The following is a 113,862-nucleotide window of genomic DNA, read 5'->3' on the forward strand; positions in this document are numbered from 1 at the left end:
GCCAGTGAGGTGAGCGTCTCCCGGGACGGCTCCACGACGGACTCCAGGTCGGGGGCGACCGACAGCAGCTCGACGTCGTGGGCGGTGACCAGCTCCGGCGACCGCGCCCACACCCGGGGCACCACCAGGTTCAGCAGGGCGGCGGTCCCGGCGTACGGGCCGCGGCCCCGGCGGTGGCTGCTGACCTCGTGGAACTCGCCCGCCGCGGGCCGGGGATGGACCGCTTCCAGCGCGGCGTCACGGTCCCGGCGGGTGCCGCCGACGATCCACAGGTGGGCGGGCTGCTCGCTCATCGGCTGTGTTCCTGTTCTGCGTGAAGGGGTGCGGTGGTGGGGGCGGGGAGCGGGATGGGTGCGGTGTCCGGGGTGGCGGCGGGGGCGGAGTCCGAGGCGGGGCCAGGGGCCGAGTCCGAGGCCGGGGCGGCGTCCAGGGTCGGGGCTGAGCCCAGGGCCGGGGCCGAGTCCGGGGGCGCTTCCGTGCGGCTTTCGTTCCGCTGCCGCTGCTGCTCGCGGGCGCGGGCGCGGTCGCGCAGGGCCACCACGCCGACCAGCCCGAACTGCACGACACTCAGCGCCAGGAAGCCGACGGAGTCCCAGAAGCCGGAGTCGGGGTGCCCGGCGTTGCCGAGCCGGTCGACGAGGAGGCGTACGAAGTGAGCGAGGACCGGGACCGCGGTGGCGGCGGCTGTCAGCAGCATCACCAGCACGCCCGCCGCGGCGAACGGCGCGTACCAGCGCGCGACCTTGCGGTCCCGCTCCGACCACTGCTCCAGGTCGACCGTGCGGTGCCGCAGGCCGAGCAGACGGCAGAGGGTGTTCCGGATCAGCGCCCGCGTCGCGTCGTGGAGGGCGACGCAGCCGAGAGCTGTGGAGAAAACGTAATAGAGGTCGGTCCGCAGAAATAGATAGAACTGCCAGACGAACCGCAACGCGGTGACAAATGCGAGGGCCACCGCGAAACGTCCGAAGAAGGAAAGGCCAGGCCCATTTCCATATGCATCGATGGCGGCCGCACATACCAGCAGACAGAACACCAGAGTATCGGCAACCATACCGGCCAAGAAAGGAAGATACCGCTTTCTCCGGGGAACTCCGAGCAATCCGTTCAGTGTCGTCTCGAACACCACGAAGTAAAGCCGCCGCCCGACGCCGAGACTGGACGGAATTCCGATGCGCCGGCCGGCCAGCGCATGGAAGGACTCATGGAGGAAAACGAACGGGAGTTGAGCGAAGAGCAGACCGACTTGTACCAGCAGCAGCGACTCGGTGAAGAACAGGGTCCTCGGATAGGGGCGCACATCGGGCATCCGCACCAGAAGCACCACGCACACCACTGCCATCGCCCCGTAGACGACCCAGGCCATCGGCGAGAAGACGGCCCGGCCGAGCCGCGCGTACCGCACCGCGGCCGGCGCCCCAGCGACCGGATCATCCTCGTCACTCCGAAGAAACCCCAGGTCGTCCAGGGTCTCCAGGAAGTCCTCCATGTCGACGGGCTCGTCGTAGGAGGCGTTGTACCAGGCGACGGCGTCAGCCAGGGGCATGCCGGTGGTCAGCTTGTGGAGCAGCATCGCGCCGTCGGCGGGAAAGAGGGCGTACGAATCGGTGTCGGCCCGGCCGACAAGCACCTCGTCGCCCTCCGGGACGAATGTCAGTTGATGAAAGGCAGGCTCCGCGGTCTGCCGAGTATCCGCCATGCCGTCTCCGTGTCGGATTCGCCGGCGACCTCCCGGCATCGTGTGGGGACACCGACGTGGTGCCCGGAATTCGATGAATTCCGGGCACCACGTCCTGCGTCAGTTCTGACCCGCGATACACATCGGCGGCCAGTAGGCGCTCGCGCTCGTGGTGAGCTTCACACCGCCGGTCTTGCGCACGACGATCTTCTTCATCGTAATCCCCCCTTTTTAGGTGGAATGATCTTTCTCGGTCGGCACGCGGACCGTTGATAATTCATCGGTCCCCGGCCTTGGGCTCGTTACTTATAGCACCGGCTCGCGGTTTATTGCCAGGACGTGAAGTTCCCCGTACGGCCCGTGGGATTTTTTTCGGTCGACGTGCGGTGCGCGGGTTTATGCGGACGGCGTCCGCTTCACCTGCCGCTCGAACCGCCGGCACGGTCGGCCGCGGGCGTCGCCCCGATATCGCGTACGCCCCTGCCCCGGGCCACGGAACGCGTATCCGGGGCCGAGTCGCCCCCGGACGCGGGGGGCGTCCCTTTCCCGGGCGACGGGCCGAAGCCCGAGGTCACGGGGCGCCCGGCCACGAAGCCCCGACGGCACGCGGCACGTGTCACCCGCCGAGCCGGCGTCGACCCCGGTGCGTACGCCCCGCGTTCCCCGCGCCAGGGAGCCGCCACCCACCCCATCCCGGCCCTCCTGGCCGGAAATCGTCATCCGCACCCCACTCGGCCGCGGGATGAGCCCCTGCCGTGGAGGGGTTGTGAACCTTCCCGGGACGGACGGCGCGCGACCGTGCGCCGCCGGCCGTCAGCACTCCCCGGACCCGGCGTGGACAGCGAAGACCATCCGTTCGAGTGGTCGGGGCGGCCTTGCCCCCCGCACAGCGAGCACCGGAGGATGGACACCGGTGTGCCGGACGGGGGTGGCGGGCGTGCGCGAAGCGGCTACGGCGCTGGGGTGGGAAGCCCCTTTCGACGCTGAGGAGTTACCGCGGGAGTGGGTCGAGCGGCTGCCGGTGCCGCAGGCGTCCCTCCAGGACCGGTTGCGTGCGCTGGGCCTCTTCTTCGAGGTGACGGCGCGCGGTCCCGTGTACGAGCACCTGCTCGGCGTCGCGATGCTGCGGGCCGGCCACGTCTTCGGGGCGGCCGCCACACTGCTCTCGGCGCTCGGCGCGGACCCCCGGCGACGCGGTGCGTGGGTGGACGCGGCCACGGCCTACGCGGCGACGGAACGGCTCGACATGGCCATGTGGCTGCTGGCACACGTGGTGAGCGGATTCGAGGACGTCGGCCCGCACACCTCCCCCTATCCGAAGGACTCCCCGCGCGCCGCGGAAGCCCAGAACCGCCTGGTCGCGGCCCGCCGCCGGCACGAGCAGCACGCCGACGAACTGCGCTTCCTCGGCCTGCGCACGGCGCTGGACGCGGATATCCGCGAGCACCTCGGCGACGAACCGCTCGGCACGGACCGGGTGTTGCTGCACACCGCGGCGCTGATCTCCCTCGGCGAGGCGCGGGACGCACTCGAACCGTACGACCGGGCGGCGGCCCTGCTGGAGCAGGACGTGCTGCCGGTGGCGGGCACGACGCTGGAGCAGATGGCCCGGATCCGCATCGCGGCCGGTCCCGCGCGGGAGCGGGACGAGGTGCTGGCGCACCTGCGAAGGACCGCACCGCACTCACAGGTGCTGGCCCGCCTGCACAAGCCGACGCTCATGGAACGCCGCATGCGTGAGCAGGAGGCCTCCTACGAGGCGCTGCTGCTGGTGACGGAGGCCGAGCGCGGACAGCGGAGCCTGCGCGAGCCGCTGGAGCAGCTGCGGCTGCGCGCCCGCGCCTCCGAACACCCGAAACCGTACCGAGAGGCCCTGGCGCGACTCGGCGGGCACCGGAGGAGGGGGCAGCACGATGGAGGATGAGGACCGGCAGGACCGGCCCCTGCAGATCGCGCTGCGCAGCCTGTCCGCTCCCACGTACGGGGAAGTGCTCGACCTGTTCGGGCAGATCCCGCCGGGGCGGCACGGGGAGACGGTGGACTGCCTGCGGCAGCATGCCGAGATGGCCCGGGGCTGGGGCCGCGTGCCGCTCGCCGACATGGCGGCGTTCCTCGCCGACCGCTGCGAGGCCCTGGCGTCCGACACCGGCCCCACCGGGCAGGCGGGGGACTCCGACGACGGCGACGGATTCCCCCGGCTGCTGCGGCGGGCCTGCGCGGCCGAGGGGGTGCTGGGCGCCTACCGGGTGCTGGAACGCCACCGCTCGCTGCTTCCGGAGGAGCCGGTGCGGTCCGCGGTGCGGCTGCTGACGGACTGGCGCGCCGACCGGACCAGCAACGCCCACGCCATCGCCGCGCTGGGGCTGCTCACCGAGGACGGTCCGAGCCGCGTGACGGCCCGCGCCGACTGGGCCAATCACCTGCTGAAGCAGGGCCGGAACCAACGGGCGCTCTACCACGCCTCCCGCGCGCTCTCGTTGCAGCACGCGGTGGGCGACGTGGGTTCGCTGGTGAACACCTACCTCCAACTGGCGTCGGTGTACCTCGCGATGGACGACATGCCCCGCCGGGCCGAGGTGCTGGAGCAGGCGCTCGTGGCCATGGCCCCGGAGGCCGAGGTGACCTCCATGGAGGAGGCGGCGGTGACCGTCCAGCTCGCGGACACCCTCATCGCCCTGCACCGCTACCGGGAGGCCGTGCCCGCGCTGGAGCGGGCGGAGGCCTTCGCCGCGCGTCCGGACAACGACTCCGAGGGTTCGTTCATGCCCTCGCGGCCGGATCTCCTCAGCCGTCGCGCCCACGTGGCGGAGGCCGTCGGCGCCCTGGGAGCGGCGGCCGACGCCTACCGTGAACTGCTGGAGCTGCCCGAGGTGTCGACGCGGGCCGCGGCGCGCACGTCGGTGACGTACGGCCTGGTCTCCTGCCTGGAGCGGACCGACCGCCAGTGGGAGGCGTTCGAACTGCTCAGCAACGAGCTGGAACACGCCGAGCAGCAGGGGACGGGGCAGACGCACTCGGTGCCCCTGCGCTGCATGCTCGCCGGGCTGCTGTTCTCCGGCACCGATCCGCGTCTGCCCCGCAGTCTGATGTCGCTGGAGTCGGAGCTGCTGAGCGGCATCTTCGAGATGGCGGGTTCGACCTATCCCTGCGCCGGCGAACTGTTCGTCACCATGGGCGATCTGGAGCTGTCCGAGGGGTACGACGAAGGCGCGGCGGAGTGCTACCGCTATGCCCTCTACGTGTCCGGGGACCCCGAGCACACGCGGCAGCCGGAGCGGCTTCCCGAGCGGCTGCGCGAGCGCATGCTGATCTCGCGGCTGGTGCCGCTGGGAGGTCCCGAGGATCCCGTCTCCTTCGTCCTGGCCAAGCTGCGCGAGCGCATGCTCCGCTCCTTCGCCTCACGCCCTCCGGTGCTGCCGGACACCTGTCTGCTGGCGCTGCAACGGCTGTGCCGCATCGAGCGCGACCCGGAGCGGCGCGGGCGGCTGGCGGACCGGCTCGCAAAGGGGCTGCGCCGCGCACTGGAGCGGGAGCCGCAGGGCACCGTGCGGACCCTGGCGGTGCCGGTGTGCGAGGCGATCGCCGAGGTACGCGGTCCGCTGGTGGCGGCGCGGCTGCTGGAGGAGGTCCTCGACACCTACGACGCCTACGGCCGGCTCCCGGACCCAGGCCTGCCCCTGGGCCTGGCCGAGCTCCTGGTGTGGACGCCGGGCGGGCACCGGAGGGCCTTCGAGGTGCTGTGGCACCACCGCGTCCTGCGGCTGCGAGCCCGGGAGCTGCATCCGGTGCTCCAGGACGCGGACCAGGCGGCCGGGCTCGTACTCCCCCTGTACGAGGCGCTGTTGTCCCTGCTGTACGAATACCGCGAGGACCTGCCGCTGCCCGACGACCGCCCGCCGGGGCTGCTGGCCTTCGACCTGCACGAGGAGGCGAAGGCGCGCGGGATGGCCGAGGACCTGGCCCGGATGCCGCTGGCCGAGCCGGTGGGCGTACCGCGGCAGGTGTGGGAGAACGAGCAGCGCCTGCTGTCCGAGCACCGGCTGCTGGCGGGCGGGCAGCGTCCGGACAGGGCCTGGCTCTGGCGCGGGTACGGGCGGGCGCTGGAGTCCCTGTACGGGGTGCTGGAGCCGGCCGCGCCGGACTACGTGCGGCTGCGCACCGCGCGACCCGCGGACTCCGCCCAGGCGTTGCGGCTGCTGGACGACGCCGCGCCGGAGGAAGGCATGGTGCTGGCCTCCTACTTCACCGGCGAGTCGGAGACCTTCTGCTTCGCACTGGCCTCCGGCGAGGACTCGTTGTGGTGGTACCGCATCCCGGTGGGGCGCGGGGAGCTGCACGCCGCCGCGGAGCAGGTCCGCCTCGTCGTCGACGGCGACCGCTCCGCGTTCCCGCCTGTCCCGCCGATCAAACCGCGGCGGCCGGCCCCGCTGCCCCTGGACGGCCTGGGCGAGCAGCTGCTGCCGTTCCACGAGTTGCTGGCGGGGCGCGAGCTGCTGTGTGTGGCGCCGCACGGGCCGCTGTCCGTACTGCCGCTCGGCGCGCTGCGGCTGCCGGACGGCAGGTACTGCGCCGAGCAGACGGCCCTCGTGTACACCCCGAGCATCTCGGCCCTGGCGGTACTGCGCGCCGCGAAGCCGGCCGGTTCGGGGGCCGTGCTGTGCGTACGGGTGGCGGCGGAGGAGGATCTACCGGGCAACGGCGACGGGTTCGAGGCCGACGCGCTCCGCCCGGGACCCGGCTGGCAGCTGTCCTCCCTCGCCGGGACGGAAGCCACTCCCGATGAGGTCCTCACCGGCATCGGACAGGCCGACCTGGCCTACATCGCCTGCCACGGGTACCAGGACCACAGCGATCCGGAGAACTCCGCCCTGTTGCTCTCCGACGGCACCGACCGCCCCAGCCGGCACACCGATCCCGCTTCGCAGCGGGCCCGGCGGACCTTCCTGCGGGCACGCGACCTGACCGGCGCGCGCACCCCGTCCCGTGTGGTGCTGCGCGCCTGCTCGGTCGGCTGGCACGAGCCGGACCACCCCGGCGAGGACTTCACCGGCCTCCCCCGCGCCCTGCTGCGCGGAGGCACCCGCACGGTCCTCGCCCCGATCTGGCGGGTGGACCGCACCAGCTCCGCCGCCCTGCTCGACGAGGTGACCGGCGCGGTGATGGACGGCCGCCCGCTGTGGCGCGCGCTGTGGGACGCGCAGCGCCGCATGCTCGCCGACCCGGACCGCGCCTACCTGTCCCACCCCTACCACTGGGCGGCGTTCGTCCCGCTCGGAGACTGGAGCTGACATGGCCGGCGACATCCACGCGGAACGGGCGGCCGCCCTGCCGGACCGGACCGCACTGCTCGCGCTGGAGGAGGTGGCCCACGAACTGGGCCGCACCCACCCCACCGGCCTGACGACCGCGTACCAGGCACAAGACGTCCTGACAGCGCTCTTCGCCCAGGCCGGCGCCGACTCTCCCCCGCTCCCCCCGGACGACCCCGCGGCCGCCGCCCGCCGCGTGCTGGCCGTACTCGTCCGCGAGGAGGGCGCGCGGAACCTGGTCGAGGAGGTCCTCGCCGACCCTCCGGAGGACGACCAGATGGGCGGCGACGACCTGGTCACCGACCTGACCGTCCTCGCCGGAGTCATCGCCTTCCTTCGCCTGCACGTCACGTTCCGGTTCAAGCACGACGACGGCCGCAACACGGTCGAGTTCGGCCTCGAGAAGAAGCCCCTCAACGACGGCACCCTCGCCGCCCTGGTCCGCACGGTCCTCAGCCTGATGAACCGGGAGCCGTGAGGGGGGTCGCCCGCACAGTGCCCGGCCGGACTCGACGCCGACCACTTCGCGGCTACCGGGGGCCTGCGGCGTCCGTACAGGGCCCTCGGGCGCCCCGAGTGCGGTGAGCGGCACGCTCACCGCACAGAATTGTGTACACATGGGACACCCGGTACCCCTGGGCGCATGACGCAGCCGCTACCCACAGAGTCCATCCGCGACGTGCGCGCCCACCTGGCGGAGGTCGTGGAGCGCGCGGACCGCGACGACGTACCCACGGTGATCACGCGTCGCGGCAAGGAAGTCGCCGCAGTCGTCTCCATCGAGGTACTGCGCAAGTACCAGGCGTGGGAGAGCGCGAAATCAATCGGATCATCGACGAGCGTCTGGCAAACCCCGCGCCCGGCATCCCGATCGAGGACGTCATGAGGGAGACGCTGGCACGCAGTGAGTGAGCACCGAGTCGGCACGGAAGTGCGGTGGGGCCGGACTTACCCGAGTCCGGCCCCACCGACCAGCATTCTTGACGAAATGCCAGCTTGCGGTAACCAACTCGCTACACGTTGAAGCGGAATGTCTGGGGGTTGATCCTGACCTGCGGCGGAGCCCCTTCCAGGGCTTTGACCTGCGGCTTCCTGGTTGGCAAGCGTTGGCTCCCGATGGCCGTTTACGGGTGTCCTGCGGACTAGGTGCGGACTGGCCGGGGGCTCCGAGGGGGCGAAATCCCTGGCACACCGGCGGGGCCGGCAAGGAGACTGCGTAGGTGAGCGACTCCTACCCCTGCCCGTGCTGCGGGCACCGCGTACTGGCCGCGATGCTCGGCTCATACGAGATCTGCCCCGTCTGCTTCTCGGAGGACGACGGGGTCCAGCTCCGCTGGCCCACTATGAGCGGCGGCGCGAACAAGGTCTCCCTGATCGCAGCCCAGCGGAACTACCAGGACTTCGGCGCTTGCGACCAGTTTATCCATTGCACACGGAGTAGCGCCGACGCTGCCACGCACGCTCTCTGGGCTGGCCCAAATACTCAGAGGTAGCCAGCCGCCCCGAGAAGAGATTCCACAAAATCGGAACGCTTCGCGATCTTGTCCTGCGTGTCGCCAGTACGGCTGGCGTGCTCCTCGAAGTGACCACGAAGAAACTGCAGCTGCCCCAAAAGGAGCTCCGGGGTACTGTGCTGATCATCAGCGGCAAGTTGCTTGAGCTGCTTCGGGCTACGGACCCGTCGACCCATCAGTTCAGCCACAGCCAGCATAGCCAAGTGAAAGCGCAGGTTGGTTCGCTCGGCCGCAGGAGCACCGGCGGCCTCAGACGAGAGGAAGGAATCCACCTCGCTCTGAGTCCGCGCAAGCCATAGGTAAACGTTGAGGGGAATGCCGGCGGAGAAGATTCGCTTATATTCGGTATCGTCCTTGAGCAAACTGGATGGCCGAGAGCGAGAGTTATGTGGCTGACTGAGCCCCATCGCCATAACAGCCTGAGCCAGCAGCGGGATACTCACCACTCGACCTGCAGGTCGACCCTGATTCCGGTAGTAATTCTTACGGCGATCATAGAACCAGTCATTTTCCAGGAAATATTTCTCGATCTGGCGCTGAATTTCATCCGTGGCATGCAATGAAGCAACCGGAACGCTGGTCTGACGGTTCGTGGCTCGAATTACCTTGTCACGGACGCCTGCATCCTCCGTCACCAGCACCCGGACCTGGAGCAAGCGTTCGAGTGCAGGGTGTTCTGCACCACTAACAGCCAGTTCTTCTAGCGTTCGGTGCAAGGTGTGAGAGGTCTGCAAGCCATTGACAATTTGCACGTCATCGAGAGAGTGCTCCTTACCCACGGTGGAAACCCGGGAACACACGATGGTGACACCGTTATTAAGCCACCAGAACTGAGGAGCGCTATCATCTAGTAGCGAAGCTCGAATCTCGCGATTCACCTCGACTTCGCCTTGATAGTCACGCACATTCCAGTCAAAGATATGGCGCCGCAGAGAGCCATCCTCATCACGCAAGAATGCCAGGTAGTCTCGAATCTTGACGAGCACAATATGGCTAGTACCATGCGTGATACTTTCCTGGAAGGGGAGTGTCAAAGTGTAGGAGGGTGCAGAGTTGGCACGCTTCCAGAGTTCCGCCGAACCCAGAAGCTCCACTCTCCCCACTGCACCGGCCATAACCCTGGAGAACTGCGACTCCAAGTCGCGCGCCTTGATTATAACTTTAGCATTAACCGTTTCGGTGTCCCCGCGCATTACATACGAGAACCGGATTTCAATTTTCGGATGCCTCGTGGCCAACGCCCGCAATGCGGTACGGAACCGCCCAACCCGCTCAACAACAGAATCATTATAGAGCTGACGCAAGTCCTCTTCAGACGCGGACAAGTCGAGAAGGCGTCGAGCAGACGAGGAAACCAGATCGAGGGCAGTTTCCGTAAATGACGGAGTAGTCTTGGCCTGGACCATCCAAAGCGTCAGCCGCGTGCCGCGCTCAACAGTCGTCGCCTTGAAATCTTCCGCGAGGACTTCGCTATCTTCCATCAGCAGTTGTTCACCCAGGAAGACATATACCCCGTCGATAGCCCCGTCGTCACCTCCTCCGAGAACTCCTGCCTCGATTTCCTCCAGCGACAGCTCGCCGAGAGTCACCGCCTGTTCGCAAGCAAAAACTTCAAATGCTTTGTCATCGGCGAGCGGGGTCACTCGTTCCTGCTGTCGCTGCTTGAGGAGCTGATCGATGAGAACCAGGTCATTGCTAGTCATAGCTCCGCCGCCCTTGAAATCTGTTTTAGGGGATAGAATTTCAGCGCGTCTGCCAGTTTTCGTCCTATCGAGAGGTCAATCCTCGTTCTTTCTGCTCGCTACATCTGCAGCCAGCCATCAAGTGAGACTTGGGCGCCTCCATCCAGGTGGTGGCTGAGAGCACTTGCCGTGGTGTCTACGAAGGCGTCTGGGATGGCGTTGGCGTCGACCCACCGGACTTGGGAGTGCTTGCGGGGTTCGCGGTTTTCGGGTTCGCCGGTCCATTCGTGGGCGGCGAAGACGACCGTGAGGAAGCCGTTGGGGGCTTCGACGCCCCAGGCACCGTGGATGATGTGGGCGACCTTGAGGGACTCGGGCTTCACCGTGAGGCCGGTCTCCTCATAGAGCTCGCGGACCGCGGTTTCGGTGATGGGCTCGCCAGGCTCGCTCTTGCCGACGGGGAGATCCCACATGCCCTGGGCGAATTTGGCATTCTCGCTGCGCTGGAGGAGAACGATGCGGTTGGTGGCCTTGTCGTGGACGATGACGGCCGCGACCAGCAAGGTCATCGATTCGAGCGCCGGCTTGAGGGCCTTGGGCTGGTCGTCGGTCTGCTGGGTCACGGTGTTCCCTTCGTCGGGCGGGTTGTTGGGCATGTTAGGCGAGGGCCTCGCGGGCGCGGCGGGCGAGATCCGCAGCTCCCGGGATGCGTCGGCGCTGGTAGACCGCGAGGGTGGAGCAGATCGAGGTGATCGCCTTGCGGGTGCGGTCGGAAGTCATGCCCTCCATGAGGACGAGGGCCTGGGTCCAGGCTGCGACCGCTTCGTCGGCTCGGGCTTGGGCGGCGAGGCTGTCGCCGAGGTCGGCGTGGGTGAGGGCGTGGACGCGTTTGTACTTCTCCGGGTCCCAGCGGGTGAGCGCGTCGCGGTGCTGCTGTTCCGTACCGATGTGGTCGGCGAGGTCGGTCAGCGTGCGTGCGGTGTGGCTGGCCACGGTGCCGGCGGCGGGGCCGCTGACGCGGGAGAAGCTGGGCTGGGGACCGTCCTCGCGCAGGAGTGCGTCTTCTGCGGCGAGGAGAGCACGAGCGGCCAATGGGTTCTCGCCAACGGCTGCGTATGCGCGGGCGTGCGTGATGTGGAGAAGCGCTTCTGTCTGGCCATCCACGCGGCCGAGGCCGCGGGTGAGGGCGCCTTTGACGAGGTCCACGCAGTGGTGGGGTTGCTTGAGGCTGAGGGATTGATGGGCGAGGGCGCGCATCATCCAGGCTGCGTGGCCGTGGGGGTCGGCTTCGCAGGCGAGCTGGTAGCCGACCTGGTAGTAGCGCTGGGCAGCGCCTTCGTGGCCGAGGTCGTGGTGCTTCCACCCTGCGAGGTAGGCGAGTTCGGCGACGGCGCCGAAGGCGGCCTGGCGTAAGGCTTCTGTGGGGAACCGTCCGCGCAGCATGGGGGCTGCCGTGTCGGCGAGGTAGGCGGTGACTGTGGTCAGGCCGTGCCCGCCGCCGAGCCGTTCGTCGGCGGCGCTGAAGGCTGCGGTGATCTGGCGTACGACGTCCACGTCCTCCGCCCCGACCACGGACGTGCCGGTGCGGGCGCGGAGCATACGGGCAGTGGCTTCGTGGTCGTATCCGAGCGGCATGGCGACGCCCGCGGTGGTAAAGGCCGGCCTCGGTCCCGGCGCCGAGATCCTGGGACGGGACCTGTCCGGCAAGCGTCTCCTGGAGCTGGGCTGCGGCCCCGGCCACAACGTGGCCCACCTCGCGAAGTACCACCAGGCCCGCGCCACCGGCGTGGACCTGATCGGCCTCCAGGTACGCCGCGCCCGCTCCCACTACGGCCACATCGACGGCGCCACCTTCACCGCCGGCCACGCACTGCACCACCTGCAGGCCACCGGCCAGACCTTCGACGCGATCTACTCCATCTTCGGCGCCGTCGGCCTCGTCGCCCCCGAACTCCTCCTCGCCGCCATTTCCCGACGCCTGAATCCGGGCGGTGTGCTGGCCTTCTCCGTCCCTCACCCGGCACGGGCCGGAAGACATCCATCCACGGACGACCGTCCGCGCGAGAACTACGTCACCGTGCCCGACCGCACCCGACTGCCCCTCGTTCGATGGGAGTTCGACGCCCGACGCTGGGGAGCCCACCTCTCCCGGACCGGCCTGGGCGTCACCTCGGCGGTGGAGCTGCGGCACCCGCGCCGCGACCCGTGGCCCACCACCCTCCTGATCACCGCCCGCAAACGCTGACCGACGGAGGCACCGATGACCCCTCCCTACCTGCTTCTCGACATCGACGGCGTCCTCATACCGTTCCCGGCCGCCGACGGCAGCACCCCGCCCACCCACGTCCGTCACACCGTCCTGCCTACCGGCCGGCACCCCGACGACCCCGTCCCATCTGGCTCGACCCGAGTCAGGGCGGCATTCTCGCCGACCTTCTGACCAGCTGGCTAGTCACTCCCGTGTGGTGCACAAGCTGGCGCAAGGACGCCGCCACGATCATCGGCCCCCTCCTGGGGCTGCCCGACTTCCCTTACCTCGACCTGCCTCATCCTCAGATCACCACCAGTCACCCCGACGGCTACCTCTGGAAACGAGACCACGTCGACGTCTGGCTGGCAGACGCCCCCGCCATCTGGATCGACGACGACTTCACCGGCCTCGACCATGACTGGGCAGCAGAGCGCACCGCCAAGGGGACGCCGACCCTCCTCGTTCAGCCAGACCCACACCTCGGGCTGCAGCCCGAGCATCTGACCGAGGTGGCGAAGTGGGTCGCGCAGTTACCCACAGCCCACGTCGTCTGACGACTGATGCCCTCGCTACCGCGAGCGGCGAGGGCATGAGGATGCGCTGTGGGGTCTGACTCCTTGGTGCCTGTGGAGTCGGGACCCACCTCAGGTGGTGCCGGCTGCCCTGCCGGACCTACGGATCGGCTGTCCGAGAAGCTTCTCTACCTCCGCGGATGCGGCGTCGAGGAATTCCTGACCGAACAGGCAGAGGGACTCTTCCCAGGGGTGCCCAAAACTGCCTATACGGAAGTCTTCCGACAGGTAGATGTAGTAGTCCCCATCGGGGTACGGGCTCAAAGGCCAGGCCGGCTGCCCAGGGCCACCGACGCCCTGCGGCGCGAAGCGATACGACGTGTGCTGCCAGTCGAGCGCGAGCAGCGTTCCGCTCGGGTCGATGCAGGACTTCAGCCCCTGCTCGACCACCTCGACCAGGCGGTCCAACCGCTCGTATTCAGGATCGTCGTCAAGCGCGGCAAGGCTCCAGGAAACCGAGGCGACGGGCTCCTTGATAGCTGGCCACTTGAGGGAACTCGTACTCGGCTGGAACTTGAACTCGTCGTAGAAGCGGTCCCAAACGCGTCGGTACTCGGCCTCAAGCAGTTCGACCACGGGACTCTCCGTCATGGCCCGATCCTATCGAGTCGCCCGTGATGTTCCCTCGGGGAACATGTCGCACCAGGGGCAGTGCCGGCCTTCGCCTGCCGTTCCCTTCGTCGGGAATCTGGCTGGGAGGGACCAGGGTCAGCGGTACCGCCTGCGCTCCTCGGGCCTCGTAGCCACTGGTGTGGCCGGAGGGCGCAGCGTGGCCGACATAGATGACGTTCCGCTGGTGGTGCTCCGGCTGCGAGCCGCTTGCGTCCGCCGGTTCGGCTGAGCGGTGATGCGCCAGTTGAGGACCTCGGCTGGGCGCTCGGCGCTGTCGAGCTCTCGCTGGAAGCCCACCTCGATCAGGAGACGTCGGGGATTGTGGCCAGCGGTTTCGGCTTGGGCGAGGGTTGTGGTCAAGGCGATCCAAGTGGGGTCGGTGAGGATCCGGTCGGCGTGGTTGGGGAGGGCCGCGCGAACGTCCTGTTCGAAGCGGCGGGCGGTTGCGGCTCGTGGTGCGCGGTGGGCCAAGTCCGCCAGGACGGGTGTGGCGGCCTGCTGGTAGCCCGCCTGAAGGTGGCGGAAGGCTTCTTCGGCCGCAGCGGCCTGCTGTGCGTGGCCGCGCTGTTCGTGCCACTTGGCGGCGGCGCCGGCGAGGTGCACGGTGGCGAAGAGCAGGGCGATGGCGAGTCCGCCCGGCTCGTTGGAGGCGTAGGCGAGCTCCTTGGCGGCCTTGCGTAGGGCGTGGCTGCTTGGTGGTCGGCGCGGGTGGCGGAGCGGCGGGCACGGTTGAACGCCATTGCCGCCGCTCGTAGTTCCGCCTGGTGTGGGCCGGTCGTGGCGCTGGCGATGTTGTACAGGGCGTCGCCGAAGGCGGCCAGGTGGCCCTGGGCGGCGGCATCGTCACTGGAGTCGAGGGCGGTGCGTGCCGTGTGCACGGCAGTGGTGATGTGGCGCCATTGGTCGGTGGGGTCCGCCACATACCGCGGGTGGTCTGTCACCTCCTGGTCGGGGAGGCGTTCGCTGAGGCGGTTGATGGAGAGGTCGGGTGCGAGTTTCGAGCCGCCGTACCAGATGGGTTCGCCGACGCTGTTGGTGTCGCCGGGTGCAGCGAGACTGTAGCCGATCACGTCGCCGCTCTCGGGGCCGAGACGCGTCTTGACCTTGATGCCGAGGGACTGAAGCACGGTGAAGTAGTCGGCCTCGGTGTGTACGGCGGCGGCGACGGCGTACGCCCGCTCGCGCAGCCACTGCCGTGCCGTCACGGTCTGGCCCTGTCGCTCGGCCTTAGCGCGTTCGGCACCAGTGGGGGTACGGGGAGCCGTGAGATCACCGGACTTCAGGCGGCGCAGGCCGAACTGGGCTTCGATCCTGCGGCACTCCGCTTGTGCCCGACGGCCGTCCTGGTGGGTGCGCGGGCGGCGTCCGTCGGCGCGGGCGGCGTCCGTCGGCGCGGACGGTGGTGGCCATGATGTGGAAGTGGTCGTCGGCGTGACGGACCGCGATCCATCGGCACGCCTTCTCGTCGCCGTCGAGGGCGATGCCCGTGGAGTGCACGACGCGGCGGGCGACCTCGGCCCACTCGGTGTCTGTGAGGTAGCGGTCGCCGGGCGCGGTGCGGACCGGGCAGTGCCAGACGTGCTGCGGTGGCTTCTTGCCGCCCAGCTCGCGGGTGCGGAGGTCGACGTGGTGGTCAAGTCGCCTGGCGAGTTGGGAGTAAGTGGCTGCCGGGTCGCGGCCGGGGTCGGGAGCGCCGGCCATGTCCCAGGCGGCGACGATGTGAGGGTTGGTGTGCTCGTCGCGGCGGCCAGGGCCGAAGAGGTAGGCGATCAGTCCGCGGCTGTCGGAGCCGGTGGAGACGTCAGGAACCATGAGCCGTGCCGTCCGACAGGAGCTGGTCGATGAGGTGGAAACTGTTCTGTGCTGCTTGCTCGACGTGGTCGAGAACCGTCTCGGCGCGCTCGGGCACGGTTCCGCGGTTGATGGCGGCGGTGATCTGGTTGAGGTTGCCGCCGATGCGGTTCAGCGCGACCGTGTGCGCCTCGACGGCCTCGACCAGCGGGCGCAGTGGATCGTCCTCCGGACTGCCGACCATCCCCGCTTTCCCCTGCGCAACAGCCAGGGCCGCGTCCCCAACGAATCCGGCGAACCTCTGACCGCGCTGCTGAGCGGCGGCGCTTATCACCTGGATCGCGGTGCGCGTGAAGCGGATGGTCTTCTCCTGGTCGCGCTTCTCCACAGTGCGCTTGCGGTTCATCTGCGCGGGCAAGGCGGGGGCGTCGAGGTCCCGCCAGGAGGGCTGCTCGACGAACGGTGGGGCATCGGCCGGCGTACGGCGAGGAGCGGAGTGGGCTGCGGGCCGGCCGGAGTCCTCGGCCACCCCCTCCTCCGGCTCGGGCGCCCCCTGGCGCTCGGCCTCGTCCTCCGCCACCCCTGGGGCGGGGGCAAGCGCGGACGAAGCCTCGTTAGAGGCTCGTTCGCTCCAGCTTGCTGCTGGTCGCCGGGTGAGCCTGAACAGCTTCCTGCGACGGCGGGAGGTGGTGTCGTCGGTGCTGGATTCGGGCATGGTGGTGCTCCGTCAGTCGTGGGGTGGGGCTTCGTTGCATCCGTCGCATCCGTCGCGTGGCTGGTCAGCACAGGTACGGATACGGCCGCAGGTACGGATCGATCCGTACCAGCGAGGAGATCCGTCCCCGCGCTGACCTGCGCGGGGACGGATGCGACGGATCGATGCGGACCTGGTGTCAGCGGGTGGGCCGGGGGCCTGCGGTCCCGCTCGGCGGCCCGATGGGCAGCGTCCCGGACGGAGGGGCGGGTGGCCTGCCCGGGGTCGGACGTGCCGGGACCCCGGCGGTGGGTACCGATGGGGCGGGGGCAGGGCAGTAGCGAGCCCATGCGTCCACGAACTGGTTACGGGCGTAGGCCTTGGCCTGCCTGCCGTTCTCGAACCGGTAGTTAGCCGGGCTGATACCGAAATCGCGCAGCAGATTCGCCAGGTGGTAGGCGTTCAACCCCTTCGTGCCGTACTCCGCCCACGGGGCCTCGGCGTCCTGGGTCAGCACGGCCAGCAGGTCCTGGCTGCGCAGCGCCTCCCTGCCGCCCTCCTGGTCGAAGACGCGGCGGATGTCACGCAGCAGCCGCGTCTTCAACGTCGTCTGCTCGTCCTGGACCACCTCGCTGCGCGTCATCGCCAGACAGGCCGCACGTGCCCGCGCGGGCCAGTGCCCGCCGGCGAGATCGGCGACGATGACGAGCGGCTCCCATGTGTCGGCGGCGCGGTCCTCCACGGGCATCTTCCGGCACCGCGCCCGCGACAGTGCCGCGCAGCGGTACCAGCCAGTCAGCCAGCCGGTCGCGCAGCGCGTGCAGTTCCGGCACGGAGTACCGCGAACGGAACGGGGTGATCCGCTCACCAGGCTTGCGCTTCTGCATGCGGATGACGATCGCCCGGTCCATGATCGTGTCCGGTAGGTCGCCGATGCCGGCCAGCGCCGCCATCGCGAAGGTGGGGAACGCGGTCGGCTTGTGTTCCGGCCCGGAGATTCGCCAGGCGGGTCGGTTGCGCTGGTGCCCGGCGTTCAGCAGGCCGCGCAGGTCCTCCTTGTCGCCCGCCTTGGGGCCGAAGATGGTGTCGGCCTCGTCCACCAGCAGCGTCGGCGGGTTCTTGCCGATCACGCGGAAGACCACCGCAGGCGAGGTGTTCACCGTCATCATCGGCTGGTGGACGGTCTCGTAGAGAACGTCCAGGAGACGGGACTTGCCGCACCCCTTGGTCGGTCCGACGACCGCCAGCCGTGGCGCGTGCTGGAGGCCGGGCTGGACGTGGGAGGCGGCGACCCAGAGCGTGACGGCGGTCAGGGCCTCGTCGCTCGGCAGCACCACGTACCGCCCGATCGCCGTACGGAGGTCGTCCAGCAGCGCGCTGCCTGCGCCTGCCAGCCCGCCACCGCCTTGGGCTTCTGGTCCGTCTGGAGCAGGGTTGCCTGCACTGTCCGGCAAACCGGGTGTACTCCGATTCGGAGCATCGGAGGTCGCGCCCCCCGTGTCGGGGCGTGGTTCCGTCCGCTCCTCGCGGTTCCGAGGCAGACCCTGGCCCGGGATCGCGATCAGTGGCCAGGCAACACCGGATGCCTTCGAGGTGGCGGGGGACGTAGGGTCCTTCATAGATGTTCCTGTCGAGTGGGGGCGAGACGGGCAAGGTCTCGCCCCCGACCAGTTCGTTCAGGGATGGGCGGCGTGCAGGGGGATCTCCGGCCCTCGGCGTAGGCGCGCCGAGGGCCTTTGCTGTGTCCGGACGGGCCGGCGGCTCATGAGGCCAGGCCCCAGTCCTCTCCGCCGTCGATCAGCGCGCGCTCGTAGCGCAGCAGTTCGACCTCGGGGTAGAGCACCCGCTTGCCGACCTTGATGCCGCGGGGTCCCTTCTGGAGATGGCGCCAGTAACGGACGGTGCTCTCGGCGGTGCGGTAGCGCTCGGCGACCTCGGCGGTGGCCAGGTATCACACACGTTCCCATTCGGCTAGATAGCGATTTGATCTGCATAATCAACCTCATGATCGGCGGTTAGCCAAACCGGGAAGCCCATGTTTCAATTTGGATAGCGAAGGTCGCGATGGAGGTTCGATGGCGAGCGAGAAGGCCGAGGGTGGCGAAGTGCCGCTGCTCTACAGCGAAGGCAACGTGGCGGGCCGCGTGGCCCTGGAGCGCGAAGTCAGAGGGTGGAGCACGACCGAGCTGGCCGAGCGCGTGACCAGAGCGGGCGTGAAGATGAACCAGACGGCCGTGTGGCGCATCGAGAACGGCTCACCCCGCCGCCGGATCAACCTCGATGAGGCGCTCGCCTTCTCCCGCGTCTTCGAGCTGCCCCTCGAAGAGCTCATGTCACCGCCCTTGGAAGGGCTCGACATCGACAGCCGACGGCTTGTCCAGGAAGCCGTAGAAGCGTTCTACGAAACTCGCGATGCCCGCGACCGCCTGCACCGCGCCGTGGTCGCCGTCGCCGACCACATCAAGGCACACCCCGACAGCTCACGCGCGATCAACGAACAGTGCCTCCGCCTCATGGGCGACGAGCGGGATGCTCGCACCCTCACCAGCGACATCGAGGACGGCGGCCACTACTGACAACAAGCACAAAGGAGAAGCCACTTGGCGAACATCCAGAAGCGTCCCACCGGCAAATGGCGTGCCCGATACCGCGACCTCGACGGCAAGGAACACGCCCGCCACTTCGACCGCAAGATCGACGCCCAGCGCTGGCTCGACGAGGTCACGACCAGCGTGGTCACCGGGCAGTACGTCGACCCGCGTTCGGCGAAGAAGCCCTTCAAGGAGTACGCGGAGGAGTGGCGGGCCAGCCAGCCGCACCGGCCGTCGACGGCCAAGGCCGTAGCCCAGCACCTCCGTTGCTACGCCTACCCCGTCTGGGAGAAGCGGGCACTCGGCGCGATCAAGCCCGGTGACGTGCAGAGCTGGATCACCAGCCTGACGACCACCCACAAGCTCGCCGCGAGCACATCCCGCACCGTCTTCAACACGGTCAACGCCGTCTTCCGGGCGGCCGTCCGTGACCGGATGATCCCCCACAACCCGTGCGCCGAGGCGAAGCTGCCCTCGGTGCCACGGAAGAAGATCGTGCCGCTGGCCGTCGAGCAGGTGCGGACGCTGGCCGAGGAGATGCCCGGCCGCTACAGGGGCCTGGTCGTGCTGGGCGCATGCACGGGGCTCCGCCCCGGCGAACTCTTCGACCTCCAGCTCCGGCACGTGGACCTGCTGCACGCCACCGTCTCGGTCGGGCAGCAGGTCCAGCAGACCGCCAAGCACGGCGTGTACGTCTGCCCGCCCAAGACCGCTCGATCAGACCGAACGGTCCCGCTCCCCCGCACAGCGGTGGATGCGATGAAGGCCCACCTGCGGGACTTCCCCGCCGATGGGCCCGAGAGCTGGATCTTCACGGCGCCGCAGGGCGGGCCCGTGGTCTACACGCACTTCATGGACGGGTCCTGGCGGCCCGCCTGCGCGAAGGCCGGTATAGCGAAGGGCACCGGACCCCACGCCCTCCGGCACCACTACGCCAGCCTGCTGATCAAGCACGGCGAGTCCGTGAAGACGGTCTCCGAGCGCCTCGGCCACACCAATGCGGCCATGACCCTGAACATCTACACCCACCTGTGGCCCGACTCCGAGGAGCGGACCCGGGCCGCCGTCGACAAGGCGTACGCGGACCGGTCCGCCGACGCCCAGCCGCAGCTCGACGAAGCGGCGTAACCGCTCCTCCGCGTGCCGGAGTCATCCAGCACGCTGCGGACTCCGTGCGGACCACAAAGGCCGCCCAACCCACTCCGTCGCAGGTCAGACGGCCTTTCGCCGAACGTATTAGACGTTGAAGCGGAACTCCACCACGTCCCCGTCCTGCATCACGTAGTCCTTGCCCTCCATGCGGGCCTTGCCCTTGGCGCGGGCCTCGGCGACCGAGCCGGCTTCTACCAGGTCGTCGAAGGAGATGATCTCGGCCTTGATGAAGCCCTTCTGGAAGTCGGTGTGGATGACACCGGCCGCCTCGGGGGCCGTGGCGCCCTTCTTGATGGTCCAGGCGCGGGTTTCCTTCGGGCCTGCCGTGAGGTAGGTCTGGAGGCCCAGGGTGTCGAAGCCGACGCGGCCGAGGGTGGCGAGGCCGGGTTCTTCCTGGCCCATGGACTGGAGGAGTTCCAGGGCCTCGTCGTCGTCGAGCTCGATCAGCTCGGACTCGATCTTGGCGTTCAGGAAGATGGCCTCGGCGGGGGCGACCAGGGCGCGCTGTTCGTTCTTGAAGTCCTCGTCGACCAGCTCGTCCTCATCGACGTTGAACACGTAGAGGAACGGCTTGGTGGTGAGGAGGTGCAGCTCGTGGAGGAGGCGGCCCTTCTCCGTGGAGGCCGTGATGCCGGCGTGGAAGAGGGTGTCGCCCGCTTCGAGGATCTTCTGGGCCTCCTCGACCGCGGCCAGGACCGCGACCTTCTCCTTCTGGAGGCGGGACTCCTTCTGGAGGCGGGGGATGGCCTTCTCGACGGACTGGAGGTCGGCGAGGATCAGCTCGGTGTTGATCGTCTCGATGTCGTCCTTCGGCGAGACCTTGCCGTCGACGTGGACGACGTTCTCGTCCTTGAAGGCGCGGATGACCTGGCAGATCGCGTCCGACTCGCGGATGTTCGCGAGGAACTTGTTGCCCAGGCCCTCGCCCTCGCTCGCGCCGCGCACGATTCCGGCGATGTCCACGAAGTCGACCGTCGCCGGCAGCAGCTTCTGCGAGCCGAAGATCTTCGCCAGGACGTCCAGGCGGCGGTCCGGGACGCCGACCACGCCGACGTTCGGCTCGATCGTGGCGAACGGGTAGTTGGCCGCCAGCACGTCGTTCTTGGTCAGGGCGTTGAACAGGGTCGACTTGCCGACATTCGGCAGTCCGACGATTCCGATACTAGTACTCATGCCACAAACGTCCGCTCAGGATCAAGAAGGGTGGGGTCGGCCGCGACTCCAGGCACGCTCACCGGCTCCTCGTACGCACAGCAGCCCAAGCGCGCCATCGTCCACGTGCGCGTATCACGGTACAGGGACCGGGGGGTGTCTTGGACGGGGAGTTCTCCCTCGTACTCCGGATCCAGGCCTTCGGCCCGTGGTTGCCGACGCGATCGGACGACGCGGGCGCGAGACGCGGTCAGAACCAGTGCAGGCAGTGTGGGGAGCGGTCCGTCGCGAACAGCGCGTCCGCGACGGCGGCGGCGCCCGGGTGGTGGGCCCGGATGTGTCCGGCGCGTACGAGCGTGCTCGGGCTGGTGCCGCCGAGGTAGACCGCGCCCAGGTCGCGCACGTCCAGGGACAGGTCGGGCCGCCGGTCCGTGGGGACGCAGTCGGCCCTGCCGTCGCGGACGGTCAGCAGGTAGCGGCCGTGCTCGCCCAGGAAGGGGTCATCGACGTCCAGGACCAGCTCGCCGTCCGTGAACCAGCCGCGAGCGGTCAGCGCACGCGGGACGTCGAGAAGGCGCACCCAGAGCCAGTCGGTGTGGCCGCCGACCTCGCCGGCCCGGACGTCGGCGAGCTGCCAGCGCAGCGGGTGCTCGGGCGGGACGTGCCGGAACACGATCCGGGAGACCAGGTCGTGGCCGAGGGCGTACCGGGCCAGGGCCGTGAAGACCGCGTCGTCGGCGGCGATGGTCTCGTCGACCGTCAGGGTGCTCTGCTCGCCGACGGAGCCGAGGGAGTAGCTGGCGTACCCGTCCGCGGTGCCGTCGGCGTCCCGGTGGACGGCGACATAGCGCGGCGCCGGGGAGACGGGCGGCTGCCCCGCGCCCAGCGCCCACCAGCGGGGCGGCCGGGACAGTGCGCCGGGCTGGGCGCGGCGGTACCGGTCGTAGACGGCTTCCAGGATCTCGCCGCACTCGGCACGCCGCATGACCTCGACCGAACCATCGTCGGCCGCCGGCGCGAGCGCCCGGGGGGCGGCGAGGGCGGCCTTGTGGCGTTGCACCGTCAGCCGCGCGGTGGAGGTCGCCGGTCCGTAACCGAACCTGCCGTAGATCGGCGCCTCCGAGGCCAGCAGCACGGAGAGGAACTCGCCCCGGGCCCGCACCTCGGTGAGCTGGTGGCGCATCATCGCGCTGAGCACGCCGCGCCGCCGGTGCGAGGGCAGGACGCCGACGGCGGTCACTCCGGCGGCCGGGACGGGTATCCGGCCGGGCAGGGTGAGTTCGAAGGAGTACGCGGCGGCGGTGCCCACGGGCTTTCCGTCCGGTGCCACGGCGAGCAGGCCGCGTTCCATCTCCAGCGCCGACCACCAGCGCCCGCCCTCCGCGACCGGTGTCTCCGGGAACTGTCCGAACGCCCGGTGGACGGTGTCGACGAAGACGTCCAGGTCCTCATCGGTCGTGGAACGAATCCTCATCGCTGCCGTGCCTTCCTCGGAGTGGCTGGGTCGTTGGTGCCGGCCACAGGGCAGCGTAACCCTCTGGCCTGGGCGGACTGGGGGCGGCCGGGCCCCGGGCCGTACGGGCTACGCGGCGCCGGCCGGGCGCTGCGCGTGGCTGATGGTCACCGCTCCGCGAAAGCCACCCGGCGACATCGTCGACATCGTGTCGAGCGACGGGTCCGGTACCGGCAGGAGGTGGGCGTCGACCCAGGTGTCGCCCGTCGACGCGTTGGCCCAGGGGTCCTCGATCACGAGGGCGCCGGGCACGGCGCCGTGGCAGAGCACCCAGTGCGGCACGTCGAACCCCTGCATCGCGGCGAGCGAGAGCAGCAGCAGTACGTGCTCCCGCCGGCCGATCGCGTCCCGGATCGCGGTCAGGGACAGGTGGCGCGGGTCGACCGGGACGCCGGTGCGTTCGGCGTCCGTGCGTGAGGCGCTCTGGAGCAGGGCACGCCACTCCTGGTCGGCCGGAGGAAGGTGGTCGAGCATGACCGGGCGGTCCGTGTCGAGGTGGACCGTGACCCGGGACGACGGCCGGGCCCGGCGCACCGCGACGCCCAGGCCGACGGGCTCGCACGCCATGAAGTTGTTCGCGTCGCGCCACAGCGTCAGCTCCGCCCGGCGGTCGAGCGCCTCCTTCGGCAGGACGCCCGCGTGCGCCTGCGCGACCAGGGCGGTGACGGCGCCGCAGGTGAAGTGGGTGCTCTGCCCGTAGTACGGGGGCGCGGTCACCGCGTCGTCGTTCAGCCAGCGCACGTAACCGGCAGGCGGCCCTTCCGCGCCCTCCGACCGCGCGAGCGGCGGGTCCAGGGGGGTGAAGCCCACGGCGGCGGCGTCCTCGGGGGCGGCCGTCCAGCCTTCCCACTTCAGCTGTACGAGCCCCCGGCCGCGTGCGTGGGCGGTGACGGCTTCGACGGCCGCCCGTACGTCGCCGATCGCGTCGACGATCTTCAGATAGGCCGTGTCCGGGCGGGCCGTCACGAGCGCGGCGGCCGTCCACTCCCCGCCGTCGTCACCCGCGACGGCCACGAGGTGCGGGGCATGGGCGGAGCGGTCGACCGCTGCCCAGCGCTCCAGCACCTCGGGGTGGCCGAGGTGCGCCGGCGCGCTGCCGGGCTCGTACGGCACGACGACGCTCTTCACGGGCCGCACGGGCCCTTCCTGCTGGGACGACGGCATTCTCGGGTGCTCCTGACGGGAACGCGGGGCCGCGCGGACGCGGGGACGGGGGACGGGGGACGGGGGCGGGCCGGTGTGGGGTACGGGGACGAGCTCCTCAGCGACTGCGGTCATGCGCGGGACTGCCGGAGCACCCAGACGAAGTACGGCGCGCCGACCAGGGCGATCATGAGGCCCGCGGGCACCTGGGCGGGGGCGACGACCGTGCGGCCGAGCGCGTCCGCCACGCACACCAGCACCCCGCCGAGCAGCATCGCGACCGGGATCGCGCGGCCCTGCCGGGCGCCCACCAGCGAACGGGCGAGGTGCGGGGCGACGAGTCCGACGAAGCCGACGACGCCGACGGCGATCACGCTGAGCGCGGCGAGCACCGCGGCGACGGCCAGTGCGGTGAAGCGGGTGCGCTCCACCCGGACGCCGACGATGCGCGGGGTGTCCTCGTCGACGGCGAGCAGGTCGAGCCGCTCGCGCATGGACAGCAGCACGGGAAGGGCGAGCGCCAGGGCCACCGCGACCGGTACGACGTCGGAGAACGTACGGCCGTAGGTGGTGCCGGAGAGCCAGGTGAAGATGCGGGGCGTGTTGTACGGGTCGGCGCGCAGCAGGAGGAAGGTGGTCACGGCGCTGAGGCCGTACCCCGTGCCGATGCCGATCAGTACGAACCGGTCGGGCAGGAAGCCCCCGCGCCAGGCCAGCAGGGCGATCACCGCGAAGGTGGCGAGTGCCGCCGCGACGGCGACCGCGATGAGCACCGGCTGCCCGCCGCCGAGCCCCGAGGTGACGACGCCCGCCGCGCCCAGCCCGGCGCCCGCCGTGATGCCGAGCACGCCCGGCTCCGCGAGCGGGTTGCGTACCGTGCTCTGCACGACGCATCCGGCCAGTCCGAGCGCCGCGCCCGCGAGGACGGCGGCGGTCACCCGTGGCACCCGGTCGTCGAGCGCCGCCCCGATCAGGTCGGGGGCGGTGCCCTGGAACCAGAGGACGATGTCCCCGGTCCGCAGCCAGAGGCTCCCCGCCAGGACCGCCACGACGGCCGCCACCGCCAGCACGGCCACCGAGCCGGTCACGACGAGGAGGTAGGCGCGCAGGGACCGTGCGGCGACCCGTGCGCGCGGGGGCTGCTGGAGCCGGCCCGTGTCTCGCAGCCGCAGCGCGAGGACCACGATCACGACGGAGCCGAGCAGTGTGGTCGGCACACCGGTCGGGATGGAGGCCGCCCCGTCCGCCCCCTGCACCGCACGCAGGACCGCGTCCGCGAGCAGGATGAGCAGCGCGCCGACCAGGCCGGCCGCGGGGATCAGGAGCAGGTGCCCGCGCAGGGCGCGGACCCGCCCCGCGATCAGGCGGGCCAGGACGGGGGCGCCGAGACCGACGAAGGCCATCGGGCCCGCGAGGGTCACCGAGGTGCTGGTCAGGAGTACCGCGCACACCACGGCGATCACCCGGGTGCTGCGGATCGGCACGCCGAGGGTGGACGCGGTGTCGTCGCCCAGGTTCATCACGTCCAGCCGCCGGGACAGGGCCAGGGCGGCGCACAGCACCAGGACGATGAGGGGGACGGCGCGCAGGGACGCGTCGATGTTGAGCTGGGAGAGCGAGCCGCTCCCCCAGGCGTAGAGGCCGGTCGTGTTCTGCTTGAACAGGATGAGGAGCATCCCGGTCGCGGAGTCCAGGGCCATCGCCATCGCCGATCCGGCGAGGATGAGCCGGGTGCCGGAGGTGCCCGCGGCCCGGCCCGCGAGAAGCAGCACGAGCGCCGCCGCGGCCAGGCCGCCCGCGAAGGCCACGACGCCCGACGCCCACAGCGGGACGGCGAGGCCGAAGGCCGCGATGAGCGAGACGGCGAAGTAGGAGCCGGCCGAGACCGCGAGGGTGTCCGGCGAGGCGAGCGTGTTGTGCGTGACGGACTGGAGCAGGGTGCCGGCACAGCCGAGGGCGAAGCCCACCGCCACGCCCGCGAACAGGCGCGGCAGGCGGGAGCCGGTGAGGATCTCGCCGACCGGCGCGCCGTCCGCGCTCTCCGGTTTTCCGGCGAGGTGGCGCACCAGGTCGCCGACCCCGACGCCGGACGTCCCCTGGGTCAGGTGCCACAGGCCCACCAGGACGGTCGCGGCGAGGAGTACGGCCAGGACGGCCGCCCCGGCGGGGCCGCCGCCGCGCTCCGGGCGCGGCGGCGCTGCCCCTTCGGGTGGCGCGGTGTCTACGGCGCTCACTTCTTGTCGAGCACGTCGACGTAGGCGTCGATCGCCTGCTCGTTGGAGCGCGGTCCGCCGGCGCCCCACACCCGTGCCGGGAACGCGTGGGCGCGGCCTTCCTTGACGGCCGGGAGGGTCTTCCAGATCGGGTTCTTCTCGATCGCCTCGACGTATCCGCCGGCGCCTTCGTCGTTGGCGTAGAAGAGGTTGGCGTTGCCCACCGCGACGAGTCCCTCGACGTCCGTCTGCGCGAGGCCGTAGGCGGGGTCGACGCCCCCGTCACCGTGTTCCTTGTTGACGCTGTTGGTCCACGCGGGCTTCAGGCCGAGTTCCTTGCCTATCTCGGTGAAGAGGGCGCCGTCGCTGTAGGGGCGGACGGTGAGGTTGCTGCCCTCCAGCCAGCCGTCGAAGAACACGAAGTCCTTCGTCGGCAGGTCGGCGTCGGTGACCTGCTGCTTGGCCTTTGCGAGGTGCTCGTCGAACTCCTTGAGCACCTGGTCGGCCCGCTCGGTGCGGCCCGTCGCCTCGCCGATCATGCTGAACACCTCGCGCATGTTCCCGATCGGGTCCTTGGGGTTCGCCCCGCGCGTGGCCATGACGGGGACGCCCCGCTTCTCCAGCTTCTTGATCGTCTCGTCCTTGGCGTCGAACGCCTCCACGACGATGAGGTCCGGCTTGGCCGCGTAGAGGGTGTCGAGGTCGGGCTCCTCACGGGTGCCGATGTCGGTCACGCCGCCGGGCAGCTTCTCCGCGCTGACCCAGGTGCTGTACCCCTTCACGTCGGAGACGGCGGTGGGGGTGACGCAGAGCGTCAGCGCGTCCTCGACCTGCTGCCATTCCAGGACCGCGATGCGCTTGGCGGGCTTGTCGAGCTTCACCTGCCGGCCGACGCCGTCCTTGAAGGAGACCGGTCCCGTCGAGGTGGTCGTGGTGTCCTGGGCGCAGTCCTTCGACGCGGGGGACGGTTCGGCGCTGCTCTTGGCCGTGATCTTGTCGGCGTCGGTCGTACCGCAGGACGTGAGGGCGAAGAGGGCGAGCCCGGTCGAGGCTGCTGCGGCCGTCAGGCGACTGGCACGGTTCATGAGGGGTCTTCTTCTTTCTCGGACTCGGATGGTTCGGCGGAGCGGCGGGCGGGCCGCTCCGGAAAGGGGGGCCGTCCTCTTCAGGAGAGGTGGCGCCCGAGTGGGTCGATGCGCAGCCGGCCGGTGCGCGGGTCGATGCCGGCTTCGACCCGGATGTCGTAGACCTCGCCGATGTTCTCGGCGGTGAGTACGTCGACGGGTGCGCCGGCCGCGTGCACCCGGCCGGCGCGCATGAGGACCAGCGTGTCCGCGATCCGGGACGCCTGGTCGAGGTCGTGCAGCACGATCCCGACCGCGATGCCGTGTTTCTCCACGAGGTCCCGCACCAGGTCGAGCGTCTCGAACTGGTACCGCAGGTCCAGGTGGTTGGTCGGCTCGTCCAGCAGCACGACGCCGGTGTCCTGGGCGAGGCAGGCCGCGAGCCAGACGCGCTGCATCTCCCCGCCGGAGAGTTCCCCGACCAGCCGGCCCGCCATGTCCCGTACTCCGGTGACGCCCATGGCGCGGTCGACGGCGGCGGTGTCCTCGGCGGTCGGTCCGGCGAAGCCGCGCCGGTAGGGGTGGCGGCCGAACGCCACGACCTCCGCGACCGTCAGCCCCTGGGGTGCGGGCCTGGACTGGGAGAACAGGGTGACCTCGCGGGCGAACTCGCGGGGGCTGAGCAGGGCCGCGTCCCGCTCGGCCGCCCCGTCCGGGCCGCCGAGCGTCACCCGGCCGCCGTCCACCTGGTGCAGCCGGGACAGGGCCCGCAGCAGCGTGGACTTCCCGCTGCCGTTCGGCCCCACCAGGGCGGTCACCCGGCCGGGTTCCAGGGCGACGGAGACACCGTGGACGACCGGTTCGCCGCCGTAGCGCAGCACCAGGTCGCGCCCGTCGAGCGAGGCCGACCGGGCGGCGGCGGGGCCGGCCGGGAGTCTTCCGGTACGCCGGAAAAGGCTTGTGAACATGATGAGGTCCGGGTGATCGGAGGGGCGCTGACCGCGGCACCCCGCCCGGCGTTCACCGGCCGGGCCGCACGCTTTCCCGCACGCGGGCAGCACGGTGCGCGGCGAGCAACAACTAAGGGTTACCTAACTTCGAGAAGAGTATATTCCACTTGTCATGTCGACAATCAGGCGTTCTCGCCACCCGATACGGGATTCCGGACATCCCCGGGCGCCGCGTCGGCGGCGCCGAAGAACGCGCCCGGCGTCGTTCCCATGACGCGCCTGAAGGCGGCGATGAAGGAGCTGGGCTGCGCGTAGCCGAGGCGCTCGGAGACCGACATCACATCGAAGCCGTCGGAGAGGAGCGTCAGCGCCCGGTGCACTCGCAGCATCTGCCGCCACTGCGCGAAGGAGAGGCCCGTCGTCCGGCGGAACGCGCGGGTGACCGTACGCTCGCTGCTCCCCAGCCACCGCGCCCACTCCTCCAGGGAGCGGCAGTCGGCGGGATCGTTCAGCAGGGCTTCGGCGACGGCGTCGATCCGGGGGTCGCCGGGCAGCTGCAAGGCGAGCTGGTGCTCCGAGGGCCGGATCACGTCGAACACGACGGCCTCCGCCCGCAGCCGGGCCGCCTCGTCGAGGTCCGTACGCGACAGATGGGCCAGCAGCGATACGAGCAGCGGCGTCATCGCGATCGCTTTCGGCTCCGCGAACGCGAACGGCGTGCGGTCGGGGGTGAAGAAGGCGTCGTGGAACCGCGCGCCCTCCGTCGCCCGGCCCGCGTGCACCACTCCGGCGGGCATCCACAGCCCCTGCCCCTCGAACACGGTGAAGACGCGGTCCCCCACGCGGGAGGTCAGCGTCCCCCCGCGCACCCAGACCAGCTCGTGCAGACGATGGGAGTGCGAGGCCCACTCCGTGGGGGCGGGGACGATCCGGAACTCCGCGACGACGGCACCGGAGGCCGCCGGCTGCTCCGGGAGTGTCCCGGCCCGCCGCATCACCGTGCCCGCCTCGCGTCGCCACATCCCGGGGTTCACCTCACCACGGGACGATCCGGCCATGCTCACGAGTCTAGGCGGCCGTCCCGATCCGGTTCCCGTTGCGCCGTGTGGCATCGAACTCATCGCCAAGGTCGGCCAAAGCGCGTGTCCCGCACCTGGTTCCGCCCTCCCGGCGACCTACGTTGTCCCGGTGGAGCAGCACAGGACACGTCCCCCGCAGCGCAGGCAGACCCGGCAGGCCCAGCTGTCCCCGCTCGGGGCGGCGAGGGGGGCCAGGAAGGCCGGCGGCACGGGTGCCCTCGGCTACCGGGTGATGAGCGCGCCCGCCGGGCGCGACGGCCGGGCGGTGTCCCCCGCCGTGACCGCCCTGCGCCGGCTGCCCAATCCCCGGCTCACCGGCATCGGCGCCGGGCTGTTCGCGGCTGCCGTCATGTTCCTGCTCGGCTGCCTGGACCAGCTGCTGTTCGACGGGTCCGCGGCGGTGTTCGGTGTGCTCTTCCTGCCGGTCAGCGCCCTGACCGCGTTCTGGGTGCGGCCGGCCGACCTGGTGACGGCGCCAATCGGCGTGCCCATCGCCTTCGCCGTCGGGATCGTCCCCATCTCGGGTGGCACCGGTGGCCTCGGCGGCCGGACCATGGCCGTCGTCACCGCCCTCGCGGTCCACGCCGGCTGGCTGTACGGGGGCACCCTCGTCGCCGGCCTCATCGCGACCGTACGCAAGGTGCGGCTGATGCGGGCCCGGCAGCGGCGGATGCTGCTGGCCGCGCGGACCGCCCGGCCCGCCGCGCAGTCCCCTTCACCGGCACCGGCTCCGCGCCCGGCCGGGCGCGCCCCCCGCCGCCCGTCCCAGCGCTGAGCGCACGGCCACCGGACCGCATGCCCCGCCCGTCCGCCGGCTCAGCTGCTCGCCGCCGCCATCGCCGCGCCCACGATGCCCGCGTTGTTCTGAAGCTCCGCCGGCACCATCTCGGCCCGTACGTGCTCGATCAGCGGCAGGAACTTGTCGGCCTTTCGGCTGATCCCGCCGCCGACGATGAACAGCTCGGGCGAGAACAGCATCTCCACGTGGGCCAGATACTTCTGCACCCGGCGCGCCCAGTGCTGCCAGCCCAGGTCCTCGTCCTCCTTGGCCTTCGTGGAGGCGCGCTTCTCGGCGTCGTGGCCGTGCAGCTCCAGGTGGCCCAGCTCGGTGTTGGGTACGAGCCTGCCGTCGATGAAGAGCGCGCTGCCGATGCCCGTACCGAAGGTCAGCACGATCACCGTGCCCTTGCGGCCCCGGCCCGCGCCGAAGGTCATCTCGGCGACGCCCGCCGCGTCCGCGTCGTTCAGCACGGTGACGGGCAGGCCCAGCTTGTCGCCGAGGAGGGTGCGGGCGTCCAGGTCGATCCAGCCCTTGTCGACATTGGCCGCGGTGCGGGTCAGACCGCCGGTGACCACGCCCGGAAAGGTGATGCCGACCGGGCCCTTCCAGTCGAAGTGGCCGACGACCTCAGCCACGCACCCGGCCACGTCACCGGGTGTGGCCGGGTGCGGTGTCAGTACCTTGTGGCGCTCCTGCGCCAGGTCTCCGCGGTCCAGGTCCACGGGAGCGCCCTTGATCCCGGATCCGCCGATGTCCACGCCGAAGATCTCCATGTGATCCACGGTACGGGCACCAGGCCGCGCCCACTTCCGGAACGGCCGACGCGGAGGGGGGCTACTCGCCCTTCAGGGCCGCCGCCTCCGCGCGCAGGTCGCGGCGCAGTTCCTTCGGGAGCGAGAAGACGATCGACTCCTCGGCCGCCTTCACGATCTCGACGTCCTCGAAACCCCGCTCGGCCAGCCACGCCAGCACCCCGTCGACCAGTACCTCGGGCACGGAGGCGCCGGAGGTGACGCCGACCGTGGAGACGCCGTCGAGCCAGGCCTCGTCGATCTCGTCGGCGCCGTCGACCAGGTGGGAGGCGCCCGCGCCCGCGCCGAGGGCGACCTCGACCAGGCGGACGGAGTTCGACGAGTTCTTCGAGCCGACGACGATCACCAGGTCGGCGTCCGCGCCCATCTGCTTCACCGCGATCTGGCGGTTCTGCGTGGCGTAGCAGATGTCGTCGCTCGGGGGCGAGATGAGCAGCGGGAACTTCTCCTTGAGCGCGCCGACCGTCTCCATCGTCTCGTCCACCGAGAGGGTGGTCTGGGAGAGCCAGACCACCTTCGACGGGTCGCGGACCTCGACGTTCGAGACGTCGTCGGGGCCGTCGACCAGGGTGATGTGCTCGGGGGCCTCGCCGGAGGTGCCGATGACCTCCTCGTGGCCCTCGTGGCCGATCAGGAGGATGTCGAAGTCGTCCTGCGCGAAGCGGACGGCCTCCTTGTGGACCTTGGTGACCAGGGGGCAGGTCGCGTCGATGGTGGCGAGCTTCCGCTCGGCCGCCTCCTGGTGCACGGTCGGGGCGACGCCGTGCGCGGAGAACATCACGATCGAGCCCTCGGGGACCTCCGCCGTCTCCTCGACGAAGATCGCGCCCTTCTTCTCCAGGGTCTGCACGACGTACTTGTTGTGGACGATCTCGTGGCGCACGTAGACCGGGGAGCCGTACTGCTCCAGGGCCTTCTCCACGGCGATCACGGCACGGTCCACGCCCGCGCAGTAGCCACGCGGAGCGGCGAGGAGGACGCGTCGGGGAGTCGTAGCAGTCATGCGTCCCATCGTAAGGCCGTACCGGACGGGCGCGGGGGGCGGTGGGTCGGGAGACTGATCTTGACACCGACTACGGAGGGCTCATGGCCGGCAGCGGTACGGATTCCGGCAGTGCTGCGGGCGGCGCGGACGGCGGCGGCTCCACGGAGCAGGCGCGGCTGCGGCGGACGCTCGGGTTTCGGGACCTGGTGGTCTACGGGCTGCTCTTCATCGCCCCGATGGCCCCCGTCGGCGTGTTCGGGACGCTCGACGCGAAGTCGGACGGCGCGGTCGCGCTGGTGTACGTGGTGGCGACCGTCGTCATGGCCTTCACCGCCTTCAGTTACGCGCAGATGGTGCGGGTCGCCCCGCTGGCCGGTTCGGTGTTCGCGTACGCCCGCAAGGGGCTCGGCGAGGGACCGGGGTTCATCGCCGGGTGGATGGCGATGCTGGACTATCTGCTGATCCCGGCCGTGGCCTACCTCTTCTCCGGGATCGCGATGAACTCACTGGTGCCCGGGGTCTCCCGGTGGGTGTGGACGGCGCTCGCGGTGGTCCTGACGACTCTGCTCAACCTGTGGGGCGTACGGGCGGCGGCCCGGGTCGGTTTCGCGGTGCTGGCGATGGAGATCGTGGTGCTGCTGGTGTTCCTGGGGTCCGCCGTGGTGGTGCTGGTCCGGGACGGGGCGCAGCGCGGCTGGCTGACGCCGCTCACCGGGGACTCCGCCTTCTCCACGACGGCGGTGCTGGGCGCGGTGTCCGTGGCGGTCCTCTCGTACCTCGGTTTCGACGCCATCGCGACGTTCGCGGAGGAGGTGACGGGCGGTTCGGCGAAGGTGGCGCGGGCGCTGCTGTTCTGCCTGGTGCTCGCGGGCACGCTGTTCGTGGCGCAGGCGTATCTGGCCGCCCTGCTGGAGCCGATGACCTCGGCGGAGCTGGTCGCCGATCCGGTGGCCCAGGGCTCGGCCTTCTACGACACGGTGGACTCCGCGGTCGGCACCTGGCTGCACGATCTGGTGGCCGTGAGCAAGGCGATCGGGGCGGCGTTCGCGGCGCTGGCGGGGCAGGCGGCGGCGGGGCGGCTGCTGTTCGCGATGGCCCGCGAGCGGAGGCTGCCGACGCTGCTGTCCCGGGTCGATCCGCGCTCCGGCGTGCCCCGGATCGCGATCCTGATCGCCGCCGTCGTGACGCTGGTGGCGGCGGTGTGGGCGGCCCGGCGCGACGACGGGCTCGACCATCTGGTCTCGGTCGTGGACGTCGGGGCGCTGACGGCGTTCGTCCTGCTGCACGCGTCGGTGGTCGGCTGGTTCGTGGTGCGGCGGATGGAGGGGCCGCCGAGCTGGTGGCGGCACGTGCTGGTGCCGGTGGTCGGCGCGGGGGCGCTGATCGCGGTGATCGTGGAGGCGACCGGGAGCGCCCAGGTGGTGGGCGCCTGCTGGTTCGGGGTGGGGCTCGTGGTGCTCCTCGCGCAGCGGGGAAGGCGGCGGGAGGCTGTCTAGGTGTTCTGTCCGGCGGCGGTGCGTTGTCGGTCCCGGCCGTTACGCTCGCTCGCATGGCTCTGAACACTTCTCCGGAAGCCCCGCTGCCCGTCGGTGACGTGTCGCGGCTGATCGGCGGCTGGATCGACCGGCTCGGCGCGGTCTGGGTCGAGGGCCAGATCACCCAGCTGTCCAGGCGGCCGGGGGCCGGTGTGGTGTTCCTGACGCTGCGCGACCCGTCGCACGACATCTCGGTGAGCGTGACGTGCTTCCGGCAGGTCTTCGACCGGATCGCCGATGTGGTGTCGGAGGGGGCGCGGGTCGTCGTCCTGGCCAAGCCGGAGTGGTACGCGCCCCGGGGGCAGCTTTCGCTGCGGGCGACGGAGATACGGCCGGTCGGCATCGGCGAGCTGCTGGTGCGGCTGGAGCAGCTGAAGAAGTCGCTGGCCGCCGAGGGCCTGTTCGCCCTCGACCGCAAGCGGCCGCTGCCCTTCCTGCCCCAGCTGATCGGCCTGGTCTGCGGCCGGGCGTCGGCGGCCGAGCGCGATGTGCTGGAGAACGCCCGCCGCCGGTGGCCCGCCGTCCGCTTCGAGGTCCGCAACACGGCCGTGCAGGGGGTGCACGCGGTCAGCCAGGTCGCGCGGGCCGTCAAGGAGCTGGACGGCATCCCGGAGGTCGACGTCATCGTCGTGGCGCGGGGCGGCGGCAGCGTCGAGGACCTGCTGCCGTTCTCGGACGAGGAGCTGATCCGTACGGTCGCGGCCTGTCGTACGCCGGTGGTCTCGGCGATCGGGCACGAGCCGGACTCCCCGCTGCTGGACCTGGTCGCGGACGTACGGGCGTCCACGCCCACGGACGCGGCGAAGAAGATCGTGCCCGACGTGGGCGAGGAGCTGGACCGGGTGCGGCAGCTGCGGGACCGGGCGCTGCGGACGGTACGGGGGCTGCTCGACCGGGAGGAGCGGGGCCTGGCCCACGCGCTGGGACGGCCCTGCATGGAGCATCCGCGGCGGATGGTGGACGAGCGCGCGGCGGAGGTCGACGCGCTGGCCGGGCGTTCCCGCCGGGTGCTGGGCCATCTGCTGGACCGGGCGGACTCGGAGCTGGCCCACACCCGCGCCCGGGTCCTCGCGCTGTCGCCCGCCGCGACCCTGGAGCGCGGCTACGCGGTGCTCCAGCGCGCCGACGGGCACGTGGTCCGGGACCCGGGGGACGCGGGCGCGGCCGGGGAGACGCTGCGGGCGCGGGTGTCGGGGGGCGAGTTCGCGGTGCGGGTCGCCGAGTGAGAGCCCCCGGGACCGACCGACGTACCGACCGATGTACCGGCCGACACCGGCCGGCTGAAGCCGACGCATGCCGACGCATAGGGTGAATCACATGACGGACGACGGGACGGCGAGCGCCGCCGCGACGGGCACGCTCGGTTACGAGCAGGCGCGCGACGAGCTGATCGAGGTGGTGCGCCGGCTGGAGGCGGGCGGGACCTCACTGGAGGACTCCCTCGCGCTCTGGGAGCGCGGCGAGGAGCTGGCGAAGGTCTGCCGGCACTGGCTGGAGGGCGCGCGCGCCCGGCTGGACGCGGCCCTGGCGGGCCCGGCCGGCGGGGAGGGCGACGGCGGACCCGGCGGCTCGACGGCGGCCGACGCGGGCTGAGGCCTGGGCGGGGCCCGGCGCGGCGTGGCGACGCTTAGTGGTGCGCGGCGCGGCGGGGGCGACGCCTGGTGGTGCGCGGCGGGGCGTGGTGAGGCGGGGCGCGGGCTCTCCGGCGGCCGGTTCGGGGCGGGTCCGGCGCGGGGCCGGTAGGGCGTGGCGGGGACTCTACGACGGCCGGTTCAGGGTGAGACCGACGCGACGGCCCGCGTGGCGTGGCGCGTCTTATTCCGGCTGGGCGAGGTGAGTCTCCCCACTTCCGATTTAGTTGAACATTAACGCACTTTCGCCGTACGGTGATCGTCGTCGCTCGATCCCCCGTGGTCGTGTCCCGATCCCCCGCGTACGTCCGGAAGGTAATACCCACGATGTCCCTCGTTCTTGACCCCGCCGCCCAGGACCTCCTCTTCCGCGAGGCCCGCACCGCCAACACGTTCACCGACGAGCCGGTGACCGAGGAGCAGGTCCAGGCCATCTACGACCTGGTCAAGTACGGCCCGACCGCCTTCAACCAGTCGCCGCTGCGCGTCGTGCTGGTCCGCTCGGACGAGGCCCGCGCCCGCCTCGTGACGCACATGGCCGAGGGCAACCAGCCCAAGACCTCGACCGCCCCGCTGGTCGCGATCCTGGCCGCCGACAACGAGTTCCACGAGGAGCTGCCGGCCCTGCTGCCGCACTTCCCGCAGGCCAAGGAGATGTTCTTCTCCGAGCGCCCGGCCCGTGAGTCGGCCGCCTCGCTGAACGCCGCCCTCCAGGCCGCCTACTTCATCATCGGCGTCCGCGCCGCCGGCCTGGCCGCCGGCCCGATGACCGGCTTCGACGCCGCGGGCATCGAGAAGGAGTTCCTGGACGGCGACCACAAGCTCCTGATGGTCGTCAACATCGGCAAGCCGGGCGAGGACGCCTGGTTCCCGCGCCTGCCGCGCCTCGCGTACGACGAGGTCGTCAAGACCGTCTGAGTTCCGCCGCCCACGGGGGCGGACGACGGTACGGGGAGGGTCCCGGAGCAATCGCGCTCCGGGACCCTCCCCGTACTCATGCGCGCGAGGGCCCCGCGCACACCCGTGTCACGACGCCCGCGCGTCCGCGAGTTCCCTCTCGAATCCGGACAGCAGCGCGTCGAGCGCGAAGTCGAAGCGGGCGTCGGCCGTGTCCCCGCCCGCCTCCCGGGCGGCGCGGACCATCAGCGGATACGACTGGGCGTCGAACGAGGCCAGACTGCCGGCCCCGTCGATGTTGCCCACCTGCGCGGCGGCGTGCCCGACGACGAAGCTGGTCAGCGAGTAGATGATGTCCAGGGTCCTCGGCAGCCGGAAACCCGCCTCGTACAACATCCCCACCACGGCCTCGATCATCCCCAGGTTGTGGGGGGTCATGGCGGCACGGGACAGCAGGAGCGGCACGGCGTTCGGATGGGCGCCGAGCGCGGCGGCCAGCGCGTGGGCGTAGGCGTCCAGGTCCTCCCGCCAGGTGGCGGCGCCGAATGCGGGCGGCACGGCCTCGGCGACGACCTGCTCGACCATCCCGTCCAGGAGCGCGCTCTTGTTCGGCACGTGGTGGTAGACGGTCATAGCCTCCACCCCCAGCTCGTCGCCGAGCCGCCGCATCGACAGCGCCTTCATCCCCTCCCGGTCGACAAGCCTCAGGGCCGCCTCCAGGACGGCCCGGCGAGTGAGCCCGGCACGCTGCCCGCGAGCCCTTCTGGCCGCCATGGCGCCTTCCCCTCTCGTACCGGACGACCCTCGACCGGATTGACGTTTCTTACGACGTAAATATAACGTGCCCCCATGGCCTTACAACGTAAGAATCAGTCGGCGGATGCCGCTCATGTGCAGGAGGAACCCCCGCGAGGGCGGAGCACGACAGCGTTTCTGCGGCCGTACGCGGGGGGCTTCGCGGCCGTGGTCGTCCTCCAGGTCGTCGGCGCCCTGGCGGGGCTGGCACCGCTGCTCGCGGTCGTCGAGCTGGGGCGCACCCTGCTCGCGCCGGGTCCGGCCGACCACGGCCATGTCCGTCTCGTCGTGATCGCGGGTGCGGCCGGGCTGTTCGTCAAGCTGCTGTGCACGGCCGCCGCGGCGGGCGGCGCCCATCTGCTGGACGGCCGGGTGCAGCTGACACTGCGCCGGGAACTGGCCGCCCGGCTGGGGCGGGTGCCGATCAGCTGGCTCTCCGGCCGCCGACGCGGTGAGCTGGCGAAGCTGGTGGGCGACGACGTCGGCGCGGTGCACCCGTTCATCGCCCACACGCCCGGGGAGCTGGCCTCCGCCTTCGTCGTGCCGCTGGCCTCGCTGGTGTACCTGTTCACCATCGACTGGCGGCTGACGCTGATCACCCTGATCCCGGTGGTCGCCGCGGTGGCGCTGGTCCCGCTGATGATGACCCCGGCCCGGCTGCGCGAACAGGCCGAATTCGACGCGGCGATGGCGCGGATCGCCGACTCCGTCGTGGAGTTCGTCCAGGGCATCGCGGTGGTCAAGGCCTTCGGCGGGGGTGAACGCGCGCACCGCGAATTCCGCTCCGCCGCCGACGCGTTCGTCGCCACCTTCAGCCGCTGGGTACGGGGGATGGCCCCGATCGCCGCGAGCATGCAGCTGGTCCTCGCGCCGCCCTTCGTGCTCCTGACCGTGCTCGTCGGCGGCGCCGCACTGATCACCGGCGGGACGCTGGCCCCGGCCGACCTGCTTCCGTTCCTGCTGCTGGGGCTCGGGCTGACCGCCCCGGTGGCGGCGCTCGGCCACGGCTTCGACGAACTGCAGGCCGCTCGCCGCGCGGTCGGCCGCATCCGCGACGTGCTCGCCGTACCGCCGCTGCCGGAGCCCGCGCACCCGGTCGCGCCGCACGGCCACCGGGTGGAGCTGCGCGAGGTCCGCTTCGGCTACGAACCGGACCACGAGGTCCTGCGCGGGGTCGACCTCGTACTGCAACCGGGGACGGTCACCGTGCTCGTCGGCCCCTCCGGGAGCGGCAAGTCCACCCTGGTCCAGCTGCTGCCCCGGTTCATCGACCCGACGGCCGGCTCGGTCCGCCTGGGCGGCGTCGACCTGCGCGAACTGGCCGGCCGCGAGCTGTACCGGCAGGTCTCCTTCGTCTTCCAGGACGTCCGGCTGCTGAACGCCTCGGTCAGGGACAACATCGCGCTGGCGGCACCCGACGCCACCGCGGGCGACGTGGAACGGGCCGCCCGCCTGGCCAACATCCACGACCGCGTCCTCGAACTCCCGCACGGCTACGACACGGTGATCGGCGAGGAGGCCAGGCTGTCCGGCGGCGAGGCCCAACGGGTCGCGCTCGCCCGCGCCCTGCTGGCCGACACCCCCGTCCTGGTGCTCGACGAGGCGACGTCCTTCGCCGACCCGCTCACCGAGCAGGCCGTGCGACGCGCACTGGACACGCTGCGGGACGGCACCAGGACCTTCCTGGTCATCGCACACCGCCTGGAGACCGTGGCCGGCGCCGACGCCGTCGCGGTCCTGGAGGACGGAGTGATCGCCGAGTACGGACCGCCCGGCGAACTGCTCGCCGAGGGCGGGAGGTTCGCCGCCCTGTGGGGTACCCGGCAGCCGGCGGTCCCAGCGGGAGAGGGTGAGCGGCTGTGACCGCGCACGGCCCGGCCGGTCCGACGGGGACGGGTCCGCGCACCCGCCCCGAACAGCGAGAGGACGACCTTCGATGATCACCCTGCTGCTGCGCGTGCTGGGCCATCAGCACGCCCGCCCGATGCGCCGCACCCTCACCCTGATGACGGTGACCGCGGTGGCCGAGGGCCTGTCCTACGCCCTGCTGGCGCCCGTGCTCCGGGCCCTGCTCGGCGATACGCCGGGGGACGCCTGGCCCTGGCTGGGCGCGTTCGGGGCGGCGGTCGCCGCGTGTGCGGTGCTGCGCTTCCTCAGCGACATGTCGGGGTTCCGCGTCGGCACCTCGCTGCTGCGCGGCGTCTACCACCGCCTCGGCGACCACCTGGCCCGGCTGCCGCTCGGCTGGTACAGCTCGGCCCGGGTGGGCGAGGTGTCGGTCCTGGCCGGTCAGGGCGTGCTGCGGGCCATGAGCGTGATCGCGCACCTGCTGGGACCGTTCGTCTCCGCCGCCGTGACCCCGCTGACGGTCGTCGTCGTGATCCTCGGGCTCAACTGGCAGCTGGGGCTGGCCGTCCTGGCCGGGGTCCCCGTCGTGGCGGCGGTCCAGACCCTGGCCGGGCGCCGCACGGTCGCCGAGGACGCGGAGCGCGCCACCCGCGACCGGGAGGCCACCGGACGGGTCATCGAATACCTCTGGGCGCAGCCGGTCCTGCGCGCCGGTGGCCGGACCGCCGAACGCTTCGGGCTCCTGGACGACGCCCTGCGCCGGGTCCAGCGGGCCTCCCGCCGCTCCGCGCTCGCCGCGCTGCCCGGCGCGGTGGGCCTGACGCTGACCGTGCAGGCGCTGTTCACCGCGGTGCTGGGTCTGGGGGCGTACCTCGCGCTCGGCGGACACCTCGGGGCGGCCGAACTGCTGACGGTCCTGGTCCTGGCGACGCGCTGTGCGGATCCGCTGCTGTCGCTGGCCGAGCTGGGCGGCAAACTGCGCGCGGCCCGGGGCGAACTGGCCAGGCTGGACGTACTGCTGCGCACCGAGCCGCTGCCGCAGGCCGCCGATCCCGTCGAACCGGCCGGCCACGGGGTGGAGTTCGATTCGGTCACCTTCCGGCACGGCGAGCACACCGTGTTCGACGGCCTGTCGCTGTCCCTCGCCGACGGTCAGTGGCTGGCGGTCGTGGGGCCGTCGGGCGCGGGCAAGAGCACCCTGCTGCAACTGCTCGCCCGGTTCTACGACGTGGACGCGGGCGCGGTGCGCGTGGGTGGCGTGGACGTGCGCGAGATCGGCACCGAGACGCTGATGGCACAGTTCGCCATCGTCTTCCAGGACGTCTACCTCTTCGACGGCACGATCGAGGACAACGTGCGCCTGGGCCGGCCCGGCGCCACGGAGGCAGAGGTGCGTGCCGCCGCCGGGGCGGCGCGGCTGGACGAGGTGATCGAGCGGCTGCCCGAGGGGTGGGCCACTCCCGTGGGCGAGGGCGGCGCCCGTCTGTCGGGCGGGGAGCGCCAGCGCGTCTCCATCGCCAGGGCGCTGCTGAAGGACGCCCCGATCGTGCTGCTGGACGAGGTGACGTCCGCGCTGGACCCCGTCAGCGAGTCGGCCGTCCACGCCGCCGTCGAGCACCTGGTGGCGGGCCGGACCGTGGTGTCGGTGGCCCACCGGCTGCACACCGTACGGCGCGCCGACCGCATCGCCTTCGTCGACGGCGGCCGGATCGTCGAGGAGGGCAGCCACGAGGAACTGCTGCGCCTCGGCGGCCGTTACGCGGCGTTCTGGGAGCTCGCCCCGGGCCCCTCGGCGGCAAGGCCGACACCGGACCCCGTCCTCCCGCCGGCGAGGTGAGCCCGCGGGGCCGGTCGCGGCGTCCGCGACCGGCCCCGGCTCATCCCCCGGCGCTCAGGACGTCCTGAGCGCCGCCGCCATCTCCGCCAGCCGCTCCGCCGGGGCCGAGCCGGTCACGACCGTCGTCGCGCCCTTCTCCTCACGCACCAGCGCGTTGTACTTCGGGCCCTCCCAGCGCTGCCAGGTCTCCCCCGCCACCTCCTGCGTGCGGCCGGTGTCCTTGGCCTTCTGGCTGACCTGGCTGATGTACAGCTTCGCCGGGGACGTGGACTGCTCGATCGCGACGTACTTGCCGTCCGGGTCGAGGAAGCCGAGGTGCCAGCTGTTGCCCGCGTCCCGGTCGTAGGTGACCGAGGTGGGCTTCCAGCCCTCGGGCAGGCCGCTGGGGGCCGCCACCGGGTACGGGGCGGCGCGCCGCGCGGTCAGGAGTTCGACGCGGTAGTCGACCGCCTTGACCGGATCGGCCTTGTCGTCGTGCGGAATGAAGATGTAGACGACACCTGCCACGACGGCGATCGCCATCAACGACAGGATCATGTCCCGCACTGTCTGCTTGCCTCGCTTGCTTGCCACGGGACCATCGTCGCATCAGCCCTCGCGGGACCGAATCGGGGGCGCCCCGCTCAAACGTGACCCGGTCTGCTCATTTTATCGTCCTGGCGATAGAGTCAGATCACCCTCATCCGGTCGTCGTCGTACAGAAAGGTGCGCTCCGATGTCCGAGCATCATCTGCCGTCCCAGCTGGAGGTCTCCCCGGAGGCCCCCGACCGCAACCTCGCCCTGGAGCTCGTCCGGGTCACCGAGGCCGCAGCCATGGCCGCCGGGCGCTGGGTCGGCCGCGGGGACAAGATCGGGGCCGACGGCGCCGCCGTGAAGGCCATGCGGACCCTCGTCTCCACCGTGTCCATGAACGGCATCGTGGTCATCGGCGAGGGCGAGAAGGACGAAGCCCCCATGCTGTTCAACGGCGAGCGGGTGGGCGACGGCACCGGGCCCGAGGTGGACATCGCCGTCGACCCGATCGACGGCACGACGCTGAACGCCAAGGGGATGCCCAACGCCATCGCGGTGCTGGCCGCCGCCGACCGGGGCGCGATGTTCGACCCGTCCGCCGTCTTCTACATGGACAAGCTGGTCACCGGCCCCGAGGCCGCCGACTTCGTCGACATCAACGCACCCGTCTCGGTGAACATCCGGCGCGTCGCGAAGGCGAAGAGTTCCACGCCCGAGGACGTCACGGTCGTCGTCCTGGACCGGCCCCGCCACGACGGGATCGTCAAGGAGATCCGGGAGACCGGCGCCCGGATCAAGTTCATCTCCGACGGCGACGTGGCCGGATCGATCATGGCCGCGCGCGAGGGCACCGGCGTCGACCTGCTCATGGGGATCGGCGGCACCCCCGAGGGCATCATCTCGGCCTGCGCCATAAAGTGCCTCGGCGGCGTCATCCAGGGCAAGCTCTGGCCGAAGGACGAGGCTGAGCGGCGGCGCGCCCTGGACGCCGGGCACGACCTGGACCGGGTGCTGTCCACGGACGACCTGGTCAGCGGGGACAACGTGTTCTTCGTGGCGACCGGCATCACGGACGGCGAGCTGATGCGCGGGGTGCGCTACCGCGCGGAGACGGCGACCACCGAGTCCATCGTCATGCGGTCCAAGTCGGGCACCATCCGGACGATCAGCTCCACCCACCGGCTGTCGAAGCTGCGCGCCTACAGCGCCATCGACTTCGACCGCGCGAAGTAGCCCGACGGCCGCACCGCCCCGGCACGCCCGCGCGTCCGGCCGAAGAGGCGCCCCCCATGTGCGGTGGGGGCGCCTCTTCGTATGTGTGGGTACGGGACCAGGGCCCCGTCAGCCCGCGATGCGGTCGGTCGCGCCCGAGGCCTTCAGCTCCACATCGCGCCGCCTGCGCCGGGCGAGCGCGACGCGGCGCTCGGCGGCGGTGAGGCCACCCCAGACGCCGTACGGCTCGGGCTGCATCAGGGCGTGCTCGCGGCACTCGACCATCACGGGACAGCGCGCGCAGACCCGCTTCGCGGACTCCTCGCGCGAGAGGCGGGCGGCAGTCGGCTCCTTCGACGGGGCGAAGAACAGCCCGGCTTCGTCCCGGCGGCACACCGCCTCCGAATGCCAGGGGCCGGCCTGGTCCTCCCGAGCGGGTGCCCGCTGCGGGGGGACGGCGGCGACCTGCAGGGGCTGATGCGGCAGTTGCAGCACGGGTCCACTCCTGACGACGGCTTCGCGAGCGAGAGACGATGCAGCAGTCCCTACCCGCTGTGCGCGCGCCTATGCACTGAGTGGCACCTGCGGCGTGTTTCAAAAGTTCCCTCGCGGCCGGAAAGGCACCCGCACACCGCGCCGCGGGAACCGCCTTCAGTGGCCGAGGTGTTTACGCAGCCGGTCCTGGAGATCCGCGATGAACTTGCCACGCTTCGGCTTCGCCTCGACGCTGCCGAACACGGAATATCCGTTGACGACCACCACGGGCGCTTCGGGATCGGCCGATTCCAGCGTGCGTACTTCGAAACTGCCGAAAATTCCCGTACCGCTGCCGCGCAGCGAGATGTTCTCGGGCACCCTGATCTCCACGCTCCCGAAGACGGAGGTCGCGTTGATCACGGTGAGACGCTGGCCGAAAAGCGCCTCGGTCAGATCGATTTCCACACTGCCGAACAGCGAGAAGGCGTTCGTCCGTCCGCCGACCCGCCAACGGCCCTTGCGGGTCGAGCTGCTGAAGATCGCCACCAGATTGTCGGCGGGGCCGGTGGCCGTCTCGGGGCCGTAGGCGTACGGGGTGCCGGAGGCGGGCCTGGGCGCGCCGCCGGGCGACGGCAGGTCCCGTACGAGCGGTTCGAGCTCGCCGACCGTCTTGGCGCGGTAGACGGAATCGACCCGGTCCGCGTGCTCGTCGGCGGTCAGCCGGCCCTCGGCCATCGCTTCCCGCAGAATGTCCGCGATCCGGTCGCGGTCCGCGTCGGAAGCACGGATGCCTTCGGTTACCGCCGGCGCGGTGGGCTGCTGGGGCTGCTTGTCGAGGTCCACCGCCCCAGCGTACCGAAACGCGATAGATCGCGACAGAGGGTGGACGGTGCGCCGCCCGGCCAACCCTGCCGGAACCGGGTGAGCCCTACCTCACAAGCCCGCCGCCCCCGGCGGGTCCTACCCTGGTGGGTGCGCTGTCCAAGGGTGCCAGCCGCTGTCTGCCGAGTGAGGAATGGCCGTAATGCCAGAGTTTGCGTACTCCGATCTGCTCCCTCTGGGAGAGGACACCACGCCCTACCGTCTGGTCACCGCCGAGGGTGTGTCCACCTTCGAGGCCGACGGGCGTACGTTCCTCAAGGTCGAGCCGGAGGCGCTGCGCACCCTGGCCGCCGAGGCCATGCACGACATCTCGCACTACCTGCGGCCCGCGCACCTGGCGCAGCTGCGGCGGATCGTGGACGACCCGGAGGCCTCGTCCAACGACAAGTTCGTCGCGCTCGACCTGCTGAAGAACGCGAACATCGCCGCCGCGGGTGTCCTGCCGATGTGCCAGGACACCGGTACGGCCATCGTCATGGGCAAGCGCGGGCAGAACGTGCTGACCTCGGGCGGTGACGAGGAGGCTCTGTCGCACGGCATCTTCGACGCGTACACGAAGCTCAACCTGCGCTACTCGCAGATGGCCCCGCTGAACATGTGGGAGGAGAAGAACACCGGCTCCAACCTCCCGGCCCAGATCGAGCTGTACGCGACCGACGGCGGCGCGTACAAGTTCCTCTTCATGGCCAAGGGCGGCGGTTCGGCCAACAAGTCGTTCCTGTTCCAGGAGACCAAGGCGGTCCTCAACGAGGCATCCATGATGAAGTTCCTGGAGGAGAAGATCCGCCTCCTGGGGACCGCGGCCTGCCCGCCGTACCACCTGGCGATCGTCGTCGGCGGTACGTCCGCCGAGTTCGCGCTGAAGACCGCGAAGTACGCCTCCGCGCACTACCTGGACGAGCTGCCCACCGAGGGCTCCCCGACCGGGCACGGCTTCCGGGACAAGGAGCTGGAGGAGAAGGTCTTCGAGCTGACGCAGAAGATCGGCATCGGGGCGCAGTTCGGCGGCAAGTACTTCTGCCACGACGTGCGGGTGGTGCGCCTGCCCCGGCACGGCGCCTCGCTGCCCGTCGCCATCGCCGTGTCCTGCTCGGCGGACCGGCAGGCCACCGCGAAGATCACCGCCGACGGCGTCTTCCTGGAGCAGCTGGAGAAGGACCCGGCCCGCTTCCTGCCGGACACCACCGACGAGCACCTCGACAGCGAGGGCGACGTCGTGCGCATCGACCTGAACCGGCCGATGGACGAGATCCTCGCCGAGCTGACCAAGTACCCCGTCAAGACCCGGCTCTCGCTGACCGGGCCGCTGGTCGTGGCGCGCGACATCGCACACGCCAAGATCAAGGAACGCCTCGACGCGGGCGAGGAGATGCCGCAGTACCTGAAGGACCACCCGGTGTACTACGCGGGCCCGGCGAAGACCCCCGAGGGCTACGCCTCCGGCTCCTTCGGCCCGACCACGGCCGGCCGCATGGACAGCTATGTCGCGCAGTTCCAGGCGGCGGGCGGCTCCAAGGTGATGCTCGCCAAGGGCAACCGCTCCAAGCAGGTCACCGACGCGTGCGACGCGCACGGCGGCTTCTACCTGGGCTCGATCGGCGGCCCGGCGGCCCGGCTCGCGCAGGACTGCATCAAGAAGGTCGAGGTCGTCGAGTACGAGGAGCTCGGCATGGAGGCGGTCTGGAGGATCGAGGTGGAGGACTTCCCCGCGTTCGTCGTCGTGGACGACAAGGGCAACGACTTCTTCACCGAGCCCGCCCCGGCCCCGACGTTCACCAGCATCCCGGTGCGCGGCCCCGGCCTGGGCTGAGCCCCCGCACGGGCACAGGGGCGCCCCGCGCCCCTGTGCCGCCGCCCGCTCAGCCGTCGAGCAGCCCCGATGTGGCCACCAGATAGCCGAGCTGGGCACGGCTGGTGCTGCCCAGCTGGTCGGAGACCTTGCGCATGTGCTCGGCGACGCTGCGCCGGCTCATCCCGATCCGGCGCGCTATCGCGGCGTCCGTCTCGCCGTTCACCACGGCCTGGAGGATGGCCCGTTGCAGGTCGGAGGTGACGACCGGGGTACGCAGCGGCGCCCGCTCGGGCCGTACGGGCACCGCGCGGGCCCATGCCTCGTCGAAGCCGCGGGCCAGGAAGCGCACCAGCGCCGGGTGGCGGACGCACAGCGCCTCGTGCGGATCGTCGGAGAAGGGCACGAAGGCGAGGTCCAGGTCGACCACGATCACCCGGTCGACGACCTCGGCGAGCGTCCTGATCTCCGCCCCGGCCGCGCTGACCTGCTCGATGTAGGCGAGGGTCGCCCGGTCGGAGCGGACGGTGTGCTGGTAGACGGTCCGCTGCCGGATACCGCGCCGCAGGTTGCCCAGGTCCCGCTCCAGCGCCACCTTCAGAGCCTGTTCCGGCCGTCCGCCGCCGGGCTGCGCGGTGCGGATCTCCTCCCGGCAGCCGGCCACCCCCGCCTCCAGCGCCTTGCTGATGACCGCCTCCCCGGAGAGCCGGGTGAGTTCGGGCTGTTCGAGCCGGTACACGTCCGCGTACAGGGACTCGAAGGCGGCGAGCGTGGTGCGGGTGGCGCGCAGGGCGCGGCGCCGTTCGAGTACGGCCTCCCGGAGCGGGGCGAGCGCGGCGTACGAGGCGGTCTCCGGCGGTACGGGAATCATCGAGCCCGGCGACCGGCGGTCCGCGACCATCAGGTGAAGGGCTCTCAGGCAGCCGGCCACCTCCTCGCGCGGCAGGCTGCCCGCCACCAGCGCGCGCCGGTAGGAGGCGAGCGCCCGCTCGCACGGCTGCTCCGGCGGGCGTCCCGGCCCCCCGGCGCCGTCCGGCGCCGATTCGCGGCAATCGCATGCCGGTGGGCTGGAATGGTCGTCCTTCACAAGGATGCAGATTACCTTTGTGCAAACGGCGGGAGAGAGGAAAGCCCCGTGGTCTGGCCGACTATGAGCGGGTGACCTCCGGCAGCCCCCGCCCCCTCGACGAGCCGGCCGCCGAATCGGCCGGTTCTCCTCGCGACGAGCGCTTCTTCCGCATTCTGGTGGCCGGTTGCTCGGTCTCCTCGTACGGCACGTTCCTCAATATGGTGGCGCTCAATCTCTTCGTCTACGAAACGACGGGGCGGGCGCTCGCCATGGGGCTGTTCATGGCGGTCCGGCTGGGGGCCGGATTTCTCGCCGGTCTGGCCGCGGGCGGTCTGCTCGCGCGTTTCACCGCGAAACGCGTGATGCTCTGGACGAATATCGCGCAGGCGGCCGTGATGCTGCCGCTGATTTTCGCGCCGGCCGGATGGCGTACGCCTTCGCTGTTCACCGTGTCCGTGGTGGTCGGGTCCTGCGGGACGCTGTTCATGGTGGCCCTGCGCAGCTCCGTTCCGGAGATGGTGGGCGAGGAGCGGCGGTCCTGGGCGAACTCACTGACGGTCACCGGGCGTTCGATGGCGATGGTGGCCGGCTTCGCCTCGGCGGGGGTGGTCGTCTCGCTCGTCGGGTACACCGCCGCGTTCGTGGTCGACCTGGGCACCTTCGCGGTCTGCGCGCTGACGGTGGCCCTGCTGCCGGTCGCGGGCGGCGGGAAGGGCCGGGCGGAGGCCGCGTCCACAAGTGCGGGGAAACCGGCGCGGCGGACGCCCGTCGCGTTCGCCGCCCTGGCCGCCGTGCCGGGTCTCGGCCTGATGGTGGGGCTGCGCGGGGTGGACGCGCTCGGCTCCTCGTCCCACAACGCGGCGCTGCCCGTGCACTCCGCCGCGCTCGACGCCTCGCACCCCGCCCTGTTCGTCAGCGCGTTCTGGTGCCTGTGGGCGGTCGGCAACATCGTGGCCCAGCAGGTGATCCAGCGGTACACCCGTCGCACCGGCCGCTCGGTGGGCGCTTCCGGCTTCGGCTACGGGACCTGTGTCATGTCCGGGGCCTTCATCCTGGCGTTCGCCGGCTTCCCCCTGGCGGCCACCGCCCTGATCGCCCTCGTCGCGGGCGCCGCCGACGGGCTGACCGAGGTCTCGTACACCTCGCACCTCCAGACCCTGCCGGCCGGGCCGCGCGCCCATGCCTTCGGGCTGTCCGCGACGGTGGAGAACCTCGGTTTCGGGGCCGGGATGATCCTCGTCGCGGCAGCCCTCGAACACTTCAGCCCGCCGGCGGTCGTCGGCTGGTCGCACGGCGCGGCCCTGGCCGTCGCGGTGGTGTTCCTGCTCCGCATGGCCGCGAGGCGCGCCCCGCGCCCCGGCCCGACGCAGCCGTGAGGGCGTCGGCGCGGGGCCACGCCGGGGCGTACCCGTACGGCGGGAATCAGCCAATCTCGCGCATGGCCCGTTGCGGCCCCGGGCGGCGCCGGACCGGGCCGCGGGGAGCGCGGCGACGGCCGGGCCGGGGCACCGGGTGGGGTCCGCGACCCCCAGGGTCTGTCCAACGATTCCCGTCTTCGCCCACAGGGGGGCCGCACGGCGTCGGGTGCTTCCACGGGTTCCCGGCTCCGCTCGAACCGGGAAGACCCCGTGAGCGGCCGGACCGGCCCCGCGGCCGTCCGCGGGGCACCACCGCTTTCGCGCACCGGGCCGGTCCCCGGACTTGCGGGACACCGGGCCGATGCGGTGGGTTGTCCGGCGTCGCCGGAGAAATCCGCATCGCCGGGCGGTCCGGCCCGGTGCCGTCACCGGGCGCCGGGGCCGTCCGCGCGTACCCGCCGCCGGTCCTCACCCCTGCCGACTCTCGCCGCACCGCCGTCCGAACCCGTACGGCCGCACCACCCTCACCGTCCCACTCCGGAAAGGCGGACACCGCATGACGCCGGTCCTCCACCGCAGCCATGCCGACGACCTGCTCACCTTCATCAGGTCCAGCCCCTCCCCGTACCACGCCGTGGCGAGCGCCGCCCAGCGGCTGGAGAAGGCGGGCTTTCGTGAACTGCGCGGAACCGACGACTGGACGGGCACCACGGGCGGCAGCTTCGTCGTCCAAGGAGGCGCGCTGATCGCCTGGTACGCCCCCGAGTCCCTGCCCGCGCACACACCGTTCCGGATCATCGGCACCCACACCGACTCACCGAACCTGCGGATCAAGCCCACCCCCGACACGGGGTCGGCCGGCTGGCGGCAGGTCGCGGTGGAGATCTACGGCGGGGTCCCGCTCAACACCTGGCTGGACCGGGATCTGGGCATCTCGGGCCGGCTCGCGCTGCGCGCCCCCGGCGGGCGGACCGACTCCCGGCTGGTGCAGATCGACGAGCCCCTGCTGCGGGTGCCGCAGCTGGCGATCCACCTGGACCGCACCGTCAACGACGGGCTGGCCCTGGACCGGCAGCGGCACATCGCACCGATCTGGTCGCTCGGCGCGGCCGACGAGGGGGCGCTGCTGCGCCGGGTCGCGGCAGCCGCCGACGCCGCACCGGACGAGGTGCTGGGCTGGGACCTGATGCTGCACGACGTGCAGCCGCCCGGATATCTCGGCGCGGAGCGGGAGTTCGTGGTGTCCTCGCGGCTGGACAACCTGGTGTCGGTGCACGCCGGGGTGACCGCGCTGGCGGCGGTGGCGACGGCGGCCGACGCGCCCGCGTACATCCCGGTGCTGGCCGCCTTCGACCACGAGGAGGTCGGCAGCGGCTCGGACACCGGGGCGCAGAGCCCCCTCCTGGAGCGGGTACTGAGCCGTTCGGTGACCGCGCGGGGCGGCAGCTCCGAGGACTGGTCGCGGGCGCTGGCCGGCGCGTACTGCGTCTCGGCCGACATGGCGCACGCCGTCCACCCCAACTACGCGGAGCGCCACGACCCGGGCCACCAGCCGCTGCCCAACGGCGGCCCCACGGTCAAGGTCAACGTCAACCAGCGCTACGCCACCGACTCGGCCGGCATCGCGCTGTTCGCCGCCGCCTGCGAGCGGGCGGGGGCGCCGTGGCAGCCGTTCGTCTCCAACAACGCGATGCCGTGCGGCACGTCCATCGGCCCGCTCACCGCTGCCCGGCTGGGTGTGCCGACCGTCGACGTGGGCGTGCCGGGGCTCTCGATGCACTCCGCGCGCGAGCTGTGCGGGGCCGAGGACCCGGGGCACCTGGCGGCGATCCTGACGGCGTTCGCGGCCTCGGGCTGAGGTCCTGAGGCGCTGAGGCGCTGAGGCGCTGAGGCGCTGAGGCGCTGAGCCGGGGCGCGCGTGCGGTACGGGGAGGGGCCGGTGCGGCTCCTCCCCGTACCCGTGTGCGACGGGTGTTACGCGAAGCGCTGGTTCGCGCCGCCGTCGCAGGGTTGCAGCCTCAGCGGGTCGTGGGCGCCCGCGAGGGTAGCGCACAGGCCCGTCGCCGCGGCCGGGCTCAGGGTGCCCGACTGGCGGACGAACTGCTGGTTGGCGGCGCCGGAGCAGTTGTAGAGGATGAGGGCCGCGCCCGCCTTGTAGTCGGCGCCCGGTACGTCCAGGCAGCGGTCGTGGCTCAGTTCGGTGCGCAGGTTCTTCGTGGCGGAGTCGTACCACCAGCCCTGGTTGCGCCCGCCGTGGCACTCCCAGCCGGTGACCCCGGTGTTGTTACGGGTGACGGAGGCGGGGGCGTCCAGGCAGGCGGCCGTCGCCTCGCCGCGCAGGGGCGTGAAGAGGTCGTCCCAGGCGGCGGGCTGGAGCACCGGCTGTCCGGTGCTCGCCGGGTCGGCGCAGCTCGCCTCGCGCAGGCCCGAGTTGTAGATCTGGGTCAGGCAGGAGGCGAAGGCCCCGTGGCCGGCCGCGTTCGGGTGGAAGGACTGGCGGACGGAGTTGGAGTCCGGCGGGAAGTGCGACAGGTCGATGTAGAGACCGCGGGCCCAGGTGGACTCGCTGCACACCTCGTGGCCGTGGAAGAGGCGCGAGTTGTCGAGGTAGACGGCGCCCGTGTCGGCGGCCACCTCGCGCATGCCGCGCTCGAAGGCGGGAACGGCGGTGTTGCGGCCCCAGGCCGCGTCGGAGTCGTATCCGGCGCAGCCGCCGGGAAGCTTGCCGGGGAAGTTCGGGTTGTCGTAGAAGTCCGGGCCGATGGGGCTCGGGTAGCCCATGACGACGAGCTTGTAGTCGCCGTCGGTGTAGCCGGCGTCGCTCATCACGGTCTTCAGGTCGCGCACGGTCTTCTCGACCTTGGGGACGAGCCCGTCGACGCGGGCCTGCCAGCCCCCGTCGTACTTGGACTGGCAGGCACCCTGGAGGAGGACCCAGCGGGTGACACAGTCCGTCATGACGGGCCCGAACTGGAGGTCGTCGTTGGCACCCGCGACCAGCACGATCATCTTGATGCGGGTGTTGCGCGCCTTGATGGCCAGGTTGTCGCTCTGCACCAGCTCGTCGGCGTACTGCTTGGAGCCGCCGATGACGATGTTTCCGGTGTACGCGCCGGAGCACGAGACGTTGTACGTGACGTCGGCCGGAATCCCCGTGCGGTGGATCGCGGAGTCGGGTGAGCGGTGGCACCAGTTGTCGGGGCCGTTGGTGCCGGCCTCGTACGTGCCGACGCCCTCGCCGGATATCTCGCTGTCGCCGAGCGAGATGAGCCCCGTCCTGCGGTCGGCGAGCGGGCGCTCGGCCGGGTCGCCGTACAGCTGGGTGGCCTCCGCGGCGCGGATGGCCTCCAGTTCGGGTGACAGGGGGGTGGATGCGGTACTGGTGGTACCGGACGGGGCGGCGGTGGCCGTTCCCGCCGCCGCGGTCATGCCGCCGAACGCCGCCGCCATGGCCGCGGCGGCCGCGACGGTACAGCGGAGTCTGTGCCTGGTGCGCCTCATTGCGCCTCCCGAGTTGTGGTTACCCCCGGTATTTACTGGTCGGTAGACGACTTGGGAATAGCTGGAACAAGACAAGTGCTCATCTTTTTCAGGAGGTTGAACGACAGTGGAACAGGGAACGGGCGAGGGCTACCGCGTCGAGCACGACTCGATGGGCGAGGTCAGGGTCCCCGCCGAAGCGAAGTGGCGGGCCCAGACGCAGCGGGCCGTGGAGAACTTCCCGCTCTCCGGGCAGCGCCTGGAGCGGGCCCACATCGAGGCCCTGGCCCGCATCAAGGCCGCCGCCGCCAAGGTCAACGCCGAGCTGAAGGTCCTGGACCCCGAGATCGCGCGGGCGGTCCAGGAAGCGGCCGGCGAGGTCGCGGAGGGGCGCTGGGACGCGCACTTCCCGGTCGACGTCTTCCAGACCGGCTCGGGTACCTCCTCGAACATGAACACCAATGAGGTGGTGGCCACGCTCGCCACCGAGCGCCTCGGCCGCGAGGTCCACCCCAACGACCACGTCAACGCCTCGCAGTCCTCCAACGACGTCTTCCCCTCCTCCATCCACATCGCCGCGACCGCCGCGGTGACCGCCGGCCTGATCCCCGCCCTGGACCATCTGGCGGCCGCCCTGGAGCGCAAGGCGGAGGAGTTCGCGACGGTCGTGAAGGCCGGGCGCACCCATCTGATGGACGCCACGCCCGTCACCCTCGGCCAGGAGTTCGGCGGGTACGCGGCGCAGGTCCGCTACGGCGTCGAGCGGCTGCGCGCCTCACTCCCCCGCCTCGCGGAACTCCCGCTCGGCGGCACGGCCGTGGGCACCGGCATCAACACCCCGCCCGGCTTCTCCGCCGCCGTGATCGCCGAGGTGGCCCGCGCCACCGGCCTGCCGCTCACCGAGGCCCGCGACCACTTCGAGGCGCAGGGCGCGCGGGACGGCCTGGTGGAGACCTCCGGCCAGCTGCGCACCATCGGCGTCTCGCTCACCAAGATCTGCAACGACCTGCGCTGGATGGCGTCGGGCCCGCGCACCGGTCTCGCCGAGATCTCCCTGCCCGACCTCCAGCCTGGCTCCTCGATCATGCCGGGCAAGGTCAATCCGGTCATCCCCGAGGCGGTCCTGATGGTCGCCGCGCAGGTCACCGGGAACGACGCCACGGTCGCCGCGGCGGGCGCGGCCGGCAACTTCGAGCTGAACGTGATGCTCCCGGTCATCGCGAAGAACCTGCTGGAATCCGTACGGCTGCTCTCCAACGCCGCGCGGCTGCTCGCGGACCGCACGGTCGACGGGATCACCGCGCACGCGGAACGGGCCAGGGAGTACGCCGAGTCCTCGCCGTCCGTCGTCACCCCGCTGAACAAGTACATCGGCTACGAGGAGGCGGCGAAGGTCGCCAAGAAGTCGCTCGCCGAGCGCCGGACGATCCGCGAGGTGGTCATCGAGTCGGGCTACGTGGAGCGCGGCGACCTGACCGAACAGCAGCTCGACGAGGCTCTGGATGTGCTGCGCATGACCCGGCCGTGACGCCCGTCGCTGCGGGACACCGGGAGGCTCACTACGATCTCTCCATGACAGGTAGCGGAGAGATTGAGCGCTGGACGCCGGGTGATCAGATCCTGTGGCGCTACCGGGGCAACGGCCCCGAGCGGCCGGATTCGGCCGCGCGCCCGTTCCACATCTGCCGCCCGGTCACGGTCGTCCAGGACACCGAGGAGCTGCTGGCGGTGTGGGTGGCGCCCGGCACCGAGTGCGTCAAGCCGGTCCTGGCGGACGGCACCGATGTGCACGCCGAACCGCTCGCCACCCGGTACACCGCCCCGCGCACCACCGCCCGCTCCCCCTGGCTGGGCAACGGGGTGCTGAAGCTGGCCGCGCCCGGCCTGCCCTGGTCGGTCTGGCTGTTCTGGGAGCGCGGCTGGCACTTCCGCAGCTGGTACGTGAACCTGGAGGAGCCGCGCACCCGGTGGGCCGGCGGCGTCGACTCCGAGGACCACTTCCTCGACATCTCCGTCTACCCGGACCGCAGCTGGCTCTGGCGCGACGAGGACGAGTTCGAGCAGGCCCAGCGGGTCGGCCTGATCGCGCCGGACGTGGCGGACCGGGTGCGGGCGGCGGGGGCCGAGGCGGTCGGGCTGATCCGTGACTGGGCGGCGCCGTTCCGTGACGGCTGGGAGAACTGGCGGCCCGATCCGGCGTGGCGGGTACCCGAACTGCCCGACGACTGGGACCGTCGGCCGGATGACTCGGACCGCACGCCTTCCGCCATGCCGTCGTGAGACCCTTGATGGACCCCAGGGGGGCAAACGTAGGATCGTCCCGAGAAGTGCGGCTCGACCCCAACCGGCAGGCGGGGATCGGGAGCTGACCGCAAGTCATCGGCTCGTCGCACAAATGGCAGCCCTCACGGACCGCATCGGTGTCACGAGTCGCACGAGTTGCCCACATCGCATGAGCCACTACGAGGGGGTGGAGACGTGTCCGCTGTCCGCTGCCGTCCCGTCGGAAACGTTGTCATCGACATCCCCCGTGGACATCCGGTTTCGGCCCCGTGTCCCGGGGCAGGCGATGTCAGCCGTTGTCATTGCCACTCCTGCCGGGGCACAGTGACGCCCCACAAGGTGATTGCCTCATACAACCGGCCCGGACGGACGGAACCCCACGCGTGACGGAGCACCCCACCTCCCACGAAGGCCGGCAGCCTCTCGCCGCCCGGCCGCAGGAACGCACCCGGCCGCGGCAGCGGGACGCCGCCGTGGCGGCCGCCGCTGCCGCGACGGCGATCCCGGCCCCGGCCAAGGGCTCCGGCCCGGCGGGACCCGACCCCCAGGCGGCGACGCGGCGCGAGGGCGACCGGCTGCGCTTCGTGGGGGCCGCCACCCGGCGGATCGCCCGGGGCATAGACCTGGACGAGATCGTGCTGGGACTGTGCCGGGCCAGTGTCCCGACGTTCTCCGACGCCATACTCGTCTACCTCCGCGACCCGCTGCCCGTCGGCGACGAGCGGCCCGTCAACCCGTTCGTGCTGCGGCTGCGCCGCTCGGACCGGCTGCGGCTGACGGAGGAGGAGACCGAGAGCCTGCCGGAGACCGAGCGGCTGCGACTGCCCACCGTCGACCCGCAGGCCGATCTGATGCCCGCCGCCGAGCTGTGCGAGGTCCGGGCCGGCAGCGCGCTCGCCGAGGTGCTGCGCGGGGTGCGCCCGGTCTTCGGCGACGCCGCGGCGGCCCGCGTCGCGCTGCCCGAACTGCTCGGCGCCGACCGCGCGGTGCCGTCCGGACACCGGGTGATCCTGGCCCCGCTGCGCGGCCGCCGCCGGGTCATCGGGGCCGCGGTCTTCCTGCGCGGCGCGGAACGCCTGCCGTTCGAGGCCAACGACCTTCTGGTGGCCGCCCAGCTGGCGACGCACACCGCGCTCGGCATCGACAAGGCGGTGCTCTACGGGCGCGAGGCCTACATCGCCGACGAGTTGCAGCGCACGATGCTGCCCGACTCGCTCCCCCAGCCGACCGGCGTGAAACTCGCCTCGCGCTACCTCCCGGCCGCCGAGACGGCCCGGGTCGGCGGCGACTGGTACGACGCGATCCCGCTGCCCGGCAGCCGGGTCGCCCTCGTCGTCGGGGACGTCATGGGCCACTCCATGACCTCCGCCGCGATCATGGGCCAGCTGCGCACCACCGCCCAGACCCTCGCCGGGCTCGACCTGCCGCCGCAGGAGGTGCTGCACCACCTGGACGAGCAGGCGCAGCGGCTCGGCAGCGACCGCATGGCCACCTGCCTGTACGCGGTGTACGACCCGGTCGCGCACCGCATCACCGTCGCCAACGCCGGCCACCCGCCGCCCGTCCTGCTCCACCTGGGCGGCCGCGCGGAGGTGCTGCGGGTGCCCCCGGGCGCCCCGATCGGCGTCGGCGGTGTGGACTTCGAGGCCGTCGAGCTGGACGCCCCGGCCGGCGCGACGCTGCTGCTGTACACCGACGGGCTGGTCGAGTCGCGGCTGCGGGACGTGTGGACGGGCATCGAGCTGCTGCGCGAACGGCTCGCCACCACGGCCCGGCTGACCGGTCCGGACCACTCGCCGCCGCTGGAGGCGCTCTGCGACGACGTGCTGGACATGCTCGGCCCCGGCGACCGCGACGACGACATCGCGCTGCTGGCCGCCCGCTTCGACGGGATCGCGCCGAGCGACGTGGCGTACTGGTTCCTGGACCCGGACGACTCCGCCCCCGGCCGCGCCCGCAGGCTGGCCCGCAGGGCGCTCGGCCGGTGGGGCCTGGACGAGCTGTCGGACTCGGTGGAGCTCCTGATCAGCGAGGTGGTCACCAACGCCGTGCGGTACGCGGAGCGGCCGGTGACCCTGCGTCTGCTGCGCACGGACACGCTGCGCTGCGAGGTCGGCGACGACTCCCCGCAGCTCCCCCGCCAGCGCCGCGCCCGCGACATGGACGAGAACGGCCGCGGCCTGTTCCTGGTCAACCGGCTGGCCCGGCGCTGGGGCGCGACCCGGCTGTCGACGGGCAAGGTCGTGTGGTTCGAGATGCCGGTGCGCGGGTAGGGCCCGCGCGGAACGCCGAAACGGGCGGTGTACGAGGACTTCTCCTCGTACACCGCCCGTTTCGGCTGTCGGGGCCGGGTCGGTCAGGGCGTCATCGTTCGGCGCTGTTGTCCGGCCGCTTGTCCCCCGAGATGTCCGGCAGGCCGATGGAGGTCGAGGGGTCCGGGCCCGGTTCCGTCGACGGGCCGGGGGGCGGCTCCGAGGTCGGATCGTCCGAGGGCGAGGGGGGCGGTGAGCTCGGCGGGGCCTCGCTGGAGGGGGGCGGCTCGGAGGTCGGGGTGTCGTCGGACGGTTCGCCGGAGGGCGTGGAGTCGCCGGAGGCCGAGGTGCTGGGGGACGCCGAGTGGGACGGGGGCGGCGGGCTGACGGCGGCGCCCATGTCGGTGTCGAGGACGAACTTGCTCGCCTTACCGAGGGAGTGGCCCATGTAGTCGGCCCAGATCTCGGCCGGGAAGCCGCCGCCGTTGACGCGGCCGCCGCCGCCGGCGCCCTGGAGGGTCACCTGCGCGTTCTTCTTGATCTTCTTGCCGTCGTCGCCGGTCCGGTCGAAGGCCGCCTCGCCGAACAGGCCGACCGAGGTGACCAGATCCGGGGTGTAGCCGGTGAACCAGGCGGACTTGTTGTCGTCCGAGGTACCGGTCTTGCCGGCGATGTCCTGCTTCAGGAGTCCTTCGGCGTTGCGGACGGAGCCGCGGGCCGTACCGTCGTCGACCACGCCGGTCAGCACCGACGTCACGGAGTCCGCGGCCTGGCGCGAGATCACCTGGTCGCCGATCGCGTCGGGCAGCTTCAGCGGCTCGTCGCCCTGGTGGACGGCGGACTTCACGATCTGCGGGGTGACCTTCTTGCCGTGGTTGTCGAGCGTGGCGTAGATCCCGGCCATCTCCAGCGGGCTGGCGCCCATGGAGCCGAGGGTCTGTGCCGGTACGGCGTCCAGCCCGTCCACGTCCATGCCGAGCTTGCCCGCGGTCTCCATCACCCTGCTCATGCCGACGTCCACGCCCATCTGCGCGAAGACGGAGTTGACGGACTGGTTCATCGCGGTCTGGACGGTGATCTGGCCGTAGTCGTGGTCGTCCTCGTTCTCCGGCGCGAAGTACCTGTCGCCGCCGACGACCGGGCGCTTGCTGGTGCCGTCGTAGCGGGTGTTCGCGGTGATCTGCTCGCCGTCCTGCGTCTTCGACTTCTCGTCGAGGGCGGCGGCGAGGATGACGGGCTTGAAGGTGGAGGCGGGCTGGTAGTCGCGCCGGGCGGCGTTCGACACCCAGTGCTCGTTCTGGCCGCGTCCGCCGTACAGGGCGAGCACCGCGCCGGTCTTCGGGTCGAGGGAGGCGGCGCCGGCCTGGATGTCCTGGTCGAGCTTGCGCTTCTTGGTGTCCAGCTTGTCGATCAGCTTGGTCTCGACCGACTTCTCCAGCTGCTGCTGCTTCTTCTTGTCGATGTTGACGGTGATCGTCCAGCCACCGAGGTCGAACTGCTCACCGCTGATGTCCAGCTGCTTGAGCACCGCCTGGCGGGCCATCTCGACGATGTACCCCTTCTGGCCGGCCGTGCCGTTCAGCGGCTTGGGGTCGCGGGGGACGGGGAACTTCAGCTTCTGGCGTTCGGCGGGGTCGAGCCAGTCCTCCTCGACCATGTTGTTCAGCGTGTACGCCCAGCGTTCCTTGACGAGCGCCTTGCCCCTCGGCCCGGCGACGGCCCAGTCGTACTGGCTGGGTGCCTGGAGCAGTGCGGCGAGGTAGGCGCCCTGGGAGACGTTCAGGTCCTTGGCGTCCACGCCGTAGTACGCCTGCGCGGCGGCCTGGATGCCGTAGGCGCCGCGGCCGTAGTAGCTGGTGTTGATGTACCCGGCGAGGATCTCCTTCTTGCTCCTCTTCTGGTCCACCTTCAGTGAGATGACCAGCTCCTTGAGCTTCCGGGTGACCGTCTGGTCCTGCTCCAGGTAGTAGTTCTTGACGTACTGCTGGGTGATGGTCGAGCCACCCTGCTTGCCCTTGCCGGAGAGGGTGTTGATCAGGCCGCGCGTGGTGCCCTTGAAGTCGATGCCGTGGTCGTCGTAGAAGGACTTGTTCTCGGCGGCGACGAAGGTGTCCTGGACCTGTTTGGGTACCTCGGCGAGGCTCACGATCTCGCGGTTGACCTCGCCGGTCCGGGCCAGCAGGCTGCCGTCGGAGTACTTGTAGACGTTGGCCTGGAGCTTGGCCCTGGCGTTGCCCTCGGGCACGTCCACAACCATGTAGAGCACGGCGAAGGCACCCATGCCCAGAAGGATCACCCCGAAGGCCGTGCCCAGTAGTTTGCGCCAGGTGAAGAGTCTGCGTATGCCGCCGCTCTTCGCAGCCCGCCGCTGGGCTCGTCGCGCATCCGCTCGACCCATCGCTTGGTTGCTCCCGTTTCTCTGCTCGGCCGGATCAGCTCGGACCTGCCAGCTAACACCGTTGGCAAGCCCAAAAAGCAGGCGTTCCGCCGTTTTACGGACGTGAGAATCAGCACCCGCTCCCGGTGGAACCGACTCCTGAGGGGTGTACAAGGTTGCGAAAACCAGTAATGTGTAATCACATTGCTAGCGACCAGCTAGCCACGAACCACGGGGGCCCTCATGACCGAACCGCTCGACAGGAACACCGCGCCCCAGCCGCCGGCCGACCTGACCCCGGACGCCCCGGACATGCCGGAACCGCAGGTCCGCGAGACGAAGGCGCACAGCATCGCGGGCGGCCTCGGGCTGCTGCTGACCGTGATCGGCGTGATCGCCGGCATCGCGCTCGCCATCATCGGGGGCGTCATCGGATCGAACGGGAACAACGCCGCGGGCATCCCGCTCTGCATCCTGGGCATCCTGCTGGCCATCGCCTCGTTCTTCTGCATGGGCGGCGTGAAGATGGTCGCACCGGGCGAGGCCCGGGTCATCCAGCTGTTCGGCCGGTACGTGGGCACCATCCGCACCGACGGCCTGCGCTGGATCAACCCGCTGACCTCCAGCCGCAAGATCTCCACCCGTGTCCGGAACCACGAGACGGCCGTCCTCAAGGTCAACGACGCCTACGGCAACCCGATCGAGCTCGCCGCGATCGTCGTGTGGAAGGTCGAGGACACCGCGCAGGCCCTCTTCGAGGTGGACGACTTCCTGGAGTTCGTCGCCACCCAGACCGAGGCCGCCGTCCGGCACATCGCCATCGAGTACCCGTACGACGCCCACGAGGAGGGCGGCCTGTCGCTGCGGGGCAACGCCGAGGAGATCACCGAGAAGCTGGCCGTCGAGCTGACCGCCCGGGTGCAGGCGGCGGGCGTGCGGATCATCGAGTCCCGTTTCAGCCACCTCGCGTACGCCCCCGAGATCGCCTCCGCGATGCTCCAGCGCCAGCAGGCCGGCGCGGTCGTCGCGGCCCGGCAGCAGATCGTGGAGGGCGCGGTCGGCATGGTCGAGATGGCGCTGACCCGGATCGCCGAGCAGGACATCGTCGAGCTGGACTCGGAGCGCAAGGCCGCCATGGTCAGCAATCTGATGGTGGTCCTGTGCGGTGACCGCGCCGCCCAGCCGGTCCTCAACACGGGCACGCTCTACCAGTGACCGAGGAGAGCGCCGGGGAGGCACCGCGGCCCCGGTCGCGGCAGCGCAAGCAGATGCTGCTGCGGCTGGACCCCGCCGTGCACGACGCGCTGGCCCGCTGGGCCTCGGACGACCTGCGCAGCGCGAACGCGCAGATCGAATTCCTGCTGCGGCGGGCGCTCGCCGAGGCCGGCCGGCTGCCCGGCGGGGCGGCACCGATCGCCCGCCGGGGCCGGCCGCCGAAGGCCGCCGGCCCGGAGCCACCGGCCGACGACTGACCGAACGCCCCTCCGGCGACGGGGGGCCGTTCGGCTGTACCCCCCGGGTATACACGGCAGGTATACACACCATGTAGAGTGCCCGGCATGTCTATCGGCCACACCCTGCTCGGGCTCCTGGAGTCCGGCCCCCGCCATGGTTACGACCTGAAGCGGACCTTCGACGAGAAGTTCGGGCACGACCGCCCGCTGCACTACGGACAGGTCTACTCGACCATGTCCCGGCTCCTGAAGAACGGCCTCGTCGAGGTCGACGGCGTGGAGAGCGGGGGTGGCCCCGAGCGCAAGCGCTACGCGATCACCGACGCCGGCATCACCGATGTCGCCACCTGGCTCGCACAGCCCGAGAAGCCCGAGCCGTACCTCCAGTCGACCCTGTACACCAAGGTCGTCCTGGCCCTGCTCACCGGCCGCGACGCCGGCGACGTGCTGGACGCCCAGCGCTCCGAGCACCTGCGCATGATGCGCATCCTCACCGACCGCAAGCGCCGCGGCGACCTCGCCGACCAGCTGATCTGCGACCACGCGCTCTTCCACCTGGAAGCCGACCTGCGCTGGCTGGAACTGACCGCCGCCCGGCTCGGCCGGCTCGCGGAGGTGGTGGCCCCGTGACCCCCGCCGGCTCCCTGCTCTCCGCGCACGACCTGCGCAAGACCTACGGATCGACCCCCGCGCTCGACGGCGCCTCCTTCTCCGTGCACCCCGGCGAGGTCGTCGCCGTGATGGGCCCGTCCGGCTCCGGCAAGTCCACCCTGCTGCACTGCCTCGCCGGCATCATCACGCCCGACTCCGGCACCATCACCTACGCCGGCCGTGAGCTCTCCACCATGTCCGACGCCGACCGCAGCGCCCTGCGCCGCAGCGAGTTCGGCTTCGTCTTCCAGTTCGGCCAGCTCGTCCCCGAGCTCACCTGCGTGGAGAACGTCGCCCTGCCGATGCGGCTGAACGGCACCCGCCGCAAGGACGCCGAGCGCACCGCACTCGCCTGGATGGAGCGCCTGGAGGTCGAGGACATCGGCGCCAAGCGCCCCGGCGAGGTCTCCGGCGGCCAGGGCCAGCGCGTCGCCGTGGCCCGCGCGCTCGCCGCCTCCCCGAAGGTGATCTTCGCGGACGAGCCGACCGGCGCCCTGGACTCCCTCAACGGCGAGCGGGTCATGCAGCTGCTCACCGAGGCCGCCCGCTCCGCCAACGTCGCCGTGGTCCTGGTGACCCACGAGGCCCGCGTCGCCGCCTACTCCGACCGCGACGTCACCGTGCGCGACGGCCGGGCCCGCGACCTGGAGCACGCCGTATGACGCTGCTCGACGAGAAGCGCATCCCGGCCCCCGCGCCCGCGCCGCCGACCCGCCCCTCCCGTACCCCGCCCTGGCTGCGCGACCTCGCGCTCGGCGTCCGGTTCGCCGCCGGCGGCGGACGCGAGGGCTGGACCCGCACGCTGCTCACCGCCGTCGGCGTGGGCCTCGGCGTGACGCTCCTCTTCCTCGCCGCCTCCGTGCCGCACGCGCTGGACGCCCGCAACGCGCGGACCGACGCCCGCAGCGAGACGAAGATCTCCGAGAACCCCGACGCGCAGGCGAAGAAGACGGACAGCACGGTCCTGCGGATCTCGGCGGACACCGAGTACCACGACCGCTCCATCACCGGCTACGTGATGCGCGCCGAGGGGGACCGCCCGGTCCTCCCGCCGGGCATCGACGCCCTGCCGGGCCCCGGCGAGATGGTGGTCTCCCCCGCCCTGAGGGATCTGCTCGCCTCCCCGGACAACGCCCTGCTCAAGGAGCGTTTCCCGTACAAGCTGGCCGGCACGATCGCGGACGAGGGGCTGCGTTCACCCAACGAACTGTGGTTCTACGCCGGCAGCGACACCCTGACCACGGCGGCGGGCGGCCACCGGGTCACCGGCTACGGCGACCCCGGCCCCACCCCGCCGCTCGCCCCCATGCTCATCGTGCTGGTGATCATGGTCTGCGTGGTGCTGCTGGCCCCCGTCGCCATCTTCATCGCCACCGCCGTGCGCTTCGGCGGCGACCGCCGCGACCGCCGCCTGGCCGCCCTGCGCCTGGTCGGCACGGACATCAGGACGACCCGCAGGATCGCGGCGGGCGAGGCCTTCTTCGGCTCCGCCCTCGGTGTGGTCGTGGGCCTCGTCCTCTTCCTGGTGGGGCGTCGGTTCGTGGGCTACATCGAGGTGTGGGACGTCAGCGCCTTCCCCGCCGACCTCGCCCCGGACCTGCGGCTCTGCCTGCTCGTCGCGCTCGCCGTCCCGCTCACCGCGGTGCTGGTCACGCTGACCGCGATGCGCTCGGTGGTCATCGAACCGCTCGGGGTCGTCCGCAACAACCGGGCCCGCAAGCGCCGTCTGTGGTGGCGGCTGCTGCTTCCGCTCGCCGGGCTCGGCGTGTTCTGGGTCACCGGGAAGGCCGGTGAGTACGAGGTCGTGAACCCGTACGCCATCGCCGGCGGCGCGGTCCTCGTCCTGGTCGGGCTCGCCCTGCTGCTGCCGTGGCTGGTCGAGGCCTGCGTGAAGCGGCTGCGCGGCGGCCCGGTGCCCTGGCAGCTCGCCACCCGCCGGCTCCAGCTGAGCAGTGGGACCGCCTCCCGCGCGGTCAGCGGCGTCACGGTGGCGGTGGCCGGCGCGGTGGCCGTGCAGATGCTGTTCGCCGCGATGAACGCCGACTTCAACGAGCTCACCGGACAGGACACCAGCCGGGCCCAGTTCTACGCCTCCTCGGAGCAGGTCAGCGGTGACTCCGCCGTGCGGACCATCAAGGAGTTCCGCGCCACCAAGGGCGTCACCCAGGTCATCGGCATGGTCGAGGCGTACGCCTCCAAGCCGGGGAAGTACGCCGAGGACGACATCCAGCCCACCACCTCCTTCAGCGTCGGAGACTGCGCCACCCTGCGCGAGGTCGCCCGCATCGACTCCTGCGAGGACGGCGACACCTTCGTCGTGCATCCCAGGAACGACAAGGAGATGCAGGTCTGGATGGACAAGACCGCTCGCAAGGGCAAGGAGGTCGAGTTCGAGTCGGGCAGCGGCAGGAAGCTGCGCTGGACGCTGCCGGCGGACGCGAAGACCGTCGTCAGCCGCAAGGACCCGGTCGGCGAGGACCGCTGGGGAATCATGGCCACCCCCGGGGCGATCGACGCGACCACCCTGCCGGGCGCGAGCACCGTCTCGCAGATCCGCATCGACGAGAGCGTCCCGGACGCCGCCGAGTACGTACGCAACACGGCGGCCCGTATCGACCCCGGCATGCGCCTGGTCACCATGACCTCCGTCGAACGCGACCGCCAGTACGCCAGCATCCAGACGGGCCTTCAGGTCGGCGCGACCATCACGCTGCTGCTGATCGCGGCGTCCATGCTGGTCTCCCAGCTGGAGCAGTTGCGCGAGCGCAAGCGCCTGCTCTCGGTGCTGGTCGCCTTCGGCACCCGGCGGGTCACGCTCGGCTGGTCGGTGCTGTGGCAGACCGCCGTCCCGGTGGTCATCGGACTCGCGGTGGCGGTGGCCGGCGGCCTGGCGCTGGGCGCCACGCTGTGCTGGATGGTCGACAAGGAGGTGTCCGACTGGCTGGTGTTCCTGCCGCTGGCGGGCGCGGGCGGGGCGCTCATCCTCCTGGTCACCCTGCTCTCCCTGCCGCCGCTGTGGCGCATGATGCGCCCGGACGGACTGCGCAGCGAGTAGCGCCGATATCGGGTGCCCGCGTCCGGCCCGTACCTCCCGTACGGGTCAGACGCGGCCACCCGTCGTCACACGGACCGGCAGCGCCTCCATCGCCCCGCGCAGCGCCGCCGCGAACTCCTCGAACTCCTCGTGCCTGGCCGCCCCGGTCCGCATCCCCAGCGCCACCCGCCGGGCGGGGGCCGGGTCCGCGAAGTACCCCGTGGTCAGCGCGTCGTTGCGGGCGGTCTCCACGGTGACCGCGGTGCGCGGCAGCAGCGTCACCCCGAGTCCGCCGGCCACCAGCTGCACCAGCGTGGAGAGCCCGGCCGCGGTCGTGGTGACCGGCGCACCCTGGGTACGTCCGGCCTCACGGCAGATGTCGAGCGCCTGGTCCCGCAGGCAGTGCCCCTCGTCGAGCAGCAGCAGCGGCAGCTCCCGCAGCGCCTCGCGCGGGAGGTCGTCCCGCCCGCCGAGCCAGTGGCTGCGCTCCATGACCAGCACGAAGTCCTCGTCGAAGAGCGGGAGTTCGGTGACCCCGGGGATGCCGAGCGGCACGGCGAGCAGCAGCAGGTCCAGCCGCCCGGCGGCCAGCCCCTCCACGAGCGAGGAGGTCTGCTCCTCGTGCACCTGGAGGTCGAGGGCCGGGTAGCGCTCGTGGACCAGCCGCAGCACGGTGGGCAGCAGATACGGGGCGACGGTCGGGATCACGCCGAGCCGGAGCACACCGGTGAACGGCGCCCGGACCGCCTCGGCCTCCTCCATCAGCTCACCGACGGCCTCCAGCACCACGCGCGCCCGGACCGCGAGCCGTTCCCCGGCGGGCGAGAGCAGTACCTTGCGCGTCGTACGCTCGATGAGCTGGACACCCAGTGCCTCCTCCAGCGCGGACACGGCCCCGGAGAGCGCGGGCTGACTCATCCCGATTGCGGCGGCGGCGTCCCGGAAGTGCAGGTACTCGGCGACGGCGGTGAAGGCGCGCAGCTGCGAGAGACTGGGCTGTTTGGGCCGGTTGCCCTGATTACTCTGCGCCACTGATAGGCACCTCCGATCATCACGACCAAGTGTAGCTATTTCCGCGATCAATGCACTCTGTGCCATGGTGGTGATCGTCCAACCCTCAGGAACTCCCCCAAAAGGGGAGGTCCTACGCTGTAAGGAGAGCGCGTGCTCACTGTCGGTGACAAGTTCCCCGAGTTCGATCTGACCGCCTGCGTCTCGCTGGAGAGCGGCAAGGAGTTCGAGCAGATCAACCACAAGACCTACGAGGGTCAGTGGAAGATCGTCTTCGCGTGGCCGAAGGACTTCACCTTCGTGTGCCCGACCGAGATCGCCGCCTTCGGCAAGCTGAACGACGAGTTCGCCGACCGTGACGCCCAGATCCTCGGCTTCTCCGGCGACTCCGAGTTCGTGCACCACGCCTGGCGCAAGGACCACCCGGACCTGACCGACCTGCCCTTCCCGATGCTGGCCGACTCGAAGCACGAGCTCATGCGTGACCTCGGCATCGAGGGCGAGGACGGCTTCGCGCAGCGCGCCGTCTTCATCGTCGACCAGAACAACGAGATCCAGTTCACGATGGTGACCGCCGGTTCCGTGGGCCGTAACCCCAAGGAGGTCCTGCGGGTCCTCGACGCCCTCCAGACCGACGAGCTGTGCCCGTGCAACTGGACCAAGGGCGAGAACACCCTCGACCCGGTCGCGCTCCTCTCGGGCGAGTGAGCTGACACCGACATGGCACTCGACGAACTGAAGGCCGCCGTACCGGACTTCGCCAAGGACCTGAAGCTGAACCTCGGTTCGGTCATCGGCAACAGCGAACTGCCGCAGCAGCAGCTCTGGGGCACCGTCCTGGCCTGCGCGATCGCCTCGCGCTCGCCGAAGGTGCTGCGCGAGCTGGAGCCGGAGGCGAAGGCCAACCTCTCCGCGGAGGCGTACACCGCCGCGAAGTCGGCCGCCGCCATCATGGCGATGAACAACGTCTTCTACCGCACGCGCCACCTGCTCTCGGACCCCGAGTACGGCAACCTGCGCGCGGGCCTGCGGATGAACGTGATCGGCAAGCCGGGCGTGGAGAAGGTCGACTTCGAGCTGTGGTCGCTCGCCGTCTCCGCGATCAACGGCTGCGGCCAGTGCCTGGACTCCCACGAGCAGGTGCTCCGCAAGGCCGGCGTGGACCGCGAGACCATCCAGGAAGCCGTCAAGATCGCCTCGGTGATCCAGGCGGTCGGCGTGACCCTTGAGGCCGAGGCCGTCCTCGCCGAGTAGGAACGCGCAGTACCCTGATACGAGAAGGGCCCCCAGGACGACCGACCGTCCGAGGGGCCCTTCTTCTCTGTACCGGCGCCCACGGGCGCGTACGGGCGAGTGCGCGCGCTACGGGGTGCGCGGCGCGGCCTCGTCGTCGCTGTCCTCGGGCGGCGAGCCGGGCGCCGGGGCCGGCGCCGCGTCGAGCGCGGTCGCCCCGTGCGGCGGCGGCGAGTGGCGGCGCGACTCCTCCTGCCCGTACGTCCGCAGATAGCCGACCACCGTATTGGTCACCGCCACCAGCGGCACCGCGACGACCGCACCGCCGATGCCGGCGATCATGCCGCCCGCGGCGACCGAGAGCACCACGGCCAGCGGGTGCACCCGCACGGCCCGGCCCAGGATGAACGGCTGGAGGATGTGGCCCTCGATCTGCTGCACCGCGAGGACCACGATCAGCACCATCAGCGCCGTGAACACGCCCTCGGTGACCAGGGCGACGACCACCGCCAGCGCCCCGGAGACCACCGCGCCCACGAGCGGGATGAACGCGAAGAGGAAGATGAAGACGGCCAGCGGCACGGCCATCGGCACATCGAGGAAGTAGATCCCGAGGCCGATGAAGATCGCGTCGATCAGGGCGACTATGACGGTGCCGCGCACATAGGCGGTCAGGGTCCGCCAGGCGCGCGGACCGGCGCCCGCGACGCCGGGCCTCGCCTGGGCGGGCACCAGCTTGAGCACCCACTGCCAGATGCGCTTGCCGTCGTAGAGCAGGAAGAGCGTCGAGAACATCGCCAGGAGCGCCCCGGTCATGAACTCCACCATGACGGTGACGCCCTGGAGCCCGGCGGAGGTGATGGCCTCGGTGTTGGTGCCGACGGTGTCGCTGAGGTTCTTGGCCACGTCGTTGATCTGTTTGTCGGTCACATGGAACGGGCTGTCCAGGAGCCAGTTCTTCAGATCGTCGATGCCCTTGGTGACCTTGTCGGACAGGGTGTCGATGTTGTCCATCACCTGCCACACCACGAACCAGCCGACCAGGCCCATGATGATGAAGCCGGACACCGCGGTGACGGCCGTGGCCAGCCCCCTGGGCAGTCCGTAGCTCCTCAGCCGGGCGACGGTCGGCTGGAGCAGCGCGGTGACGAGCAGCGCGGCGACGAAGGCCAGCACCACGAGCTGCACCGCGCTGATGACCCGCATGAGCACCCAGAGGGTCCCCGCCAGCACGAGGAGCCGCCAGCCGGCCTCGGCCGCGACCCGCATCCCCCAGGGGATCGCCGCGACCGGATCGGGCCGCGCGGCGACGGAGGGCGCGTACGTGGGCGGGGCCGGCACCTGGTCGACGGCGGGGTCGTCCTTGGCGGCGGGCTTCCCCGGTGCGGTGTCCTCCGTCGCGGGCGGGTCCGCGAGCAGAGGGTCGTCCTCGGCCTCCGACTCGGCCCGCCGTTCGTCAAGGCGCTCGCCCAGTCTGGTCAGTTCGGCGCCCAGTGTTCCGAGCCACCCCGGCAGTTTCGACATAACGGTTCCTCTACCCCCGTCCGCTCTCCCCACCACTCCCCCCGGGAGCGGTCCCGCATGACCGTACACGCGCGAAGCCCCCCACCGTAGGACGGAGAGGGGCTTCGCGAGGTTGAGACCTGAACCTCGGAAGGTTCCGGTGCTCGGAAGGTTCTAGTACGAGTGGTGGACCAGCCAGTAGGACCAGGCACCGCACGGGCTGCCGTAGCGGCCGTTCATGTAGCTGAGGCCCCACTTGATCTGGGTGGCCGGGTTCGTCTGCCAGTCGGCGCCGGCGGACGCCATCTTCGAGCCGGGATAGGCCTGGACGAGGCCATAGGCGCCGGAAGACGGGTTGGTCGCGCGGTAGTTCCAGGTCGACTCGTGGTCCACGATGTTGCTGAAGCACTGGAACTGGTCGGCCGGCACGATCTGGCGTGCGATGGCCTGGATCTCGGCCACCGTGTAGGAGCCCTGCGTGGCGAACGAGGTGGTGGAGCGGACCTCGGAGCGGCTGGCGCGCTCGGCCGCTTCCTTCTTCTCCTGGCGCTCCTTCTCCAGCTTGTCCTCGGCCGCCTGCTTCTTGGACTTGGCGTCCTTGGCGGCCTGGATACGGGCCGATTCCTCCGCGGACTTCTTCGCGGCGGAGTCGGCCGCGGACGCCTGCGCGTCGGCCTGCTGCGTCAGGGACGCGGTCTGCACCTGGGCCTGCTGGCCCGCGGGAATGTCGGCGAGCAGCGTGGTGTCGGCTGCGGTCGCCTCGAAGTTGTTGTCGTCGGCAGCAGGGGTGCTGCCCGATGCAACGCCCACGACGGCGCCTACGGTGGTGACCGCGGTGGCAGATGCCACGGCGAACCCCCGGACCGAGATCCGGCTCACACGGTGTCCTTCCAGCATCGCCCGCTTAGGTGACCTCGCGGGCGCAATCGTGCCCCTGACACTGGCCTCCCTACTGCTTGGGTCACGGGAGGCACGGGCCCGGTGGGCGACTCCCCGGAGGGAACGCCGCGTGGTACTCGCGGGCGGCATACGGACGGCGGTTGTTGAGTTGTCTGGTGTGTGGCACCTCTGGAGGTGCCGGTGTGCCGTATGCGGGGCCTGACGGAAGCAAGACTCTGCCGGAACGGGACGCCGGGAAGCAATTCTCTGTTGCGTGTGAAAGCTCACACCTCGTTTGGAGCACCCGAATTTCGGAAAAGGCGCCGCAACGCGATGCCGCCCGGCTAGGCTCCTTGGCCCGCCGGGCGGCATCAAAAGCCCCAACCGGTATCAGATCTGACCTTCCTCCAGCATTTCGGTCACCAGGGCGGCGATACGGGAACGCTCGGAACGCGTGAGCGTCACGTGCGCGAAGAGCGGGTGGCCCTTCAGCTTCTCGACCACGGCGACCACGCCGTCGTACCGGCCGACCCTGAGGTTGTCCCGCTGCGCCACGTCATGCGTGAGCACGACGCGCGAATTCGTGCCGATCCGGGACAACACGGTCAGCAGGACGTTCCGTTCGAGCGACTGGGCCTCGTCGACGATCACGAAGGCGTCGTGCAGGGACCGGCCCCGGATGTGGGTGAGCGGCAGGATCTCCAGCATGCCGCGCCCCAGCACCTCTTCGATCACCTCGCGTCCGGAGACGGCCGAGAGGGTGTCGAAGACGGCCTGCGCCCAGGGGCTCATCTTCTCGGCCTCGCTGCCGGGGAGATAGCCGAGCTCCTGGCCACCGACCGCGTACAGCGGGCGGAAGACCATCACCTTCTTGTGCTGCCCGCGCTCCAGCACCGCTTCGAGGCCGGCGCAGAGCGCGAGGGCCGACTTGCCGGTGCCGGCCCGGCCGCCCAGCGACACGATCCCGACCTCCTGGTCCAGCAGGAGATCGAGGGCGATGCGCTGCTCGGCGCTGCGGCCGTGGATGCCGAACGCCTCCCGGTCGCCGCGCACGAGGCGCACCTGCCCGTCGGGCGTCACCCGGCCGAGCGCCTTGCCCCGCTCGGACTGGAGGACCAGACCGGTGTGCACGGGCAGATCGGCGGCCTCGGGGACGTACAGCGTCTCCTCGGCGAAGAGCAGGTCCACCTGGTCGGCGGCGAGGGGCAGTTCCGCCATGCCCGTCCAGCCGGAGTCGGTGATCGCGAGTTCGGCGCGGTACTCCTCGGCGAGGAGGCCGACCGAGGACGCCTTGATGCGCAGCGGAAGGTCCTTGGAGACGACCGTGACGTCGTACCCCTCGGCCTGGAGGTTGCGCGCGACCGCGAGGATCCGTGAGTCGTTGTCCCCCAACCGGTAGCCGGCGGGCAGGACGCCGGGATCGGAGTGGTTGAGTTCGACACGGAGCGTCCCGCCCAGGTCCCCGAGGGGGATCGGGGCGTCCAGCCGGCCGTAGCGGACCCGGAGGTCGTCCAGCAGGCGCAGGGCCTGGCGGGCGAAGTAGCCGAGCTCCGGATGGTGCCGTTTGGCCTCCAGTTCCGTGACCACCACGACCGGGAGCACGACTTCGTGCTCGTCGAAGCGGGCCATGGCGTTCGGATCGGCCAGCAGGACGCTGGTGTCGAGAACATAGGTGCGCCTGTCGGGCATGCGGCGCTTTGTGCTGGTCACCACGGAAGGACGTACCCCCTCGGACGAGGTTGGGGTGCGACGGCGTCGCGGAGCATCCCAATGGGAGAGGACGGACCGGGCTCCGGCCGCCTTGCGCGGGCCGAGCGCCGGCCCTCCACGTCAGCCGCACTGTGTGTACGGTCCCTCGTGTGCAAAGGGCCTCCCGGGCGAGCGGACTCGACGCCGCTCACTTGGACACGGCGTCCGCCTGGTTGATGACCGGACGCCGACCTGTCAGGGATATGCCCTCGAACACGCCCGGCCATGCCGACCGGCCCCACTTCCGGGGGAAGGCCGCGCGGGTGGCGCGGTGGTGGCTCAGCCGCCGTAGCGGCGGTGGCGGGCGGCGTAGTCGCGCAGGGCCCGCAGGAAGTCGACCCGGCGGAAGGCCGGCCAGAAGACCTCGCAGAAGTAGTACTCCGAATGCGCGCTCTGCCAGAGCATGAACCCGGAGAGCCGCTGCTCACCGCTGGTGCGGATCACGAGGTCCGGGTCGGGCTGGCCGCGCGTGTAGAGGTGCTCGGAGATCAGGTCGGTGGAGACGATCTCGGCCAGGTCCTCGAAGGAGGTGCCCTTCGCGGAGTGCTCCAGGAGCAGCGAGCGCACCGCGTCGGCGATCTCCTGGCGGCCCCCGTAGCCCACAGCGACGTTGACCAGTATCCCGTCGACGCCGATCGTGGCCTGCTCGGCCTCCTTGAGGACCGTCTGGGTGTGGGAGGGCAGCAGATCGAGCGTGCCGACGTGGTGGACGCGCCAGCGGCCGTCCGCGACGAGGTCGCGCACGGTGTTCTCGATGATGCCGAGCAGGGGCGTCAGCTCGGACTCGGGGCGGTCGAAGTTGTCCGTGGACAGCATCCAGAGGGTGACGACCTCGACGTCGGTCTCGCTGCACCAGCCGAGGAGTTCCTTGATCTTGTCGGCCCCGGCCTGGTGCCCCTCGGCCGCGGTGCCGCCGGACGCCTTGGCCCAGCGCCGGTTGCCGTCGAGGATGACACCGATGTGCTTGGGCACCTGGGCGTGATCGAGGCGGGCCTCCACCCGGCGCGCGTAGAGCCCGTACACCAGGTCGCGCAAGTTCACTGAGTCCACCTCTCGGTTCCGTGCGGGCCCGCCGGCCCCTTCACCCGGGGTCCGGGGTCGTCCCCTGGGGATCGGATCGCCGCACTGGAAAGGAGCATCGCTCCGCCGTGTCATGGCAGTCCCGTCAGGGCCACCACATTACTGCGCAGCCGCCGCACCGGCCCAACCCGGCCTGTCACAAGTCCGTGATAAGCAGAGAATCATGACTGATTCCCCTTCCTCCTACCGGGCCGCCGGATCGCGCTACGACTCCATGGAGTACCGGCGCAGCGGACGCAGCGGCCTGAAGCTCCCGGCCGTCTCGCTCGGTCTCTGGCACAACTTCGGCGACGACCGGTCGCTCGGCTCGCAGCGGGCCATTCTGCGCCGCGCCTTCGACCTCGGTGTGACCCATTTCGACCTGGCCAACAACTACGGCCCGCCGCCCGGCTCCGCCGAGCTGAACTTCGGCAGGCTCTTCCGGCAGGACTTCGCGCCGTACCGGGACGAGCTGCTGATCTCCACCAAGGCGGGATACGAGATGCACCCCGGCCCGTACGGGGAGTGGGGCTCGCGCAAGTACCTGCTGTCGTCGCTGGACGCCTCGCTGAAGCGGATGGGCCTGGACTACGTCGACATCTTCTACTCGCACCGCTTCGATCCGGACACTCCGCTGGAGGAGACGATGGGGGCGCTGGCCTCCGCCGTGCGCCAGGGCAAGGCGCTGTACGTGGGGGTGTCCTCGTACAACTCGGCGCAGACCGCCGAGGCGGCGCGGCTGCTGCGGGAGATGGGGGTGCCGGCCCTGATCCACCAGCCGTCCTACTCGATGATCAACCGCTGGACCGAGGACGACGGGCTGCTGGACACGCTGGAGGCGGCCGGTATGGGCTGCATCTCCTTCGTGCCGCTGGCCCAGGGGCTGCTGACCGGGAAGTACCTGAACGGCGTACCGGAGGGCTCGCGGGCCACGCAGGGCAAGTCGCTCGACCCGGGGCTGCTGTCGCGGGAGGTGGTGCGCCGGCTGAACGGGCTGAACGACATCGCGCGCCGCCGGGGCCAGTCGCTCGCCCAGCTGGCTCTGAAGTGGGTGCTGCGCGACAGCCGTATGACGTCGGCCCTGATCGGCGCGTCACGGGTGGAGCAGCTGGAGGAGAACGTCGCCGCGCTCGCGGGTCCCGGGCTGTCGGCCGAGGAGCTGAAGGAGATCGACACCTTCGCCGTGGACACCGAGGGCACCAACATCTGGGCCGGACGGGGCTGAGGACCCGGCCCGCGCGGTCTCCGGCGCGGGCCGGGACACGGGCACAAAAAACGGGCCGGTCCGTGGGGGGGGTTACGGACCGGCCCGAGGGGGGGGTTCCACCATAACCCTTCGTAAGTGATGTTGGGTGCCGCGGCGCGAAATAATTACTCTCCGAGAGTGGGGAGCTCCGCTCCGGGCACGGGATCGGGGCCCGCGCACGCCCTGGACCTGCATGGACGCCCCGGGGCGCCGGTCAGCCAATGAAAACGTCCACAGGATGTCCACATTCCGTGTCTCAGTGGCCGCCCCGCGGCTTCACGCAGCCGGTGCCTTCCATGTAGCGGCCATGTGCTTCGGCGTTGACGAGGCCGTTGACCGCGCCGTCCAGCGAGCCCTTCACGCACAGGGTGCCGAGGGACAGGATGAACGAGGTGCGGTGCGGTCCGAAGGAGCCGGTGGCGATCGTCCCGTCGGCGTATCCGAGCCCGGTGAGCGCCCGGCGGACGCTGGTCTCGGTCGACTCGCGTCCCTCCGCGAGCCCGGCGAGCCCCTGCTTCACCTTCGCCACCTCGGCCTCGCCCTTGGCCCGGTCCGCGTCCGACAGGTCGAGGGTGGACTGGAAGGCGTGGTTCTCGGCGTAGTGCGGGGCGCCGTCGCCGGGGCCCTGCTCGTCGTACGGGCTCGCGTAGGGGCTCGCGGACGGGCTCGCGGCGATGGGTGACGGGCTGTCCGGGGCCGAGGCGGCCGGGCCGCCGGCGTGCTCCGTGCCGCAGCCCGCGAGGGCCGCGGCCAGCAGGAGGGCGGTCGCGCCGGTGAGGAGCGGGGAGATACGTCCGACTGGGCTCATGGGCACGAGTATGGGACACCGACGTGCCTGCCCGGGGCGGGAGTTGGGGGGGGCGTGCCCACCGTCAGGTCGTGGCCGCGGCGCCCCGGTGTCCCCGGGTGAAGCGGATGCCCACGGTGTCGCCGCCGATGACCACGAAGCGGCCGCCCTGACAGCGGATGACCGCCTCATGGACCTCGCCCCGCTCGTCCCGGCGTTCGTCGGTGCTCAGCACGGTCCAGCCTCCGTCGGGGGGCTGGGGCAGGGCTGCCAGGGCGGCGTACTCCCACTGGGCGGCGGGGACGCACCAGTCGGGCAGGTGCGGCCAGGTGCCGGCGCCGACGTGCAGGGTGCCGTCGGACGCGCAGGTCAGGAGCACCGACTGGCCGTCGTCCAGGAGGAAAGCGACGGCCTCCGGCTCGCCCATGCGCCCCTCCGGGCGGTAGAAGATGCCGAGCACGCCGACGATCCTGGCCCCCCTGAGCCACTCGGCGTTGCCCTGGCGCGGGCCGCGTGTGGCGTCCCTGTCGTTGCCGGCGTCCATGGCCTGCTCCTTCCCCGAGCGCTCAGCGAACAGAGTGCCATCCTTCGGGCCCCGAGGGCGTTGGTCTCACGCCGGTTTTCGGGCCTCGATCAGGAAGCGGGTGGTGTGGGCGACGAACGGGCCACCGGTCTCCAGCTCGTGGTGCAGCTCGGCGAGCCGGGGCCGGTACCGCTCGACGGTGAAGCCGGGCACCATCCAGATCACCTTGCGCAGGAAGTAGACGACGGCGCCGATGTCGGAGAACTCGGTGCGCAGCCGCTCGGCCCGCAGGTCGACCACGTCGAGCCCGGCCGCCTCGGCGTCGGCGCGCGCCCGCTGCGGGTCGCGGGCGCCGCGCACCTCGGGAGGCTGCGGTCCGAGGAAGTACTCGACCAGCTCGAAGACGCTGGCGGGGCCCACCTGTTGGGAGAGGTACGTGCCACCGGGGGCCAGCACCCGGGCGATCTCCTGCCACCAGGTGGTCACCGGATGGCGGCTGACCACCAGGTCGAAGGCGGCGTCACCGAAGGGCAGCGGTGGCTCGTCGTCGTCCGCGACGACCACGGCGCCGCGCGGGTGCAACAGGGCTGTGGCGCGGGCGATGTTCGGCGGCCAGGACTCGGTGGCGACGGTCGGCACGGGCAGCTTCGGCACGGCGGCGAGCACCTCGCCGCCACCCGTCTGGATGTCGAGCGCGGCCCGCGCCCGGCCCATCCGCTCCCCCATCAGCCGGGCGTACCCCCAGGAGGGGCGCTCCTCGGTGGCCCGGCCGTCCAGCCAGGAGAAGTCCCAGCCGGCCACGGAGACGGCGTCCGCCTCGGCGACGAGGGCGTCGAACCGGGCGGCTTCGCCGGGCTCGGGTGGTGTGCGGTCCTCGGGTGCGGCGGGCATGCGGCCATGGTCGCAGGGGGCGGCGAAGGAGCGCGACCGTTTTACCGCCGCGCGGCGGGGGCCGAATGGCGACGGCGCCACGGGCACCGCTCGCGCGGGTCCGTGGCGCCGTCGGCGCTCCCAGGGCGTGTCGCGGAGTCCCGTCGTACACCCGCGGGGCGTCGCGCGCCGGACGGGACTTCGCGGACACGGCCCGGGGGCCGGGTCACCACCAGAAGACGGGGTACGGCTGCTTGTTGACCCGGTTGCCGACGAGGCCGACCAGCACCAGGATCACCGTGGCCGCGGCGAGCAGGGCGAGGAACGGGACGACCGAGGGGCCGGTGGCGGCCACGATCACGGCCGTCGCGGCGGCCGGTGAGTGGGCGACGCGCAGCAGCATCATGGCGCCGAGCGCGAGTCCGCCCGCGATGCCCGAGGCCCAGACGCCCTGTCCCAGGGCGGCGAGGACGACGAACCCGGTGACCGCGGAGACGAGTTGACCGCCGATCACGCTGCGGGGCTGCCCGAGGGGCGTCTGGCTGGCACCCGCGATGAGCGCCATGCTCGCCGCGAGCGGCGGGATGAGGAGTACCTGGTCCGTCCATTCGCCGATGGCCACCAGGAGGGTCAGTGCGATCACGCTGCTCGCGGTGGCGACCAGCATCGTCAGCGGCTTGGGCCGGGGTGGCGCCTGGGTCGCGTGCCACGGACGCGTGGGGGCGGGGACCTCGGCCACGGGCCTGGTCTGCGTCATTGTGTCGGATTCCTCTCAACTCACGAGTGATGCACATCCGCCGCCTAATGGCTTCCCCATTAGCGCTGACGGTATGAATGTACCCGCAACCGGCCGGCTGCGCGGCCGGTTGCGGGACTACGACCGGAATGACTCAGCCGGTCAGCGATGCCTCCCCGAGACGGTCGGCATCGCACGGCAGGGGCAGCTCCCTGGCCTGCTGGGCCAGCGGCGCCCGTCTGACCTTGCCCGAGGTGGTCCTCGGCAGCGCCTCCACCACCGAGAACGCCCGGGGACAGGCGTGGGGCGCCAGTCGCTCGGCGCAGAACCGCGCGAGCTCCGCCGCCACGTCCTGGGGACCGGCGCCGCGCGGCACGCTCTCCAGCTCCAGATACGCGACGGGCACGGCGCCCCCGACCGGGTCCGGCTGCGGCACCACCGCCGCCTCACGGACGGCGGGGTGCCCGCGCAGCACCGCCTCGGTCTCGTACGGGGAGATCCGGTGGTCGTACGACTTGAAGACGTCGTCCTCCCGGCCGAGGACGCTCAGGAACCCCTCGGCGTCCCGTACGGCGATGTCACCGGTCCGGTAGAGCCCGGCGTCGACGGCCGGGCGCAGGACCCCGCTGTCGTCGATGTAGCCGGCCATCAGCCCGGCCGGGGCGGCCGCCGCGTCGACGCACAGTTCGCCGGGGCCGTTCTCCGTCGGCCCGTCCTGGCCCATCAGGGTGAGGACGTACCCGGGCAGCGCCTTGCCGAGCCGGCGCCCGGCGCCGCGCAGCGCCGGGGTGGTGCCGGCCAGGGCCGTGGCCTCGCTCTGCCCGTAGCCGTCGCGCAGCCGTACCCCCCAGTGGGTGGCGACGGCCTGCGCCTCGGCCTCGGTCAGGGGCTCGCCCGCGCTGGTGGCCTCCCGCAGGCGTCCGGGGCCCCGCCGCGCCAGGTGCGGCATCAGCAGGCGCCAGACGCTGGGGGGTGCGCAGACCGAGGTGACCTCCAGCCGGTCCGCCGAGGCTCCGAACTCCGCCGCGTCGAACGCGCCGGGGGCCAGGGCCATGATCGTCGCCTGCGCGTTCCACGGGGCGAAGAAGCCGCTCCAGGCGTGTTTGGCCCATCCCGGTGCCGAGACGTTGAGGTGCCGGTCCCCGGGACGCAGCCCGTTCCAGTACATGCTCGACAGATGGCCGACGGGGTAGCTGGTGTGCGTGTGCGCGACCAGTTTCGGCGCGGAGGTCGTCCCCGAGGTGAAGTAGCAGAAGGCGATGTCGTCGGCGGGCGTGGGGCCGTCCGGGAGGAAGCTGTCCGGCATCGGCTCGCGGTCCGAGTAGGGCAGCCAGCCCTCGGCGGAGCCCTCGACGACGATCCTCGCCCCGGGAACGGCGGGCACCGCCGCGGCGGTCCGCTCCTCGGAGATCACGTGCTGGACCCGCCCGCGCTCGACGCGCTCCCGGATCTCGGGTGCGGACAGGCTGGTGTACGCCGGAATGACGACGGCGCCCGTCTTCAGGCAGGCGAGCAGGATCTCCCACAGCTGGGTGCGCACGTCCAGCAGGAGCAGCACGCGCCGGCCGCGCCCGATGCCGAGCGAGCGCAGCCAGTTGGCCGTGCGGTCGGACTCGCGCGACAGCTGGTCGAAGGTGCTCTCCACCGGCGTGCCGTCCGCCCCGACGACCGAGAGCGCCGTCGCCCCGTTGCCCCGGCCGATGACGTCGAACCATTCGAGCGCCCAGTTGAAGTGCCCGGGGCGCGGCCAGCGGAACGCCGCGCACGCGGCGTCGTGGTCGTCGCGGTGGAGCAGGAGGACGTCCCGGGCGGCCCGGAACTCCTCGTGGGCCGGGGTGCGCCGGTGGGTCCAGTAGGAGGCGGCGGCGGACGGGCCGTTCACTGCGCCTCCAGGCAGGTGAGCTGCGGTACGCGGCGCTGGGCGAGCATGTCCTGCGCGATGGCGTCGGCATCGGCCATGAACTCGCCCCAGGGGCCCGGCCGGCTGCTGCCGACCTGGGTGAACCAGCGTGCGTGCTCGGTGGGTATGCCGAGCGCGTACAGCCCGGCCACCGGCTGCCCGTGCGCGTCCACCGGGTGGTACGGGGCGCTGGTGACCGACAGGCCGCCCGTGTCGAACACGGCCTCGTCGTCGACGTTGGCGTAGCTGGTGGCCAGGCCGCGCTCGCGCAGTGCGGTGATGAGCGGGCCACTGTCACGGCGGATGTCGGTGGTGGGGATGCGGGCGTCCACGACCACCTCGACGGGGACCTCGGAGCCGGTCACCTGCCGGGACGCCGCGACGAAGGTGCCGTTCCCGGCGTCCGTACGGAATTCGGCGCCCGGCCCGAGTATCCGCAGCACGCCCGCCTCCATCAGGGCCAGCACCTGTTGGAGCCGCTCCCGGGGCGGGCCCGCCGCCAGGTGCGAGCTGACCGGGACGAACCGGCCGAGGAAGTCGAGCTCGTGCGAACAGGCCGTCAGGCCGCCGAGGTCGACGGCGAGCCGGATGGTGGAGCGCACATCGCGCAGCGTGTCCAGCGCCGCCTTGACGGGCCCGTCGTAGTTCCCCCGCGCGGCGTGGTCGAGGTCGTCCTCGATGAGTTCGGTCAGCCGCTTGCGGTAGCTGTCGGGGCCGTCGAAGACCTCGTCCCGGAACGGCCGGGCCCAGGCGAACAGGTCGACCCCGGGGTCCTTCACGCCGAAGCGGCGGGCCCTGCGGGCGACGGCGAACTCCGGCGCTGCGTCCATGGAAGCGGCCCGGGTCGCCTCCGTCACGAAGACCGCGGCGGCCTGCGGGCCCTGCTCCCCGCGGATCAGCGTCTCGAAATAGACGAGGTTGACCTCGGCCATGATCCACGGCAGGACCTGCCGCTCGAAGTCGAGCTTCCCCGACGCGGTCAGCGCCCGCACGCGCTCCCCGGTGAAGATCCGCGCCCGGTAGGAGTGGTCCGGAGACTTCTGGTTGCGGCCCCGGGCCGGCAGGGGCACGCCGCTGCGGGAACCGGCGACGATCCCGGGCTCCCGGCCGCTGGGGACGTACCGCAGGGTCCCGTCCCCGGCTTCCTCGTACCGACCGCCCCGGCCCTCGGTGAGCAGGCTCATGACGTCGTAGAAGGCGAGCCCGAGGCCCAGCACCCCCACGGTGGCGGTCGGCGGTACGTCGTCCAGCGCCATGTCGGCCGCGGAGTCGCCGCGCACATAGCGCAGATGCGGCCGCTCGTCGGCGAAGTCCGCCAGGACCCGCTGGTCCGGCAGGAGTTCGGGTACGGAGTGCCCGGTGGTGAGGGCGACCCGTTCGACGGTGAGGACGTCGGCGCTCCGCGGCCGTACGAGCCAGCGGCCCCCGGGCCCCTCGGCGCAGAGGTCCACCACCTGGTCGGTGAGGCAGGACACCCGCACGTGCGCGGGGGCGCCGGTGACGACCGCGTCGAGGACGAACCGCAGGTATTCGCCGTAGACCGCGCGCGGCGCGTAGCCGAGCGGGTCGCCCTCGTCCGGGTGGGCCCGCTGCCACCACTCGCCCAGCGAGGGGCCGGCGCCGGCGCGTGCGGGGCCGTCGTCGGAGGGGCCGGAGAACATGGTGACCTCACCGGCCGGCGTGTTCATCAGCAGGGTCCTCGACTGGTCGGTCCGCCAGATGCGGCCTGCCCCCGGCTCGTGGTCGTCGATCACATGGAGGCGCACCTCGCGGCCGCCCTCGTCGGCGGCGGCGCGGGCCACCAGGCGTTCCAGCACCGCCAGACCACGTGGCCCGGCGCCCACGATCGCCGCGCTGAGCGGTGTCGTGTCATCTGTCACTGCCTTCTCCTCGTGTCCTGACAGCAGTGCTTGTCGGTCATATCTGTCGGCCGTGTGGTTGAGCATGTGCAGCAGTTCGTGGGAGGCGAGGCTGCCGCGGGCGGGCCGGCCTCCGGGCAGGGGGAGGGCGCCCGTCCGCGCCCACTCCAGACGCCCGTCCGGCCCGATCGCCCCCTGGGTGAGCCCCTTGTTGTCCACGTGCAGGCAGTACGGCACGTCGAGCAGGCCCTCGCGGAAGGCGTGGAGCAGGCCCTCGCCGATGTCGCCCGCCTCCAGCACGGGGGCCATCAGGGCGCGGGCCTCGCGCAGGATGCCGGTCGGGTCGGCCTGCCTGTGCCACGGCAGCACGCTCTCGTGCCGGGCGTGGCGGGCGGTGGCGTCGGCGAGCCGCAGGGCGGCGAGGTTCTCCTCGACGCTCGGGATGCGGTGCGCCTCCACCGAGGTCTTCACGATGAGCCGCCCGGCCCCGCCGCGCACCGCGACCTCGGCGCTGGTGGCCTGGAGCAGTTCGGCGCCCGGCAGGCTGCGCGGGAAGACGCCCATGTACGCGTAGAGCACGATGTGCCGTTCCACCCACGGCGGGAGCAGCTCGTCGGCGAGGATCCGCATGGCGGCGAGCGCCTCGATGTCCTGCACCGGGCTGGTCTGCTGCGCGTAGCTCAGGCTGACGGAGGGGATCCCGCACCGCGCGAAGAAGAGGCCCTCCAGCACGCTCATCGCCACCAGCAGCGAGGGCGGGCACAACTGGCCCAGCAGGCAGCCCCCGAAGGTCTCCAGATGGGCCCCGAGCCCCTGGGCCCGGCACTCCTCGGCGAGTCGGGTACTGGCGTCCCGCCAGGACGCGACGGACTCCGCGAGCGGCGTGCGCCCGTACGGCAGGCAGTAGGAGACCGGTCCGCCCTCGCTGGTCGCCAGGCCGGCGGCGGCCATCGCGGCGAAGATGTCGGCGGGCTGCGCCGATCCGTGCCGGACCTGGACGGGGAGGTGCCCGGCCGCCCCCGCGACGGACCTCGTGATCTCGGGGCCGTGGGCGACGAGGGGGAAGCCGTTCAGCGGGAGTCCCTCGTCCAGCGCCCGGCGCGCGCCCGCGTGGTCACCGACGCGTGTGTAGCTGTCGAGCGTGATGGTGCCGACCGCGCGGACCCGGCTGTCCGCGACGGCGCGGAGTCCGGCCGCCATGTCCCCGGGCAGCGCCATGCCCATGCGCGGCTGCACCACGAGCCGCCCGTCCTCGGCCGCCCTCGCCACGTGGGCGTTCAGGTCGGCGGGTATGCCCTCGGTCATGTGCCCGGCACCCCCACGAGCTCGTGCGGCTGGGCGCCCGGGAGTTCGCGCAGGTAGTCGGTGAGCGCCTCGGGCGACGCGCTGTCGCTGAATACGGCGTCGAACCCGGCCGCGACGAGTTCGTCGGAGTACTGGTCGTTCCCCTCGCCGAGGATTCCGAGCTTTCCGCCGATCATGACGGGTAATCCGGCCCCTTCCGGGGTATTCCGGAGCTTCTTGATGACGCGACGCCCGTCGAGGAATCCATGGCCGTTGACCGAACTGATCACCACGGCGTCGGGCCGTTCCACGCGTATCGCGTCGAGTATGACGTCATCGGGAACACATGATCCGAGGTTGATCACCTCGTTTCCGCTCTCCTGCAGCAGGAGCTGTAGGAAGACCAGATTCCAGGTATGCGAGTCGGAGGACACGGTCGAGAGGAGCACGCGGCGCTGCGGCCGCCTTGCGGGTGTGATCATTTCCCTTTCCTGATTCGGTCGGTCCGGCCTGCACCGGCTGGGGCTACCGCCCGTAACCTGACGGCTGCACGCTGGAGTGAGCTGTGCCTCAACGCTCCTGTGCGGCGTAGACTCCCGCTCGCGAGTCGGCAACCTCTCCGCTCCGTGCTTCACGCGGCGCCGCAGGTCGCGTGCGTATGGCCAGGACGGTGCAGCCTTCGGCGCTGGACATCTGGTGCCGCGTTCCGGGGCCTTCGACGATCAGGTCGCCCTTGACGAAGGAGCGGCCGTCACTGTGATCGAGAGTGCCGTCGAGAACCAGCATCAGCTCGTGGCCGAGGTGCTCATGGAAGTCGCCGTGCGCTCCGGCGGGAAACCGCAGGAGGAGTCCGACAGAAACCTCCTCGGCGCCGTCCGGGCCCCACAGCGGGTAGTGGTCGACACCCGTGCGGCCCGGCTCGACCCACGAGACCCAGTCGAGGTCTTCGAGGCTGAAACCGCTGCGGAAGACGTTGCGGATGACTTCGATATCGGACATCAGGACTCTCCTTGGGAAAGAACGAGGAATGGATTACGGCAGGTGGAGAAGAGGACACGCGTCACTTCGAGCACGCGCGCCGCGCAGAGAAAACATGCGGGCACCGCAAACGGGCACCAAGAAGACAGGCGTCAGCGTGACGCCGCCACAGAAATCCCCCCACGGGAACTCAGGCCAAGCCCTTCCGGGGCTAATGGCTTGAACGTTAGCCGTTGCACGTGACGCTACATCATGATTCCGCCACATGGGGCTACGTCTCGACATCCGAGAGGGAGGGTCACAATGACCACACACGGTAGAAACACTCTCGAAATCCGCCCCCTTGAGCCGTTGGCGGTCGAGTTCACCAGCTCGTGGCACTTCGACGCGGGAGTCCTGGTCGACGAGGTCAACACCCCGCAGGGACTGGCACGTTGGACCGGAACGTACCGTTCACGCCTCGGGATGGCCGCCGGCACCCCGGTGGAGGTCGGACCCGGTGATGTGACGACCGCGCTGGCCGTCCGCGGAGCCGTGCGGGATCTGCTGGACGCGATGGTCGACCGGTCGGTGCCGCCCCGGTCCTCCCTCGACCTCGTGACCGGGCAGGCGCAGCGCGTCCAGGAGGCCCGGGTCAGCTGGCCCCCGGCCGGCCCGCAGCTCGAATGGCCGGACGGCATGGGCACGATGGACATCGTTTCGGCCCAGGTCTGCGCCTCGGCGACCCGGCTGCTGACCTCGCCGCGCCGCGAGCTGCTGCGCCGCTGTCCGGCCCCGAGCTGTGTGCTGTTCTTCACCGCCCTGCGCACCGGCCAGCAGTGGTGCAGCCCCGCCTGCGGGAACCGCGCCCGGGTCGCACGCCACAGCGCCAAGTCACGCTGACGCCCGCTCACCCGGCATGCGGAGGGCGGCCGGTCAGACCGCCAGGCCGCCGAACAGGAGACCCAGCAACGCCCCGGCGAGCATGAACGGGCCGAACGGGATGCCCGTCCTGCGCCCGGCGCGCCGCAGCACGACGAGCACCACCCCGTACGCCGCGCCGAACAGGAACCCCGCGAAGCCCCCCGCGAACACGACGGCCCAGCCGTACCAGCCGAGGGCCACGCCCAGCGAGAGGGCGAGCTTCACGTCGCCGAAGCCCATGCCGCTCGGGTTGATGAGGAAGAGCAGGAAGTAGAACGCGCCGAGGACGAGCCCGCCGAGCAGGGCGGAGAGCCAGGAACCGGCGTGCTCCGGCAGCAGCGCCGCGAGGCCCAGGAGTACGGCTGCCGCCCCGGCGGCCGGAAGCGTGAGCCCGTCGGGCAGCCGGTGGACGCGGTGGTCGACGCTCGCGAGGAGCACCCCGATGGGCGCCAGCACCAGCCAGACGGCCAGTTCGGGCCGCGTCCCGGTGGACCAGGCGAGGGCGGCACAGACGAGCGCGGTGACGACGGGGGCGAGCCGGTACGGCGCGTAACGGGAGCCGGTGGGGGGCGGTTCGGCGGGGAGCGGGCCTGCGGAGAGCGGTTCGGCGGGGAGCGGGCCGGTGGGCTGGTCATCGGCGGTATCGGCCGGCGGTACGGGTCCGGGCTCGGCGGTATCGGCCGGCGCTACGGGTCCGGGCTCGGCGGTATCGGCCGGCGCTACGGGTCCGGGCCCGGCGGCATCGGCCGGCAGTACGGGTCCGGGCCCGGCGGCATCCGCGCCCGTCCGTACGCCGGCGACCGGCGCCCCCGAGCAGGTGGCGCAGCGGGTGGTGCCGAGCCAGGCGCGGGCGGGACCGGTGAGCGGGTGACCGGCCGGGCAGGCGTCCCGCCGGGGTTCGCCGGAAGGGACGGAGAAACGGTAGGCGGCGCGCGGGACCAGCAGGCCGGTCGCGGCGCCCCAGAGGGCGGCGACCCCCATCAGCATGGCGTACACCGCACCGATCCTAATCGCGCAGCCCGCACGGGCGTTGGGGCCGACCCACCGTTTCGGCCCCGGCGGCGGGCGGGCGCCGCTACCGTCGTCGGCATGGCTCGATGGCGCGATGGCACGGGAACGCTGACGATCACGGACCGGGACGGGGTGACCGAGACCCGGGTGCCCCTGCGGATCGCGGCCTCCTACCGGCACCGGACGCGCGGGCTCCTCGGCCGGGACGGGATCGACGGGGCGCTGATGATCACGCCGTGCGGAAGTGTGCACTCCTTCCGGATGCGGTTCACGATCGATGTGGCCTATCTGGACCGGCGGTTCAACGTCCTGGCGGTCCACACGATGAGGCCGGGGCGCCTCGGCCTGCCCCGGCTGCGCGGCCGCCATGTGATCGAGGCGGAGGCCGGCGCGATGGCGGCGTGGGGGCTGCGGCCGGGCGTACAGGTGCGGATCACGCAGACCCGCGAGCGGGCGTAGAGGGCGCCACTGGGCCCAACGCCGTTGTTTGGGCCCGGAATTGGGGCCAGGGGCCCGGGTCGGGGCCCGGCCAGGCGCTCTACGCTCACGCCGGACCCGGCTTCTGCGGTACGCGGGGCGGGGACGGGCTTCGGAGGGGGTAACCGTGAGCGGTGGCAGCGGCTGGGGCGGCAGCGGCGCGGGGCAGGGCCCGGCCGGGGCGCGCGGGGGCGGGTTGGGGGGTGTGTCCGGGGGCGGGTCCGGGGGTGTCTTCCTCCCACTGGCCCTCAGCTGGGCCGCCGGGGCGGTCGTCCGTCTCTCCGTCGGCTATCTGGTCGCGCACGGGCTCGTCCGCCTGCTGGGCACCGAAGCCCGGCTCGACCACTTCGCCTGGCGGCTGGGCCTGCTGCACGTGCCCGCCGTCCTCACCGCCGCGCTGACCGTGCTCGCCGCCGTCCGGGTGCTGCCCGAGGAGCGGCGCGGGTCCAGGGCGCTGTACCTGTCGGCCGCGCTCGCCGTCCCGCTGGTCGCCCTGTGCTACGGCTACGCCACGCCCTGGCAGGTCGCCGGGATCGAGGGCGCCGTGATGCCCGTCGTGGCGGCGGCGACCGGGGCGGCGGTGGGCCTGGGTGTCGACCGGTTGATGGAGGAGGGCGAGCCGGACGCGTTCGCCGGCTCGCTCACCGTGAAGTAGGCCCGCTCACCGTGAAGTAAACCCGCTCACCGTGGAGTAGCCGCGCTCACCATGGAGTAGGCGCGCTCACCGGTTGGGCACGTCGCTGCCGTAGACGACCCACGGCGACTGCTCGAAGGAGTTCACGCCGGACAGCTGCGGCTGGGCGGCGGCCACCTCCGGCAGGACGGCGAGCGTGTCGGGCCAGCAGTCGAAGTACACCGACCCCTTCACGATGAAGCCCTGCCAGTCGGTCGCGGCCGACGCGCCCTCGCGGTCGACCACGAAGCCGACGCAGAGCAGCGAGGCCCGGCCGACCGCCTCCCGTACCGCGCGCAGGGCGTGCTCCTGGCCGGCGCGGCTCAGCGCGCCGAGCGCGAAGCGCAGCTCCACCGTCCCGTCGTCGCCGCGTTCGATACGGGCCGGTATCCCGGCGCCGTCCTCCAGCCAGAGCAGGAAGTCGACCCGGTCGAGGCGTTGCAGACCGGCGAGGAGCACGAGTTGGTCCCTGGTCACCCAGGACTGGGTGCCGGAGGGCTCGGCGCCGGGGCTGAGCAGGGTGATACGCCGGGTGACCGGGTGATCCGCCCGCACACCCGCCGTCTCCAGGTCCCCGAGCAGGGACTCGGCGTCGGGGCGGCTCCAGCACAGGTGGAACGAGGAGAAGAATCCGTCACTCATCAGCACGTCACCTCATGAAGTACGGGCAGCCCGCCGGGCCCGTCCCACCGCGGTGTGCGGCGGTGCGGGTGGCCAGGTGTCTCGCGGGTGGTCGGTTCCCGAGGGTAGGTGAAACCCCCGGTCCGGGGCGTGGGCCCAGGGGCCCATGGGCGGGCCCCAACTACCCGGCGCGTCCCCCGTCCGTCGCGCAAGCCGTGGGCTTCGAGGCAAAAGCTGTGGACAACGCCGCGCCGCCCGGACAGGGTGAGCGGCGATGACACGCACCGATTCGCCTCCCGCATGGGACGAGCGCACCCAGCTGACCACCTTTCTCGACTACGTCCGCGCCACCGCGGTCGCCAAGTGCGAGGGCCTCTCGCAGGAGGACGCCGTCCGGGCGCCGCTGCCCGGCTCGCCCCTGATGACGCTCGCGGGGATCGTCAACCACTTGCGCTGGGTCGAGTACTTCTGGTTCGAAGTCGTGTTCCTCGGCGGCGAGGACGAGGGGCCCTGGACGGACGAGGACCCGGACCGCGAGATGCGGATCGCCGTCGACATGCCGCTCGCCGATGTGCTGAGGGAGTACGAGGAGCAGAGCGCCCGCTACCGGGAGCTCGTCGCGTCCCACGACCTGGACACCCCGGCGCAGCGCCCGCGCAGCGACGGCCGCCACCCCGATCTGCGCTGGATCGTCCTGCACCTCATCGAGGAGACCGCCCGGCACAACGGGCACATCGACATCATCCGGGAGATCGTCGACGGCACGACCGGCGACTGATCAGCCGGGCCCGCGCCGGGCCCGGTCCAGCTCGACGTTGAACTGGGCACCGGCCAGCAGCGCCAGGTTGGTGAGCCACACCCAGATCAGGAACACCACGAGCCCCGCCAGGGAGCCGTACAGCCGGCTGTAGGAGCCGATGTACGTGGCGTACACCGCGAACCCCGCCGAGGCGATCAGCCACAGCAGCGCCGCCAGCACCCCGCCGGGCAGCGCCCGGCGGGCCCCGCGCGCCGGTTCCGGGCCGGTCCGGAAGAGGACCGTGATCAGAGCGGCGACCAGGCAGAGCAGCAGCGGCCACTTCAGCCCCGCCCACAACGCGTCACCCACATGTGCCAGGCCCAGCCGGTGCCCGAGCCAGCGCGCCAGCGGCCCGGTGAGTACGAGGGCGAACGCGCTGGTCATCATCAGCAGCAGCAGTCCGATCGCGGACGCGACGATGATGTGCGCCTTGCGCAGGGCGGGCCGGGCGTCCTTGGCGCCGTGCATCGCGTGCTGCGCCCGCCGGAACACCGCCAGATAGCTGGAAGCGGACCACACCGCGCTGACCGTCCCGGTCCCCACGAGCAGCCAGACGGCGGTGCGCTGCTGGGTGGCGGCCTCCAGCGGCTGCCGCAGCGCGGCGGCGGACTCGGCGGGGGCGAAGGCGGTGATGTCGGCGATCAGCGCGCCCGTCGCGTCGGGGTTGGCGAGTCCGATGACGGACACGGTCACCAGGAGCGCGGGGAGCAGGGCGAGGATGGCGTAGTACGTGAGGGCCGCCGCCCAGTCCGAGATGTCGTCGTTCCAGAGCGAGAGCGGCGTCCGGCGCAACGCGAGCGGCCAGATCCGCGCGGGGCGGCTGCGCGTGCGGGCGGACGCGGGGCGGGGGGCGGCTTCGGGTGCGCTGTCGGGGCGCGCGCTGTCGAGGCGAGGGACGTCGGGGCGAGGGACGTCGGGGCGCGTCCCGCCCTGCTGCTTACCGTCCGGATGCGCGCCGTCCGGATGCTTACCGTCCGGATGCGCGCCGTCCGGATGCTTACCGTCCGGATGCGCGCCGTCCGGATGCTTACCGTCCGGATGCGCGCCGTCCGGGTGGGGCGGGGTGTCGGCGGTGGGGCCGCTGGAGTTGCTGGACACGGTGGCGGCTCCGGGGCGTAGGGGGCGGGGGCGGTGCGGGGGACGGTGCGGTGGGCCCCTGCCTCTCCTCTTCTGCTCGGCTTTCCCGCCCGGTACACCGTATTCGCCGGACGACGGGCAGCCGTTGTCGTACCCCGGCCGTACGCTCCCTCCATGAGCGTCTCCCTCTACTACACCGCGCGCCGTGCGACCCCGCTGACCGATTCCGAGTCGGCCGCCGTCGCACGCGTCGTCGCCGCGCACCGGACGTCGTTCCCGTACGAGGACGAGGAGAGCCTCTACGTGTACGACCCGCGGACGGCGGAGCCGGGGCAGGTCCTCGACGGCTCCACCAAGATGCCGTTCGACCCGGGCCGCCTGCTGCCGGTGATCGCGCATGTGCTGGACTCTGTCACGGAGTTGCGCCACGCGCTGCCCGACGCCGACTGGCGCGTGCACATGGACGACCTCGACGTGCCGTGGGACGAGGCCGAGGGGTATGCCCTGCCCGGGATGCGTGACGCGGACCTGGCCGCCGAGCTGTCGGCTGCGGGCCGGGACGCCGTGGCCGGCGGGCCGGACGGCCGTGCCACGCTTGGCCCGTGACGACACCCGAGCCCCTGACCCCCGACGCCCCCGGCGTCCTGCACCGCCCGCTCCTCACCCAGCAGTGGCTCGACCTCTGCTTCGTCCACTGGGCCGTGGAGACCGACGCGGTGGCGGGTCTGCTGCCCGCGGGGACGGTGCCCGACACGTTCGACGGCGTCACCTACGTGGGTCTGGTGGCCTTCCGGATGCACCGGGTGGGGTGGCTGGGACTGCCCGGCGTGCCCTATCTCGGTTCGTTCCCCGAGACGAACGTCCGCCTGTACTCGGTCGACGGGCAGGGGCGGCGCGGGGTCGTCTTCCGCTCGCTGGACGCGTCCCGGCTGCTCCCCGCGGCAATGGGCCGGCTCGCCTTCCGCCTGCCGTACGTGTGGTCCCGGATGCGGGTGGAGGCCGCCGACGGCACGATCGCGTACACCAGCTCGCGCCGCGCGCCCGGCCCGCGCGGCGCGTACAGCCGCATCACCGTGCGCCCCGGCGAACGCATCGGCGAACCCACGGAGTTGGAGCACTTCCTCACCGCGCGCTGGGGCCTGCACCACACCCTCCTCGGCCGCACGGCCTACCTGCGCAACGACCACCCCCGCTGGCCCCTGCACCGCGCGGAGCTGCTCGGCTGCGAGGAGAACCTGATCGAGGCGGCCGGCCTGCCCGCCCCGCGCGAGGCCCCGGTCAGCGTGCTGTACTCCCCCGGCGTCCCGGTCCGCCTGGGCGGCCCGTCCCGCCCGAACGGCACACCGGCACCCTGACCGGCGCCCCCGGCTCCTCGGGAAATGGCTTGCGGCCGCACAGCCCTCCTCCTACCTTGGTGTGCATGGGTTCCCTGTGACATTCCCCGTGCGCCTGCGTTGAGCTCGGCTCCGTAGGCGCGCTTCCTCGCGCACATCCGCGCATCCACACGTTCGTGCGCTCACGCATCCGTGCGTTCAATCACGCACCCGTGCGTCCGCGTGCCGATCGGCTCGGGCCGGGCCGGGAACAGGGGGCTCTTCATGCACACCGCACAGCTATCTCTTCAGAACGTCACCCGCCGCTACGACGACAAGGTCGTGCTGGACGACGTCACCTTCAGCGTCAGGCCCGGTGAGAGGGCGGGCGTCATCGGCGACAACGGGGCCGGGAAATCCACCCTGCTCCGGCTCGTCGCGGAGCGGGACCGGCCCGACAACGGTGAGCTGACCGTGGTCGCGCCGGGCGGGGTGGGGTATCTCGCCCAGTCACTGGCCCTGCCGCCCGGGGCCACCGTCCAGGACGCGGTGGACGCGGCGCTCGCCGATCTGCGCGCGCTGGAGGCCCGGATGCGCCGGGCGGAGGCCGCGCTCGGGGGCCCTGCGGGGGCGGAACAGACCGCCGCGCTGGAGCATTACGCCGGGCTGGTCGCCCGGTACGAGGCACGGGCCGGTTACGAGGCCGACGCCCGGGTGGACATCGCCCTGCACGGGCTCGGCCTGCCGGGCCTGGCGCGCGACCGGGCCCTGTCCACGCTGTCGGGCGGCGAGCGGTCCCGTCTCGCCCTGGCGGCGACGCTGGCGTCCCGGCCGGAACTGCTCCTGCTGGACGAGCCGACCAACGACCTGGACGACCGGGCGGTGGCCTGGCTGGAGGCCCATCTGCGGGCGCACCGCGGCACGGTGCTCGCGGTCACCCACGACCGGGTGTTCCTGGAGCGGGTGACCACCACGATCCTGGAGGTCGCCGAGGGCCGGGTCACGCGGTACGGGAACGGCTACGAGGGCTACCTCGCCGCCAAGGCCGCCGACCGGCGGCGCCGGCTGCGGGAGTACGCGGACTGGTGCGCCGAGCTGGCCCGCAGCCGGGAGCTGGCCGCCTCCAACGTGGCCCGCCTGGACGCGATCCCGCGCAAGGTGCCGCTCAGCGTGTTCGGGCACGGCGGTTTCCGGGCGCGGGGCCGGGGGCACGGGGCGATGGTCCGTATCCGCAACGCGAAGGAGCGCGTCGAACGGCTGACCCAGAGCCCGGTCGCGCCGCCGCCCGATCCGCTGGTGTTCGCCGCCCGGGTGGCCACCGCGGAGGACGCCGTGGGGGACGCCGTGGAGGACGCCGCGCCCCGGGCCGCCGCGGAGCTGGACGGCGTACGGGTCGGCGGCCGGCTCTCCGTGCCCGCGCTGCGTATCGGCGGCGCGGAACGCCTCCTCGTCACAGGGCCCAACGGGGCCGGCAAGTCGACGCTGATGCGGGTGCTCGCGGGTGAGCTGCTCCCCGACGACGGGACGGTGCACACGCGGGTCCGGGTGGGGCATCTGCGGCAGGAGGAGACGCCGTGGCCGGCCGGCCTGACGGTGGCGCAGGCGTACGCCCACGGGCGCGGCGGGGACCTGGAGGAGCACACCGTACAACTGTTGTCCTTCGGCCTGTTCAGCCCCGCCGACCTGCGCCTCAAGGTGGGCGAGCTGTCCTACGGGCAGCGCCGCCGGATCGAACTGGCCCGCCTGGTCGGCGAACCAGTCGACCTGCTGCTGCTGGACGAGCCGACCAACCACCTGTCCCCGGCGCTGGTCGAGGAGCTGGAAGGGGCCCTGGCCGGGTACCGGGGCGCGGTGGTCGTCGTCACCCACGACCGCCGGATGCGCGACCGGTTCACCGGGCGGCGGCTGGACATGTGCGAGGGGCGGGTGGTGCGGGATACGGACGCCGGGTGAACATGGCTGATACAGGCCCACGCGCGCGGCTTGAATCCTCCCCCTCCAAAGAGGGCGGGCGTGGGTCATATGAACACCAGCTGATTCACTCCTGAACCACTTCTGTCTCGCTGGTGGACACTCGTGGAGAACCCCTGGGGGGGCTTTGTCTTCCTTGATATCCGGCCGTTCCGGTCTCGCGCGCTCGAAGCGCGCGAGACGGATCGCGGCCTGCACCGCACTCGTTCTCTCCGCCGGCATGCTGCTGGCGGCTCCGGCCTCGGCCGACGAGGTGAAGGGCGCCGACGCCCCGAAGGCCGCCGTCGGGGCGAAGCCGCGCCTGGACTTGAACGGCAACGGCGACAGCGACCTCATCTACCGGGGCCTGGACGGCTACCTGTACGTCAAGGCGGGGCCGTACACCCCGGACTACCAGTACTGGCTCCCTGCCACCGACCTCCGGGAGATGTACAAGGACGTCATCGCGCCGGGCGACCTCAACGGGGACGGCCCGCCCGAGATCCTCACGCTGTCGGCGACGGGCACGCTCACGCTGTACCCGAGCGCGGGCGAAGAGAGGACCTCCCCTCCCACCTGGTCCGGTGACGGCTGGCAGAAGTACAACAAGATCCTCTCCCCCGGCGACCTGACCGGCGACGGCCTGGGTGACCTGATCGCGCGCACGCCCTCCGGCGACGTCTACCTCCACGCCTCCACCGGCACCATCGAGGGCGAGCCCTTCGCACCCGCCGTCAAGGTGGCCTCGGGCTGGGAGACGTACGACCAGATCGTCGGCCTCAACGATGCCAACGGCGACGGGTTGGGCGATGTCGTCACCCGCACCACCGAGGGCGACCTGTACTTCTTCGCCGGTACCGGCGACCCGGCGAAGCCCTTCAAAGCACCCAAGAAGATCGGCTACGGCTTCGACACCTACAACCAGCTCGTGGGTGTCGACGACCTCAACGGGGACGGCTACGGCGACCTCATGGGCCGCAAGCCGAACGGTGACACGTACCTCTACCGGTCCACCGGCGCCGGCACGTTCCGGACGCGGACCGCCGATGCCTTCGGATGGCAGAAGGCCGCCCTGTTCGTCGGCGGGGGCGGCAACCCGGACTTCGGCAAGCACCAGGCTGTGGGCACCACCACCGACGGCCGCTGGTGGTGGTACGACTCCAAGAACAACGGCCAGTTCTACCCTCGCGCGCTCCGCAACATCGTCGAGCCGGGACTGATGAGGGTCGTCTCCTCCCTCGACGTCGACGGCCTGGCCGAGCCCCTCTGGGTGCAGGACGGTCAGCTGTACATCGGGAACCACCACTTCGGCGGCGACTGGGGCGTCTACGACGACCTGATCGGCCCGGGTGACCTGAGCGGCGACGGCAAGGGCGACCTGCTGGCCCGCGACGCCAAGGGCGACCTGTACCTGTACCAGGGCAACGGCCTCACCGAGTTCGAGGCCAAGATCAAGGTCGGCTACGGCTACGGGACGTACCGCCACATCGTCGGCGCCGGCGACCTCACCGGCGACGGCCGGACCGACGTGGTGGCCGTCGCCAAGGACGGCACGCTGTACCTGTACGAGGGCACGGGCAGCGCGACCGCGCCGCTGAAGGCACGCGTCAAGATCGGCTACGGCTTCGACATCTACAACAAGTTCGCCGCGCCCGGCGACATCAACGGTGACGGCAGGGCCGACCTGATCGGCGTCAACGGCTACGGCGACCTGTACCGCTACACGTCCACCGGGACGGGCCTGCTCACGAAGCGCGTGCAGATCGGCTACGGCTTCAACATCTACGACGGCCTGTACTGATCCCCGCGCGGCGGCGGCATCCGGCCGCCGCCGCGCGGTACCGGTCAGCTCTGTGCGCCGCTCTCCCCGCGCTGGAAGGAGACCTCCACGCGCCGGTTCTTCCTGCGGCCCTGCTCGTCGTCGTTGCTGGCGATCGGGTAGTCCTCGCCGTAGCCCCGGATCTCGAACGTGATCCCGCTGCCGCTCAGCGCCTCGTCCAGCACGTTGTGCACGGCCTCGGCGCGCTTCTTGGAGAGCATGTCACCGTGCTCGGACGAGCCCAGGTTGTCGGTGAACCCGAACACCCGCACCTTAGAGGCGTCCTGCTTCTTGATCTCCTCGGCAATGGCGTTGATCCGCCCGTTGGCCTCGGCACTCAGCTTGGCGCTGTCCTTGCCGAAGAGAACCTCGGCCTGGAGCGCGAACTTGATGTCCGCGTTGGTGTCCTCACGCCGCTCCTCGCCGCCGAGATCCTCGATGACGGACTTGATGTCGAGGACTTTGGGCGGGGCGAGGGTGGCGCCTTCGGGGAGCTTGAGGTCGGTGTCCTTCGGGTCGATTTCGACCGGGGGTTCCGCGGAGGCGGAGGGGTAGGGGCTGTCGTCGGCGAAGGCCTGGGGGGCCCCGATGACTCCCAGGACGACCACCCCGGCGAGAAGGGTTGTCGCCACCTGGGCCCGGGCCCGCGCGGTAACAGTGATGCGGGCGGTCATTAGGAGATCTCAATCGACGCGGCGCTGAAGCCCGGGAACTCAACGCTCACCTCGGTGGTCGTCTGAGCCGGCGCCGGAAACTGCGCGAAGAAGGGCAGGCTTTTGCCTGCGTCGATTCCGGAGTCATAGCTCGTTGTGGTCAGAGGACGGTCGTCGGTGTCACGGAGCACGTAATAGCGCTTCTTCGCTTGAGAATCGACCAGTGTCATCGCTGCCAGAGAGGGGCCAGTCGCGAGCACCGATTCCTCACTACCGCTCCACTCGACTGGCGTGACTACACGGCTGCCGGACGTGTTCTTGAACTCGCCGGTAAGCGTGAGGAAACCGCCCTGATCACGCTTCGCTGTGTGGACGACCATATCGATACCCATCCCGCCCTTGACGGTCGCCAGAACCGTGCTGGTTTCCGAAGTGGTATCGCCAGATGCGCTCTTCTCCTTTTCCGCACTGGATGACGCTGCGGAGCTTGATTCCCCCTTGCCCTGGGCACCGCCATCGCCGTTGCCACCGCACGCGGTTGCGGAGAAGGCCAACGTCGCAACCAAGAGTGCGGTGGCACCCGTCCGACGCACGTTCCTCACGTACCGAGTAGTCATCGATCCCTATCCTTTGCGGTCAGTCTCAGTCAGTCTTCGGCCAGGCGTACGGTGAAGAGGTCGGCCATGTCGGGCACGAGCGCCAGAGCCTCAGGGTCGACCGCCCAGTCCGGACCGCGGTCACAGCGAACCTTGCCGATCGACACGGTTGCCGCATTCGGCTCTGCGTCCGGGTCGGGATCGCTGTCGGGGGTCGGGACGAACGTGCAGCGCGGTTCGACCACGGCCACCGCGTCAGCTTCCGCCTTCTTGCCCTCTGTACCCGGAACGATGTTCGTGCTCATGCCCTTGCCTGACTTCAGACGGACCTCGTAGCCCCATCTGCCGTCGGACAGCGGTCGGCATTGAACATCACCTGCCTTGTTCAGAGCGGCGAAGGCGGACGCCTTCGCGCAGGCGTTGCCGGGGCCTCCGGAGAAGGACGTGTTGAACACAGAGTCGAAGTATTCGGGGTCGGCGAGGTGCGCCTTCAGATCCGATTCGAGCAGGCTGCGCGATTCCTTAGCTGCCGCCAGCGCAGCGGCGTCGGCCGCGCTCTGAGCACCATTGCGCTGCACGTCAGCCTCACCAAAAGCGAAGAGAACCAACGCAAGTAGAAGCAAACCGGCGACCGCTGTAATGTAGAGCGGCGCTGCCTGGCCTGACTCGCGGCACCTACGCCTCACTTGTGATTCAGAACCGAGTCGACCTTCGCCTTGAACTTCGTGGCGATCGTCTTCCCCATACCAGTGTTCATCAGCGCAATCACGATCGCCACCACCAGAATCGTGATGCCGACATACTCGATCGCCCCCTGGCCCCTGTCCTTGCGGCGCTTCATGTGATGGGCGGTGGTGTTCGCCCATCGGTTCACATAAAGCTGTGTGCTCACGGCGGCCTTGAGCGCGATGTCCTTCATGACGATGTCCCCCTCCGAGTTCGACCGACCGAGAACCGGTCGACGCTGATCCGTGAGTCCGCGTGCCTCCGACGTGAGCAACGTACGTCGGTACAACACCCCTCATCATGGGCCTCAGGGCCCAACTCCGGGCCCACTTGCGCCGTTGCGTGCCAGGTGGCGTTCCGCTTTCAGCCATGCCGTGCCGGTCCCCCCGGCGGCCTGCGGTGCCATAGGGCGATCGCCTCGCCGCGGCTGCCGACATTCAGCTTGGTGAAGATGCGGTTGATGTGGTTCTTCACCGTCTTCTGACTGATGAAACAGGCGGCGGCGATCTGCTGATTGGACATGCCCGACGCGATCAGATCCATCACCTCCACCTCCCGCTCACTCAGCTCCGACAACACGCTCCGGGCGGCCGGAGCAGAAGACCTCGACGTTGAATGTCCCACAAATGGCCCCGTGGGCGGGGCATTTCGCGGGGACGGGACGTCACTGTACGGTTCCGCAGGGCAACGGGCCGCCGCCCCCGGGCACACCGTCCCCAGCCCGTCCGGCAGCGGTGGCGCCACCTCGTCCTCCGGGGCGGCCCGCTCCCGCAGGGACTCCAGCAGCGCGCCGCTCGCCGAGTGGGTGAAGCGGGCCCGTCCCTCCGCCGTGTCCCGGACCGCGGCCACCAGTTCGGCCGCCGTGAACTCGCCGTGCACCAGATAGCCCCCGGCGCCCAGGCGCAGCGCCTGACGGACGACGGCGCTCTCGCTGCTGTAGGTCATCATCAGCACCGGTGCCAGGCGCACCAGGTGCGGCAGGGCCGAGATGCCGTCGACCCCGGGCATGCGCACATCGAGCAGGACGACGTCCGGTCGGTGCCGTACCGCCTTCTCGTACGCCTGACGGCCGTCGCCCGCCTCCGCGACCACGACGATGCCGCCGCGACCGTGCAGGAGCGCCGTCAGGCCGGCCCGTACGACGGGGTTGTCGTCGGCGACCAGGACCCGCAGCGCAGTGGCGGCGGGGGCGGGGAAGGCCGGGGCGGGCGGCTGCGGTGGCCGCTGCTCCCCGGAGCCGTAAGGGCCGTCGGGTATGTCGTCCGGCACGACAGGGCCTCCTCTCTCAGGGAACGGGGACGGTGGGGGCCGGCGCACGCGTGAGGTCCATCGCGGCGAGGGACAGGTCGAGGCGGACCTCCGTGCCCCGGGACGCCCCGCCCCGGCCGATCCGTATGCGGGCCCCGATGGAGGCGGCCCGTTCGACCATGCCGACGAGGCCGAAGTGGCCGGCCCTGCGCAGGGCGGCCAGGGTGGTGCCCGGGGGCAGGCCGTCGCCGTCGTCGTACACGCTGATCCGCACCACGTCGCGGACCAGGCCGGCGGAGACGTCCACCAGGGAGGCGCGGGCGTGGCGGCGGGCGTTCTCCATGGCTTCGGTGGCGATGGTCAGGGCGTGCCGGGCGACGGCGTGGGGTACGGGCGGCACCCGGTCGTCGCCGAGGCGGCGGAAGACGGCCCGGACGCCGGTGCGGCGTTCGAAGTCGGCGGTGCGGGCTGCCAGTTCGCCGATGAGGTCGATGCCGTCGTCCAGGCCCGAATCGCGGCGCAGGTCCGAGAGGAGTTCCCGGGATTCGGCGGCGGCCCGGCGGGCGGAGCGGGCGACCAGTTCCGCCCGGCGTCTGACGGCCGCCGGGTCCATGCGGTCGGCGGTGCTCGCCAGGCCGTCGGCGGCCAGGGCCAGGCCGTGCAGGGTCTTGGCGACGGAGTCGTGCATCTCGCGGGCGAGCCGGGCCCGCTCCGCCTCCACCGCCCTGCTGACGGCGAGCCGCGCCCGGGTCTCGGTCAGCGCCTGGGACGCGGCGCCGAACCTCAGCAGCAGGCCCCTGAGCGTGGCGCCGACCGCGCCGGCGATGATGCAGAGCCCCACCATGAGGAGCGCGGTGGCGTCGGCCTCGTCCTGTTCGCTGATGCCGTAGGCGGCGGCCAGCAGCAGGGTCTGGAGCGCGGCGAAGACGGCGCCGCCCCGCCAGCTGTAGACGAGGCCCGCGAGGAGCGGGGTGCAGACCGTGACGTACGAGAGGGTCGAGCCGGGGCTGGCGGCGAACAGCAGCAGCGCGCCGAACAGCATGTCGGCGGCGAGGAGCGAGGGGTGGCGCAGGAGGAACGGGCCGAAGCGCTCCCAGTCCCGCATCAGCACGTAGGACACCATGACGGTGACGAGGACCGCCGCCCCCACCAGCCAGCTGCCCAGCTCGTCGTGGACCCCGGAGAGGGCGAAGGGGGCGGCCAGCGCGGTCATGGCGAGCCGGAAGCCGAAGAGCTGGCGGCACAGGGCCTGGAGGGCGTTCACCTGGATGGGCAGCGGCGGCACATGGCCGGGTGCGCTCGCCGGTGTCGTCGCGTCGGGGCCGCCGGTCAGGGCGGGGCCGGCCGGTCGTGGGGCCATGGTCTGTCTTCACCTCCTCGCGGGGGTCGCGGTGGCGCGCCCGTGGGCGTCAGCTGCCGAAGATCTCGTTGATGTCGACGTTCGCCGCGTAGTAGAAGCCGACCGCGATCAGGATCATCGTTCCCGGGAGCATGAAGCTGGTGACGATGAGCGTGGCCTTGGGGACGGCCTTGGACGCCCTGCGGCGGGCGTTCTGGGCGTCGGTGCGCCGCATGTCGTTGGCGATCTGGATGAGGGTCTCGACGATGGGCGCGCCGAGTTCCTCGCCCTGCTGGAGGGCGGAGACGAACATGGAGACCTGTTCGGACTCGTTGCGCTTGCGGAGCTGGTCGAAGGCGTCGCGCCTGCTGACGCCCATGTCCATCTGGCGCAGGGTGATCCGCAGCTCGTCGGACCAGGGGCCGGTGTACTTGTCCGCCACCCGCTCCAGCGCCTGTCGGAAGCCGAGGCCGGCGGAGACGACGACCGCGAGGACGTCGAGGAAGTCGGGCAGGGTCCGGTCGATGTCGTCCTTGCGCCGGCTGATGGCCGCCCGGATGATCACGTCCGTCCAGAAGAGGCCGTAGACGAGCAGGATGATCGCCAGGACGACCTGCCCGTTCATCAGCATCGCCAGGGCGGCCAGGATGCCGAGGCCGCCGTAGACGGCGCGCCGGGCGGCGTACCGGTCGACGGTGAGGCCCCGGGGGTTGCCCGCCATGTCCAGCTTGCGGCGGATCCGGTCGACGCGTCTGGGGCCCATCATCGACAGGACGCGGGGGGCGTACGGCATGCCCAGCCGGTCGATGGCCGAGCCGGCGGCGCTGGTGCGGCTGGCGCCGACCTCCAGGGCGATGGCCAGGTCGCCGGGGAGTTTGGCGTCGGCGCGGTACATGCGGATGCCCTGGAAGGCGCCGAGGACGGCGAGTCCGATGACGGCCGCGAGCAGTAGTTCCATCTCTGTGCTCCTCTCTCCTCCGGCCGTCAGATACGGACGCGGGTCAGGCGGTTGATCAGGAAGAAGCCGAGGGCGTACAGGCCCGCCGCGATCACGATGGCGATCCGGCCCGGGGTGGCGGCGGCCATGTCGTCGAGGGCGCCCGCGCGCATTCCGTTCACGACGAGCAGGAAGGCCAGACCGAGGACGGGGACGGCGACGGCGGTCACCTTGACCTGGGACAGCAGGGTGGTGACCTCGCGCCTGGTCTCCTTGCGCTCCTCCAGCGTGCCCGTGAGGTTGCGCAGCGAGGAGACGATCGAGCCGCCCGTCCGGTTGGAGAGGATGAGGGTGGAGACCAGGACGGTCAGTTCGCGGGAGGGCAGCCGTTCCACGAGTTCGTTCAGGGCGTCGTCCAGGGAGTGGCCGACGGCCAGCCGGTCGGCCACCCGGCGCAGCTCGGCGTGGGCCGGGTCGTCCAGTTCCTCGACCGCCATGCCGATGGCCGTGCGCAGGGCCAGGCCCGCCTGGGTGGCGTTGGCGAGGACGCGGGTCAGTTCGGGGAGCTGGTTGATGAACGCCTCGGTGCGTTTGGCGCGCTGCCAGTTGAGGAAGGCGTTGCCGCCCCACAGGCCGATGAGTACGGCGACGAAGCCGAAGAACGACGCGAAGACGGAGTCCATGACGAAGTAGATCGCGAGCAGGGCTGCCACGACGTAGACGGCGTACTCGCCGGGGGTGAGGTCGAGGCCGGTCACCGCGATCTTGCGTTCGATGCGCTTGCCCAGGCCTGTCCTGCGCAGCCGCCGGTCGATCGCCCGGAAGCGCCGGACGCGGCCCTCCACGGCCGGCTGCCCGGTCTGGGACATGCGGTCGATCAGCGCCTGCCGTTGTTCCCTGCCCGTGGAGTAGCTGTGCAGGCCGATGACGGCGAGCAGACAGGCGAGCAGGGTGACACCGACCGTCAGGAGCGGGAGGTTGTCCATGTCGGGGGCCTTCTGGGTGAGCGGCGGGCAGGGGGGCGGGCGGGCTCAGGCGGTGGAGGTGCGTACGAGGAGTTGTTCGTCGGCCTGGGCGACGCCGAAGGCCGGCGGGACGGTCTCGTTGGTCATGTGGAAGCGTTCGGCGACGCGGCGCGGCACCGGGAAGTAGTCGAAGCGGCCGTACACGCGCCCGTCCGCCGCCATCGGGAGGGCGTTGAAGCGGCAGACGGAGACGATGCGGTAGTCCTCGCGGCCGTGCGAGTCGACCACGGCGATCTCGGTGATGCGGCGGGAGCCGTCGCCGTGCCGGGTCAGCTGGACGATCACGTCGACGGCGCTGTTGATCTGGTCGTGGATCGCGGCGAACGGGATCTCGACCTCGGACATGGAGCTGAGGGTCTGCAACCGCATCAGCGCGTCCTCCGCGCTGTTCGCGTGGACGGTGGCGAGCGAGCCGTCGTGGCCGGTGGACATGGCCTGGAGCATGTCGAGCGTCTCGCCGCCCCTGACCTCACCGACGATGATGCGGTCGGGCCGCATGCGCAGCGAGTTGCGGACGAGGTCGCGGATGGTGATGCGGCCCTTGCCCTCCACGTTGGAGGGGCGGCTCTCCAGCGTGATCACGTGGGACTGCTGGAGCTGGAGTTCGGCGGAGTCCTCGATGGTCACGATGCGCTCGCCGTCCGGGATGAGCCCGGACAGGGCGTTGAGCAGGGTGGTCTTGCCGGTGCCGGTGGCCCCGGAGACGATCACGTTGAACTTGGCGCGGACGAAACCGGCGAGCAGGATCAGCATGTGCTCGTCCAGCGAGCCGAGGGAGATCATCTCCTGGAGCGTGAAGGCCCTCGGGAAGCGCCGGATGGTGAGGATGGGGCCCGAGAGGGAGAGCGGCGGGATGATCACGTTGACGCGCTCGCCGGACGGCAGCCGGGCGTCGACCATCGGGTTCGCCTCGTCCACACGGCGGTTGACCGTGGAGACGATGCGTTCGATGGTCTGCATCAGCTGCTCGGTGGAGGAGAAGCGCATCGGGAGGAGTTCGAGGCGTCCGCCGCGCTCCACGTAGACCTGTTCGGGGCCGTTGACCATGATCTCGCTGATGGAGGCGTCTTCGAGGAGCGGTTCGAGGATGCCGAGGCCGAGCGCCTCGTCCACGACGCGCCGGATGAGGTGCGAGCGCTCCACGGAGGACAGGACGGGGCCCTCGCGGCTGATGATGTGGCCGAGGACGCGTTCGAGCCGCGCTCTGCGCTCGGCCGCCGCGAGGGCGGACATCTCCGCGAGGTCGATCTCCTCCAGGAGCTTGGCGCGGTAGACCCCGACCAGCCGGCTCTCCTCGCTCATCCCGTTCGCCGGCTCGGGACTGGTGATACGCGCCCGCAGGCTCATGTGCTCAACTCCCTCGGTTCTTCTCGGCGCTGTGTGGGCTATGGGTCAGTCGGTCGGCATGGTGGCGCTCTTCTCGACGGAGCCGAAGGAGAACATCGGCAGCAGGCTGGGGATGGAGACGCGCACGGTGACCGTCAGGGAGCCGGCGCCCCGCGTCGTGGACGCCTCGGCCCCGTCGGCCAGCCAGCCGCTCATGGAGTCCCGGGCCACCGCGCCCGCCCGGTGCTCCTGGTGGTCGGTCGAGGCGACCCTGGCGGCCGTCCGGGCCGCCGTACCCGCCTGCTGGGCCGCGTACACGGCGATGCCGAGCTGGACCACGGCCAGCGCGACGACGAGGAGCAGGGTGAGGACGCCCACGTACTCGATGGCGGCCTGGCCGCGCTCCCGGGACGCGGCGGGCCGGCCGCGCCGCCGGGAAGGGGCCGGCCCGCGCCTCACCACGCGTCCCGCCTCTCGTTGCGGGCCTTGGCCTCGCCCGTCGCGTGCCAGGGCAGGTCGAAGGCGCCGGGGAACAGCATCGGCACGTCGAGCCTCACCCGGACGGTGACCAGTTCGCTGGACGGTTCACCGCAGCGCTCCACCCGGGTGGTCCAGCCGCTGGGCACGTCCTCGCGCACGGCCCGCTCGCAGGCCGCCCGCTGGCTGCCCTCCGTGACCGCCGCGGCCCTGACCGCCTTGTCCGCCGCGTTCCCCGCCAGGATGTACGTGTAGCAGACCATCGCGGCCTGCCAGAGCAGCGCCAGGGTGATCAGGATCAGCGGCAGGGTGCCGACGAACTCGATCGCGGTCTGGCCCCGGTCGGCCCGGCCGTCGCGAAGGGCCGCGGTGCGGGCGCCGCCCGCTCCGGGCCGTCGCCGCCGGTCCGCTCGTAAGAGGTTCATGATGCGACGGTCCCCCTCGGTCGCCCCGGTCCGTCCGGTCGTCGCGCGTTCACTTGGTACGTCCCCGCCGGCCGCCGGCCGAGGCGCGGTCCCCCTTCAACCTGCCCCCTCGGGCGGCTCCTTCCGCGTTCTTGACCAGACCGAGATCTCCGGCCAGCCCCCACAGGGCCTGTTTCACGGTGGATTTGGCGTCCAGGTCCTGGAGGCGGCCCGCGTCGACCACCGCCTGGAGCTCCTTGAAGTTGGCGGGGACCGCGATCCGGGCGACCCGGGTGGCGGTGATCTTCTCGATCAGGGCGGGCTGGATCTCGGTGCTGCGGGTGTGGCGGTTGACGACGGTGACGGTCTCCTCGGCCTTGCGGACCTGGAGCCGGTCCCAGAGGCGGACCATCCGCTTGGCGGCGCGGACGGTGATCACGTCCGGGGTGGTGACCAGCAGGGTGTGGTCGGCCATCTCGATGGCCGCCGCGTTGGCCGAGTTCATGTGCGTACCGCAGTCGATGACGACGATCTCGTAGCGGTGCCGCAGGGCGCTGACGGTCTGGCGTACGACGCGGTCGCTGACGTCCTCGCCGCGCTCCCCCTCGCCCGGGGCGAGCAGCAGGGCGAGGCCGGTGTCGTGGTTGAACAGGGCGTCCTGGAGGACGCGCGGCGAGATGTCCTGGATGGTGGAGAGGTCGACGATGGAGCGGCGGAACTGCACGTCGAGGTAGGAGGCGACGTCCCCCGACTGGAGGTCGAGGTCGGCGAGGGCGACCGTGTGGCCGGACGCGGCGGCGGCGAGGGCCAGCTGTACGGCGGTGACGGTGGCGCCGACGCCACCCTTCGCCCCGCTGACCGTGACGACGGTGCCGCCGGGGCCGGTGAGGACCTCGGCGCCCGCGCCGAGGTGGCGGCGGACCCCGGTGGACCAGCCTGCGGCGCCCTGGACGCGCTGCGCCAGCTCCTCGTACGAGAGGGGCAGGCCGGCCAGACCGCGGGCGCCGGCGTCCATGGCGGCCGAGTAGAGCCCGGGGCTCGCGTCGGCGGTGACGAGGACAACCCCGACCGCGGGGAAGCGCAGGGCCACCTCCCGGATCAGTTCCAGGGCCGGGACCGGGCCGATCCGTTCGTGGACGAGGACCACCTCGGGCAGTTCGTCCAGGGACTCGGCGGCGAGCTGGGCCAGCGTGTCGAGCAGTGAGGTCGAGTCGCCGAGCGGCGCGGCCGGCTCCGCGTCGGGCAGCTGGCTGAGCAGCGTCGTGACGGCTCGGGCGGCGTCGGCGTCGCCGACCGCCGGGAGGATGCGTGTGCTCATCCGGTCCTCACTTGTTCTTGTCTTCGTCGAGGTTGTAGCTGCCCTCGCCAGGCCGGAGCGTGGTGGGACTGTCGGCGGGGAGCAGGGCGAGGCGGACGTGCTCGGCGAAGGACTCCGCGTAGGCGACGCGCTGGGCGTCGGTGGTGTTCAGGGCGAAGGTGATCGGGACCGCCTCGGTGGGGCCGTCGCCGCGGTCCTCCGGCTTGGGTTCCAGCGAGGTCAGCCGGCCGACGTCGATGACCTTGGCGTTGGCGACGATGACGCGGGAGGTCGACTTCTCCTTCTCGGTGCGGCCGGCGAACGTGGCGTAGATGTTGACCAGGTTGCCCGGCCTGATCTTGCCGGCGACGCCGGTCGCGGCGTCGATCATGATGGCTATCTCCTGCTGCCCGTCCTTGAGCTGGGGCCGGTCGACGAGCATGTCGTCCTGGAGCAGCGAGCCGGTGTGGAGTTCGGTGACCGCGATCTTGCCGCGGAGGGCGGAGAGGTCGGTGACGGCGTTCTTGGAGAGCCAGCGCCTGGGCATCCTGATCTTCTCGAACTGGCTTGCTTCCAGGGGCTTGTAGGGCGTGATCGTGGATTTGACCCGGTAGGCGGTCACCTCTGGCCCGACCTTGGAGTTCACGTCACTGATCACCGAGAGCACACCGGCGAACGCCCCGAAGGCGCACAGGACCGACAGGAGGAGCAGGATGACGCCGCGGCGTTGCCGTGAATTCATGGGCGGAGCAACCTCGTTGGGATGTGTGGGCCGACGGGCGGGGAACAGGGCGGTACGGGGACGGGCCGGCGCCGGCCGTCATGACCTCAGGACGACGGCACCGTTCGACCGGGTCTCGGGCGGTTTCAGCGGGGCGTTGCACAGGCCGCAGCGGTCACCGATGAGTTCGTTGCCGCACCAGGCGCACACCTCTCTGCGCACCGAGGAGACCAGCTGGTAGATCAGCGAGATGTCGGGCAGGAAGGCGGCGAATTCGATCAGTTTCGACGTGCCCCACCAGCCGGGCGACTCCTCGGGCAGCGCGGCCTCGTGGACCGCCTGCACCTGCCAGCCGGGGGCGAGGGTTCCCGTCACCCACTCCGACTGGGACTGCCCCCGGGCGAAGAGGAGGTGCGTGGCGAACCGGGGACCGGCGAGTTCGCCCGTACCGACCCTGATCAGCTGGGGTTCCGGGTTGGCCAGCACGCCGAACTGCGAGCCGGGGACCCAGGACTTGGCGTGCGCCTTGAGGGTGACCGGGACCCGGTCGAGCCTGGCCACCGAGTTGAGCAGCGCCCCGGCGTGGATGTAGTGGGAGAGGAGCCGGGCGGCCGAGGCGATCACGCCCGCGCTGAAGTCGCACACGGACAACTGGCGTAACTGGCGCACGAGTACGGCCACGCCCAGCGGGGGCAGCGGCGATCTGATCAGCGCGATCCGGTCGCTCTCCAGGACGGAGCGAATGGTGTGCAGGCGGCGCTCGTGCGCGGCGGGGATGCCGGCCGGGTAGACGGCGATGACATAGCCGTGCTGCTCCAGGAGGATCTGCATGTCGCCGATCGCCTGGTCGAGGGGCTGTTCGCCGGGGGCGCGCAGGACGACGGCGGGGGGCGTCTGCTGGTCCTGCGGGGGCAGCACGAGGCCGGGGCCGGTCACTGCTATTGCTGTCGGCACGCCGTTCCCCGTTCACCTCGGGCCGCCGCGTACCGCCGGCCGTAATCGCTCCTGCCGGGTGCTTCCGGCTCGGATGCTCCCGCCTGAGCACTTTATCCACGTACGACAGGGCAGAGAACACCTTCAAGAAGTCGATACGGCACGGCTGATGAAGTCTTCTCGGGGCGTCGGCGCGGCAAACCGTGCCAAGTGGACGGGTGTTGGTTTGCGCACGGTACGGCGGTTGCGGCGGGGTTCCCGCGCGCCCGCCGGGCGGCCCGGCCGGGACCGGTCGCTGCCAGAGGTCTTGACAACTTGATTGGTCTGGACCAGTTTATCGCCCAGCGGTGGCCACCGTTCCTCGATTCCACACCCCCGACACCCCCGTGTCGCCCCCACCCGCCATCCCCGACTCCCCCCGGAGGCAGCAAGTGGATCGTTCCCCCGCACCGAGCCGCAGAAGACGCCGTACCCGCCCGGTACTCGGCTCCGCCATGGCGGTCGTCGCCGCCGGCGCGCTGACCCTGACCGGGCTCGTCACCAGCGCCGAGGCCGCCGACGTCAACGTCGCCAAGAACGCCGGCTTCGAGTCGGGCCTCTCCAACTGGACGTGTACCGGCAACTCCGGCACCACCGTCTCCTCCCCCGTGCACAGCGGCACCTCGGCCCTCCAGGCGACCCCGGCCGGCCAGGACAACGCCAAGTGCTCGCAGACCGTGGCCGTCAAGCCCGACTCGACGTACCAGCTCAGCTCCTGGGTCCAGGGCGGATACGCCTACCTGGGCGCCAGCGGCACCGGCACCACCGACGTGTCGACCTGGTCCCCCGGCTCCAGCAGCTGGACCCAGCTCAGCACCTCCTTCACGACCGGCCCGAACACCACGTCGGTCACCGTGTACACGCACGGCTGGTACGGGCAGGCCGCCTACCTCGCCGACGACGTCTCGGTCACCGGCCCGGACGGCGGCGGCGGTACCGAGGAGCCCGGTCCGTCGATCCCCGGGGCCCCCGCCGGGCTCGCGGTCGGCTCGACCACCTCGTCCTCCATCGCCCTGTCCTGGAACGCGGTGTCCGGCGCGACCGGCTACACCGTCTACAAGGACGGCGTGAAGGCCACCACCTCCACCGGCACCTCGGCGACCGTCACCGGCCTCTCCGCCGACACGGCCTACCAGTTCGCGGTGACCGCCACCAACGCGGCCGGCGAGTCCGTCAAGTCCGCCGCGGTCAGCGGCCGTACGGCCACCTCCGGGACGGGCAACCCGAACCCCGGCACCTCCGTGCCCAAGCACGCGGTCACCGGCTACTGGCAGAACTTCAACAACGGCGCGGCCGTCCAGAAGCTCAGCGACGTGCCCGCGAACTACGACATCATCGCGGTCTCCTTCGCCGACGCCACGGCCACGCCCGGCGCCGTCACCTTCAACCTGGACTCGGCGGGCCTGAACGGCTACACCGTCGACCAGTTCAAGGCCGACATCAAGGCGAAGCAGGCGGCCGGCAAGAACGTCATCATCTCGGTCGGCGGCGAGAAGGGCTCGGTCTCGGTCAACAGTGACGCGTCCGCGGCCAACTTCGCCGACTCGCTCTACTCGCTCATCCAGGAGTACGGCTTCAACGGCGTCGACATCGACCTGGAGAACGGCCTCAACTCCACGTACATGACGAAGGCGCTGCGTTCGCTGTCGCAGAAGGCGGGCTCCGGCCTCGTCATCACGATGGCCCCGCAGACCATCGACATGCAGTCCACCGCGGGCGAGTACTTCAAGACGGCGCTCAACATCAAGGACATCCTGACCGTCGTCAACATGCAGTACTACAACAGCGGTTCGATGCTCGGCTGCGACGGCAAGGTCTACTCGCAGGGCTCGGTGGACTTCCTCACCGCGCTCGCCTGCATCCAGCTCGAAGGCGGCCTCGACCCGTCGCAGGTCGGCCTCGGTGTCCCCGCCTCCACCAGCGGCGCGGGCAGCGGCTACGTCTCCCCGTCGGTCGTGAACGCGGCCCTGGACTGCCTGGCCAAGGGCACCAGCTGCGGCACCTTCAAGCCGTCGAAGACGTACCCGGGTGTGCGCGGCGCGATGACCTGGTCGACCAACTGGGACGCCTCGTCCGGCAACGCCTGGTCGAACGCGGTCGCCCCGCACGTCCACGGGCTGCCGTAACCACCACCTGTCACCCCTGCCGGCCCGCGGCCGGCAGCACCGACCAGCAGCGCCGCCGCTCCCCCGGCGGCGCTGCTGCGTTCCGGGCGGGTGCGCGCGGGCGGCTTCGATACCGGTAACGCAACAGTCCTGTACGTGTGTTGCCCAACCGCATGGATGTCCGCACCCGCGCGTGGCACCGTTGGGGGGCGCGGTGCTGGGGGCGACAGGGGGAGTGACATGGCCGGGGCGCGGATCGATGCGCTGGGCGGCGACGACCCGGTGACGCTCGGGCCCTACCGGCTGCTGGGGCGTCTGGCGTCCGGGGGCATGGGCCGGATCTATCTGGCCCGCGGCGGCGGCCGCGGCCTGGTCGCCGTGAAGACGCTGCCGGCCGAGGGCCGGGTCGGCGAGACCGACCGGCGGCGCTTCGCCCGCGAGGTGGCGCTCGCCCAGCGGGTGGACAGCGCGTTCACGGCGCGCGTACGGGACGCCGACCCGGACGCCCGGTGGCCCTGGATGGCCATCGACTACATCGCGGCGCCCCCGCTCTCCGAACTGGTGCGCTCCTGCGGGGTGCTGCCGGCCTCGGCCGTACGGTGGATCGCGGCCGGCACCGCGCAGGCCCTGGTCACCCTGCACGAGGCGGGGATCGTCCACCGCGACGTCAAGCCGCAGAACGTGCTGCTGCCGCTGGACGGGCCCCGGGTCATCGACTTCGGCATCTCGCACGCCGGCGACCTCACCCTCACCAACCTCACGCTCGGCACGATCGCCTTCACCTCGCCCGAGCAGGCGCGCGGCGAGGAGTCCACGGCCGCGTCCGACGTGTACTCGCTGGGCGCCACGCTGTTCCTGCTCGCGACCGGCCGCCCGCCCTACCGCACCGACGGCGACACCCTGCGCCTGCTGGCCCGTGTGCAGCGCGGCCAGCTCGACCTGGCGGGCCTGCCGAAGGAGCTCGCCCAGACGATCCGGCCCTGCCTGGCCGTCCAGCCGCGCCACCGGCCGGCCCCCGCCGAGCTGCTGGCCCGCTTCCGCCGGCAGCAGGCCGGGCTGCCGGCGACGACGAGCGGCACCCGCTGGCTGCCGCCGCGCTGGACGGGACTGATCGACGCGTACGCCGCCCAGGGGCGCGAGTGGGCCGGTGGCCGCTCCACGGACCCGGCGGGCGCCGCCCCGACCCTCGTCCAGCGCACCCGGCCCGCCGCGCAGCCGCCCCCGACGCTCGTCCACTCACCGGAGCGGCGGGCGAGGGCCGCGCGCGACCGCACCCGGCGCGAGATGGCCGCCCTCGCCGAACTGGCCGCGCGCCAGCGCGCCGAGCAGGCCGAACGCGAGGAGGCGGAGCGCGAGCAGGCCGAACTCCTCGCCCAGCGGCAGGCGGAGCGGGCCGAGCGGGAGCGGGCCGAGGCGGCCCGCCGGGAGGCCGAGCGCGCCGAACGGGCCCGCGCCGCCCAGGAACGGGCGGACCGGGAGCGCGCCGAACGGGAGCGCGTGGAGCGCGAACGGGCCGAACGGGAGCGCGCCGCCGCCCTGCGACGTGCCGAGCAGGAGCGGGCCGCACACCGGCAGGCCGCGCGTGCCCGGACCGCCGCGCCCGCTTCTCCCGTCCCGCCGGGCCCCGGCGCCCCGTCGCCGCGCACCGGCTCACCGGCCGCCGCCTCGGCCCTGGGCTGGCTGCTCGTGGTGGCCGCCGTGATCGCGCTGCTGGCGTGGCAGCCCTGGGAGAAGGCGGGCGGCGGCTCGGCGTCCGGCAGCGCCGCGTCCGGCTCCGTCACCTCCGGCAGCGATCTCGACACCCACGGGGACGACAAGGCGGGCGCCGCCCCGGACACCGACTCCGACTCCGAAGCCGGTTCCGCCTCCGACTCCGACGACAGCGGCAGCGGCAGCGGCAGCGGCAGCGACACGGACACCGAGGAGCGGACGCCGGCCCCCACGCGTCGCCCCACGACCCCGGCGCCGAAGCCGAAACCCACCATGGACGCCACCGACCGGGCCTTCGCCGCCGTGCACGCCGGGGACTGCCTCAACGTGTACAACGACGGGTACGACAACATGAGCGCGAGCCGCCCGATCCGGGTGAGTTGCGGCGCCTCGAACGCGTACATGCACGTCAACCGGGTCAGCACCCGCTCCGGCGCGTCCAGCTCCTGCGACACCGGGGCGGGCTTCACCTGGTGGAGCAGGACGGGCGACGACGGGGTCGTGCGCACGCTGTGCCTGGACCGGGTGTACCGGGCGGGCCAGTGCTTCCCGGCGAAGGTCAACGGGGCCACCAGCGCCGATCTGACGGTGGTGTGGAACTGCAACGCGTCCAAGGTGCCCAAGGCGGGCCAGTCGATCCTGCGGATCACCGGCTTCTACCGGGCCCCGAAGGCGGGCCAGAACTGGACCTGCCCTTCGGGGCCCGGCGAACGCTTCTGGTACTGGCAGGTGAACCAGGGCCGCAGCATCATCTGCGCCTCGGCCGCGTGAGCCGTCCGCGTACGGTCAGATCACCAGGCTGAGGAGCGCGGCGACCGCGAACCCGGCGACGGACAGCACGGTCTCCAGAACGGTCCAGGACTTCAGGGTGTCGCGTTCGGAGATGCCGAAGTACTTGGACACCATCCAGAAGCCGCCGTCGTTGACGTGCGAGGCGATGATCGAGCCCGCCGAGATCGCCATGATGATCAGCGCGAGGTGCGGCTGCGAGAAGTCCTGGTTCTCCACGAGCGGGACCACGATGCCGGCGGTCGTCACGATGGCGACGGTCGCCGAGCCCTGGGCGATGCGCAGCACGGCCGAGATCAGCCAGGCGAGCAGGATGACGGGCAGCCCGACGTCGTTGAAGGTGTCGGCGAGCGCGTCCGCGATGCCGCTGCCCTTGAGCACGGCGCCGAAGATGCCACCCGCGCCGACGACCAGCAGGATGTTGCCGACCGGCTTCAGGGACGAAGTGGACACCGACTCCAGGGACTTGCGGGACCAGCCGCGCCGGATGCCCAGCAGGTAGTACGCGAGCAGCAGCGCGATCGTCAGGGCGACGAACGGGTTGCCGAAGAACTCGATGACCGAGCGGAGTGTCGAGAGGTCGAGCGCGATGGAGGAGAACGTGGCGGCGAGGATCAGCACCAGCGGGGTGCCGATGATGGCCAGCACGGTGGAGAGAGCGACCGGTGCCTCGTGCGGGGTGACCCCGGCGGCCCGCTGCTCGGCGACGACGGCTGCCTTCGCCTCCTCGGCGGCCTCGACCATGTCCTGCGGCACGTCCACGAAGATCCGCTTCCCGATCCAGGCGGCGTAACCCCAGGCGGCGAGGACGGACGGGATGCCGACGAGGGCGCCCATCAGGATGACCCAGCCGAGCGAGACGTGGAAGAGACCGGCGGCGGCGACCGGGCCGGGGTGCGGCGGCAGGAACGCGTGGGTCATGGACAGACCGGCGAGCAGCGGCATCGAGTACAGCAGAATCGTTTTTCCGGACCTCTTGGCGGCGGCGTAGACGATCGGGGCGAGGACGAAGATGCCGACGTCGAAGAAGACCGGGATGCCGAAGATCAGACCGGTCAGGCCCATCGCGAGGGGGGCGCGCTTCTCACCGAAGAGGCGCAGCAGCCGGGCGCTGAGCACCTCGGCCCCGCCGGAGACCTCCAGGATCGCGCCGAGCATCGTGCCGAGGCCGATGATGATCGCGACATGGCCGAGGATGCCGCCCATGCCGGATTCGATGACGGAGACGGCGGCGGACTTCTGCACCGTGCCGAAGAGTTCGGTGACGGAGAGGCCCGCGCCCAGGCCGACGGCTATGGACACCGCGAGGAGCGCGACGAACGGCTGGAGCCTGACCTTGATGATCAGGTAGAGGAGGAGCGCGATCCCGAGAACGGCGACGGTCAGCAGACCGGCCGTCCCGTCGATCAGGAGGAGGAGTCCACCGGTGTGGGGTGGCGTCTCGGGCGGGGTGGGGCCTGCGGCGAGCTGCATGGGTAACTCCGTTGTCGTCCATGGTTCTGGGGCAGGGGGGATCGCGGCACGGCGCCGTTGACGTGTGCGGCGCCGTGCCGGGCGGGGTGCGGGTTACGGGGACGGCTCAGTCCAGGACGGCGAGGGCGTCGATCTCGATGAGCAGGCCCTTGGGCAGGCCGACGTAGACCGTGGTGCGCGCGGCGGGGGCCTGCTTGAGGTCCTGCTCGGCGAAGTACGTGTTGTAGATCTCGTTCATCTCGGCGAAGTGGTCCACGTCCGTGAGGTAGACGCGCATCATCATCACGTCGTCCCAGCTCGCGCCGCCCTCCTCCAGGATCGCCTTGACGTTGGCGAAGGTCTGGAGGGTCTGCTCACGCAGGGTGGGCCCGGCCGGGGTGGGGGCCTGGCCCGCCACGGCGGGCAGGAAGCCGACCTGGCCGGCGACCTGGAGGATGTTGCCCTTGCGCACGCCGTGCGAGAACTTCGCCGGCGGGGTGGTGTGGGTGCTCGGGGTCAGGGCGGTCTTGGCGGTCTTGTCGGTCATCGCTGATCAGGCCTTCTTGGGTCGGTTGCTGCCGGAGTACTCCCGGCTGATGGTGTCGGCGGTGCGCCGGACCAGGGGGAGCAGGGTGAGGAGTTCCTCGGCCGTGACGACCACGTTCGGCGCGGAGACCGACATCGCGGCGACGACGCGCCCGTCGGCGCCGCGGATGGGGGCGCCGACGCAGTTGATGGACTCCTCGTGGCCGCCGAGGTCGGTGGCCCAGCCCTGTTCGCGTACGGCGGCCAGCTCCTTGAGGAACGCGGCGGCGCCGGGCGTCGAACGGGACGTGTACATGGGGTAGTCGAGCTTGTCGGCGATGGAGCGCCGCTCGGCCTCGCTCAGGTCGGCGAGCAGCAGTTTGGCCACGGCGGCGACGGTGATCGCGACGGGCTTGCCGATCCGGGAGTACATGCGGACCGGGTAGCGGCTCTCGACCTTGTCGATGTAGAGGACCTCGTTCTCCTCGTACACGGCGAGGTGGACGGTGTGCCCGCAGTTCTCGTTGAGTTCGACCAGGTGCGGGTGGGCGATCTCGCGTACGTCGAGGTTCTCGACGGCCTCCTGGGCCAGCGCGAACAGGCGGGCGCCGAGGCGGTAGCGCTGGTCCTGCTGGCGGTAGACGAGGCCGTGTTCGTGGAGCGTACGGAGCAGGCGCAGCGCGGTGGACTTGTGCACGCCGAGCCGCTCGGCGACCTGTCCGAGGTCGGCGGGCCCCTGGGCGAGGAGCGGCAGGATGCTGAGCGCCCGGTCGACGGTCTGGCTCATGCGCGTGCCTCGCTGTCCTCGGCCCGGCCTTCGCCGGTGACGCCCCTCTTGTCGGATCGCTCGCTCATGTCGTACGTACCTCCGTGTCGTCCCCCGTCCAGCCGGGGCCGAGACGCAGTCTCCCCCAGGCGTCGTCGTCCAGGGCCGCGAGGTGGTCGGCCCGGTCGCGGGCGGGCGGTTCGGTGAGGTCGCCGGGAACGGTGAGCACGGCGGCGGCCATGAGGTGGCCGTGGCGGGCGCGGTCGCGGACCGGGAGTCCGCGAAGGGTGGCGGACAGGAACCCGGCGGCGAAGGCGTCGCCGGCACCCACCGGGGCGACGACGTCCACGCGGAGCGCGGGGACGTGGGTGACGGTGTCGGGGCCGCTGTGCGGGGCCTCTCCCCGCCCCGCCCCTTCCCGAACCGGGGGCGTTGCCTCCGGACCCCCGGTCCGGGGTCCGGGGCGGAGCCCCGGTTCATGGGAGAACACCGTCACGCCGTCGGCGCCCCGCTTCACCACGACCACTCCCGGCTCCGGCAGCGCCTCACGGATCGCGGCGGCGCCCGTCACACCCCACGCCGACTCCGCCTCGTCCTCCCCCACGAACACCACATCCGCCCGCCGCGCCAGATCGAGCAGCACCGCGGGGGACTCCCCCCGCCACAGCCCCGGCCGGAAGTTCACGTCGAACGAGATCAGGGGCCGGCCCTGACGCGGAGCGGTCAGCTCGTGGAGCAGCGCCAGGCAGTCGGCGGACAGCGCGGCCGTGATGCCGGACAGGTGCAGGATGCGCCCGGCGGGCAGTCCGTCGGCCGGCACGGTGGAGGGCGACATGGCGGAGGCCGCGGACCCGGCCCGGTAGTACGCCACCTCGTGGACATCCGTGGCGCGGTCCGTCGCCGTACGGAAGTAGATGCCGGTGGGCCGGTGCGGATCGCGCCGCACGGCGGAGGTGTCGACGCCGTACGCGCCGATGGCCTCGACCAGGTGGTCGCCGAAGCCGTCGGCCCCGACCCGGCTCACCCAGGCCGATCGGTGCCCGGCCGCGGCGAGCGCGCAGGCCACATTGGACTCCGCGCCGCCGATCCCCCGGGCGAAGGACGGCACGTCGGCGAGGCGTCCGGGCCGCGAGGGGAGGAACGTCACCATGGACTCGCCGAGGCACACGACGTCGGCGGTCGTGGCGTCGGTACCGGTCCTGGGCGTGGTTCCGGACACGCGGGGCTCCTCAGGGGTCGGGCGGCAACGCCGGCACTCACCATTGACCGGGCGTCGGCTCGGATGTTAGACAGCCCTGAGCGATATACGCAATGGGTGTTGCATATGTTGCAATCACATCGCTGACCGGACCCGGACCGAGGAGACCCCATGGCCGCCGCGCCCCACGTGACCGCTCTCGCCGACGAACCGGTCGACCACCGGTTCAAGGGGCTCCCGCCGGACGCGGCGGGCCTGACGGTCGGCGCGCTGGCCGCCGAGCGCCGCAACCTCTTCGACGGCGGGTTCACCACCCCCGTGCTCGCCCTGTCCGCCGAGTCCGTCGAGCACAACCTCGCGCTCCTGGAGACGTACGCCGAGCGCCACGGCCTCGCGTTCGCCCCGCACGGCAAGACGTCGATGTCCCCGCAGCTGTTCGCCCGCCAGCTCCAGCACGGCGCGTGGGGCATCACGGCGGCCGTTCCCCACCAGGCCCGCGTCTACCGGGCGTTCGGAATCCGGCGGATCTTCCTCGCCAACGAGCTGGTGGACGCCGCCGCGCTGCGCTGGCTCGCGGGCGAGCTGGACGCCGACCCGGACTTCACGTTCGTCTGTTACGTCGACTCCGTGCGCGGGGTGGAGCTGATGGACGAGGCGCTGCGCGCGGCGGGCGCCTCCCGCCCCGTCGACGTCGTGGTGGAGCTGGGCGCGGGCGAGGGCGCCCGCACCGGGGCCAGGACGGAGGCGGACTGCGGCGCCGTGGCCGACGCGGTGGCCGGGGCGGCGGCCCTGCGCCTGGTGGGCGTGGCGGGGTACGAGGGTGAGGTGCCGCAGGCCTCCGGCGAGCGGGTGCGGGACTGGCTGCGCCGGCTCGTCGCGCTGGCCGCCGGCTTCGACGCGGAGGGGCGCTTCGCCGGGCTCGGGGCCGGGGAGCCGATCGTGGTCAGCGCGGGCGGCAGCGCGTGGTTCGACGCGGTGGCGGACGTGTTCGCCGAGATCCCCGGACTCTCCGCCCCCGTGCTCAAGCTGCTGCGCTCGGGGGCGTACGTCTCGCACGACGACGGGCACTACCGCCACCTCACGCCCTTCAACCGGGTCCCCGAGGAGGGCGCGCTCCGGCCGGCGTTCCGGCTGTGGGCGCAGGTCGTGTCGCGCCCGACCCCCGAGCAGGCGTTCCTCAACGCGGGCAAGCGGGACGCGGCGTACGACTTGGACCTGCCCGAGGCGCAGGTCGTGCGCTGCGCGCGGGACGGCTCGGTGCGGGCGGCCGAGGGGATCACGGTCAGCGGCCTGTCGGACCAGCACGCGTGGGTGCGGACCGGGCCGGACGCCCGGCTGGAGGTCGGGGACTGGGTGGGGATGGGCCTGTCCCACCCGTGCACGAGCTTCGACAAGTGGCAGCTGATCCCGCTCGTGGAGGCGGACGGCACGGTCACCGACTTCATCCGCACCTTCTTCTGAGCCGGGCTCCGCTCCGCGAAAGGCACCTCTCCCCCATGGACCTCGTCATCCGCGACGCCCGCGTCATCGACGGCACCGCCACCCCCTCCTACCGTGCCGACGTGGCCGTCACCGACGGCCGCGTCGCGGAGATCCACCGCGAGGACTCCCCCGGCCCCCGCCCCACCGCCGCCCGCACCCTGGACGCCGACGGCCTGGCCCTGTCCCCCGGCTTCATCGACATGCACGCCCACAGCGACCTGGCGCTGCTGCGGGACCCCGACCACAGTGCGAAGGCCGCCCAGGGCGTCACGCTGGAGGTCCTCGGCCAGGACGGCCTGTCGTACGCGCCCGTGGACGACCGCACGCTCGCCGAGGTCCGCCGCTCCATCGCCGGGTGGAACGGCTACGGCGACGACATCGACTTCGACTGGCGCACCGTCGGCGGCTACCTCGACCGGCTCGACCGCAACTTCGGCGGACAGGGCATCGCGGTCAACGCCGCCTACCTCGTCCCGCAGGGCACGGTGCGGATGCACGCGGTCGGCTGGGAGGACCGGCCCGCCACCGACGCCGAGCTGGTCCGGATGCGCGGGCTCGTGGACCAGGGCATGCGCGAGGGTGCCGTCGGCATGTCGTCGGGGCTCACCTACACCCCCGGCATGTACGCGGACGACGCCGAACTCACCGCGCTGTGCCGGGTGGTGGCCGCACACGGCGGCTACTACTGCCCGCACCACCGCTCCTACGGCGCCGGCGCGCTGGAGGCGTACGAGGAGATGGTGCGGCTCACCCGCGACGCGGGCTGTTCCCTGCACCTGGCCCACGCGACCATGAACTTCGGGGTCAACGAGGGCCGCGCCCCGGAACTGCTCGCCCTCCTGGACGACGCGCTCGACGCGGGCGCCGACATCTCGCTCGACACCTACCCGTACACCCCCGGCTGCACGACCCTCGTCGCGATGCTGCCCAGCTGGGCGAGCGAG

The 113,862-nt window shown here is 71.5% G+C and carries 98 protein-coding genes and 5 pseudogenes (2 of these 103 running past the window's edge); 43 read left to right on the forward strand and 60 right to left on the reverse strand.

Going from position 1 to position 113,862, the window contains the following annotated elements:
- Nucleotides 1-293 carry the 5' end (the start) of a tetratricopeptide repeat protein gene (locus tag B082_RS35440; RefSeq protein ID WP_018550265.1) on the reverse strand. It extends 1,948 nt beyond the left edge of the window, so the window shows 293 of its 2,241 coding nt (coding positions 1-293); its start codon is at nt 291-293; its stop codon lies beyond the left edge, outside the window.
- Entirely contained in the window at nt 290-1,696 is a 1,407-nt protein-coding gene (locus tag B082_RS35445) for a hypothetical protein (protein WP_018550266.1), read from the reverse strand. The genes B082_RS35440 and B082_RS35445 overlap by 4 nt, the downstream gene beginning before the upstream one ends.
- A gap of 916 nt (nt 1,697-2,612) precedes the next feature.
- Between B082_RS35445 and B082_RS0102640 the strand changes: the two genes are divergently transcribed.
- The 5 genes and pseudogenes from B082_RS0102640 (at nt 2,613) to B082_RS35455 (ending at nt 8,477) form a co-directional block, all read left to right on the forward strand.
- Complete coding sequence (locus B082_RS0102640) at nt 2,613-3,599, forward strand: hypothetical protein (RefSeq protein ID WP_158688848.1); 987 nt, start codon at nt 2,613-2,615, stop codon at nt 3,597-3,599.
- A complete protein-coding gene (locus B082_RS37355; RefSeq protein ID WP_020573033.1) occupies nt 3,589-6,963 on the forward strand; it encodes a CHAT domain-containing tetratricopeptide repeat protein in 3,375 nt (1,124 codons plus the stop codon). Before B082_RS0102640 ends, B082_RS37355 begins: the two co-directional genes overlap by 11 nt.
- 1 nt (nt 6,964) lies before the next feature.
- Nucleotides 6,965-7,462, forward strand: a complete 498-nt coding sequence (locus B082_RS0102650; RefSeq protein WP_018550269.1) for a hypothetical protein — start codon at nt 6,965-6,967, stop codon at nt 7,460-7,462.
- A 165-nt stretch (nt 7,463-7,627) separates the two neighbouring features.
- Nucleotides 7,628-7,896, forward strand: a pseudogene (locus tag B082_RS37695) (type II toxin-antitoxin system Phd/YefM family antitoxin).
- A gap of 308 nt (nt 7,897-8,204) precedes the next feature.
- Complete coding sequence (locus B082_RS35455; RefSeq protein ID WP_018550270.1) at nt 8,205-8,477, forward strand: CPCC family cysteine-rich protein; 273 nt, start codon at nt 8,205-8,207, stop codon at nt 8,475-8,477.
- Here B082_RS35455 and B082_RS37700 read toward each other — a convergent pair.
- The 3 genes and pseudogenes from B082_RS37700 to B082_RS35465 form a co-directional block, all read right to left on the reverse strand.
- A complete protein-coding gene (locus B082_RS37700; protein ID WP_078622470.1) occupies nt 8,468-10,201 on the reverse strand; it encodes an AIPR family protein in 1,734 nt (577 codons plus the stop codon). The two genes, B082_RS35455 and B082_RS37700, sit on opposite strands and share 10 nt — an antisense overlap.
- Nucleotides 10,202-10,299: 98 nt before the next feature.
- Nucleotides 10,300-10,836 (reverse strand): NUDIX domain-containing protein, encoded by a 537-nt coding sequence (locus B082_RS0102670; protein ID WP_018550273.1) that lies wholly within the window; start codon nt 10,834-10,836, stop codon nt 10,300-10,302.
- 1 nt (nt 10,837) lies between these two features.
- Nucleotides 10,838-11,839, reverse strand: a pseudogene (locus tag B082_RS35465) (tetratricopeptide repeat protein); the annotation flags it as partial.
- Here B082_RS35465 and B082_RS0102680 point away from each other — a divergent pair.
- A complete protein-coding gene (locus B082_RS0102680; protein ID WP_026249359.1) occupies nt 11,814-12,425 on the forward strand; it encodes a class I SAM-dependent methyltransferase in 612 nt (203 codons plus the stop codon). The pseudogene B082_RS35465 and the gene B082_RS0102680 sit on opposite strands and share 26 nt — an antisense overlap.
- 15 nt (nt 12,426-12,440) lie before the next feature.
- Nucleotides 12,441-12,985 (forward strand): annotated as a pseudogene (locus tag B082_RS35470) (HAD domain-containing protein).
- Nucleotides 12,986-13,075: 90 nt separating this feature from the next.
- Here B082_RS35470 and B082_RS0102690 read toward each other — a convergent pair.
- The 5 genes and pseudogenes from B082_RS0102690 to B082_RS39710 all read right to left on the reverse strand — a co-directional run bounded on the left by B082_RS0102690 (nt 13,076) and on the right by B082_RS39710 (nt 18,048).
- Nucleotides 13,076-13,594 carry a DUF2716 domain-containing protein gene (locus B082_RS0102690; RefSeq protein ID WP_018550276.1) on the reverse strand — a complete coding sequence of 173 codons (519 nt, stop codon included), beginning with the start codon at nt 13,592-13,594 and terminating at the stop codon, nt 13,076-13,078.
- A gap of 117 nt (nt 13,595-13,711) precedes the next feature.
- Nucleotides 13,712-15,427, reverse strand: a pseudogene (locus tag B082_RS35475) (relaxase/mobilization nuclease domain-containing protein).
- Nucleotides 15,417-15,986 (reverse strand): hypothetical protein, encoded by a 570-nt coding sequence (locus B082_RS0102705; protein WP_018550278.1) that lies wholly within the window; start codon nt 15,984-15,986, stop codon nt 15,417-15,419. The pseudogene B082_RS35475 and the gene B082_RS0102705 overlap by 11 nt, the downstream one beginning before the upstream one ends.
- A gap of 313 nt (nt 15,987-16,299) precedes the next feature.
- Nucleotides 16,300-17,719, reverse strand: a pseudogene (locus B082_RS35480) (DUF3631 domain-containing protein).
- Between the two features lie 143 nt (nt 17,720-17,862).
- Nucleotides 17,863-18,048, reverse strand: coding sequence for a helix-turn-helix domain-containing protein (locus B082_RS39710; protein WP_026249362.1), 186 nt, complete (start codon nt 18,046-18,048; stop codon nt 17,863-17,865).
- A gap of 127 nt (nt 18,049-18,175) precedes the next feature.
- Between B082_RS39710 and B082_RS0102720 the strand changes: the two genes are divergently transcribed.
- Both B082_RS0102720 and B082_RS0102725 read left to right on the forward strand, forming a co-directional pair.
- Nucleotides 18,176-18,676, forward strand: a complete 501-nt coding sequence (locus tag B082_RS0102720; RefSeq protein WP_018550280.1) for a helix-turn-helix transcriptional regulator — start codon at nt 18,176-18,178, stop codon at nt 18,674-18,676.
- A 24-nt stretch (nt 18,677-18,700) separates the two neighbouring features.
- Nucleotides 18,701-19,819: a tyrosine-type recombinase/integrase gene (locus tag B082_RS0102725; RefSeq protein ID WP_018550281.1), complete on the forward strand. Its 1,119-nt coding sequence runs from the start codon at nt 18,701-18,703 to the stop codon at nt 19,817-19,819.
- A gap of 108 nt (nt 19,820-19,927) precedes the next feature.
- Here B082_RS0102725 and ychF read toward each other — a convergent pair whose 3' ends face one another.
- The 7 genes from ychF to B082_RS0102760 all read right to left on the reverse strand — a co-directional run bounded on the left by ychF (nt 19,928) and on the right by B082_RS0102760 (nt 28,936).
- Nucleotides 19,928-21,016, reverse strand: coding sequence for a redox-regulated ATPase YchF (gene ychF / locus B082_RS0102730; protein ID WP_018550282.1), 1,089 nt, complete (start codon nt 21,014-21,016; stop codon nt 19,928-19,930).
- 229 nt (nt 21,017-21,245) lie between these two features.
- Entirely contained in the window at nt 21,246-22,469 is a 1,224-nt protein-coding gene (locus B082_RS0102735; RefSeq protein WP_018550283.1) for a GNAT family N-acetyltransferase, read from the reverse strand.
- 108 nt (nt 22,470-22,577) lie between these two features.
- Nucleotides 22,578-23,672 (reverse strand): peptidase C39 family protein, encoded by a 1,095-nt coding sequence (locus tag B082_RS0102740; RefSeq protein WP_018550284.1) that lies wholly within the window; start codon nt 23,670-23,672, stop codon nt 22,578-22,580.
- Nucleotides 23,673-23,782: 110 nt separating this feature from the next.
- On the reverse strand, nt 23,783-25,885 hold the full coding sequence (locus B082_RS0102745; RefSeq protein ID WP_018550285.1) for an iron ABC transporter permease: 2,103 nt from the start codon (nt 25,883-25,885) through the stop codon (nt 23,783-23,785).
- Nucleotides 25,882-26,949 carry an iron-siderophore ABC transporter substrate-binding protein gene (locus tag B082_RS0102750; protein ID WP_018550286.1) on the reverse strand — a complete coding sequence of 356 codons (1,068 nt, stop codon included), beginning with the start codon at nt 26,947-26,949 and terminating at the stop codon, nt 25,882-25,884. The genes B082_RS0102745 and B082_RS0102750 overlap by 4 nt, the downstream gene beginning before the upstream one ends.
- 80 nt (nt 26,950-27,029) lie before the next feature.
- The gene (locus B082_RS0102755; RefSeq protein ID WP_018550287.1) at nt 27,030-27,896 is read right to left on the reverse strand and encodes an ABC transporter ATP-binding protein; all 867 of its coding nucleotides are present in this window, start codon (nt 27,894-27,896) and stop codon (nt 27,030-27,032) included.
- 164 nt (nt 27,897-28,060) lie between these two features.
- Nucleotides 28,061-28,936: a helix-turn-helix domain-containing protein gene (locus B082_RS0102760; RefSeq protein ID WP_026249363.1), complete on the reverse strand. Its 876-nt coding sequence runs from the start codon at nt 28,934-28,936 to the stop codon at nt 28,061-28,063.
- A 253-nt stretch (nt 28,937-29,189) separates the two neighbouring features.
- Between B082_RS0102760 and B082_RS0102765 the strand changes: the two genes are divergently transcribed.
- Nucleotides 29,190-29,732, forward strand: coding sequence for a DUF6542 domain-containing protein (locus B082_RS0102765; protein ID WP_018550289.1), 543 nt, complete (start codon nt 29,190-29,192; stop codon nt 29,730-29,732).
- Nucleotides 29,733-29,773: 41 nt separating this feature from the next.
- Here the strand turns inward: B082_RS0102765 and ppgK are convergent, their stop codons facing one another.
- Entirely contained in the window at nt 29,774-30,511 is a 738-nt protein-coding gene (gene ppgK, locus B082_RS0102770) for a polyphosphate--glucose phosphotransferase (protein WP_018550290.1), read from the reverse strand.
- Nucleotides 30,512-30,572: 61 nt separating this feature from the next.
- Nucleotides 30,573-31,562 (reverse strand): 4-hydroxy-3-methylbut-2-enyl diphosphate reductase, encoded by a 990-nt coding sequence (locus B082_RS0102775; RefSeq protein ID WP_199783748.1) that lies wholly within the window; start codon nt 31,560-31,562, stop codon nt 30,573-30,575.
- Nucleotides 31,563-31,636: 74 nt separating this feature from the next.
- On the opposite strand from B082_RS0102775, the gene B082_RS0102780 reads away from it, so the two are divergent.
- The 4 genes from B082_RS0102780 to B082_RS0102795 all read left to right on the forward strand — a co-directional run bounded on the left by B082_RS0102780 (nt 31,637) and on the right by B082_RS0102795 (nt 35,619).
- Nucleotides 31,637-33,031: an APC family permease gene (locus tag B082_RS0102780; RefSeq protein ID WP_018550292.1), complete on the forward strand. Its 1,395-nt coding sequence runs from the start codon at nt 31,637-31,639 to the stop codon at nt 33,029-33,031.
- Between the two features lie 53 nt (nt 33,032-33,084).
- Entirely contained in the window at nt 33,085-34,296 is a 1,212-nt protein-coding gene (xseA, locus tag B082_RS0102785; protein WP_026249365.1) for an exodeoxyribonuclease VII large subunit, read from the forward strand.
- Nucleotides 34,297-34,387: 91 nt separating this feature from the next.
- Complete coding sequence (locus tag B082_RS0102790) at nt 34,388-34,663, forward strand: exodeoxyribonuclease VII small subunit (protein ID WP_018550294.1); 276 nt, start codon at nt 34,388-34,390, stop codon at nt 34,661-34,663.
- Nucleotides 34,664-35,028: 365 nt separating this feature from the next.
- Nucleotides 35,029-35,619, forward strand: coding sequence for a malonic semialdehyde reductase (locus B082_RS0102795; protein ID WP_018550295.1), 591 nt, complete (start codon nt 35,029-35,031; stop codon nt 35,617-35,619).
- A 108-nt stretch (nt 35,620-35,727) separates the two neighbouring features.
- Here the strand turns inward: B082_RS0102795 and B082_RS0102800 are convergent, their stop codons facing one another.
- On the reverse strand, nt 35,728-36,372 hold the full coding sequence (locus B082_RS0102800) for a TetR/AcrR family transcriptional regulator C-terminal domain-containing protein (protein WP_026249366.1): 645 nt from the start codon (nt 36,370-36,372) through the stop codon (nt 35,728-35,730).
- Nucleotides 36,373-36,447: 75 nt separating this feature from the next.
- Between B082_RS0102800 and B082_RS0102805 the strand changes: the two genes are divergently transcribed.
- Together B082_RS0102805 and B082_RS0102810 are read left to right on the forward strand one after the other, a co-directional pair.
- On the forward strand, nt 36,448-38,256 hold the full coding sequence (locus B082_RS0102805) for an ABC transporter ATP-binding protein (protein WP_078622471.1): 1,809 nt from the start codon (nt 36,448-36,450) through the stop codon (nt 38,254-38,256).
- Nucleotides 38,257-38,329: 73 nt separating this feature from the next.
- Entirely contained in the window at nt 38,330-40,078 is a 1,749-nt protein-coding gene (locus B082_RS0102810; protein ID WP_018550298.1) for an ABC transporter ATP-binding protein, read from the forward strand.
- Between the two features lie 54 nt (nt 40,079-40,132).
- On the opposite strand, the gene B082_RS0102815 is transcribed toward B082_RS0102810, so the two are convergent.
- Nucleotides 40,133-40,651 (reverse strand): DUF4245 domain-containing protein, encoded by a 519-nt coding sequence (locus B082_RS0102815; RefSeq protein ID WP_026249367.1) that lies wholly within the window; start codon nt 40,649-40,651, stop codon nt 40,133-40,135.
- 142 nt (nt 40,652-40,793) lie between these two features.
- Here B082_RS0102815 and glpX point away from each other — a divergent pair, with 142 nt between their 5' ends.
- Nucleotides 40,794-41,825, forward strand: coding sequence for a class II fructose-bisphosphatase (gene glpX, locus B082_RS0102820; protein ID WP_018550300.1), 1,032 nt, complete (start codon nt 40,794-40,796; stop codon nt 41,823-41,825).
- A 108-nt stretch (nt 41,826-41,933) separates the two neighbouring features.
- Here the strand turns inward: glpX and B082_RS0102825 are convergent, their stop codons facing one another.
- Together B082_RS0102825 and B082_RS0102830 are read right to left on the reverse strand one after the other, a co-directional pair.
- Complete coding sequence (locus tag B082_RS0102825) at nt 41,934-42,299, reverse strand: WhiB family transcriptional regulator (protein WP_018550301.1); 366 nt, start codon at nt 42,297-42,299, stop codon at nt 41,934-41,936.
- Between the two features lie 156 nt (nt 42,300-42,455).
- Nucleotides 42,456-43,124: a DUF1707 SHOCT-like domain-containing protein gene (locus B082_RS0102830; protein WP_018550302.1), complete on the reverse strand. Its 669-nt coding sequence runs from the start codon at nt 43,122-43,124 to the stop codon at nt 42,456-42,458.
- A 181-nt stretch (nt 43,125-43,305) separates the two neighbouring features.
- Here B082_RS0102830 and B082_RS0102835 point away from each other — a divergent pair, with 181 nt between their 5' ends.
- A complete protein-coding gene (locus B082_RS0102835; protein ID WP_018550303.1) occupies nt 43,306-44,973 on the forward strand; it encodes a fumarate hydratase in 1,668 nt (555 codons plus the stop codon).
- Nucleotides 44,974-45,022: 49 nt separating this feature from the next.
- On the opposite strand, the gene B082_RS0102840 is transcribed toward B082_RS0102835, so the two are convergent.
- Complete coding sequence (locus tag B082_RS0102840; RefSeq protein ID WP_026249368.1) at nt 45,023-46,039, reverse strand: LuxR C-terminal-related transcriptional regulator; 1,017 nt, start codon at nt 46,037-46,039, stop codon at nt 45,023-45,025.
- A 158-nt stretch (nt 46,040-46,197) separates the two neighbouring features.
- On the opposite strand from B082_RS0102840, the gene B082_RS0102845 reads away from it, so the two are divergent.
- Together B082_RS0102845 and B082_RS0102850 are read left to right on the forward strand one after the other, a co-directional pair.
- Nucleotides 46,198-47,397 carry an MFS transporter gene (locus B082_RS0102845; protein ID WP_026249369.1) on the forward strand — a complete coding sequence of 400 codons (1,200 nt, stop codon included), beginning with the start codon at nt 46,198-46,200 and terminating at the stop codon, nt 47,395-47,397.
- A 538-nt stretch (nt 47,398-47,935) separates the two neighbouring features.
- Nucleotides 47,936-49,237, forward strand: coding sequence for a M18 family aminopeptidase (locus B082_RS0102850; protein WP_018550306.1), 1,302 nt, complete (start codon nt 47,936-47,938; stop codon nt 49,235-49,237).
- A 116-nt stretch (nt 49,238-49,353) separates the two neighbouring features.
- Here the strand turns inward: B082_RS0102850 and B082_RS0102855 are convergent, their stop codons facing one another.
- Nucleotides 49,354-50,880, reverse strand: coding sequence for a ricin-type beta-trefoil lectin domain protein (locus tag B082_RS0102855; RefSeq protein WP_018550307.1), 1,527 nt, complete (start codon nt 50,878-50,880; stop codon nt 49,354-49,356).
- 151 nt (nt 50,881-51,031) lie between these two features.
- Here B082_RS0102855 and B082_RS0102860 point away from each other — a divergent pair, with 151 nt between their 5' ends.
- From B082_RS0102860 to B082_RS0102870, 3 genes are all read left to right on the forward strand, one after another.
- A complete protein-coding gene (locus tag B082_RS0102860; RefSeq protein ID WP_051094577.1) occupies nt 51,032-52,387 on the forward strand; it encodes a class II fumarate hydratase in 1,356 nt (451 codons plus the stop codon).
- 44 nt (nt 52,388-52,431) lie between these two features.
- Nucleotides 52,432-53,139: a DUF402 domain-containing protein gene (locus B082_RS0102865; protein ID WP_018550309.1), complete on the forward strand. Its 708-nt coding sequence runs from the start codon at nt 52,432-52,434 to the stop codon at nt 53,137-53,139.
- 386 nt (nt 53,140-53,525) lie between these two features.
- On the forward strand, nt 53,526-55,415 hold the full coding sequence (locus tag B082_RS0102870; RefSeq protein ID WP_018550310.1) for an ATP-binding SpoIIE family protein phosphatase: 1,890 nt from the start codon (nt 53,526-53,528) through the stop codon (nt 55,413-55,415).
- 91 nt (nt 55,416-55,506) lie between these two features.
- On the opposite strand, the gene B082_RS0102875 is transcribed toward B082_RS0102870, so the two are convergent.
- On the reverse strand, nt 55,507-57,792 hold the full coding sequence (locus tag B082_RS0102875) for a transglycosylase domain-containing protein (protein ID WP_026249370.1): 2,286 nt from the start codon (nt 57,790-57,792) through the stop codon (nt 55,507-55,509).
- Nucleotides 57,793-58,014: 222 nt separating this feature from the next.
- Between B082_RS0102875 and B082_RS0102880 the strand changes: the two genes are divergently transcribed.
- The 5 genes from B082_RS0102880 to B082_RS0102900 all read left to right on the forward strand — a co-directional run bounded on the left by B082_RS0102880 (nt 58,015) and on the right by B082_RS0102900 (nt 62,931).
- Nucleotides 58,015-58,986 carry an SPFH domain-containing protein gene (locus B082_RS0102880; protein ID WP_018550312.1) on the forward strand — a complete coding sequence of 324 codons (972 nt, stop codon included), beginning with the start codon at nt 58,015-58,017 and terminating at the stop codon, nt 58,984-58,986.
- Nucleotides 58,983-59,243, forward strand: a complete 261-nt coding sequence (locus B082_RS0102885) for a hypothetical protein (RefSeq protein ID WP_018550313.1) — start codon at nt 58,983-58,985, stop codon at nt 59,241-59,243. Before B082_RS0102880 ends, B082_RS0102885 begins: the two co-directional genes overlap by 4 nt.
- An 87-nt stretch (nt 59,244-59,330) precedes the next feature.
- Nucleotides 59,331-59,855 (forward strand): PadR family transcriptional regulator, encoded by a 525-nt coding sequence (locus B082_RS0102890; protein WP_018550314.1) that lies wholly within the window; start codon nt 59,331-59,333, stop codon nt 59,853-59,855.
- The gene (locus B082_RS0102895) at nt 59,852-60,538 is read left to right on the forward strand and encodes an ABC transporter ATP-binding protein (RefSeq protein WP_018550315.1); all 687 of its coding nucleotides are present in this window, start codon (nt 59,852-59,854) and stop codon (nt 60,536-60,538) included. Before B082_RS0102890 ends, B082_RS0102895 begins: the two co-directional genes overlap by 4 nt.
- On the forward strand, nt 60,535-62,931 hold the full coding sequence (locus B082_RS0102900; protein ID WP_018550316.1) for an ABC transporter permease: 2,397 nt from the start codon (nt 60,535-60,537) through the stop codon (nt 62,929-62,931). Before B082_RS0102895 ends, B082_RS0102900 begins: the two co-directional genes overlap by 4 nt.
- Before the next feature lie 45 nt (nt 62,932-62,976).
- Here B082_RS0102900 and B082_RS0102905 read toward each other — a convergent pair whose 3' ends face one another.
- Nucleotides 62,977-63,942: a hydrogen peroxide-inducible genes activator gene (locus tag B082_RS0102905; RefSeq protein WP_018550317.1), complete on the reverse strand. Its 966-nt coding sequence runs from the start codon at nt 63,940-63,942 to the stop codon at nt 62,977-62,979.
- A gap of 132 nt (nt 63,943-64,074) precedes the next feature.
- Here B082_RS0102905 and B082_RS0102910 point away from each other — a divergent pair, with 132 nt between their 5' ends.
- Both B082_RS0102910 and B082_RS0102915 read left to right on the forward strand, forming a co-directional pair.
- The gene (locus tag B082_RS0102910; RefSeq protein ID WP_018100933.1) at nt 64,075-64,629 is read left to right on the forward strand and encodes a peroxiredoxin; all 555 of its coding nucleotides are present in this window, start codon (nt 64,075-64,077) and stop codon (nt 64,627-64,629) included.
- 12 nt (nt 64,630-64,641) lie between these two features.
- Complete coding sequence (locus tag B082_RS0102915; protein ID WP_018550318.1) at nt 64,642-65,175, forward strand: alkyl hydroperoxide reductase; 534 nt, start codon at nt 64,642-64,644, stop codon at nt 65,173-65,175.
- Nucleotides 65,176-65,283: 108 nt separating this feature from the next.
- Here the strand turns inward: B082_RS0102915 and B082_RS0102920 are convergent, their stop codons facing one another.
- From B082_RS0102920 to B082_RS0102935, 4 genes are all read right to left on the reverse strand, one after another.
- Complete coding sequence (locus tag B082_RS0102920; RefSeq protein WP_018550319.1) at nt 65,284-66,678, reverse strand: AI-2E family transporter; 1,395 nt, start codon at nt 66,676-66,678, stop codon at nt 65,284-65,286.
- Nucleotides 66,679-66,831: 153 nt separating this feature from the next.
- Nucleotides 66,832-67,536, reverse strand: coding sequence for a transglycosylase SLT domain-containing protein (locus tag B082_RS0102925; protein ID WP_018550320.1), 705 nt, complete (start codon nt 67,534-67,536; stop codon nt 66,832-66,834).
- A gap of 390 nt (nt 67,537-67,926) precedes the next feature.
- Nucleotides 67,927-69,249 (reverse strand): PhoH family protein, encoded by a 1,323-nt coding sequence (locus B082_RS0102930; RefSeq protein WP_026249372.1) that lies wholly within the window; start codon nt 69,247-69,249, stop codon nt 67,927-67,929.
- Nucleotides 69,250-69,564: 315 nt separating this feature from the next.
- Complete coding sequence (locus B082_RS0102935; RefSeq protein WP_018550322.1) at nt 69,565-70,326, reverse strand: isoprenyl transferase; 762 nt, start codon at nt 70,324-70,326, stop codon at nt 69,565-69,567.
- A gap of 202 nt (nt 70,327-70,528) precedes the next feature.
- On the opposite strand from B082_RS0102935, the gene mgrA reads away from it, so the two are divergent.
- Nucleotides 70,529-71,569: an L-glyceraldehyde 3-phosphate reductase gene (gene mgrA, locus B082_RS0102940; RefSeq protein ID WP_026249373.1), complete on the forward strand. Its 1,041-nt coding sequence runs from the start codon at nt 70,529-70,531 to the stop codon at nt 71,567-71,569.
- Between the two features lie 277 nt (nt 71,570-71,846).
- Here mgrA and B082_RS38615 read toward each other — a convergent pair whose 3' ends face one another.
- The 8 genes from B082_RS38615 to B082_RS37370 all read right to left on the reverse strand — a co-directional run bounded on the left by B082_RS38615 (nt 71,847) and on the right by B082_RS37370 (nt 80,548).
- Nucleotides 71,847-72,398, reverse strand: a complete 552-nt coding sequence (locus B082_RS38615) for a hypothetical protein (RefSeq protein ID WP_018550324.1) — start codon at nt 72,396-72,398, stop codon at nt 71,847-71,849.
- A gap of 64 nt (nt 72,399-72,462) precedes the next feature.
- The gene (locus B082_RS0102950) at nt 72,463-72,921 is read right to left on the reverse strand and encodes a hypothetical protein (RefSeq protein ID WP_018550325.1); all 459 of its coding nucleotides are present in this window, start codon (nt 72,919-72,921) and stop codon (nt 72,463-72,465) included.
- Nucleotides 72,922-72,987: 66 nt separating this feature from the next.
- Complete coding sequence (locus B082_RS0102955) at nt 72,988-73,791, reverse strand: class I SAM-dependent methyltransferase (RefSeq protein WP_018550326.1); 804 nt, start codon at nt 73,789-73,791, stop codon at nt 72,988-72,990.
- Between the two features lie 205 nt (nt 73,792-73,996).
- Nucleotides 73,997-74,527 (reverse strand): HPP family protein, encoded by a 531-nt coding sequence (locus B082_RS0102960; RefSeq protein WP_018550327.1) that lies wholly within the window; start codon nt 74,525-74,527, stop codon nt 73,997-73,999.
- A 133-nt stretch (nt 74,528-74,660) separates the two neighbouring features.
- Nucleotides 74,661-76,388 (reverse strand): AMP-binding protein, encoded by a 1,728-nt coding sequence (locus tag B082_RS35490; RefSeq protein WP_018550328.1) that lies wholly within the window; start codon nt 76,386-76,388, stop codon nt 74,661-74,663.
- On the reverse strand, nt 76,385-79,570 hold the full coding sequence (locus tag B082_RS37580; protein WP_018550329.1) for an FAD/NAD(P)-binding protein: 3,186 nt from the start codon (nt 79,568-79,570) through the stop codon (nt 76,385-76,387). Before B082_RS37580 ends, B082_RS35490 begins: the two co-directional genes overlap by 4 nt.
- Nucleotides 79,567-80,031 carry a cobalamin B12-binding domain-containing protein gene (locus B082_RS35505; protein WP_018550330.1) on the reverse strand — a complete coding sequence of 155 codons (465 nt, stop codon included), beginning with the start codon at nt 80,029-80,031 and terminating at the stop codon, nt 79,567-79,569. The genes B082_RS37580 and B082_RS35505 overlap by 4 nt, the downstream gene beginning before the upstream one ends.
- A gap of 88 nt (nt 80,032-80,119) precedes the next feature.
- On the reverse strand, nt 80,120-80,548 hold the full coding sequence (locus B082_RS37370; protein WP_018550331.1) for a cupin domain-containing protein: 429 nt from the start codon (nt 80,546-80,548) through the stop codon (nt 80,120-80,122).
- Nucleotides 80,549-80,830: 282 nt separating this feature from the next.
- Here B082_RS37370 and B082_RS0102985 point away from each other — a divergent pair, with 282 nt between their 5' ends.
- A complete protein-coding gene (locus B082_RS0102985) occupies nt 80,831-81,409 on the forward strand; it encodes a CGNR zinc finger domain-containing protein (protein ID WP_026249374.1) in 579 nt (192 codons plus the stop codon).
- Between the two features lie 33 nt (nt 81,410-81,442).
- Here the strand turns inward: B082_RS0102985 and B082_RS0102990 are convergent, their stop codons facing one another.
- A complete protein-coding gene (locus B082_RS0102990; RefSeq protein WP_018550333.1) occupies nt 81,443-82,426 on the reverse strand; it encodes a prepilin peptidase in 984 nt (327 codons plus the stop codon).
- 93 nt (nt 82,427-82,519) lie between these two features.
- Between B082_RS0102990 and B082_RS0102995 the strand changes: the two genes are divergently transcribed.
- Together B082_RS0102995 and B082_RS40205 are read left to right on the forward strand one after the other, a co-directional pair.
- Nucleotides 82,520-82,900 (forward strand): DUF192 domain-containing protein, encoded by a 381-nt coding sequence (locus B082_RS0102995; protein WP_199783749.1) that lies wholly within the window; start codon nt 82,520-82,522, stop codon nt 82,898-82,900.
- Nucleotides 82,901-83,045: 145 nt separating this feature from the next.
- Entirely contained in the window at nt 83,046-83,573 is a 528-nt protein-coding gene (locus B082_RS40205; RefSeq protein WP_158688849.1) for a hypothetical protein, read from the forward strand.
- Nucleotides 83,574-83,639: 66 nt separating this feature from the next.
- Here B082_RS40205 and B082_RS0103005 read toward each other — a convergent pair whose 3' ends face one another.
- The gene (locus B082_RS0103005; RefSeq protein ID WP_026249375.1) at nt 83,640-84,233 is read right to left on the reverse strand and encodes a hypothetical protein; all 594 of its coding nucleotides are present in this window, start codon (nt 84,231-84,233) and stop codon (nt 83,640-83,642) included.
- A gap of 253 nt (nt 84,234-84,486) precedes the next feature.
- Between B082_RS0103005 and B082_RS0103010 the strand changes: the two genes are divergently transcribed.
- Complete coding sequence (locus tag B082_RS0103010; protein WP_018550337.1) at nt 84,487-84,990, forward strand: DinB family protein; 504 nt, start codon at nt 84,487-84,489, stop codon at nt 84,988-84,990.
- Here B082_RS0103010 and B082_RS0103015 read toward each other — a convergent pair whose 3' ends face one another.
- Nucleotides 84,991-85,818 (reverse strand): YihY/virulence factor BrkB family protein, encoded by an 828-nt coding sequence (locus B082_RS0103015; RefSeq protein WP_051094579.1) that lies wholly within the window; start codon nt 85,816-85,818, stop codon nt 84,991-84,993.
- 444 nt (nt 85,819-86,262) lie between these two features.
- Here B082_RS0103015 and B082_RS0103020 point away from each other — a divergent pair, with 444 nt between their 5' ends.
- From B082_RS0103020 to B082_RS0103035, 4 genes are all read left to right on the forward strand, one after another.
- Entirely contained in the window at nt 86,263-86,694 is a 432-nt protein-coding gene (locus B082_RS0103020; protein WP_018550339.1) for a hypothetical protein, read from the forward strand.
- Complete coding sequence (locus B082_RS0103025; RefSeq protein WP_018550340.1) at nt 86,691-87,443, forward strand: YqjF family protein; 753 nt, start codon at nt 86,691-86,693, stop codon at nt 87,441-87,443. The genes B082_RS0103020 and B082_RS0103025 overlap by 4 nt, the downstream gene beginning before the upstream one ends.
- A 243-nt stretch (nt 87,444-87,686) precedes the next feature.
- Nucleotides 87,687-89,354 (forward strand): TlrC/CarA/OleB/SrmB family ABC-F type ribosomal protection protein, encoded by a 1,668-nt coding sequence (locus B082_RS0103030; RefSeq protein ID WP_018550341.1) that lies wholly within the window; start codon nt 87,687-87,689, stop codon nt 89,352-89,354.
- A gap of 238 nt (nt 89,355-89,592) precedes the next feature.
- Nucleotides 89,593-91,152: an FG-GAP repeat domain-containing protein gene (locus tag B082_RS0103035; RefSeq protein ID WP_018550342.1), complete on the forward strand. Its 1,560-nt coding sequence runs from the start codon at nt 89,593-89,595 to the stop codon at nt 91,150-91,152.
- A 44-nt stretch (nt 91,153-91,196) separates the two neighbouring features.
- Here B082_RS0103035 and B082_RS0103040 read toward each other — a convergent pair whose 3' ends face one another.
- From B082_RS0103040 to B082_RS0103105, 14 genes are all read right to left on the reverse strand, one after another.
- Nucleotides 91,197-91,844 carry an OmpA family protein gene (locus tag B082_RS0103040; protein WP_018550343.1) on the reverse strand — a complete coding sequence of 216 codons (648 nt, stop codon included), beginning with the start codon at nt 91,842-91,844 and terminating at the stop codon, nt 91,197-91,199.
- Nucleotides 91,844-92,440, reverse strand: coding sequence for a hypothetical protein (locus tag B082_RS0103045; protein ID WP_026249377.1), 597 nt, complete (start codon nt 92,438-92,440; stop codon nt 91,844-91,846). Before B082_RS0103045 ends, B082_RS0103040 begins: the two co-directional genes overlap by 1 nt.
- A 29-nt stretch (nt 92,441-92,469) precedes the next feature.
- Nucleotides 92,470-93,105, reverse strand: coding sequence for a pilus assembly protein TadG-related protein (locus tag B082_RS0103050; RefSeq protein WP_026249378.1), 636 nt, complete (start codon nt 93,103-93,105; stop codon nt 92,470-92,472).
- Nucleotides 93,102-93,338, reverse strand: a complete 237-nt coding sequence (locus B082_RS38625) for a hypothetical protein (protein ID WP_018550346.1) — start codon at nt 93,336-93,338, stop codon at nt 93,102-93,104. The genes B082_RS0103050 and B082_RS38625 overlap by 4 nt, the downstream gene beginning before the upstream one ends.
- A gap of 170 nt (nt 93,339-93,508) precedes the next feature.
- Nucleotides 93,509-94,414 (reverse strand): response regulator transcription factor, encoded by a 906-nt coding sequence (locus B082_RS0103060; protein WP_018550347.1) that lies wholly within the window; start codon nt 94,412-94,414, stop codon nt 93,509-93,511.
- Between the two features lie 16 nt (nt 94,415-94,430).
- On the reverse strand, nt 94,431-95,753 hold the full coding sequence (locus tag B082_RS35515; protein ID WP_018550348.1) for a sensor histidine kinase: 1,323 nt from the start codon (nt 95,751-95,753) through the stop codon (nt 94,431-94,433).
- Between the two features lie 49 nt (nt 95,754-95,802).
- The gene (locus B082_RS0103070) at nt 95,803-96,690 is read right to left on the reverse strand and encodes a DUF5936 domain-containing protein (protein WP_018550349.1); all 888 of its coding nucleotides are present in this window, start codon (nt 96,688-96,690) and stop codon (nt 95,803-95,805) included.
- Between the two features lie 26 nt (nt 96,691-96,716).
- Nucleotides 96,717-97,655, reverse strand: coding sequence for a type II secretion system F family protein (locus B082_RS0103075; RefSeq protein ID WP_018550350.1), 939 nt, complete (start codon nt 97,653-97,655; stop codon nt 96,717-96,719).
- 45 nt (nt 97,656-97,700) lie between these two features.
- Nucleotides 97,701-99,041 (reverse strand): CpaF family protein, encoded by a 1,341-nt coding sequence (locus B082_RS0103080; protein WP_018550351.1) that lies wholly within the window; start codon nt 99,039-99,041, stop codon nt 97,701-97,703.
- Between the two features lie 45 nt (nt 99,042-99,086).
- Complete coding sequence (locus B082_RS0103085) at nt 99,087-99,482, reverse strand: TadE/TadG family type IV pilus assembly protein (protein WP_018550352.1); 396 nt, start codon at nt 99,480-99,482, stop codon at nt 99,087-99,089.
- Entirely contained in the window at nt 99,476-99,922 is a 447-nt protein-coding gene (locus B082_RS0103090) for a TadE family protein (protein WP_018550353.1), read from the reverse strand. Before B082_RS0103090 ends, B082_RS0103085 begins: the two co-directional genes overlap by 7 nt.
- Nucleotides 99,923-99,971: 49 nt before the next feature.
- On the reverse strand, nt 99,972-101,219 hold the full coding sequence (locus B082_RS0103095) for an AAA family ATPase (RefSeq protein WP_018550354.1): 1,248 nt from the start codon (nt 101,217-101,219) through the stop codon (nt 99,972-99,974).
- Nucleotides 101,220-101,226: 7 nt separating this feature from the next.
- Nucleotides 101,227-101,940 carry a Flp pilus assembly protein CpaB gene (cpaB, locus tag B082_RS0103100; protein WP_018550355.1) on the reverse strand — a complete coding sequence of 238 codons (714 nt, stop codon included), beginning with the start codon at nt 101,938-101,940 and terminating at the stop codon, nt 101,227-101,229.
- Nucleotides 101,941-102,018: 78 nt separating this feature from the next.
- The gene (locus B082_RS0103105; RefSeq protein ID WP_018550356.1) at nt 102,019-102,855 is read right to left on the reverse strand and encodes a hypothetical protein; all 837 of its coding nucleotides are present in this window, start codon (nt 102,853-102,855) and stop codon (nt 102,019-102,021) included.
- Between the two features lie 491 nt (nt 102,856-103,346).
- Between B082_RS0103105 and B082_RS0103110 the strand changes: the two genes are divergently transcribed.
- A complete protein-coding gene (locus B082_RS0103110; protein ID WP_018550357.1) occupies nt 103,347-105,017 on the forward strand; it encodes a chitinase in 1,671 nt (556 codons plus the stop codon).
- Nucleotides 105,018-105,236: 219 nt separating this feature from the next.
- A complete protein-coding gene (locus B082_RS37375) occupies nt 105,237-107,477 on the forward strand; it encodes a serine/threonine-protein kinase (protein WP_051094571.1) in 2,241 nt (746 codons plus the stop codon).
- Between the two features lie 15 nt (nt 107,478-107,492).
- Here B082_RS37375 and B082_RS0103120 read toward each other — a convergent pair whose 3' ends face one another.
- From B082_RS0103120 to B082_RS0103135, 4 genes are all read right to left on the reverse strand, one after another.
- Nucleotides 107,493-108,968, reverse strand: coding sequence for a GntP family permease (locus B082_RS0103120; RefSeq protein WP_018550358.1), 1,476 nt, complete (start codon nt 108,966-108,968; stop codon nt 107,493-107,495).
- Nucleotides 108,969-109,074: 106 nt separating this feature from the next.
- Nucleotides 109,075-109,494, reverse strand: a complete 420-nt coding sequence (locus B082_RS0103125) for a RidA family protein (protein ID WP_018550359.1) — start codon at nt 109,492-109,494, stop codon at nt 109,075-109,077.
- 6 nt (nt 109,495-109,500) lie between these two features.
- Nucleotides 109,501-110,259: an IclR family transcriptional regulator gene (locus B082_RS0103130; protein WP_018550360.1), complete on the reverse strand. Its 759-nt coding sequence runs from the start codon at nt 110,257-110,259 to the stop codon at nt 109,501-109,503.
- 64 nt (nt 110,260-110,323) lie between these two features.
- On the reverse strand, nt 110,324-111,457 hold the full coding sequence (locus tag B082_RS0103135; protein WP_018550361.1) for a sugar kinase: 1,134 nt from the start codon (nt 111,455-111,457) through the stop codon (nt 110,324-110,326).
- A 150-nt stretch (nt 111,458-111,607) separates the two neighbouring features.
- Between B082_RS0103135 and B082_RS0103140 the strand changes: the two genes are divergently transcribed.
- A complete protein-coding gene (locus tag B082_RS0103140; RefSeq protein WP_018550362.1) occupies nt 111,608-112,897 on the forward strand; it encodes an amino acid deaminase in 1,290 nt (429 codons plus the stop codon).
- A gap of 35 nt (nt 112,898-112,932) precedes the next feature.
- Nucleotides 112,933-113,862, forward strand: partial view of an N-acyl-D-amino-acid deacylase family protein gene (locus tag B082_RS0103145; RefSeq protein ID WP_018550363.1) — the 5' portion only. 696 nt of this gene lie beyond the right edge of the window; the window shows 930 of its 1,626 coding nt (coding positions 1-930); its start codon is at nt 112,933-112,935; its stop codon lies off the right edge, out of view.

Origin of the sequence: Streptomyces sp. ATexAB-D23 (genome assembly GCF_000373645.1) — a bacterium.
In the GTDB taxonomy this organism is placed as follows: domain Bacteria; phylum Actinomycetota; class Actinomycetes; order Streptomycetales; family Streptomycetaceae; genus Streptomyces; species Streptomyces castrisilvae.

Bases quoted from the DNA above. Each gene is read 5' to 3' on its own strand.
- B082_RS35445 (WP_018550266.1), bottom strand. From the start codon at position 1,696: ATGGCGGATACTCGGCAGACCGCGGAGCCTGCCTTTCATCAACTGACA.
- B082_RS0102735 (WP_018550283.1), bottom strand. From the start codon at position 22,469: ATGAGGATTCGTTCCACGACCGATGAGGACCTGGACGTCTTCGTCGAC.
- B082_RS0102920 (WP_018550319.1), bottom strand. From the start codon at position 66,678: ATGTCGAAACTGCCGGGGTGGCTCGGAACACTGGGCGCCGAACTGACC.
- B082_RS35515 (WP_018550348.1), bottom strand. From the start codon at position 95,753: ATGGCCCCACGACCGGCCGGCCCCGCCCTGACCGGCGGCCCCGACGCG.
- B082_RS0103040 (WP_018550343.1), bottom strand. From the start codon at position 91,844: ATGACCGCCCGCATCACTGTTACCGCGCGGGCCCGGGCCCAGGTGGCG.
- B082_RS0102835 (WP_018550303.1), top strand. From the start codon at position 43,306: ATGCCAGAGTTTGCGTACTCCGATCTGCTCCCTCTGGGAGAGGACACC.
- B082_RS0102950 (WP_018550325.1), bottom strand. From the start codon at position 72,921: ATGGACGCCGGCAACGACAGGGACGCCACACGCGGCCCGCGCCAGGGC.
- B082_RS0102805 (WP_078622471.1), top strand. From the start codon at position 36,448: ATGGCCTTACAACGTAAGAATCAGTCGGCGGATGCCGCTCATGTGCAG.
- B082_RS0103110 (WP_018550357.1), top strand. From the start codon at position 103,347: ATGGCGGTCGTCGCCGCCGGCGCGCTGACCCTGACCGGGCTCGTCACC.
- cpaB (WP_018550355.1), bottom strand. From the start codon at position 101,940: ATGAATTCACGGCAACGCCGCGGCGTCATCCTGCTCCTCCTGTCGGTC.
- B082_RS37700 (WP_078622470.1), bottom strand. From the start codon at position 10,201: ATGACTAGCAATGACCTGGTTCTCATCGATCAGCTCCTCAAGCAGCGA.
- ychF (WP_018550282.1), bottom strand. From the start codon at position 21,016: ATGAGTACTAGTATCGGAATCGTCGGACTGCCGAATGTCGGCAAGTCG.
- B082_RS0102985 (WP_026249374.1), top strand. From the start codon at position 80,831: ATGACCACACACGGTAGAAACACTCTCGAAATCCGCCCCCTTGAGCCG.
- B082_RS0103005 (WP_026249375.1), bottom strand. From the start codon at position 84,233: ATGAGTGACGGATTCTTCTCCTCGTTCCACCTGTGCTGGAGCCGCCCC.
- B082_RS38615 (WP_018550324.1), bottom strand. From the start codon at position 72,398: ATGAGCCCAGTCGGACGTATCTCCCCGCTCCTCACCGGCGCGACCGCC.
- B082_RS0102900 (WP_018550316.1), top strand. From the start codon at position 60,535: ATGACGCTGCTCGACGAGAAGCGCATCCCGGCCCCCGCGCCCGCGCCG.
- B082_RS0103140 (WP_018550362.1), top strand. From the start codon at position 111,608: ATGGCCGCCGCGCCCCACGTGACCGCTCTCGCCGACGAACCGGTCGAC.
- B082_RS0102690 (WP_018550276.1), bottom strand. From the start codon at position 13,594: ATGACGGAGAGTCCCGTGGTCGAACTGCTTGAGGCCGAGTACCGACGC.
- B082_RS0102995 (WP_199783749.1), top strand. From the start codon at position 82,520: ATGGCTCGATGGCGCGATGGCACGGGAACGCTGACGATCACGGACCGG.
- B082_RS0102855 (WP_018550307.1), bottom strand. From the start codon at position 50,880: ATGAGGCGCACCAGGCACAGACTCCGCTGTACCGTCGCGGCCGCCGCG.
- B082_RS0102880 (WP_018550312.1), top strand. From the start codon at position 58,015: ATGACCGAACCGCTCGACAGGAACACCGCGCCCCAGCCGCCGGCCGAC.
- B082_RS37355 (WP_020573033.1), top strand. From the start codon at position 3,589: ATGGAGGATGAGGACCGGCAGGACCGGCCCCTGCAGATCGCGCTGCGC.
- B082_RS0103080 (WP_018550351.1), bottom strand. From the start codon at position 99,041: ATGAGCCTGCGGGCGCGTATCACCAGTCCCGAGCCGGCGAACGGGATG.
- B082_RS0102795 (WP_018550295.1), top strand. From the start codon at position 35,029: ATGTCCCTCGTTCTTGACCCCGCCGCCCAGGACCTCCTCTTCCGCGAG.
- B082_RS0103120 (WP_018550358.1), bottom strand. From the start codon at position 108,968: ATGCAGCTCGCCGCAGGCCCCACCCCGCCCGAGACGCCACCCCACACC.
- B082_RS0103130 (WP_018550360.1), bottom strand. From the start codon at position 110,259: ATGAGCCAGACCGTCGACCGGGCGCTCAGCATCCTGCCGCTCCTCGCC.
- B082_RS37375 (WP_051094571.1), top strand. From the start codon at position 105,237: ATGGCCGGGGCGCGGATCGATGCGCTGGGCGGCGACGACCCGGTGACG.
- B082_RS0102850 (WP_018550306.1), top strand. From the start codon at position 47,936: ATGACGCCGGTCCTCCACCGCAGCCATGCCGACGACCTGCTCACCTTC.
- B082_RS0103070 (WP_018550349.1), bottom strand. From the start codon at position 96,690: ATGGAACTACTGCTCGCGGCCGTCATCGGACTCGCCGTCCTCGGCGCC.
- xseA (WP_026249365.1), top strand. From the start codon at position 33,085: ATGGCTCTGAACACTTCTCCGGAAGCCCCGCTGCCCGTCGGTGACGTG.
- B082_RS0103075 (WP_018550350.1), bottom strand. From the start codon at position 97,655: ATGGACAACCTCCCGCTCCTGACGGTCGGTGTCACCCTGCTCGCCTGT.
- B082_RS0103095 (WP_018550354.1), bottom strand. From the start codon at position 101,219: ATGAGCACACGCATCCTCCCGGCGGTCGGCGACGCCGACGCCGCCCGA.
- B082_RS0102755 (WP_018550287.1), bottom strand. From the start codon at position 27,896: ATGTTCACAAGCCTTTTCCGGCGTACCGGAAGACTCCCGGCCGGCCCC.
- B082_RS0102865 (WP_018550309.1), top strand. From the start codon at position 52,432: ATGACAGGTAGCGGAGAGATTGAGCGCTGGACGCCGGGTGATCAGATC.
- ppgK (WP_018550290.1), bottom strand. From the start codon at position 30,511: ATGGAGATCTTCGGCGTGGACATCGGCGGATCCGGGATCAAGGGCGCT.
- B082_RS0103010 (WP_018550337.1), top strand. From the start codon at position 84,487: ATGACACGCACCGATTCGCCTCCCGCATGGGACGAGCGCACCCAGCTG.
- glpX (WP_018550300.1), top strand. From the start codon at position 40,794: ATGTCCGAGCATCATCTGCCGTCCCAGCTGGAGGTCTCCCCGGAGGCC.
- B082_RS0102780 (WP_018550292.1), top strand. From the start codon at position 31,637: ATGGCCGGCAGCGGTACGGATTCCGGCAGTGCTGCGGGCGGCGCGGAC.
- B082_RS0102720 (WP_018550280.1), top strand. From the start codon at position 18,176: ATGGCGAGCGAGAAGGCCGAGGGTGGCGAAGTGCCGCTGCTCTACAGC.
- B082_RS0102915 (WP_018550318.1), top strand. From the start codon at position 64,642: ATGGCACTCGACGAACTGAAGGCCGCCGTACCGGACTTCGCCAAGGAC.
- B082_RS0102800 (WP_026249366.1), bottom strand. From the start codon at position 36,372: ATGGCGGCCAGAAGGGCTCGCGGGCAGCGTGCCGGGCTCACTCGCCGG.
- B082_RS0103125 (WP_018550359.1), bottom strand. From the start codon at position 109,494: ATGACCGACAAGACCGCCAAGACCGCCCTGACCCCGAGCACCCACACC.
- B082_RS0103030 (WP_018550341.1), top strand. From the start codon at position 87,687: ATGCACACCGCACAGCTATCTCTTCAGAACGTCACCCGCCGCTACGAC.
- B082_RS0103090 (WP_018550353.1), bottom strand. From the start codon at position 99,922: ATGAACCTCTTACGAGCGGACCGGCGGCGACGGCCCGGAGCGGGCGGC.
- B082_RS0102890 (WP_018550314.1), top strand. From the start codon at position 59,331: ATGTCTATCGGCCACACCCTGCTCGGGCTCCTGGAGTCCGGCCCCCGC.
- B082_RS0102765 (WP_018550289.1), top strand. From the start codon at position 29,190: ATGAGCGCGCCCGCCGGGCGCGACGGCCGGGCGGTGTCCCCCGCCGTG.
- B082_RS0102750 (WP_018550286.1), bottom strand. From the start codon at position 26,949: ATGAACCGTGCCAGTCGCCTGACGGCCGCAGCAGCCTCGACCGGGCTC.
- mgrA (WP_026249373.1), top strand. From the start codon at position 70,529: ATGACTGATTCCCCTTCCTCCTACCGGGCCGCCGGATCGCGCTACGAC.
- B082_RS0102810 (WP_018550298.1), top strand. From the start codon at position 38,330: ATGATCACCCTGCTGCTGCGCGTGCTGGGCCATCAGCACGCCCGCCCG.
- B082_RS0102875 (WP_026249370.1), bottom strand. From the start codon at position 57,792: ATGGGTCGAGCGGATGCGCGACGAGCCCAGCGGCGGGCTGCGAAGAGC.
- B082_RS35505 (WP_018550330.1), bottom strand. From the start codon at position 80,031: ATGATCACACCCGCAAGGCGGCCGCAGCGCCGCGTGCTCCTCTCGACC.
- B082_RS0102955 (WP_018550326.1), bottom strand. From the start codon at position 73,791: ATGCCCGCCGCACCCGAGGACCGCACACCACCCGAGCCCGGCGAAGCC.
- B082_RS0102775 (WP_199783748.1), bottom strand. From the start codon at position 31,562: ATGGGACGCATGACTGCTACGACTCCCCGACGCGTCCTCCTCGCCGCT.
- B082_RS0103045 (WP_026249377.1), bottom strand. From the start codon at position 92,440: ATGACTACTCGGTACGTGAGGAACGTGCGTCGGACGGGTGCCACCGCA.
- B082_RS0102860 (WP_051094577.1), top strand. From the start codon at position 51,032: ATGGGCGAGGTCAGGGTCCCCGCCGAAGCGAAGTGGCGGGCCCAGACG.
- B082_RS0102670 (WP_018550273.1), bottom strand. From the start codon at position 10,836: ATGCCCAACAACCCGCCCGACGAAGGGAACACCGTGACCCAGCAGACC.
- B082_RS0102760 (WP_026249363.1), bottom strand. From the start codon at position 28,936: ATGGCCGGATCGTCCCGTGGTGAGGTGAACCCCGGGATGTGGCGACGC.
- B082_RS37580 (WP_018550329.1), bottom strand. From the start codon at position 79,570: ATGACCGAGGGCATACCCGCCGACCTGAACGCCCACGTGGCGAGGGCG.
- B082_RS0102680 (WP_026249359.1), top strand. From the start codon at position 11,814: ATGGCGACGCCCGCGGTGGTAAAGGCCGGCCTCGGTCCCGGCGCCGAG.
- B082_RS0103035 (WP_018550342.1), top strand. From the start codon at position 89,593: ATGCTGCTGGCGGCTCCGGCCTCGGCCGACGAGGTGAAGGGCGCCGAC.
- B082_RS0102960 (WP_018550327.1), bottom strand. From the start codon at position 74,527: ATGACGCAGACCAGGCCCGTGGCCGAGGTCCCCGCCCCCACGCGTCCG.
- B082_RS0103020 (WP_018550339.1), top strand. From the start codon at position 86,263: ATGAGCGTCTCCCTCTACTACACCGCGCGCCGTGCGACCCCGCTGACC.
- B082_RS0102650 (WP_018550269.1), top strand. From the start codon at position 6,965: ATGGCCGGCGACATCCACGCGGAACGGGCGGCCGCCCTGCCGGACCGG.
- B082_RS0102740 (WP_018550284.1), bottom strand. From the start codon at position 23,672: ATGCCGTCGTCCCAGCAGGAAGGGCCCGTGCGGCCCGTGAAGAGCGTC.
- B082_RS0102790 (WP_018550294.1), top strand. From the start codon at position 34,388: ATGACGGACGACGGGACGGCGAGCGCCGCCGCGACGGGCACGCTCGGT.
- B082_RS38625 (WP_018550346.1), bottom strand. From the start codon at position 93,338: ATGAAGGACATCGCGCTCAAGGCCGCCGTGAGCACACAGCTTTATGTG.
- B082_RS37370 (WP_018550331.1), bottom strand. From the start codon at position 80,548: ATGTCCGATATCGAAGTCATCCGCAACGTCTTCCGCAGCGGTTTCAGC.